The organism is Paenarthrobacter sp. TE3676, assembly GCF_056279165.1.
This window is the reverse complement of sequence record NZ_JBWBQU010000005.1, coordinates 287045-402387: the sequence shown is the minus strand read 5'-3', so window position 1 is coordinate 402387 and position 115343 is coordinate 287045. Positions and strand designations below refer to the sequence as shown.

The 115343-nt window shown below is 62.7% G+C and carries 103 protein-coding genes, 1 tRNA gene and 3 riboswitches (1 of these 107 cut by a window edge); of the genes, 61 read left to right on the top strand and 43 right to left on the bottom strand.

The window, feature by feature from the left end; all coding sequences use genetic code 11:
- The first annotated feature begins 66 nt into the window (after positions 1 to 66).
- Positions 67 to 1383 carry a peptidoglycan bridge formation glycyltransferase FemA/FemB family protein gene (locus ACZ881_RS14635; protein WP_420180294.1) on the top strand — a complete coding sequence of 439 codons (1317 nt, stop codon included), beginning with the start codon at positions 67 to 69 and terminating at the stop codon, positions 1381 to 1383.
- Between the two features lie 27 nt (positions 1384 to 1410).
- A complete protein-coding gene (locus ACZ881_RS14630) occupies positions 1411 to 2898 on the top strand; it encodes a threonine/serine exporter family protein (RefSeq protein ID WP_091465688.1) in 1488 nt (495 codons plus the stop codon).
- Between the two features lie 58 nt (positions 2899 to 2956).
- On the opposite strand, the gene ACZ881_RS14625 is transcribed toward ACZ881_RS14630, so the two are convergent.
- Entirely contained in the window at positions 2957 to 3796 is an 840-nt protein-coding gene (locus ACZ881_RS14625; RefSeq protein WP_476116472.1) for a siderophore-interacting protein, read from the bottom strand.
- Between the two features lie 74 nt (positions 3797 to 3870).
- A complete protein-coding gene (locus ACZ881_RS14620) occupies positions 3871 to 4641 on the bottom strand; it encodes a uracil-DNA glycosylase (RefSeq protein ID WP_476116502.1) in 771 nt (256 codons plus the stop codon).
- 106 nt (positions 4642 to 4747) lie between these two features.
- On the opposite strand from ACZ881_RS14620, the gene ACZ881_RS14615 reads away from it, so the two are divergent.
- The 5 genes from ACZ881_RS14615 to ACZ881_RS14595 all read left to right on the top strand — a co-directional run bounded on the left by ACZ881_RS14615 (position 4748) and on the right by ACZ881_RS14595 (position 9363).
- Positions 4748 to 5083, top strand: a complete 336-nt coding sequence (locus ACZ881_RS14615) for a DUF3263 domain-containing protein (protein ID WP_024819788.1) — start codon at positions 4748 to 4750, stop codon at positions 5081 to 5083.
- A 49-nt stretch (positions 5084 to 5132) separates the two neighbouring features.
- On the top strand, positions 5133 to 5753 hold the full coding sequence (locus tag ACZ881_RS14610) for a LytR C-terminal domain-containing protein (RefSeq protein WP_476116470.1): 621 nt from the start codon (positions 5133 to 5135) through the stop codon (positions 5751 to 5753).
- Between the two features lie 172 nt (positions 5754 to 5925).
- Positions 5926 to 6129, top strand: a complete 204-nt coding sequence (locus tag ACZ881_RS14605) for a cold-shock protein (protein WP_011773737.1) — start codon at positions 5926 to 5928, stop codon at positions 6127 to 6129.
- Positions 6130 to 6453: 324 nt separating this feature from the next.
- Positions 6454 to 8079 carry a chaperonin GroEL gene (groL, locus tag ACZ881_RS14600; protein ID WP_089593895.1) on the top strand — a complete coding sequence of 542 codons (1626 nt, stop codon included), beginning with the start codon at positions 6454 to 6456 and terminating at the stop codon, positions 8077 to 8079.
- Positions 8080 to 8316: 237 nt separating this feature from the next.
- The gene (locus ACZ881_RS14595) at positions 8317 to 9363 is read left to right on the top strand and encodes a ribonuclease HI family protein (protein ID WP_091465697.1); all 1047 of its coding nucleotides are present in this window, start codon (positions 8317 to 8319) and stop codon (positions 9361 to 9363) included.
- A 128-nt stretch (positions 9364 to 9491) separates the two neighbouring features.
- Here ACZ881_RS14595 and ACZ881_RS14590 read toward each other — a convergent pair whose 3' ends face one another.
- The 4 genes from ACZ881_RS14590 to ACZ881_RS14575 form a co-directional block, all read right to left on the bottom strand.
- Positions 9492 to 9782: a WXG100 family type VII secretion target gene (locus ACZ881_RS14590; protein WP_091465698.1), complete on the bottom strand. Its 291-nt coding sequence runs from the start codon at positions 9780 to 9782 to the stop codon at positions 9492 to 9494.
- Positions 9783 to 9921: 139 nt separating this feature from the next.
- Positions 9922 to 11418 carry a sensor histidine kinase gene (locus tag ACZ881_RS14585; RefSeq protein ID WP_178994255.1) on the bottom strand — a complete coding sequence of 499 codons (1497 nt, stop codon included), beginning with the start codon at positions 11416 to 11418 and terminating at the stop codon, positions 9922 to 9924.
- Between the two features lie 3 nt (positions 11419 to 11421).
- A complete protein-coding gene (locus tag ACZ881_RS14580) occupies positions 11422 to 12132 on the bottom strand; it encodes a response regulator transcription factor (RefSeq protein ID WP_024819794.1) in 711 nt (236 codons plus the stop codon).
- Positions 12133 to 12221: 89 nt separating this feature from the next.
- Positions 12222 to 12851 carry a LysE/ArgO family amino acid transporter gene (locus ACZ881_RS14575; RefSeq protein WP_476116466.1) on the bottom strand — a complete coding sequence of 210 codons (630 nt, stop codon included), beginning with the start codon at positions 12849 to 12851 and terminating at the stop codon, positions 12222 to 12224.
- A 68-nt stretch (positions 12852 to 12919) separates the two neighbouring features.
- Between ACZ881_RS14575 and ACZ881_RS14570 the strand changes: the two genes are divergently transcribed.
- Together ACZ881_RS14570 and ACZ881_RS14565 are read left to right on the top strand one after the other, a co-directional pair.
- Entirely contained in the window at positions 12920 to 13861 is a 942-nt protein-coding gene (locus tag ACZ881_RS14570) for a LysR family transcriptional regulator ArgP (protein WP_476116464.1), read from the top strand.
- 85 nt (positions 13862 to 13946) lie between these two features.
- The gene (locus ACZ881_RS14565) at positions 13947 to 14168 is read left to right on the top strand and encodes a hypothetical protein (RefSeq protein WP_476116462.1); all 222 of its coding nucleotides are present in this window, start codon (positions 13947 to 13949) and stop codon (positions 14166 to 14168) included.
- A gap of 57 nt (positions 14169 to 14225) precedes the next feature.
- Here the strand turns inward: ACZ881_RS14565 and ACZ881_RS14560 are convergent, their stop codons facing one another.
- The 5 genes from ACZ881_RS14560 to ACZ881_RS14540 form a co-directional block, all read right to left on the bottom strand.
- Positions 14226 to 16346, bottom strand: coding sequence for a multicopper oxidase family protein (locus tag ACZ881_RS14560; RefSeq protein ID WP_476116460.1), 2121 nt, complete (start codon positions 16344 to 16346; stop codon positions 14226 to 14228).
- A gap of 12 nt (positions 16347 to 16358) precedes the next feature.
- Complete coding sequence (locus tag ACZ881_RS14555; RefSeq protein WP_054809041.1) at positions 16359 to 16832, bottom strand: hypothetical protein; 474 nt, start codon at positions 16830 to 16832, stop codon at positions 16359 to 16361.
- A gap of 209 nt (positions 16833 to 17041) precedes the next feature.
- Positions 17042 to 18700 (bottom strand): DNA repair helicase XPB, encoded by a 1659-nt coding sequence (locus tag ACZ881_RS14550; RefSeq protein ID WP_091465708.1) that lies wholly within the window; start codon positions 18698 to 18700, stop codon positions 17042 to 17044.
- Positions 18701 to 18713: 13 nt separating this feature from the next.
- On the bottom strand, positions 18714 to 21179 hold the full coding sequence (locus ACZ881_RS14545; RefSeq protein WP_476116457.1) for a helicase-associated domain-containing protein: 2466 nt from the start codon (positions 21177 to 21179) through the stop codon (positions 18714 to 18716).
- Positions 21180 to 21232: 53 nt separating this feature from the next.
- On the bottom strand, positions 21233 to 21448 hold the full coding sequence (locus ACZ881_RS14540) for a hypothetical protein (protein WP_091467555.1): 216 nt from the start codon (positions 21446 to 21448) through the stop codon (positions 21233 to 21235).
- Positions 21449 to 21674: 226 nt separating this feature from the next.
- Between ACZ881_RS14540 and ACZ881_RS14535 the strand changes: the two genes are divergently transcribed.
- The 3 genes from ACZ881_RS14535 to ACZ881_RS14525 are packed head-to-tail and all read left to right on the top strand — an operon-like array spanning position 21675 to position 23996.
- On the top strand, positions 21675 to 22058 hold the full coding sequence (locus tag ACZ881_RS14535) for a cold-shock protein (RefSeq protein WP_011773749.1): 384 nt from the start codon (positions 21675 to 21677) through the stop codon (positions 22056 to 22058).
- An 8-nt stretch (positions 22059 to 22066) separates the two neighbouring features.
- A complete protein-coding gene (locus ACZ881_RS14530; protein ID WP_364308093.1) occupies positions 22067 to 22645 on the top strand; it encodes a DUF3027 domain-containing protein in 579 nt (192 codons plus the stop codon).
- A 43-nt stretch (positions 22646 to 22688) separates the two neighbouring features.
- Positions 22689 to 23996: an MFS transporter gene (locus tag ACZ881_RS14525; protein ID WP_476116454.1), complete on the top strand. Its 1308-nt coding sequence runs from the start codon at positions 22689 to 22691 to the stop codon at positions 23994 to 23996.
- A 66-nt stretch (positions 23997 to 24062) separates the two neighbouring features.
- Here the strand turns inward: ACZ881_RS14525 and serC are convergent, their stop codons facing one another.
- Entirely contained in the window at positions 24063 to 25193 is a 1131-nt protein-coding gene (gene serC, locus ACZ881_RS14520; RefSeq protein ID WP_476116452.1) for a phosphoserine transaminase, read from the bottom strand.
- A gap of 293 nt (positions 25194 to 25486) precedes the next feature.
- On the opposite strand from serC, the gene ACZ881_RS14515 reads away from it, so the two are divergent.
- The 10 genes from ACZ881_RS14515 (at position 25487) to ACZ881_RS14470 (ending at position 39021) form a co-directional block, all read left to right on the top strand.
- Positions 25487 to 26182 (top strand): iron-dependent transcriptional repressor DtxR, encoded by a 696-nt coding sequence (locus ACZ881_RS14515; RefSeq protein ID WP_091465717.1) that lies wholly within the window; start codon positions 25487 to 25489, stop codon positions 26180 to 26182.
- A gap of 210 nt (positions 26183 to 26392) precedes the next feature.
- Positions 26393 to 26607, top strand: a riboswitch (cyclic di-AMP (ydaO/yuaA leader).
- Between the two features lie 4 nt (positions 26608 to 26611).
- Positions 26612 to 27448 carry a M23 family metallopeptidase gene (locus ACZ881_RS14510; protein ID WP_091465718.1) on the top strand — a complete coding sequence of 279 codons (837 nt, stop codon included), beginning with the start codon at positions 26612 to 26614 and terminating at the stop codon, positions 27446 to 27448.
- Positions 27449 to 27593: 145 nt separating this feature from the next.
- Positions 27594 to 27756, top strand: a riboswitch (cyclic di-AMP (ydaO/yuaA leader).
- Positions 27757 to 27760: 4 nt separating this feature from the next.
- Positions 27761 to 28504, top strand: coding sequence for a C40 family peptidase (locus ACZ881_RS14505; RefSeq protein ID WP_243836700.1), 744 nt, complete (start codon positions 27761 to 27763; stop codon positions 28502 to 28504).
- A gap of 97 nt (positions 28505 to 28601) precedes the next feature.
- Positions 28602 to 29399, top strand: coding sequence for an NlpC/P60 family protein (locus ACZ881_RS14500; RefSeq protein ID WP_091465722.1), 798 nt, complete (start codon positions 28602 to 28604; stop codon positions 29397 to 29399).
- Between the two features lie 389 nt (positions 29400 to 29788).
- Positions 29789 to 30289: an HNH endonuclease gene (locus tag ACZ881_RS14495; protein ID WP_091465723.1), complete on the top strand. Its 501-nt coding sequence runs from the start codon at positions 29789 to 29791 to the stop codon at positions 30287 to 30289.
- A 43-nt stretch (positions 30290 to 30332) separates the two neighbouring features.
- Entirely contained in the window at positions 30333 to 31238 is a 906-nt protein-coding gene (locus ACZ881_RS14490) for an NTP transferase domain-containing protein (RefSeq protein WP_091465725.1), read from the top strand.
- Entirely contained in the window at positions 31235 to 32593 is a 1359-nt protein-coding gene (locus ACZ881_RS14485) for a molybdopterin molybdotransferase MoeA (RefSeq protein ID WP_476116448.1), read from the top strand. The genes ACZ881_RS14490 and ACZ881_RS14485 overlap by 4 nt, the downstream gene beginning before the upstream one ends.
- A 51-nt stretch (positions 32594 to 32644) precedes the next feature.
- Entirely contained in the window at positions 32645 to 34951 is a 2307-nt protein-coding gene (locus ACZ881_RS14480) for an FdhF/YdeP family oxidoreductase (RefSeq protein WP_476116446.1), read from the top strand.
- Position 34952: 1 nt separating this feature from the next.
- Entirely contained in the window at positions 34953 to 35864 is a 912-nt protein-coding gene (fdhD, locus tag ACZ881_RS14475) for a formate dehydrogenase accessory sulfurtransferase FdhD (protein WP_476116445.1), read from the top strand.
- A 127-nt stretch (positions 35865 to 35991) separates the two neighbouring features.
- Positions 35992 to 39021 (top strand): alpha-mannosidase, encoded by a 3030-nt coding sequence (locus ACZ881_RS14470; protein ID WP_476116443.1) that lies wholly within the window; start codon positions 35992 to 35994, stop codon positions 39019 to 39021.
- An 18-nt stretch (positions 39022 to 39039) separates the two neighbouring features.
- Here the strand turns inward: ACZ881_RS14470 and ACZ881_RS14465 are convergent, their stop codons facing one another.
- The 7 genes from ACZ881_RS14465 to ACZ881_RS14435 form a co-directional block, all read right to left on the bottom strand.
- The gene (locus tag ACZ881_RS14465) at positions 39040 to 40047 is read right to left on the bottom strand and encodes a hypothetical protein (RefSeq protein WP_476116442.1); all 1008 of its coding nucleotides are present in this window, start codon (positions 40045 to 40047) and stop codon (positions 39040 to 39042) included.
- Between the two features lie 2 nt (positions 40048 to 40049).
- Positions 40050 to 40946, bottom strand: coding sequence for a hypothetical protein (locus ACZ881_RS14460; protein ID WP_476116440.1), 897 nt, complete (start codon positions 40944 to 40946; stop codon positions 40050 to 40052).
- A 43-nt stretch (positions 40947 to 40989) separates the two neighbouring features.
- On the bottom strand, positions 40990 to 41796 hold the full coding sequence (locus tag ACZ881_RS14455) for an amino acid ABC transporter ATP-binding protein (RefSeq protein WP_476116438.1): 807 nt from the start codon (positions 41794 to 41796) through the stop codon (positions 40990 to 40992).
- Positions 41783 to 42442 (bottom strand): amino acid ABC transporter permease, encoded by a 660-nt coding sequence (locus tag ACZ881_RS14450; RefSeq protein WP_011773765.1) that lies wholly within the window; start codon positions 42440 to 42442, stop codon positions 41783 to 41785. The genes ACZ881_RS14455 and ACZ881_RS14450 overlap by 14 nt, the downstream gene beginning before the upstream one ends.
- Positions 42443 to 43258, bottom strand: coding sequence for an amino acid ABC transporter substrate-binding protein (locus ACZ881_RS14445; RefSeq protein ID WP_476116436.1), 816 nt, complete (start codon positions 43256 to 43258; stop codon positions 42443 to 42445). It abuts the gene before it with no gap.
- Positions 43259 to 43489: 231 nt separating this feature from the next.
- The gene (locus ACZ881_RS14440; protein WP_476116434.1) at positions 43490 to 44197 is read right to left on the bottom strand and encodes a hypothetical protein; all 708 of its coding nucleotides are present in this window, start codon (positions 44195 to 44197) and stop codon (positions 43490 to 43492) included.
- Positions 44194 to 44916, bottom strand: a complete 723-nt coding sequence (locus ACZ881_RS14435; RefSeq protein ID WP_091465742.1) for a hypothetical protein — start codon at positions 44914 to 44916, stop codon at positions 44194 to 44196. The genes ACZ881_RS14440 and ACZ881_RS14435 overlap by 4 nt, the downstream gene beginning before the upstream one ends.
- A 208-nt stretch (positions 44917 to 45124) precedes the next feature.
- Between ACZ881_RS14435 and ACZ881_RS14430 the strand changes: the two genes are divergently transcribed.
- Positions 45125 to 46786: an ABC-F family ATP-binding cassette domain-containing protein gene (locus tag ACZ881_RS14430; protein ID WP_476116432.1), complete on the top strand. Its 1662-nt coding sequence runs from the start codon at positions 45125 to 45127 to the stop codon at positions 46784 to 46786.
- Between the two features lie 3 nt (positions 46787 to 46789).
- Positions 46790 to 48703, top strand: a complete 1914-nt coding sequence (locus tag ACZ881_RS14425; protein ID WP_476116430.1) for an ABC transporter ATP-binding protein — start codon at positions 46790 to 46792, stop codon at positions 48701 to 48703.
- Positions 48704 to 48760: 57 nt separating this feature from the next.
- On the opposite strand, the gene ACZ881_RS14420 is transcribed toward ACZ881_RS14425, so the two are convergent.
- The 3 genes from ACZ881_RS14420 to ACZ881_RS14410 all read right to left on the bottom strand — a co-directional run bounded on the left by ACZ881_RS14420 (position 48761) and on the right by ACZ881_RS14410 (position 49703).
- On the bottom strand, positions 48761 to 49174 hold the full coding sequence (locus tag ACZ881_RS14420; RefSeq protein WP_091465747.1) for an NUDIX hydrolase: 414 nt from the start codon (positions 49172 to 49174) through the stop codon (positions 48761 to 48763).
- Positions 49171 to 49629: a DUF6314 family protein gene (locus ACZ881_RS14415; RefSeq protein WP_454809803.1), complete on the bottom strand. Its 459-nt coding sequence runs from the start codon at positions 49627 to 49629 to the stop codon at positions 49171 to 49173. Before ACZ881_RS14415 ends, ACZ881_RS14420 begins: the two co-directional genes overlap by 4 nt.
- Position 49630: 1 nt before the next feature.
- A tRNA-Arg gene (locus ACZ881_RS14410) sits at positions 49631 to 49703 on the bottom strand.
- Positions 49704 to 49811: 108 nt separating this feature from the next.
- Between ACZ881_RS14410 and ACZ881_RS14405 the strand changes: the two genes are divergently transcribed.
- Positions 49812 to 50597: a DUF998 domain-containing protein gene (locus tag ACZ881_RS14405; protein WP_476116428.1), complete on the top strand. Its 786-nt coding sequence runs from the start codon at positions 49812 to 49814 to the stop codon at positions 50595 to 50597.
- Here ACZ881_RS14405 and ACZ881_RS14400 read toward each other — a convergent pair.
- Positions 50584 to 50964, bottom strand: coding sequence for a hypothetical protein (locus ACZ881_RS14400; protein WP_476116426.1), 381 nt, complete (start codon positions 50962 to 50964; stop codon positions 50584 to 50586). The two genes, ACZ881_RS14405 and ACZ881_RS14400, sit on opposite strands and share 14 nt — an antisense overlap.
- Positions 50965 to 51005: 41 nt before the next feature.
- A complete protein-coding gene (locus ACZ881_RS14395) occupies positions 51006 to 51629 on the bottom strand; it encodes a hypothetical protein (RefSeq protein WP_476116424.1) in 624 nt (207 codons plus the stop codon).
- 33 nt (positions 51630 to 51662) lie between these two features.
- Between ACZ881_RS14395 and ACZ881_RS14390 the strand changes: the two genes are divergently transcribed.
- From ACZ881_RS14390 to sucD, 5 genes are all read left to right on the top strand, one after another.
- Positions 51663 to 52508 carry an inositol monophosphatase family protein gene (locus ACZ881_RS14390; RefSeq protein WP_429331417.1) on the top strand — a complete coding sequence of 282 codons (846 nt, stop codon included), beginning with the start codon at positions 51663 to 51665 and terminating at the stop codon, positions 52506 to 52508.
- A gap of 64 nt (positions 52509 to 52572) precedes the next feature.
- The gene (pcrA, locus tag ACZ881_RS14385) at positions 52573 to 55119 is read left to right on the top strand and encodes a DNA helicase PcrA (protein WP_429331418.1); all 2547 of its coding nucleotides are present in this window, start codon (positions 52573 to 52575) and stop codon (positions 55117 to 55119) included.
- A 14-nt stretch (positions 55120 to 55133) separates the two neighbouring features.
- Positions 55134 to 55832, top strand: coding sequence for a hypothetical protein (locus ACZ881_RS14380; RefSeq protein ID WP_476116500.1), 699 nt, complete (start codon positions 55134 to 55136; stop codon positions 55830 to 55832).
- 264 nt (positions 55833 to 56096) lie between these two features.
- Positions 56097 to 57266, top strand: a complete 1170-nt coding sequence (gene sucC / locus ACZ881_RS14375; protein WP_476116422.1) for an ADP-forming succinate--CoA ligase subunit beta — start codon at positions 56097 to 56099, stop codon at positions 57264 to 57266.
- Between the two features lie 12 nt (positions 57267 to 57278).
- Complete coding sequence (gene sucD / locus ACZ881_RS14370; RefSeq protein WP_091465756.1) at positions 57279 to 58181, top strand: succinate--CoA ligase subunit alpha; 903 nt, start codon at positions 57279 to 57281, stop codon at positions 58179 to 58181.
- 138 nt (positions 58182 to 58319) lie between these two features.
- On the opposite strand, the gene ACZ881_RS14365 is transcribed toward sucD, so the two are convergent.
- A complete protein-coding gene (locus ACZ881_RS14365) occupies positions 58320 to 61253 on the bottom strand; it encodes a DUF7402 domain-containing protein (RefSeq protein WP_476116420.1) in 2934 nt (977 codons plus the stop codon).
- A gap of 120 nt (positions 61254 to 61373) precedes the next feature.
- Positions 61374 to 62165, bottom strand: a complete 792-nt coding sequence (locus tag ACZ881_RS14360; RefSeq protein ID WP_476116418.1) for a gamma-glutamyl-gamma-aminobutyrate hydrolase family protein — start codon at positions 62163 to 62165, stop codon at positions 61374 to 61376.
- Positions 62166 to 62242: 77 nt separating this feature from the next.
- Between ACZ881_RS14360 and ACZ881_RS14355 the strand changes: the two genes are divergently transcribed.
- Complete coding sequence (locus ACZ881_RS14355; RefSeq protein ID WP_476116416.1) at positions 62243 to 63376, top strand: LOG family protein; 1134 nt, start codon at positions 62243 to 62245, stop codon at positions 63374 to 63376.
- A 4-nt stretch (positions 63377 to 63380) separates the two neighbouring features.
- On the opposite strand, the gene ACZ881_RS14350 is transcribed toward ACZ881_RS14355, so the two are convergent.
- From ACZ881_RS14350 to ACZ881_RS14340, 3 genes are all read right to left on the bottom strand, one after another.
- Positions 63381 to 64382, bottom strand: coding sequence for a matrixin family metalloprotease (locus ACZ881_RS14350; protein ID WP_091465761.1), 1002 nt, complete (start codon positions 64380 to 64382; stop codon positions 63381 to 63383).
- 52 nt (positions 64383 to 64434) lie between these two features.
- On the bottom strand, positions 64435 to 65271 hold the full coding sequence (locus ACZ881_RS14345; RefSeq protein ID WP_091467561.1) for a matrixin family metalloprotease: 837 nt from the start codon (positions 65269 to 65271) through the stop codon (positions 64435 to 64437).
- 142 nt (positions 65272 to 65413) lie between these two features.
- The gene (locus tag ACZ881_RS14340) at positions 65414 to 66580 is read right to left on the bottom strand and encodes a VIT1/CCC1 transporter family protein (protein ID WP_091465762.1); all 1167 of its coding nucleotides are present in this window, start codon (positions 66578 to 66580) and stop codon (positions 65414 to 65416) included.
- Positions 66581 to 66835: 255 nt separating this feature from the next.
- Here ACZ881_RS14340 and ACZ881_RS14335 point away from each other — a divergent pair, with 255 nt between their 5' ends.
- Complete coding sequence (locus ACZ881_RS14335) at positions 66836 to 67027, top strand: hypothetical protein (protein WP_420180330.1); 192 nt, start codon at positions 66836 to 66838, stop codon at positions 67025 to 67027.
- On the opposite strand, the gene ACZ881_RS14330 is transcribed toward ACZ881_RS14335, so the two are convergent.
- Both ACZ881_RS14330 and ACZ881_RS14325 read right to left on the bottom strand, forming a co-directional pair.
- Positions 67024 to 67335, bottom strand: a complete 312-nt coding sequence (locus ACZ881_RS14330) for a hypothetical protein (RefSeq protein WP_476116413.1) — start codon at positions 67333 to 67335, stop codon at positions 67024 to 67026. The two genes, ACZ881_RS14335 and ACZ881_RS14330, sit on opposite strands and share 4 nt — an antisense overlap.
- 16 nt (positions 67336 to 67351) lie before the next feature.
- A riboswitch (SAM riboswitch) is annotated at positions 67352 to 67471 on the bottom strand.
- Positions 67472 to 67775: 304 nt separating this feature from the next.
- Positions 67776 to 69293 (bottom strand): sodium:solute symporter family protein, encoded by a 1518-nt coding sequence (locus ACZ881_RS14325; protein WP_476116411.1) that lies wholly within the window; start codon positions 69291 to 69293, stop codon positions 67776 to 67778.
- Positions 69294 to 69560: 267 nt separating this feature from the next.
- Between ACZ881_RS14325 and ACZ881_RS14320 the strand changes: the two genes are divergently transcribed.
- Complete coding sequence (locus tag ACZ881_RS14320) at positions 69561 to 70136, top strand: helix-turn-helix domain-containing protein (protein WP_024819844.1); 576 nt, start codon at positions 69561 to 69563, stop codon at positions 70134 to 70136.
- Between the two features lie 86 nt (positions 70137 to 70222).
- On the opposite strand, the gene ACZ881_RS14315 is transcribed toward ACZ881_RS14320, so the two are convergent.
- Complete coding sequence (locus tag ACZ881_RS14315) at positions 70223 to 72196, bottom strand: APC family permease (RefSeq protein WP_476116408.1); 1974 nt, start codon at positions 72194 to 72196, stop codon at positions 70223 to 70225.
- A 217-nt stretch (positions 72197 to 72413) separates the two neighbouring features.
- Between ACZ881_RS14315 and speB the strand changes: the two genes are divergently transcribed.
- From speB to ACZ881_RS14245, 14 genes are all read left to right on the top strand, one after another.
- A complete protein-coding gene (gene speB, locus ACZ881_RS14310) occupies positions 72414 to 73484 on the top strand; it encodes an agmatinase (RefSeq protein WP_429331426.1) in 1071 nt (356 codons plus the stop codon).
- Entirely contained in the window at positions 73481 to 75184 is a 1704-nt protein-coding gene (locus ACZ881_RS14305) for a thiamine pyrophosphate-binding protein (RefSeq protein ID WP_476116406.1), read from the top strand. Before speB ends, ACZ881_RS14305 begins: the two co-directional genes overlap by 4 nt.
- 207 nt (positions 75185 to 75391) lie before the next feature.
- Positions 75392 to 75874, top strand: a complete 483-nt coding sequence (locus ACZ881_RS14300) for a MarR family winged helix-turn-helix transcriptional regulator (protein ID WP_476116403.1) — start codon at positions 75392 to 75394, stop codon at positions 75872 to 75874.
- A gap of 10 nt (positions 75875 to 75884) precedes the next feature.
- Complete coding sequence (locus ACZ881_RS14295; RefSeq protein ID WP_476116401.1) at positions 75885 to 77975, top strand: MFS transporter; 2091 nt, start codon at positions 75885 to 75887, stop codon at positions 77973 to 77975.
- 307 nt (positions 77976 to 78282) lie between these two features.
- Positions 78283 to 80016 carry an ABC transporter ATP-binding protein gene (locus ACZ881_RS14290; protein WP_179018153.1) on the top strand — a complete coding sequence of 578 codons (1734 nt, stop codon included), beginning with the start codon at positions 78283 to 78285 and terminating at the stop codon, positions 80014 to 80016.
- Positions 80013 to 82091: an ABC transporter ATP-binding protein gene (locus ACZ881_RS14285; protein ID WP_476116399.1), complete on the top strand. Its 2079-nt coding sequence runs from the start codon at positions 80013 to 80015 to the stop codon at positions 82089 to 82091. The genes ACZ881_RS14290 and ACZ881_RS14285 overlap by 4 nt, the downstream gene beginning before the upstream one ends.
- Positions 82092 to 82147: 56 nt before the next feature.
- Positions 82148 to 82564: an acyl-CoA thioesterase gene (locus tag ACZ881_RS14280; RefSeq protein ID WP_178994430.1), complete on the top strand. Its 417-nt coding sequence runs from the start codon at positions 82148 to 82150 to the stop codon at positions 82562 to 82564.
- Between the two features lie 25 nt (positions 82565 to 82589).
- Positions 82590 to 83354 carry a copper homeostasis protein CutC gene (locus ACZ881_RS14275; protein ID WP_476116397.1) on the top strand — a complete coding sequence of 255 codons (765 nt, stop codon included), beginning with the start codon at positions 82590 to 82592 and terminating at the stop codon, positions 83352 to 83354.
- Positions 83355 to 83498: 144 nt separating this feature from the next.
- Entirely contained in the window at positions 83499 to 86570 is a 3072-nt protein-coding gene (locus ACZ881_RS14270; RefSeq protein WP_476116395.1) for a glycoside hydrolase domain-containing protein, read from the top strand.
- A 1-nt stretch (position 86571) separates the two neighbouring features.
- A complete protein-coding gene (locus tag ACZ881_RS14265) occupies positions 86572 to 88509 on the top strand; it encodes a DUF5107 domain-containing protein (RefSeq protein ID WP_476116393.1) in 1938 nt (645 codons plus the stop codon).
- 102 nt (positions 88510 to 88611) lie between these two features.
- Positions 88612 to 89214 (top strand): DUF1349 domain-containing protein, encoded by a 603-nt coding sequence (locus ACZ881_RS14260; RefSeq protein ID WP_476116390.1) that lies wholly within the window; start codon positions 88612 to 88614, stop codon positions 89212 to 89214.
- Between the two features lie 85 nt (positions 89215 to 89299).
- On the top strand, positions 89300 to 91534 hold the full coding sequence (locus ACZ881_RS14255) for an McrB family protein (RefSeq protein ID WP_476116388.1): 2235 nt from the start codon (positions 89300 to 89302) through the stop codon (positions 91532 to 91534).
- Positions 91535 to 91628: 94 nt separating this feature from the next.
- Positions 91629 to 92837: a 5-methylcytosine restriction system specificity protein McrC gene (locus ACZ881_RS14250; protein ID WP_476116386.1), complete on the top strand. Its 1209-nt coding sequence runs from the start codon at positions 91629 to 91631 to the stop codon at positions 92835 to 92837.
- A gap of 33 nt (positions 92838 to 92870) precedes the next feature.
- Complete coding sequence (locus tag ACZ881_RS14245; protein WP_364308132.1) at positions 92871 to 93131, top strand: PLD nuclease N-terminal domain-containing protein; 261 nt, start codon at positions 92871 to 92873, stop codon at positions 93129 to 93131.
- Positions 93132 to 93134: 3 nt separating this feature from the next.
- Here the strand turns inward: ACZ881_RS14245 and ACZ881_RS14240 are convergent, their stop codons facing one another.
- The gene (locus ACZ881_RS14240; protein WP_476116384.1) at positions 93135 to 94805 is read right to left on the bottom strand and encodes a sensor histidine kinase; all 1671 of its coding nucleotides are present in this window, start codon (positions 94803 to 94805) and stop codon (positions 93135 to 93137) included.
- 99 nt (positions 94806 to 94904) lie between these two features.
- On the opposite strand from ACZ881_RS14240, the gene ACZ881_RS14235 reads away from it, so the two are divergent.
- Positions 94905 to 95645 (top strand): response regulator transcription factor, encoded by a 741-nt coding sequence (locus ACZ881_RS14235; RefSeq protein WP_476116382.1) that lies wholly within the window; start codon positions 94905 to 94907, stop codon positions 95643 to 95645.
- Positions 95646 to 95756: 111 nt separating this feature from the next.
- Here the strand turns inward: ACZ881_RS14235 and ACZ881_RS14230 are convergent, their stop codons facing one another.
- Positions 95757 to 96137, bottom strand: a complete 381-nt coding sequence (locus ACZ881_RS14230) for an Hpt domain-containing protein (protein ID WP_476116380.1) — start codon at positions 96135 to 96137, stop codon at positions 95757 to 95759.
- A gap of 190 nt (positions 96138 to 96327) precedes the next feature.
- Here ACZ881_RS14230 and ACZ881_RS14225 point away from each other — a divergent pair, with 190 nt between their 5' ends.
- Positions 96328 to 96516, top strand: coding sequence for a hypothetical protein (locus tag ACZ881_RS14225; RefSeq protein WP_476116378.1), 189 nt, complete (start codon positions 96328 to 96330; stop codon positions 96514 to 96516).
- On the opposite strand, the gene ACZ881_RS14220 is transcribed toward ACZ881_RS14225, so the two are convergent.
- The 7 genes from ACZ881_RS14220 to bioB form a co-directional block, all read right to left on the bottom strand.
- On the bottom strand, positions 96513 to 96953 hold the full coding sequence (locus ACZ881_RS14220; RefSeq protein ID WP_476116377.1) for a very short patch repair endonuclease: 441 nt from the start codon (positions 96951 to 96953) through the stop codon (positions 96513 to 96515). The genes ACZ881_RS14225 and ACZ881_RS14220 overlap by 4 nt on opposite strands.
- A 9-nt stretch (positions 96954 to 96962) precedes the next feature.
- Complete coding sequence (locus tag ACZ881_RS14215) at positions 96963 to 98159, bottom strand: cytochrome P450 family protein (RefSeq protein ID WP_476116375.1); 1197 nt, start codon at positions 98157 to 98159, stop codon at positions 96963 to 96965.
- A complete protein-coding gene (bioD, locus tag ACZ881_RS14210) occupies positions 98156 to 98839 on the bottom strand; it encodes a dethiobiotin synthase (RefSeq protein WP_476116373.1) in 684 nt (227 codons plus the stop codon). Before bioD ends, ACZ881_RS14215 begins: the two co-directional genes overlap by 4 nt.
- Entirely contained in the window at positions 98836 to 99993 is a 1158-nt protein-coding gene (locus ACZ881_RS14205) for an 8-amino-7-oxononanoate synthase (protein ID WP_476116497.1), read from the bottom strand. The genes bioD and ACZ881_RS14205 overlap by 4 nt, the downstream gene beginning before the upstream one ends.
- Before the next feature lie 8 nt (positions 99994 to 100001).
- Positions 100002 to 101327 carry an adenosylmethionine--8-amino-7-oxononanoate transaminase gene (gene bioA, locus ACZ881_RS14200; protein ID WP_476116371.1) on the bottom strand — a complete coding sequence of 442 codons (1326 nt, stop codon included), beginning with the start codon at positions 101325 to 101327 and terminating at the stop codon, positions 100002 to 100004.
- Entirely contained in the window at positions 101324 to 101431 is a 108-nt protein-coding gene (gene bsaP, locus ACZ881_RS14195) for a biotin synthase auxiliary protein BsaP (protein ID WP_476116495.1), read from the bottom strand. Before bsaP ends, bioA begins: the two co-directional genes overlap by 4 nt.
- A 125-nt stretch (positions 101432 to 101556) precedes the next feature.
- Positions 101557 to 102591, bottom strand: a complete 1035-nt coding sequence (gene bioB / locus ACZ881_RS14190; protein WP_476116369.1) for a biotin synthase BioB — start codon at positions 102589 to 102591, stop codon at positions 101557 to 101559.
- A 194-nt stretch (positions 102592 to 102785) separates the two neighbouring features.
- On the opposite strand from bioB, the gene ACZ881_RS14185 reads away from it, so the two are divergent.
- Positions 102786 to 104513, top strand: coding sequence for a purine-cytosine permease family protein (locus ACZ881_RS14185; RefSeq protein WP_476116367.1), 1728 nt, complete (start codon positions 102786 to 102788; stop codon positions 104511 to 104513).
- A gap of 160 nt (positions 104514 to 104673) precedes the next feature.
- Here ACZ881_RS14185 and ACZ881_RS14180 read toward each other — a convergent pair whose 3' ends face one another.
- Complete coding sequence (locus ACZ881_RS14180; RefSeq protein WP_026005342.1) at positions 104674 to 104859, bottom strand: CsbD family protein; 186 nt, start codon at positions 104857 to 104859, stop codon at positions 104674 to 104676.
- A gap of 107 nt (positions 104860 to 104966) precedes the next feature.
- Here ACZ881_RS14180 and ACZ881_RS14175 point away from each other — a divergent pair, with 107 nt between their 5' ends.
- Positions 104967 to 105947, top strand: coding sequence for an SDR family oxidoreductase (locus ACZ881_RS14175; RefSeq protein ID WP_476116365.1), 981 nt, complete (start codon positions 104967 to 104969; stop codon positions 105945 to 105947).
- Positions 105948 to 105973: 26 nt separating this feature from the next.
- Here the strand turns inward: ACZ881_RS14175 and ACZ881_RS14170 are convergent, their stop codons facing one another.
- Positions 105974 to 107149, bottom strand: a complete 1176-nt coding sequence (locus ACZ881_RS14170) for a zinc-dependent alcohol dehydrogenase (protein ID WP_476116363.1) — start codon at positions 107147 to 107149, stop codon at positions 105974 to 105976.
- 131 nt (positions 107150 to 107280) lie between these two features.
- Between ACZ881_RS14170 and ACZ881_RS14165 the strand changes: the two genes are divergently transcribed.
- From ACZ881_RS14165 to ACZ881_RS14120, 10 genes are all read left to right on the top strand, one after another.
- Positions 107281 to 107484 carry a hypothetical protein gene (locus ACZ881_RS14165; protein WP_364308145.1) on the top strand — a complete coding sequence of 68 codons (204 nt, stop codon included), beginning with the start codon at positions 107281 to 107283 and terminating at the stop codon, positions 107482 to 107484.
- Between the two features lie 90 nt (positions 107485 to 107574).
- Entirely contained in the window at positions 107575 to 107997 is a 423-nt protein-coding gene (locus ACZ881_RS14160) for a hypothetical protein (RefSeq protein WP_476116493.1), read from the top strand.
- A gap of 110 nt (positions 107998 to 108107) precedes the next feature.
- Positions 108108 to 108638, top strand: a complete 531-nt coding sequence (locus ACZ881_RS14155) for a hypothetical protein (RefSeq protein ID WP_476116360.1) — start codon at positions 108108 to 108110, stop codon at positions 108636 to 108638.
- Positions 108639 to 108673: 35 nt separating this feature from the next.
- The gene (locus ACZ881_RS14150; RefSeq protein WP_476116358.1) at positions 108674 to 109288 is read left to right on the top strand and encodes an SIS domain-containing protein; all 615 of its coding nucleotides are present in this window, start codon (positions 108674 to 108676) and stop codon (positions 109286 to 109288) included.
- A gap of 121 nt (positions 109289 to 109409) precedes the next feature.
- On the top strand, positions 109410 to 110480 hold the full coding sequence (locus ACZ881_RS14145) for an alkene reductase (protein ID WP_476116356.1): 1071 nt from the start codon (positions 109410 to 109412) through the stop codon (positions 110478 to 110480).
- A gap of 68 nt (positions 110481 to 110548) precedes the next feature.
- A complete protein-coding gene (locus ACZ881_RS14140) occupies positions 110549 to 111247 on the top strand; it encodes a GntR family transcriptional regulator (protein WP_364308147.1) in 699 nt (232 codons plus the stop codon).
- Positions 111248 to 111406: 159 nt separating this feature from the next.
- Positions 111407 to 112408: a sugar phosphate isomerase/epimerase family protein gene (locus ACZ881_RS14135; RefSeq protein WP_476116354.1), complete on the top strand. Its 1002-nt coding sequence runs from the start codon at positions 111407 to 111409 to the stop codon at positions 112406 to 112408.
- A gap of 3 nt (positions 112409 to 112411) precedes the next feature.
- On the top strand, positions 112412 to 114166 hold the full coding sequence (gene dhaL / locus ACZ881_RS14130) for a dihydroxyacetone kinase subunit DhaL (RefSeq protein ID WP_476116352.1): 1755 nt from the start codon (positions 112412 to 112414) through the stop codon (positions 114164 to 114166).
- Positions 114163 to 114645: a ribose-5-phosphate isomerase gene (locus ACZ881_RS14125; protein WP_091465852.1), complete on the top strand. Its 483-nt coding sequence runs from the start codon at positions 114163 to 114165 to the stop codon at positions 114643 to 114645. Before dhaL ends, ACZ881_RS14125 begins: the two co-directional genes overlap by 4 nt.
- A 2-nt stretch (positions 114646 to 114647) precedes the next feature.
- A protein-coding gene (locus ACZ881_RS14120) for a 3-hydroxyacyl-CoA dehydrogenase family protein (protein WP_091465854.1) crosses the window boundary here: on the top strand, positions 114648 to 115343 show its 5' portion. The gene runs 294 nt beyond the window's last position; only the first 696 of its 990 coding nucleotides appear in the window; its start codon is at positions 114648 to 114650; the stop codon falls past the right edge of the window.

Below are 115343 nucleotides of genomic sequence, written 5' to 3'. Positions count from 1 at the left end.
CCAACGGGTGCAATCTACTTTATAGGTGAGGTAATTTCTTTGACTCCGATCGAGGCTGGAACCGACATGGAATTCGTGATTCTCAGTGACGCTGATTTCGAGACATTCGCCAAGGGACATCCCCAGGGCAGCTTCATCCAGTCCATGGACCTCACGCGCTTCCAGCGTGCCCGTGGCCAGGAAGTTGAGCTTTTTGGCGTGACGCGCGGCGACAGCCTCATTGCTGCGGGGAAACTTGTCTACTCGTCCAACCGCCTGGGCTACAAAACCGCAGATTGCGCCAAGGGGCCCCTGATGGACTACAGCGACCCCGCCGTGGTGCGCTTCGTCGTCGAGCAGTTGAAAAAGCATGCGGCCTCGAAGAAAGCTGCAGAGCTGCGTATCTCTCCCAACATCCGGTACATTGCGCGTGATGAAGAGGGCGCCGAACACCCTGAAGTTGAGGACAACCGTCCACTACTGAAGGAGTTTGAAGGCCTGGGCTTCAAGCATCAGGGCTTCGACATGAACTTCGCCAACATCAACTGGATGTTCATCAAGCAACTCGACGGAATCGCTGATTCCGAAGAGCTCATCATGGGCATGAACTACCGCACCCGCAAGGCCATCCGTAAAGCCGAGAAGAACGGCGTCTACCTGGAACAGGCCACGCTGGAAACGCTGGATGAGTTCTACAACGCACTGAGCACAGCCGGCGACGAGAAGGGCTTCACCTACCGGGAACGCGAGTACTACGAGCAACTCCTCCGGAATACTTCGGACGAGTTCACCAAGCTCATGATGGCCAAGATCAACATTCCCGAATATCGGGCCTCCATCACGGAGCGTCTGGATGCCGAATCCAAGACCTTGGCAGACCTTAAACGTGAGGTCGAGGAGACCGGCAGCAAGAAGAAAGCCAACCGCATCAAAGTTGTCCAGGACCTCGTGGACAGCTACGAGCGCAGCCTCAAGGACATTGAACGTTTCCCCGATTCCGTCGGTGTCGCTACGGTTGCTGCCATCCATTTTGCGTGCTCCGGTGACGAGCTGGTGTGCGTCATTGGTGGCACGGTTCAGGACTACATCTATTTCAACGGCGCCACGTCCTTGTACTGGGGCATGATGTTGCACGCACTGAACAATGGTTATTCGCGCTACAACTTCTACGGCACGTTCGGCATCCAGGGCCAGGATGAGACCGGGCACGGCGGGTACGAATTCAAGAAGGGCTTCGGTGGCGAGGTGGTCCAGTTGGTGGGTGATTTCGTCGCGCCGGTGAACCCGCTCGTCTTCCACGGCTACCGTGCGGTCAGGAAGTTTGCAGGGGTCGCCCAGACAGTACTGGGACGATTGCCACTTGAGAAATTGCCGGTAGTAGGAAAATTTCGGAGGAACCGCTAATCACACAAGCCAAGGGAGGATCACCGCGTGACTGAACGCCCCGACGGGTCCGCCAACAGGCCCCATACCGACGGGTTGCCCAAGACCCAGCCGTTGCGGCCGTCCCAGGTCCGGCAGAACGTCAACGCCAAACGCATGCTGATGCGCTTGGTTCAAGGTGACAGCCCGCCGACGGCGCCCATGAACATCGTGGACCGGTTGGCCGGGAGTCCTTACGCCAACCCCACCATCCAAGTGGTGGGTGTGGACGCTTCGGCCCGCAAGACCATCGACTTCGCCCTTCATCTGGCCGAAGTGATGTTCCGTTACGGTGCGGGCGCCCTTGAGGTGGAGACCAGCATGATTGCGGTCACGGCTGCCCTTGGCCTGAAGAACGTGGAAGTGGACATCACCAACCAGTCGGTGGCCATCAACTACGCGCCTAAGGACCAGACGCCCATCACGCTGCTCCGTGTGGTGCGCTCGTGGACCAACAATTACGCCGGCCTTGCCCAGGTTCACCAGTTGGTCACGGACATCGTGGCCGGGGGAGTGGGCCGTGACGAAGCCGTGCGCAGGTTGAATGAAATCATCCGCAGTGCCAAACCCTTCCCACGGTGGATGGTCACCATGGCCTTCGGCATCTTCGCCGCCGTCTTCGTGGGTGTCCTGGGTGGTGGCATCGGTGCGTCCGCGGTGGCTTTTGGTTCCAACATCCTGATCAGCCTGCTCTCCCGGCAACTTGCCAGATGGCGGACGGCTGACTTCTTCAACACCATGGCGTGCGCGTTCCTGGTCACCTTCATCGCGCTGATGCTGCGTTGGGCAGGTGTGGAAATTGCGCCATCCATTGTGGTGGCGGGTGGAATCCTGCTGCTTCTCCCCACGGGCCGTCTTGTTTCATCGGTACAAGACGCCATCAACGGCTTCCCGGTAACGGCCGCGGGTCGCTTCCTCTCCACGTTGCTCACTTTCGGCGCAATCGTTGCGGGGATTGGCGTCGCAGTAGTGGTTGGAACGCTGATGGGCAGCGCAGTCCTGGACGTAACCCAGACATTCCCCGACGCGTATCCCTTGTGGATTCAAGCAGTCCTTATTGCTATTGCGGTGGTCGCCATCGGCGTCACCGAGCAGACGCAAATGCGGCTGTTACTCCCGACGGCGGCAGTGGGCATAGTGGGCTTCTTCGTCTTGTGGGGTGTTGGCGAAGCCGGCCTCGGCGACCGTTTGTCGCCAGCCGTCGCTGCGGTGGTTATCGGCTTGCTGGGCCGCGTCGTGGCGCTCAAGCTGGGTGCTCCGCAACTTGTAGTGGCCGTCCCGGCCGCGCTGATCCTGCTTCCCGGTCTGACGATCTTCCGTTCCATGTACGCCCTGACCGTTGAAGGCGGCAACATACTGCTGGGTGCGGGTGGCATGCTCAACGCCGGCGCCATTGTGCTGGGCGTTGCGGCCGGCATCGTGCTCGGTGACAACCTGGCCAGGCCCCTGACGAAGGGTCTGTCCAGCAACGAGCGGCGCAGGGTACGCAGGCGCTAGCGTCAAAAAACGAACGGCGCCGCCAGGAGGCGGCGCCGTTCGGCTTTAAGGACTGAGGCTAGATCTGTCCCACTGGGAGCTTCTTCTCTGCTTGGAAAACTTCCTCTACGCGACCCTGCGCCCAATAGCCGGACAGTGAGACCTGCGAACGCTCCAAGCCGCGCTGCACGAAGAAGATCTCGCGGAGTCCTTTCATATAGCCCCGCTCGCCGTGGGCGAAGACGTCCACGCGTCCAGGCAACCATTCGGTGGTGCGAAGGGCGTCAAGAAGCAGCTCGCTGGAACCCGCTTGGACGCCCTTGCGGAGGAGCCAGTGCAACTCCACTCCGGCAGGGGCGGAAATCGGAAGAATGTCGGCCTCGTTATCCACTTCAAGGAACACGGTTCCGCGGGCATCGGGAGCAAGGGCCTCCACGCAGGCCGCAATGGCTGGTATCGCGGCGTCGTCGCCGGCGAACAAGTACCAATCGGCCCCGGGGGCGGGGCTGTACCCACCGCCTGGACCTGTGAAGATGAGCGAATCGCCGGGCTTGGCGGCGACGGCCCAAGGACCGGCCAGTCCTTCATCACCGTGCACCACAAAGTCGATGGCCAGTTCCTGTGCTTCCAGGTCTACCCAGCGGATGGTGTACGTGCGAGTGTGAGGCCACTGCTCACGGGGCATGGTCTCGCGGATGGCCCACAAGTCCAGCGGGAGTTCGTACTCGACACCCGGCTGCGGAAACACGATTTTGATATAGCGGTCCACATATTCGTTGTTCGCGTAGTCAGTGAAACCAGGTCCGCCCGCCACAATCCGCACCATGTGCGGTGACAGGCGTTCATTTCGCAGGACGGTCAGGTTCACCTGCGGACGGGTTTTACGTGAGGCGGACGAAGTGACGGGGAGAGCGGTCATGAAGGTAAGCCTAAGCTAATTTCCTGCGCGTCGGCTGGGTATGAGTCGAAGGTTACAGACCTGGCCGAACAGGGTTACAGAACGGGTAATTCCCAATTGATGGGCTCAGCCCCCAAGCCAATGAGCAGCTCATTGGTCCGGCTGAAGGGCTTGGAGCCGAAGAATCCTCGTGATGCAGAGAGTGGACTTGGGTGGACCGAGGCGATGGACGGTGCCCCGCCCAGCAGGGGCACCACACCTTGGGCATCTTTGCCCCACAGGATCGCCACCAGCGGACTCTGCCGCCCGGCGCCGTCAGTGCGGTTGGCGACGGCGGTGACCGCCGCCGTCGTGACTGCTTCCCAACCTTTGCCGCGGTGGGAGCCGGCGTTTCCCGCTTCGACGCTGAGGACGCGGTTAAGGAGCAGGACGCCCTGCTCCGCCCAAGCGCTGAGGTCGCCGTGGACGCGGGGCGGGAGGCCGAGGTCATCGTGGAGTTCGCGGTAGATGTTGGCGAGGCTCCGAGGAATGGGTCGGGTAGGGCGGGAAACGGCGAACGACAACCCGATGGCGTGGCCCGGGGTTGGGTAAGGGTCCTGGCCGAGGATCAAGACTTTGACGTCGGCCAGCGGCTGTTTGAAGGCGCGCAGCAGGTTCTTTGCAGACGGCAGAACTTGGGCGCCGTTGGCCGATTGGCGTGCTACGTAGTCCAAGGCTTCACGGAGCTGGCCTTCAACCGGGCGCAATGCATCGGCCCAATCGGGAGCCACCAGCTCATCCAGCGGCTGTTTGAGCAGGGCGGCGAAACCCGGTTCAGTAGTATCAGCAGGTTCAAGATCAAAGAGTGCATCCTCGCCAGTCACCAGGCCATTGTCTCCCGCGCGCCGCACGACCTGCGAATGACACCGTTGTTATTCGCCCGTAACATGGGGGTAGGACATTTTCCCCCAACGAGCGTCGAAGGAGTGTGCCGTGGCAGAACCAGCACCGGAACCTATGGCGTCGCAGGCAACAGGCTTCGCCCTTGAGGACCTGGCGGCCGAGACCCGCAGTGACTCGCCGCTGAGTGAGCGTGACCAGCAGATGCTGGCGCTGGAGCGGCAATGGTGGAAGTACGCCGGAGCCAAGGAACAGGCTATCCGCGAGCTGTTTGATCTCTCTGCCACACACTACTACCAGATCCTGAACGCGCTCATAGACACCGAGGATGCGTTGGCCCACGATCCCATGCTCGTCAAGAGACTGCGTAGACTACGTACGTCCCGCCAGCGTGCGAGGACTGCACGTCGCTTGGGGTCCGACGCGTAAATCGCCAGGCTGATCTGTCAGCAGCAACCAGCAAGGACACCGCTTCACCATGACCAAATATGCCAAGGACGAATTCGACCAGGTTCCGCAGAACACGTCCCGCCAAGGCGTTCACCGCGACGCCCAAGAGACTGCACGCCCCACCCTGTGGCCGGTCCTGACCGTTGGGGCGGTGGCCCTGGTGCTCGGGCTGGTGGCCTTCCTGATCCTCCCCAACCTTGGGCTGGTAGCACCCAGCGCTTCGTCCAACACCACGACGCCGGCGCCGCTGCAGACCTCTGCGGCACCGTCCGCTGCGCCCACCGAATCCAGCAGTGCCCCGCCCGCTTCCAGCGAACCCAGCAGTGAACCGACGCCCTCGGAATCTCCTTCCGCCACTCCGTCTTCGTCTCCCGTGGACAAGGCCACTCCTGTGGCCGTCTACAACGGCGCCGGGACGGCAGGGTTGGCCGGACGGGTGGCAGGCCTCGTCCAGGGCGACGGTTGGGCGCTGAGCACTGTAGGAAACTGGGGCGGACTGCCGCAGCAGACGTCCGTGATCTTCTACAACGCTCCGGAGCAGAAGGCCAACGCGGAAGCGCTGGGTACCTTGCTGGGCATCCAGACGATCGTGGAAACGCCCGAGGTTCAACAGCCGCTGGTGGTTGTGGCCGGGCCCGGTTACCAGTAGGCATTGAGCCCGTTCCTGAGCTGAAATGCCGCAACTCGGTTAAGCCTCAATAACAAAAGTGGTGCCCTGCCCCTCCACGGCAGCGCGGCGCTAGTGACAGTGGTTACAGTGGACTAATTCCGGTACGGAGATCCCGGCTACCGGTCTTGGCTACTGCGAAAGTGTGGGCATCATGGCTTTGGGAACCGTCAAATGGTTCAACGCCGAAAAAGGCTACGGATTCATCACTGTGGATGAATCCGGCGACGACGTCTTTGTGCACTGGTCCGCCATCCAGATGGATGGCTTCCGCGCCCTCGAAGAAGGCCAGCGGGTTGAGTTCGAACTGGGGGAGGGCCAGAAGGGTCCGCAAGCCGAAGGCGTCCGCGTCGCGTAGTTCGATCGCGGCGTCTACGCCAATTCCTGTCAGCCCATGGCTGAAAGCCCTTTGTTTATAGAGCAAAGTGGCATCTCTGCTTGCACTCTCCCCGGTCGAGTGCTAATTATTGATTTAGCACTCCTATGGTTCGACTGCTAAGTCCGGCCCGGTTGACCCCGGCGGCGGACAGGCATCGGGCCGGCGGAGGATCAAGAAACACCTTGGTGGGGTGAGGTCCGGAGCGCGGGGCATACAGAGGCCCCAAGCGAAAGACCGTCCGTCGCGGGCACCCCATCTGATAGGTACCTTCTTAACGACTGTCCCGAAAGGACTACCGCCGTTATGGCCAAGATCATTGCATTTGATGAAGAGGCACGCCGCGGCCTCGAGCGGGGCCTGAACATCCTCGCAGACGCCGTCAAGGTCACCCTCGGCCCGCGTGGACGCAACGTCGTCCTCGAAAAGAAGTGGGGCGCCCCCACGATCACCAACGATGGTGTTTCCATCGCCAAGGAGATCGAGCTGGACGATCCTTACGAGAAGATCGGTGCAGAACTGGTCAAGGAAGTTGCCAAGAAGACGGATGACGTCGCTGGCGACGGTACCACCACTGCAACCGTTCTCGCCCAGGCACTGGTGAAGGAAGGCCTGCGCAACGTTGCCGCCGGCGCCGACCCGCTGTCCCTCAAGCGCGGTATCGAGAAGGCCGTTGAGGCAGTCATCAGCGAACTGCTGGCCTCCGCCAAGGAAATCGAAACCAAGGAAGAGATCGCAGCTACGGCTTCCATCTCCGCCGGCGACCCGGAAATCGGCAGCCTCATCGCCGAAGCCCTGGACAAGGTGGGCAAGGAAGGCGTCATCACGGTCGAGGAATCCAACACCTTCGGCCTGGAGCTCGAACTCACCGAAGGCATGCGCTTCGACAAGGGTTACATCTCCGCTTACTTCGTCACTGACGCAGAGCGCCAGGAAACGGTCCTCGAAGACCCGTACATCCTGATCGTCAACTCCAAGATCTCCAACGTGAAGGAACTCGTCACGGTTCTGGAGAAGGTCATGCAGTCCAACAAGCCGCTGCTGATCATCGCCGAAGACATCGAGGGCGAGGCTCTGGCCACCCTGATCGTCAACAAGATCCGTGGCACCTTCAAGTCCGTTGCCGTCAAGGCTCCGGGCTTCGGTGACCGTCGCAAGGCCCAGCTGGCCGACATCGCCATCCTCACCGGTGGCCAGGTCATCTCCGAAGAAGTTGGCCTCAAGCTCGAGAACGCTGGCTTGGAACTCCTCGGCACCGCCCGCAAGGTTGTTGTCACCAAGGACGAGACCACCATCGTTGAAGGTGCCGGCGACGCCGAGCAGATCGCAGGCCGCGTGGCCCAGATCCGCGCCGAGATCGAGAACTCCGACTCGGACTACGACCGTGAGAAGCTGCAGGAACGCCTGGCCAAGCTGGCCGGCGGCGTTGCAGTCATCAAGGCCGGTGCCGCAACCGAAGTTGAGCTCAAGGAACGCAAGCACCGCATTGAGGACGCAGTCCGCAACGCAAAGGCTGCCGTTGAAGAAGGCATCGTTGCCGGTGGTGGCGTTGCCCTCATCCAGGCAGGCGCCAAGGCATTCGCCAACCTCACCCTGCAGGGTGACGAGGCAACCGGTGCCAACATCGTCAAGGTTGCCATCGACGCACCGCTGAAGCAGATCGCTTTCAACGCTGGCCTCGAGCCGGGCGTTGTGGTGGACAAGGTTCGCGGCCTGCCTTCCGGCCACGGCCTGAACGCTGCCACGGGTGTCTACGAAGACCTTCTGGCTGCCGGCGTCAACGACCCCGTAAAGGTCACGCGCTCGGCTCTCCAGAACGCTGCTTCCATCGCTGGTCTCTTCCTGACCACCGAGGCCGTAGTTGCCGACAAGCCTGAGAAGAACGCTCCGGCTGCCGGTGGCGACGACATGGGCGGCATGGGCGGCTTCTAAGCCACCCGGCTGTAGCAATACAGCGCCCGGCATCACGCTGAACAGCATCACGACGGCGGCCCTCACCATTTTGGTGGGGGCCGCCGTTTTGTTCCCTCGTCAAAGCTGTACGTCAGGGCTGCAGACCCAAGTAGGTAGCAGATGATGCCCTTTTGAGCCCTCATAACGGCCTGTACTGCGACTCAGTTGGGTGCTATCACGGTTTTAGTGTCGGTGGGGTCTGGCAGGATTAACCCCATGACGATTATTGCTGCCGCCGATGGGTCCGCCCTCGGTAATCCTGGGCCGGCCGGTTGGGCCTGGTATGTTGACGACTCCTGTTGGCGAGCAGGAGGTTGGCCGCACGGTACCAACAACCAGGGCGAATTGATGGCCGTCCTCGACCTGTTTCGGTCGACGGCCCACGTGCCACAAGAAGAATTGCTGATCCTTTGCGACAGTCAGTACGTCATCAACTGCATCACCAAGTGGATGCCGGGCTGGAAGCGGAAGGGCTGGCGGAAGGCCGACGGCAAGCCCGTGCTGAACGTGGACCTTCTCAAGGACATCGACCAAGCGATCGTCGGCCGAAAATACACCTTCGAATGGGTTAAGGGCCACGCTGGTCACGACCTCAACGAAGCCGCCGATGAGCGCGCACGCGCCGTTGCCACGGCCTACCAGCAGGGCGTAGCGCACCGTGCTGGCCCCGGGTTCCCGGGTGCGCAGGAACAGCTTGGATCTCAGCCGCAAACGGAAGCCCGCGCAGCACAAACCCGTTCCTCCGAGCCGGTCCCTGCAAGCGCTGCCGCCGGCGTCTCGTCGGCAAGCGCTGGTTCCGCACCCGCCAAGGTTGACCGCAGCTCCCGTCCGCACTTTGAGCCCACGCTCTTTGGTGAGTCCGGCATCTTTGGCCAAGCCGATCTCTTCAGCGAATTGGAAGATGACGCGTCGGCGCAGCAACTGTCAGCTGAGGACACAGTTCTGGCGTTGGAACGGGAACTGCTGAGGCCGGACGTGAGGGCGGACATCGGCAGGATCGGTGTGCTGCTCCACCCTGACTTCGCGGAGATCGGTAGTTCGGGCAGGTTTTGGACACGGGACGCCATGATGATGGCGCTGGAAGAGGACCCCGGTGAACCGACGGAACTTGAACTGCTCAGCGCAGACAGGCTCAGCGACAACACCATCCTGCTGAACTACCGTAGTTTCGCGCACACGGGCTCGGCGCTCCGCAGTTCCGTCTGGATGCTCGACCGCGGTCAATGGCGGCTGCGGTTCCACCAAGGGACTGTCGAGAAATAGCCCCCGATAACTAACCCCGGAAACCTAACCCGGAGACAAATCCCTCATGACCTGCGAGGCGGCTGCACAGGGGGAAGGCAGCCAGCCCCGCAGGAGTTCATGGGTGAGGGAGGACCGGGGCGGGGCAGCTAGTACGTGAAGCGCTGGGTGTTTCCTTGTTCCACTTCCAAATAGCTCGTGGCAGCTGAGGACAAGGCAATGTTGATGGAAGCCAAGGAAGCCTCGACCTTGCTTTGCGTCAGCGACCACTCCAGGACAAGCGCCTGGAAATTCGTGGCAGCTGTTCCCCGCCAGGTCGCCTCAAGTTCCTCCAGGCCACGCCGCATGGTCTGCACATCGGAGCTGATGCGATCAACAGTTCCTTTGACGTTGGCTGATTTGAGCTGGAGCAATTCGGTATCGACGGAGATGACGCTCATGGGTGGTGCCTTTCGACGAAGAGGTTCCGCGGTTTGCGGCGGGGATGCGTGGCTACAACATCGAGCCTAGGCAGCCTCCCGCAGCCGCAAAATGGGTGTTCGTCGCTATGTGGATAAAGGCGCTATGTGGACAAAGGCGTTAGGTGGACAGGAGCTCGGCCGATTCCTCATGGAACGGAAGGCTGACCACCAACGTGGCACCGCCGCCGTCGGTGTCCGCCACTTGGACCGTACCGCCATGGGAACCGACGATCGCGGCAACAATCGCCAGACCGAGGCCGCTGCCGCCTGTCTCGCGGGTCCGCGAGGTGTCAGCACGGTAGAAGCGCTCGAAGATCTTGTTGGTTTCAGATTCCGGAATGCCCTGCCCGTGATCGCGGATTTCGATGACGGAAACTGAACCGCTGGGGGTGTCACGAACACCGACGGCCAGTTCTATGGGGCTTCCCTCTGGCGTGTACCGCAGCGCATTTCCCACGAGGTTCCCGATGACCTGCCGAAGTTTGGCTTCGTCACCTTGGACCGGCGCGGCAGTGGGGGCGGCGCCGTCGAGCCCTGTGAGCGTGATACTCCGGTCTCCGGATGAGGCCTTGGTGTCAACCACGGCATCGTGTGCAAGGAGCTGCAGGTCCACAGGCTTGAGCTGAAGCGGACGCTGTTCATCAAGGCGGGCCAGCATCAACAGGTCTTCCACCATGGAGCCCATGCGCTTGGCTTCGCTTTCGATCCGGCCCATCGCCATCGCCACATCCTCTTTGGTTGCCAAGGCCCCGTGACGGTATAGCTCAGAGAAGCCCCGGATGGTTACCAAGGGCGTTCGCAGCTCGTGGGAGGCGTCCGCTGCGAAGCGGCGCATGCGCCCTTCGGAAGCGGCGCGGGCAGCAAAGGAAGCCTCGATGTGGGCAAGCATGGCATTAAGGGAACCGCCCAGGCGGCCAACCTCGGTGTGGGGATTGTCCACTTCCACGCGGCGGGACAGGTCACCGGCCGCGATGGCCGCAGCTGTCTTTTCAACCTTGGCGAGTGGACGGAAGGAGCGGGCAACAGTCCAGGTGGCGATGAAGAACGCCAACACGAGCGTCAAGAGGCCGACGCCTACAACTACCAGGACAGCGTGCTCCATCACTTTGTCCACGGGAGTGAGCGGCAGCCCAATGATCATGACGCCGTTCTGGCCACCATCGGATCTGACGCCAATGGCCACCACCCGCCAGTTTGTACCGGCCGTGCCCTTGACTTGGAAGGGGGAGTTGCCGCGGAGCTTCGCTTCAGCGGGGGTGATGTTGGCGATTGCGGGACGATCACTTTGGCTGCCCGCGTAGGGATAAGGTGCGAAGCCTGGCACGTACAACGTCAGCGAGTAGTCTGTGGGCACGGCGGATTCGGTGGGAGCCTCCGGGTTCGGCTGGGCTGGCTCGTCAGTCGCCGGGTTGGGTGGGGCCAGCTTGTCGAAGGACTGCTGGTCCAGGGCCAAAGCAACGGCGGCCTTGAGTTTGTCATCCACCTGGCCCTGCAGGTAACTCTTGACGAGCGTCAGCGTTCCCGCGCCCGTGGCCGCCAGGGCAAGCAAGAGCAGGCCCATGATGATGGCGACGAGCTGCGACCTCAGGGACGCCGATTTCCAGCGAAGCAGCAAGGGTCAGCGCTTCTCTGCCGTTCGCAGCACGTAGCCTACGCCGCGCTTGGTCTGAATGAGGGCCGCGGCATCCGGATCGATGTCCACTTTGCGTCGCAGGTAGGAGATGTAGGACTCCACGATCGAGGCGTCGCCGTTGAAGTCGTACTCCCAGACGTGGTCCAGTATCTGGGCCTTGGAAAGTACACGGTTGGGGTTCAGCATGAGGTAGCGCAGGAGCTTGAACTCGGTGGGGGACAGCTCGATCACGGTGCCACCCCGGCGGACCTCATGGGCGTCGTCGTCGAGTTCAAGATCGTCAACCCGGATAACGGCGTCGTCGTCCTCCAACGGCTGCGTGCGGCGGAGGACTGCGCGGATGCGGGCCACCACTTCGTCCAGGCTGAAGGGCTTGGTGACGTAGTCGTCGCCGCCCACAGTGAGGCCCGTGACTTTATCCTCGGTGTCGTCCTTCGCTGTGAGGAACAGGACGGGGAAGTGCTTGCCGGCAGCGCGGAGGCGCCGGGTCACCGTGAAGCCATCCATGTCCGGCAACATGACGTCCAGGACTGCCAGATCCGGAGAGTGGAGATCGGCCGCGGCGAGGGCTTCGCGACCATTGGCGGCCGCGACGACCTCGAAGCCTGCAAAACGCAGCGACGTGGACAGCAGCTCGCGGATGTTGGGCTCGTCGTCGACAACGAGAAGCTTGGCTTCGGGACCGTTCTTTTTCATGACATCCATGATGCTCCCAGAATCTGGGAGTTCACTGGATGCTGCATGTGAGCGGACTGCGTGGCTGCGTCCAGTTAACTTGTCCGGGTTCAGGCCCCCAGTGCTAGCCCGGTTCCCAGCGCCACCATGGTCACTGCGATGCCGCCATCCAGGAATCGCCAAGACAGTGGCCGGGCGAAGAAGCCGCGGAGGTAGCGTGCGCCGAATCCAAGGGAGGCGAACCATACGATGCTGCCCAGCATGGCCCCGGCACCGAACCACCATTGCAGTTGAGCTCCTTGAGCGCTGGCTATCGAGCCCAGGAGGGCTATGTCCAGGTAGACGTGCGGGTTGAGCCATGTCAGTGCCAGCACGGTGGTAACGGCGGCAGCGAGACTGCGCTTTGCGCCGTCGTGGGCCGGCCCTGCACTTTTCAGTGATTGCGGGCGCAACGCCCGGCGGGCGGCCATGACGCCGTACGTCACCAGGAAGGCTGCCCCCACGTAGCGAAGAACGACGACGGCGTCCGGAGCTGCCGTAATGAGGGCGCCGGTGCCAAGGACTCCGGCAGCGATAAGGGCGGCGTCGCTTAACGCGCACACCGCCACGACAGGGACGATGTGCTCGCCGCGGATTCCCTGCCGGAGTACGAAAGCGTTCTGGGCTCCGATGGCGACGATGAGGGCGAGTCCGGTGGCCATGCCCAGGCCTGCGGAGTGGAAGAAATCAGTAAGGTTCACCCTTGGAAATTACGTTCATCCCCCTCTTTAGACCAGCTAAAGATTCTCACACAACATAAGATACTCTTATGCCTCACTTTCCCTCCGAGCAGCTGCTGACCTTCGCTACCGTCCTCTCCGAGGGCACGCTGGACGCTGCTGCGCGCTTGCTTCACATCACGCCGTCGGCCGTCTCCCAACGGCTGAAGGCGCTCGAGCAGTCGACTGGCAGCGTGCTGTTGCAACGCAGCAACCCTGCCAAAGCCACTGAAGCAGGCGAGGTTGTGCTGCGTCTTGCGCGGCAGGTGGCACAACTCGAAGCTGACGCCGGGCGGGAACTGGGCTTGGGCGCCGACGGGGCGCAGTTGGCCGTGCCGATCGTGGTCAACGCGGATTCGCTGGCGGTGTGGTTCCTCCAAGCGTTGGCCAAGGTTCCCGCAGACCTCAATGTCACCTTCGACCTTCACCGGGACGACGAACAACACTCCACTTCGTTGCTGCGCTCAGGAACGGTTATGGCTGCCGTCACCGCCACGCCAGAGCCTGTGCAGGGGTGCCGGGTGGAGAGCCTCGGGGTGATGCGGTACCGCGCGGTTGCGGCACCGCATTTTGTGGACCGTTGGTTCCCGGAATTGTGGGAGGGACTGGACTCGGGAAGCGGCTTGACCGGGGCCGCGCTCAATGCCGCCACCACCGTGGACTTCGACCGCAAGGACACGTACCAGTGGGCCTTTGTGCAGTCGGCATTCAAGGCTGAGGGTGAGCCGCTTCCGGAACGGAAAGGACCGCGTCATTACGTCCCGGCTTCCCAGGACTTCGGCGACGCGATCCGCTTGGGACTCGGCTGGGGGCTAATCCCGGAAGTTCAATGCGGACCGGAAATCGCCGACGGCAGGCTGATCGAGATCGCCCCCGACCATCCCATCGATGTGCCGCTCTACTGGCAACGCTGGCGAACGGCGTCCCGTGTGCTTGATGTGCTCAGCGAAATCGTCCGTGACGTTTCAGCGCTGTATCTACGGAAACCCTGAAGCGGTGGAGGTCTTGGGTGGTCGAAATCCGAACACGCCCACGGATGCTTCTAAAAATGTCAGTGCCCCGCTCCACACTTAAAACATGGCAAACACAGCAGCTCCCGCAGGCATCCACCAGCACCGTGACAGTGACGTCGAGTTCCACGTGACGTACCTGGACACCGATTCCGGCCGCATCCGGCGAGAGGATTTTGAGGATCTGGCCGCAGCCGAGCGGTTCGCCAGTGCCCAACTCCGCGATCAGGACGGGTGGGCCGTGGTGGACCACGTCAAGATTGAGGTCACCAGCCGGATGGTCGCCTGAGGCACAAGCCTCCCATCCAGCTCACTCGGCCCATCCAGCTCACTCAGCCCGACCAGCTCACTCCGGCCGGTTGTTGGAGTGTCCGCCGTGCACGAACGGCGATGACACACCTTGGTACTTCAGCAGCATCATCATCCCCTCGGCGGCGTGGTCCAAGTTGTGGCAGTGGTCCATCCAGATGCCTGGGTTATCGGCGTGAAGCAGCAACTCCCACACTTCGCCCGGCAACACATCCACGGTGTCCAGGATGAGTGGTGACCCACTTGGAGCTACGCCGTTCCTGCTTAGTACTTGCACGTGATGTCCGTGGGGATGCATGGGATGCGGCTCGGAGGTGCGGTTCACTACCGTCACCTTTACGGTGTCGCCCTCGGCAACCTCGATGGACGGAACCAGCGGATATGCCGCCCCGTTCACGGTGAACGCGTACCGGGGAATCCCGTCAACAAAACGGAACTGCCGGTCAAGCACCATCACCTCTTCGCGCGTGATCGGCCGGACGAGCTCTGCCGCCTTCCCAGCACCATGCAGTTCCCCAGCACCATCCAGTTCCCCGCCCACGGGTTTGCCATACTCCAAAAGGTCCAGCACGGGCATGGTGACGAAAACGCCTGCTGGCGCCTTTTCCGGAACCATCTCCTCGGGTTTGGCTGATTGATCCGCGACGGCGGAGCCAGACGGGGCGATGACGACTACGGCATTTGCCGCAGCGTCAGAACGAACGGTGACGGTGGAATCAGGCATGGTGAAGGCGATGTCCACCCGGCCGCCGGCGCCAAGTCGGACCAGTTTGTTGGTCACTTCCTGCGGCTGGTTCACCTCGGTTCCATCAACCGCAACGGCTTTGAAGGTCGTGCCTTGGATGAGGTATCGCTGCTGCACGGAATCGGTGTTGATGAGCCGGACCCGCACGCTTGAGTCAGGGGTGGCAGTATGCGCGGTGGCACGGTCTGAGGAGCCCAGCAACCCCAGACCGCTGAGGTCGTGCCCGGCCACCACAACGTCCGTGTCGGCACGGGGCGAAGTAGGGTGGTGCACAACGAACGTGCCGTAGAGGCCCTTGCGGACCCCCTCGGCTGAATCTTGATGCGTGTGGTACCAGTAGGTGCCTGCCTGGGCGGCAAGGAAGCGATAGGTCATGGATTCCCCGGGCATGACGGCGTCCTGTGTTGCCCCGGCCACCCCATCCATGGCGTTGGGAACGTCGTAACCGTGCCAATGAAGGGTTACGCCGGCAGTCACATCACGGTTGGTCAGCAGCACCTCCATCACTTCGCCGAGTTGGGCCTCCAGGGCTGGACCCGGAAGGCTGCCGTAAGTCCACGCCTCTGTGGTTTGCCCGGATGGCAGCACTACTTGTTCCACACGGGCAGTCAGTTCGTAGTGCCGGACCACAGCGTTGGCGGGGGTTTCGCCGACCAGGCTGTTGACCGACGTCGGATCCGTCACCACAACGTCGGCACCGCCATGATGCGCGACGGCGGCAGCGATGGTTGCGCCGTCGGCGGACCGGCTCCCAAGCCAGGCAAAGACTCCGGAGCCCAAAGCCGTACAGATCATGAGTCCTGCAACCGCGGTAGCCGCCGTCGGACGCATGCCGGCGGGAGAAGCGCCGCCTCGACGTTCTGCCCGAACGGCCGTGTTTGACTGCGTACGTCTCGACGAAGGTCGTGGCGAAAACAGTGCGAGCCTGGCGATCAGCACGGACGCCGCCACCATGAACAGCAAGACCACAAGGCTCCAAGGAGCCGGGAATGGCCCCAGGAGCAATGTCAGGGCGAGTGATGCCACAGCTGACACGGCAGCTGCGATCATGGCCAGCACCGCCCACTCGCGGGATCGTCGCGGATCTTGTGCAGCAGGTTTGGGGCCGGTGTTCCGCCTCCTCAGCAAGAACGGAACACCGGCCGCCGCGGCCCAAGCCGCGGGGATGGCGGTCAGAGGCACATTGATGGTTATGCGTTCGCTGGCAAACCACCAACTGCCCGCCACCAAAGCGGGAAGCAATGCGTACCGTCCCACTGTCACTGCGACGGCTATACCCACTAACAACAGCCCAAGGTCACTCCGGCGCGGCTTGTCGCTCAACGACGCGGTCATCCAAGCAGCGGCAATCCACGCGCTGGCCGCAAGCACGGACAGTAGCAGGTCCACCGCCAGCAGCTGCGAGGTGTTCACAGCTGCAAGTGCTCACGCTGTGCTGGAGGATGTGGAAGCATCCGAGGAGGCAGCCTTGGGAGGCAGCGGTTGAGGGTTGAGGGCTGCCGCGCGGGCACGCTTGAACAACCAATAGGACATGAAGATCATCATCACGCCAACTATCGGGTGGATGGAGACTACCCACGAGCCTGCCGGGGTGATGAATTCCGGTGAGGAACCGGTCAGCATGCCGCCGATGATGAAGATGAACAGTTGAAGCCAGGTCAGCAGGAAGATGCCCGCGGCCAACCAGATGGTGCGGGACCCCACCTTGGCGATCGCTGCTACGATCGCTGCCAGCAATGCTGAGTATCGCAGCACATATTGGCCATTGACGGCATGGTAGACGCCAGCTTCACGCTGGGCTTCGATGGTGTTTTGGAAGTGGAAGTATCCGGCGAAGAACAGCTGTGCGAGTGCTGACAGCAGGACGATCGCGGAGAGGACCAGGAGGGCTTTGCGCATGGGGAATCCTCTGGTAATCAATTCACAGATTCTTCTAGGCCTTCAAACCGTCGGCTCCCTGGCTGCGGGCTTCCCCCACTGCCGACGGCTGGCCGCCTGGTTGCCTGGACCAGGGGCAACCATAAAAGGGCGGAGAGCTTCACTTGGAATCGTAAAGTTGCTGGAGATGAATAGCAAGAGCCTGCGGATATTATCCCGGCAGGGGCTGCCTACTGCTCCTGTCCAACATCCTTGCCCACGTCCTTGGCGTCCATGATCCTGTACGCGTAGCCCTGCTCGGCCAGGAACCTTTGGCGTTTTGCGGCGAAATCCTGGTCCAGCGTGTCCCGCGCTACCAAGGAGTAGAACCTGGCCGCACGGCCGTCCTGCTTGGGGCGAAGGAGGCGTCCCAACCGCTGGGCCTCTTCCTGCCGCGAGCCGAAGGAACCTGAGACCTGGATGGCGACCGACGCCTCGGGGAGGTCGATGGAGAAGTTGGCCACCTTGGACACCACCAACGTGTGGATCTCGCCCTTGCGGAACGCGTCGAAGAGCTTCTGCCGTGCCTTGACGCTGGTTTCGCCCTTGATCAGGGGAGCGTCAAGCCGTTCGGCGATCTCATCGAGTTGGTCGATGTACTGGCCTATCACCAGCAACTGCTCGCCCTTATGGACTGCCACAAGTTCTTCCACCAGTTTTGTCTTGGTCTCCGAAGTAGCGCAGAGCCGGTATTTATCGGCGTCATCTGCCATGGCGTAGGCCACCCGTTCGTCGCGGGGGAGGTCCACACGGACTTCAACACAGTCGGCGGGCGCGATGTAACCCTGAGCCTCGATATCCTTCCAGGGTGCGTCGTAGCGCTTGGGCCCGATGAGGCTGAACACCTCACCTTCCCGGCCGTCTTCCCGAACCAACGTCGCCGTGAGGCCGAGCCGACGGCGGGCTTGGAGGTCCGCGGTCATCCGGAAGATCGGGGCAGGGAGCAGGTGCACCTCGTCATAGATGATGAGGCCCCAGTCGTGCCCATCAACGAGTTCCAGGTGCGGGTACAGGCCACCGCGCTTTGTGGTCAGGACTTGATAGGTGGCGATGGTGACCGGCCGGACTTCCTTGACCGCGCCGGAGTATTCGCCGATCTCGTCTTCGGTCAAGGACGTCCGCTTGAGCAGTTCATCCTTCCACTGCCGGGCAGAGACGGTGTTGGTGACCAGGATCAGCGTGGTGGTGGAGGACGTGGCCATCGCTGCCGCACCCACCAGTGTTTTTCCCGCACCGCAGGGAAGCACGACGACGCCGCTGCCGCCGGCCCAGAAGTTTTCCGTGGCCAGCTTTTGGTACGGGCGCAGCTGCCAGTTGCTTTCGTCCAGCATGATGAGGTGCGGTTGACCGTCAACGTAGCCGGCAAGATCCTCTGCGGGCCAGCCCAACTTGAGGAGCAGCTGCTTCAACTGTCCACGCTGGGACGAATGCACCACCACGGTTTCGCCATCAATCCGAGGCCCCAGCAGTGGAGCGATTTTCTTGGCACGGATGACTTCCTCCAAGACGGGGTAATCGTCCGTCCGCATCACCAGTCCGTGCTGTGCATCCTTTTCAAGCCGGAGCCGGCCGTAGCGGGACATGGTCTCTTCGATATCGATCAGCAGCGCATGCGGCACGGGAAAACGGGAGTACTTCAGCAGCGTATCCAGCACCTGCTCCGCATCCAGCCCTGCCGCCCGGGCGTTCCAGAGACCCAGCGGCGTCAGCCTGTAGCTGTGCATGTGTTCCGGAGCGCGCTCCAACTCGGCGAAGGCGGCGATTGCGTGCCGGGCCTCCGTAGCCAGCTCATGGTCGACCTCCAGCAGGATGGTCTTGTCACTTTGTACGATCAGCGGACCGTCGGTCACTGTTTAATCCTCTTCATGAACGCAGTTCTCCTGCGGGTTCCACATCGATGATCCGGTGGATGGACAACACCCGTTCGGTGTCCTTGGCGGGATCGAAAACCCTGACACGCCCGCCGGAGACGGATACAGGAACAACGGTTTCGGTGTTGGCATTCCCCAAACTGTCCACCACGTTCATGGTGACGGCCTGTTTAAGCCGGATTGCCGTTTGTAGCGTCTCCAAGCCGAGCTGGGTGGCCGTCTCGCCCGTCGCTTCGGCCGGGACCGCGCGGTGTTGCCGCAGGACCGAAAGCTGTGCCTCGACGTCGTCGTCCGGCGGTGCTGTTCTGGGCGCCGTATAAACCGGGCGGGCGCTGCCTGGCACTGCCGTGGTCCGTTTGAAGCGTACGACGGCGGGTTCAGCCTCCTGCACGGCAGGCGAGAGGCCCAATTCGCGCAGGACACGCGCTGTTTCACGTGGACTGGCAGAGGAAGTGAGGACAGTGGGGGCGATGCGCACCAGGCTCAAGGCTGACGTCCGGGCCTCGCGGAGGAGATCGGTGATGGCTGTTTCGTCGTCGCTCTGGATAAAGCTGGCACTCGTGCCGACACGAAGGCGGCCATGCCGGGAGGCCGTGTCCTGGACAAGGTACTCCAATGGTTGGGGTACGTCCGTGGCGGAATGCTCACGGAGGAACGCCAGCAGCGATTCCGCATCCTGTCCGGCGTCGAGGGCCCTGCGAATGGTGCTGGCAGAGAATCGGTAGATCGATGCTGGGCCCTGGCCCTCTGCGTCGGCCATCAACAGCAGTGTTTCACTGAGTTCCGGCGCGAGGTAGCCGGGCGCTACAGCCGTGAGATCGGCCTGGAGGAGGATGTGGTTCACGGCGGCGGGCAAATGCTCGCCGAGGATGGTCATGGCCTTGTCCGGTTGGCCGTCAGCGATGGCCGAACCCAGCTGGGTCAACGCACCCGATCCCATCAGCCCCAGGAGCGTGGCTTCCTCCAGGATGCCGCGGACCAGGGAACTGAACCGTCGGGACATCCGCGGCTGCGCCCATTCTGCACGCTGCAGGACGGCTCGGGCATCCAAAACGGGTGCCTTTCCATCCGGTGCTGCTGCCTCCACGGTGAGCTCGTTGAGGATTTCCAGGACCCGGCGGCGTACCACCGGGGCGTCGGGCCGCTGCGCTTCCGCGGACAAGGCGTTGATGGTGGTACCGGCTGCGCCTTGGTGGGCGGCCGAGGCCGACGGACCAGTGAGCGGCTGTCCCACCAGGGAGGGTGCCCGCTCACTCGCCAGCCAGGCGTTGACCAGCCACAGCCACTGTTCTTGCCTCGGCAGGTTTAGCCATTCAAGCGTCGGCGGCTGAATCCACGTGGAGCTGTCCACCTCCAAGCGGAGCAGCCCGGCCATGGCGCACAATTCCAAGAGGACGGCCGTCTCATGGACGCCCAACCGGATCGACTCCGCCAAACGACGCAGCTCGCGCACACCAACACCGCCGCTACGGAGGGTAGCCAAGGGTTGCTCCCGGACGGCGAACAACAGCTCGGCAGTCAGCCGCAGAATTTCGGCAATGGCCCCCATGGCCGCGTTGCGTCTCAGGGCGGCACTCGTATGGCCGAGCTCCGGAACAGGTGGCGCCAGCGTGAAATCATCCACGATCGCCCCTCCGCGCAAGGCAAGACCCACACTGTGGGGCAGCTCTACGTGGGCGGCGTCCAGAGGGACCAGCAAGCCGCGCGCCAACAGCCAATCGATAGGCCCGACGTCGTGGCTTTCATGGGTGACCGACGCCCGGCGCTGTGCCTGGGGTACCGCGCCCATGGCCCAACTGCCGAACTTGTCCAACAAGCCCACCGTCCGCTCCGGCGCCGTGGCGAGGATGGCACGAAGGTTCTCAGGAGAGGAAGTCCAACGCTGCAATGCCAAGGCTGCGTCCATCGGAGTGCTGGCGGGGTGGATGCCCGCGCCGCTTTGATGTAGCTCGGCCACCAACTGCACTACCCGCTGGGCAAAGGCTGGTTGGAGCCGTACAAGTTCGGTGTAGCTGCGTCCGAGTCCTGCCGGGTAGATGCCGATGACGTCCTTGAGGCTGCCCACGGGAAGGTAGAAGCGCTGACGGGACGACGTTGCCGGCGAGCCAGCGGGTGGGTCTGCCCTGTGTACCAGCGCCAATTCCTGCAATTTGGCGAGGATGGGGTCCAGCGCCGAAAGGGTGGAACCGGCAATGACCTTCTTCAACCCGGCCGCGGAAATACTGTGACCGGTATCGGCATTGGTGCACAGGTGAAGTGTTTCCAGGACCTGCATTTCAGGCTTGTTCAACCGCTCCAAAGCCCTCTGGACACTGACCCGGGCGCTAGCCCTGGCAGCCAAAGCCGGGAAGTCGGGAGCCATGGGGGAGATCAGGTCCGGTCGCGCGGCAAACAAGGCCCGCAGCGAATTGTCGCTGCGCGCTTCGAGTTCCTTGCTGAGCGCGCGTATAAGGGACATCAATCCAACGTTACCGCCCCCGGGCCGCTCGTGCCCGTCACCGGGTCAGGAGGTTACTGTCGGCGGCGTTGGCGTACGGAGTCAACAACCAGGACTACCGCGAGCATGAAGGCCACGGGCAGTCCGTAAAGGGCCGTCCACGTCACCCATACCGGCGGCACGCCACCGTTGAACGCCACAGCCATGACCGTGCCGACGGCAGCCAAAGAGATGACGGCAATGACGGCAGCGATGATCATGATGGGGCGGCGGTAACCCGGGGAAGTCATGCCCACAACGCTAGCAGCAGCACGCGAAGGCGGTTCATTGCTGCGGCTCTTGTCCTGTTCGTGTACGGCGTGGTCGCGGCAAAGCGGGAATAGGGGGTCAGGCAGGATAACCTTGAAGGAACAGACCAACACGGACCGGGCTGTCACCCTCGATCCCGCAGATCCCTGTGGATGCGGTGAGTGCCCGACGTGTCTCCCAAAAGCAAGAACGAAGAAGGTTGATTACGTGCCTACCGGCAAGGTCAAGTGGTATGACAAGGAAAAAGGGTTCGGATTCCTCGCGGCTGAAGACGGCCAGGAAGTATTCCTGCCCAAGACGTCCCTGCCCGCGGGCGTAACGGAGCTCAAAGCCGGAACCCGCGTGGAGTTCGGTGTGGCTGACGGGCGCCGCGGAGCACAAGCCCTGGGACTCCGTGTCCTGGAGAAGACACCGTCCATTGCCAAGGCCAAGCGCATGAACGCCAGGGACCTTGCACCTATGGTGCAGGACCTGGTCACCGTACTGGACAACCTCTCCGGCTCCTTGTCTTCAGGCAAGTACCCCGACGGCAACAAGGCCAAGGCAATCAGCATGGCGCTGCGCAAGGTTGCCGACGAGCTGGAAGCCTAGGACCGGCCATGACATCGGAATCCGCACAGGACACCAAGGTAGGCCCCGGCGCTGCCCAGGCTCCTGGAAACGGGGACGCCCCCGCGCGGAAGCCCGTCGCGGCCAAGTCCCGCGCCGGTTTGCCCGTGTGGCGCACCGGTAAGCCGGACGCGTTCCTGGCTGCCGCCGTCGATACTGCACGTGAGGCAGTTGAAGGCATAGCCAACCCGGGCGAAGTCGGGGCGCACCTTGGGGCGAAGTCGGAGGGCGACCGCGTGGTGACCCACCTGTTCGAATCCCGGCTCGCCGGTTACGGCGGCTGGCAGTGGTATGCCGTGGTGACCCGTAACTCGCGCTCCAAGATCGTGACCGTGAGCGAGCTCGGTTTGCTGCCCTCCGAGGACTCCATCCTGGCTCCCGAATGGGTGCCGTGGGCCAAGCGCGTCCGCCCCGAGGATGAGACGCCGCTGGTCGAAGAGACAGTTGAGGAAGTTTCGGAAGAGTCCGTGCAGGCGGCCGAAGATGAAGCCACCGAACCGGCTGACGCCGACTCCGATGACGCTGACTCCGATGAGGATGATGACGACGACGAAGCCGGGGCTGAATAGGCGTTGCGGAAACCCGGGGTGACCACAGTGAAGGCGGACGCTGATGTCCACCTTTAGGTCACTCGGAATCCTCAACTACCGCATCTGGTTCTTCGGTGCGCTGATCTCCAACATCGGCACGTGGATGCAGCGCACGGCGCAGGACTGGTTGGTCTTTGACCACCTGACAGCGCATGACGCCGGTGCCATGGGCATTACTTTGGCCCTCCAACTCGGGCCCCAGCTTTTCCTTGCTCCGTGGGCGGGACTGTTGGCCGACCGCTATAGCCGACGGAAACTGCTTCTCCTCACCCTGGTGGCCATGGCCCTCCTCAGCACGGGGTTGGGCGTGCTGGTACTGCTGGGCATCGCCGAACTTTGGCATGTCTACCTCTTTGCCTTGCTCCTGGGAATCGTGACCGCACTGGACGCTCCCGTCCGACAAACTTTCGTCTCCGAGCTCGTCACCGACGATTACCTTCCCAACGCAGTGGCCCTCAACAGTGCCTCCTTCAATGTGGCCCGGATGATCGGGCCCGCGGTCTCCGGTGTGCTGACGGTGGTGGTGGGCCCCGGCTGGGTGTTCCTCATCAATACCGTGTCCTTCGTGGCCATGCTCTGGGCGCTCAGACTCATTCCCGCATCGTCGCTCCGCATCCAGCCTAGGGCGGCGGCGGGTAAAGGGCGCATCCGGGAGGGGTTGCGCTACGTCAGGAACAGGCCGGATATTCAGGTGGTCCTGGTGGCGATCTTTATTGTGGGCACTTTCGGACTCAACTTCCCCCTGTTCATCGCCGCGATGGTGGGGACCCAGTTCGGCATGGACGCGGGCGCGTTCGGAGCGTTGAACTCGGTCATGGCCATCGGGTCGGTGACCGGTGCACTGTTGGCTGCCCGACGCGGAAGGCCGCGTCTCAGGTTGATCTTCGGGGCGGCCGGCGGCTTCGGCGTGGCCAGCGCCTTGGCCGCCCTGGCACCCAACGCTGTGCTCTTCGGGCTCGCTTTGGTTCCCTGTGGCCTGTTCGCCCTGACCTTGATCACCAGCGCCAACGGCTACGTGCAATCCACCACCGAGGCTGTCATGCGAGGGCGGGTCATGTCCCTCTACATGGCCATTTTCATGGGCGGCACTCCCATCGGTGCACCGTTGGTGGGTTTGGTGGCCAACGTCGGTGGCCCTCGATGGGCGGTCGGCGTTGCAGCGGTTGCCGGCGTCAGCACCGCCGTCGTGGGTTTGCTGTGGATTATCCGCGCGAAACAGCTGCGGCTCCGCTTCGACCGCCGGGCCCGCGGACTGAAGCACTTTCGGGTGGAGTCGCTGCTTTCCCGTCCGGAGGCGGACGACGACGGCGCAGGCCGGCAGGGCGCGTAACGCGCCTTAAACGGCGGCGGCGCCGTCCGGGAGCTACCCGCACGACGCCGACCGAGGCCCGTGGTGCTACTTCTTCAGCTCGCCCACGACGTAATCGATGCTCGCGAGCAGCGCGGAAATGTCGTCCGGCTCAATGGCCACAAACGTGGCAATGCGCAGCTGGTTGCGGCCGAGCTTACGGTACGGCTCGGTGTCCACGACGCCGTTTGCGCGCAGGACCTTGGCAATGGCTGCGGCGTCAATGGAGTCATCGAAGTCAATGGTGGCGATGACATTGGAGCGGTCTTCGGCGTTGGTGACGAAGGGCGTTGCGTACTCCGAGGCCTCCGCCCAGGAATAAATACGGTTGGCGGAGTCTGCCGTGCGCTTGCTGGCAAAGTCCAAGCCACCGTTGCTGTTGAGCCACTGCACCTGCGCGTCCAAGGTCACCAAGGTGGAGAGCGAAGGCGTGTTGTAGGTCTGGTTCAGCTTGGAGTTGTCAATGGCGGTCTGCAGGTCCAGGAAGTCCGGGATCCAGCGGCCGCTCGCCTTGACCCGTGCCGCACGTTCCAGGGCGGCGGGGGAGAACAGGCCCAGCCAGAGGCCACCGTCGGAGGCGAAGTTCTTTTGCGGGGCGAAGTAGTAGACGTCCGACTCGGCGACGTCAACGTCCAGTCCGCCGGCCGCTGAGGTGGCGTCCACGAGGACCAGCGAGCCTTCGTCGGCACCCTGCACGCGCTTTACGGGAGCGGCCACGCCGGTTGACGTTTCATTCTGGGGCCAAGCGTAGACGTCCACGCCGGCTTCGGCCGCTGCCACGGGGCGGGTGCCGGGTTCAGCCTTGATGATGGACGACGCATCAAGGAACGGTGCCTTGTTGGTAGCTGCAGCGAACTTTGAGCCGAACTCGCCGAATGAGAGGTGCTGGGCCTTCTTCTCAACCAGGCCAAACGCAGCCACGTCCCAGAACGCCGTGGAGCCGCCAACGCCGAGGACAACCTCGTAGCCAACAGGCGCGCGGAAGAACTGGCTGAGTCCTTCGCGGACCGAGCCCACAAGGTTCTTGACCGGAGCCTGACGGTGGGAGGTGCCGAGGATGGTGGTCGACGCGGCAGACAACGCTTCGATCTGTTCCGGGCGAACCTTGGACGGTCCAGCGCCGAAGCGTCCATCCTTGGGCAGCAGATCGGCGGGAATGGTGATGCTGTTGTCGCTCACGTAGGGCTCCAATGGGTGTCGGCTAGAGATGGGAGGTGGCATGGGGCATCAACTGCCCCTTCGACACCCTAATTCTGCCTGACACGGCCCGGGCGCAGGAACCTGCAGCCGTCATAGTCCGCCACGTGGAATGCAAACGAACAGGATGCGACCGGAATTATCCAGAGTAATTCCAAATAAGCTAGGCTGGTGGTTGGCGTTCATGGGGCGGCGGTGCACACCGTCCGCCCTTGCTGGGGACGCGGTACGGTGGAGATTACGCAAGGAACTGCGTTCGAGGAGAGCTGAGCTGGATGACGGATCTGATCGATACCACTGAGATGTATCTTCGGACCATTTTGGAGCTTGAAGAAGAAAACATAGTGGCTCTCCGGGCCCGCATTGCCGAGCGATTGCGCCACTCCGGACCCACTGTTTCCCAGACCATCGGACGCATGGAGCGCGACGGCCTGGTGATTGTGTCCAACGACCGCCACCTGGAGCTCACTGAAGTGGGCCGGAAACGCGCCACAGAGGTCATGCGCAAGCACCGCCTTGCGGAGCGCCTGTTGGCCGACGTTATTGGCTTGGACTGGGCCTACGTACATGATGAAGCGTGTCGCTGGGAGCATGTCATGAGTGAGCGCGTGGAGCGCCGGCTTTACGAGCTCCTGGAGCATCCCACAGAGTCTCCCTATGGCAACCCCATCCCGGGGCTTGAGGCGCTTGGTGGCCTCGCCAGCCAGCCCTTCCCCCGGCTGGATGTCAATCTGCTGCAGGCCATGGACGGCTACGCCACTGATTCCCGCGTTGTGGTCAGCCGCCTTGCGGAGCCCATCCAAGTCGAGCCGGAACTTCTCACCCAGTTGGATGAGGGCGGAATCCGTCCAGGCGCAACAGTGTCGCTGGAGCGCGTCGGTGAGTACATCTCTGTCCGCGTCCCGGGTATCGAGGGCGCCTTGGAGCTACCTCCTGAAGTTGCTGCGCACGTCTTCGTCTCCCTCAGCTGACCGGCACCGGGCCAGCACAGTGTCAAACCTCACTTTTGCGCCTTCGGCGCGCGTGTGACCTGCGGTTTTTCGGAATTGATGATAAGGGCCTCCTTCGCTTGCCCCGCTCCTGTTGATAACGAATTTATTACCAAGAGCCTTAATCCCCTATAGTTATCTACTAGCGCTGATACCAAAGCGTTACCTGATCCGGAGCCGAGCTCTGCCAGCGGATCAGGTGTGCCACCCACCACTGGCAGAGGCGGGGGAACCACAAGCGGCTGTCTAAAGAAGCAGCCTTGGGGTGAAGTCCGCAGCAGAAGTGCCCACGTATGCAAGTCCCTCTTGGGATACCTGTGTGCCGTGAGCGCCTCGTGCGGACCGGGTCTTTGTACTCTCTGACCCGAATCCGACAGCTAACTTCGCAGGCTTTTGAGAGAGGAACAGAGTTTGACATCGCAGAACGTCAGGGGTCGCCGCCGCGCGTCCGGCCCCGCTGCTGAGCTGCGGCCAGCCACCGTCGTAACGGAGATCCGGCCTCGCGACACCGAGCGTCAGGTGCGCCGCCGTAAGAGCCCGCTGCGCCAGGTTGCCGACTTCGCCGCTGCCAGCGGCGTCGGGCAGAAGGCCGGTGTTGCGCTTGCCGCCACCGGACTTGCCCTGACTGTCGGTCTGCCGGCCACGAGTCCCGTCATGGCCACTTCGGAATCAGGCCAGACTGAGTCTGCCCTCGCCGTCGCCGCCCCCGCTGGCAGCCAGCCCGAGGTTTCCGCCGCCGCGTCAGCCAAGATCGACTTCAGCCGCGCCGCCGTCGCCACTTCTGCCGACCCCGATGGGAAGCTGAAGCAGCTGCTCAGCGCGCAGTCGACTGAGAGCATCCAGCGGGCCTCGTCCGTTGGCAGCATGGCCAGCCCCCTGGACACGCTCACCACGGCATCCCCTTTTGGTTACCGCATCAGCCCCCTCACGGGTGGCGCAGGTGACTTCCACCGTGGCCAGGACTTCGTTGCCCAGTGCGGCACGGCTGTGCATGCAGCGGCCACCGGCAAGGTTACGTTCGCCGGATGGCACGAGTACGGCGGAGGCAACCGCGTTGTCGTTGACCACGGCAATGGCCTCGAGACCACGTACAACCACCTGTCGTCCTTCACCGTCCAGGTAGGCCAGACCGTAAACCGCGGCGACACCGTCGCCCTGAGCGGCACCACGGGCGCTTCCACCGGCTGCCACCTCCACTTCGAGGTCCAGGTCAACGGTGAAGTTGTAGACCCCATGGGCTGGCTCTAAGCCAGTTGATGGTTGCCTCTCGCATTCGCGGGACGCCCCGTGACCTGAATGTGACATTCGCTTTCAAGTGTTGTAGCGTACAGAGCGCATCGGCTTTTTAGGGGGCCGGTGCACTTGAGTGGATTGCCTAGCTCTGCCACCGCTCAAGGTCCGTTCGCATAAATCGTCTGGCAGGGGCGGGGGAACCACTTCTGGCCTTCGAAAGAAGGCCTTGGGGTTAAGTCGCAAAAGCTTCCTTGGAAGCAGCGCGGCCGGATGACTCCCATCCGAATCCGACAGCTCACCTCGCAGGCATTGGGAGAGGCTACCTACGTGTCATCACGCACTACCCCTGCGCGCCATCGCGCCCAAACGGTTCGCACGAACCCGTTGAACACTCTTTCCAAGGCTGTTTCCTCCAACGCAGGTACCGTGGGCCGTCAGGCCGCCGTCCTGGCAGCAGCCTCAGGCCTCGTCCTCACCGTCGGCTTGCCGGCACAAGCAACAGACACCGACGTTTCCAAGTCGGAGGCCTCCAGCACCCAACAGCTGGTTGCTACCGCGGTGATTACCGCAGAACCGACAGCCACCGTTTCCTTCGAGAGCCCCACCGTGGCCACCCTGGAAGCCCCCAAGGTAGTACAGCGCGCAGCGCAGGTTACCGAGCGCGCAGCGGCCACCAGCGAAGAAACAGCGGAAGCAGTTACAGCAAAGTCTTCCGAGGCCAAGGATTCGGCCTCCAGTGCAGCTGCCTCCGGTCTCGCCGCCATTGCCTACACCGGCATCGGCTCTCCTTACGTTTGGGGCGGAACCACACCCAACGGTTGGGATTGCTCCGGCTTCACCCAGTGGGTCTACGCACAGGCCGGAATCAGCATCCCCCGCGTCAACGCCTGGACGGCCATGACGCCCACCAGCACTCCTGCTCCCGGCGACCTCGTCATGCAGAACGGCGGAGCCCACGTAGGCATCTACGTCGGCAACGGCATGATGATCAGCGCTTTGAACCCCGGCCAGGGAACGCTGCTGCACTCTGTAGCGTCCACCGGCACCTCCTCGTTCTACACCCTCCGCTAGAAAAATCCGGTTCGGGGTCGGCCGGCGTTCCCCACATGCTGGCCAACCCACTACCCGCGTGCACCCCAACTGCATGCGGATACGAAAAGAGAAAATCATGACCAGTGCAAACAAGGTTGCACGGCACCGCGCTGAGGCCCCCAAGACCAGCTCGCTTGCCGTCATCGCCAAGGCCGTCAGCAACAACGCCGGTGGCGTTGGCCGCCAGGCAGCAGTTATTGCCGCAGCTTCAGGCCTGGTCCTGACCAGTGGCATCGCAGCCAACGCTGCCGATACCAACGTGGATCGCGAATCGACGTCCACGTCCACTCTTGACGTGCAGTCGGTAGTCCAGGCCACCATCGCCGCGGACTCCACTGTGGCCATCTCCTACGAGCGCCCCGTGGTCACAACGGTGGAAGCCCCGGCTCCCGTGGTGGTCGAGGAAGCTCCGGCCAAGGTTGAAGCCAAGGTCGAAAACAACGAGGCAACCGCGGTTACCGCCAACGCAGCTCCGGCAGCCAATGCAACCGTTGCTGTCAGCAACGCGACCCCCGCTCCCGCAGCTCCCGCCGCATCCAGCGGCCTCGGTGCCGCTATCGCTGCTGCAGCTTACGCCCAGCTCGGTGTCACCCAGGACTGCACCATGCTTGTGACCAACTCCCTGGCCGCCGTGGGTATCAACTTCCACGACTGGCCCGCTGGCTACCTCTCCCTGGGCCGCACCGTGAGTGCAGCTGAAGCCCAGCCCGGCGACCTCGCCTACTACGCCAACGGCGGTTTGGCCGGACAGGCCCACATCGCTGTATACGTCGGCAACGGCCAAGCAGTTCACGGTGGATGGAACGGATCCACCACGGCACTGTTCAGCGCCAACGTGGGCTCCGGCCCGGTCTTCATCCGCGTCAACGGCTGATCCACATCGCGTAAGAGCACCCCGCTGGCTTTGGCCGGGCGGGGTGTTCTGCTTTAACCCTTGCCGGCTCGTGGGATGCCCGTAGTAGTGGGCGTGCGGCCACCACCCACTTTGGTTCTGAAAGCCACCCGACCCGCCGCAAATCACGTGTGTCGGGGCGGTTCTGCCCCTCAAAGTAGGTGGTGGCGGCTCACAAAGGGGCCCTTTGATTTCCGCCACATCCCTTAACCGCGCATGAACTCTTACCGACACTGCACGCGAAACGACGGAAAAATTCGTTGATACGGCATATAAGTGCTTACCCTTATGTTGTCGATCCACAGCCCGTACATGCAGAGGGCAGCCGGCCCTCGTGCCCCTGACGGGTGCGGCCGTGAAGAGGTACGTGCATGCGCACACTCGTTCTGAATGCTGGATATGAACCGCTGGCGGTAATAACATTCCGCCGGGCGCTGGTCCTTGTGCTGACTGGGAAAGCTAGCGTGGTGGCCGAAGGCGACGAGCCTGTCGTCGGGCCACAGGAGATACTCGGAAGACCTTCCGTGATCCTCCTCAACCGCTACATCCGTCCCCGGTACAACAGGATTACCGCCGTGAGTCGCCGCGGGGTACTTCGCCGCGACGGCCATCGCTGCGCCTACTGCGGGAAAACAGCCCACACCATAGACCACGTCCACCCCAAATCCAGGGGCGGCGCGGATTCCTGGGAAAACCTGGTTGCGGCGTGCTTGAAATGCAACAACGCCAAGAGCGACCACACGCTGGCAGAGATGGGTTGGAATCTCCGTTTCAAGCCCGGCGTGCCCCAGGGAACCATGTGGCAGATCAAAGAACTCGAGAAACCTGCGCCGGACTGGGACCCGTTCCTGTTGCCGGAATCCGCTGCCTGATCGATTTCTGCTGGTCTCCAGCCGTCCCGGGTAATCTGGGCGGATGGAGTTCAATGCCGTGATTTTGGCGGGTGGCCGGGCCACCCGTCTCGGGGGCGTGCCCAAGCCATCGTTGAAGTACGACGGCGGCACCCTCCTTACCCATGCCCTGCAGGCGGCCCGGGGTGCTTCGGCTGTGGTGGTGGTGGGACCGGACGTTCCGGGCGGGTCGGAAAGCACGCAACTACCGGTCGGCGTTCTGCGGGCACGGGAAGAACCGGTGTTCGCCGGTCCCGCTGCGGCAATCGCGGCCGGACTGGCTGCGTTGAAGAACAGTCCGAGCACCCCGTGGACCCTGGTGCTGGCATGCGATATGCCGCACGCTTCCCGTGGTGTAGGCCTTCTTTGGGCTGCACTCGCATCCAGTCCAAACGTGGAAGGAGCCATGGCTGTCTCTCCTGATGGACGGAAGCAGCCGCTTCTGGGCGCCTACAGTACAGCTGCGTTGGAAAGGGAAGTGGCCGTAGCTTCGGAAGGCTCGGGGTTAACGAACTCTTCAGTGTTCCGCCTGCTTGCTAGGCTGAACGTGCTGGACGTTGACGTCCCCGCGGGGTCCACGGATGACGTGGATACGTGGGAGGACGCCGCGGCTTTGGGCATTAACTACGAGTTGGAGGCGGACGTGAAGAGCCAGGAAGAGACGCTCGAGGAATGGTGCCGCACACTGCTGCAGGCTTTCGAGCTTGAGGGCGTGGAAGTGGACGTTAACGAGGTGCTCGCGGTCGCTGGGGTGGCAGCACATTCAGTGGTGCGCCCCGCCGCGCCCCTTACTACGTTCATTGCCGGATACGCGGCAGGCATGGCCCGCGGGATCGGTCAGGCCAGCGATGATGCGTCCATGAACGCTGCCCTGGAACTGGCCCGCAAAGTAGCCAAGGAGTACTCGGAGTCCGGGACTGACCCGGAATGACGGCGGCCCCCAACGAGGGCCATCACGCGGCACACACGTGGCAGGAGGCCCGGCAGAGCGCGTTCGATGTTGCTGCCCCTATCCCGCCGGGGCCGGTGCCGCTGAGCTCCGCACTCGGCCGCACCCTGGCGTCCGATGCCCTGGCCCTGCAGGACATGCCCCACTATGCTTCGTCGGCCATGGACGGGTGGGCCGTCAACGGCAGCGGTCCATGGATCCTGACCGAGCCCGGGCAGCGGCTGGCACCGCACCAAGCGAGTCCCATTGTCACCGGCGGTCTGATACCGCCCGGTGCCAAGGCTGTTCTGCGCAGTGAGAGCGGCGTTATTACCACGGACGACGACGGCCTGCCGGTTCTTGCGCTGGGCGGCACCGCCAAACCGGGCGAGCCCCGCAACGGCCAACACATCCGTAAAGCTGCAGAAGAGGCCGCTGAGGGTGACGTCCTGTTGAAAGCCGGCACAGTATTGAATCCGGCGCATATTGCCTTGGCAGCGCTGGCGGGTTTGGACCACTTGGAAGTCCTCGGAAAACCGTTGGTCCGGTTTCTCCTGACGGGTTCGGAAGTCGTGGCCCGGGGTGTTCCGATGCCCGGGCAGGTCAGGGACACCTTCGGCCCGCAGCTGGGTGCCGTCGTCGGGCTCTTGGGCGGTATAGCAGGGGAGCAGCTCAAGGTGGGCGACAGCTACGAGGAGTGGATTGCCGCACTTCGGGACACAGAGCCCTCAGCAGATGAACTGACACCGGACGAACCGTACGTTGAAGCGGAGGCCCCTGCCGACGTCGTTGTTACTACGGGCGGAACGGGACGCTCGGGAACGGACCACCTCCGCAAAGCCGTGGCTGAGCTGGGTGGCAGTTTGCTGATCGATGGCATCGCGATGCGGCCGGGCCATCCTGCCGTGTTGGCGGAGCTGCCCGATGGCCGGTTCGTGTTGGGGCTGCCGGGGAATCCGCTCGCCGCGATGATGGCCTTGTTTACCGTGGGCGGCCCGCTTCTGGCTGCTTTGGGCCACGGTCGCTTGGAAGAAGTGGGTGAGGTTCCCTGTGGCACGACTATCGACGCCGACCCCGGCCGGACCCGCTTGATGCCGTTCAAGCTCGTGTACGGGCTGGCGTCGCCGGCGCAGCATGCAGGTCCTGGAATGATGCGTGGCTTGGCGGGCGCACACGGTGTGATGGTGGTGCCGCCCCACGGTGTCCAGTTGGGCGAGATGGTGCCAGCGTTCGCATTGCCTTGGGGGAAACCGCTGCCCGTGCCGAAGGCGCCGGAGGACAAGGCCCGAAAAGCCGCGCCCCGGCAACAGAGGAAGGCTCCTTCCGGACCGGTTGACTGGAGCGCGTTGGACGCTTGAGGGGCGCCTTGAGCGGATTCTGGACTGAGGACAAAGTGCAATGATGGACTCATGAACAGGCATGCTCCAGAACAGGACATCAACGAAGATGACCTGCAAATCCACCCGCCCAAACAAGCCGCGGCAGGCCTTAAAGCTGTCACGGTTGCCCTCGAACGAGGTTATGCCCAAGCCGGAGTGACCCGCACGGTCCGTTCCATGCTCAGGGTCAACCAGCATGATGGCTTTGACTGCCCTGGGTGTGCATGGCCGGAATCGATCACCGGCAGGCGCAGCCCCGCAGAGTTTTGCGAGAACGGCGCCAAGGCCATCGCCGAGGAGAGCACCACCCGGACAGTCGGTGCCGAATTCTGGGCGAAGCATTCCCTTGCGGACCTCGAGGACAAGACGGAGTACTGGCTGGGAAGCCAAGGAAGACTTTCCGAGCCGGTTGTCATCAAACCAGGCGACACCCACTATTCTCCGATCAGTTGGACTGACGCCTTCGCTTTGATCGGCGAACACATCAATGCCACCACACCTGATAAGTGTGTGTTCTACACCTCCGGCCGGACGGCCAACGAGACGGCCTTCATGTACCAGTTGTTTGCGCGGAGCCTCGGCACCAACAACCTTCCAGATTGCTCCAACATGTGCCACGAGTCCTCCGGCAGCGCCCTCAACCCGACCATCGGAATCGGCAAAGGCACTGTTTCCTTGGAGGACATCCACCATGCGGAGCTGGTCCTGGTTGTGGGCCAAAACCCTGGAACCAATCACCCCCGCATGCTGTCCGCCCTCCGCGACTGCAAGAACAATGGCGGAAAAATCATCGCCGTCAACCCGCTTCCCGAAGCCGGTCTCCTGAACTTCAAGGACCCCCAGTCCCTCAACGGTGTTATCGGCGGAGGCACCACCATCGCTGATGAGTTCCTGCAGATCAAAGTGGGCGGCGATCTCGCGTTGTTCCAGGCGCTGGGCCACCTGCTCCTGGAGGAAGAGAAACGCAAACCAGGGACCGTCATCGATCATTCCTTCATCGGGAAGCAGACCGAAGGCTTCGAAGCCTACAAGGAAGCCCGTTCGGTGCTGGACTGGGCTGAGACGGAACGCGCAACAGGGCTGAGCCGGGAAGAGATCACCAACGCTGCCGGGATGATGGCGGAGTCGAAGGGAACCATCATCTGCTGGGCGCTCGGATTGACCCAGCAACCGCACTCTGTGGATACGCTCCGCGAGATCATCAACCTCCTCCTGCTCCAGGGCAACTTCGGCAAGCGGGGAGCCGGCGCCTGTCCTGTCCGGGGCCACTCGAACGTGCAGGGCGACCGGACCATGGGCATCTGGGAGAAACCCAAGGAATCCTTCCTGGCCGCGCTGGACAAGGAGTTCGGCTTCCACATGCCCCGGGATCACGGCTATGACTCAGTGGAAACCCAGCACGCCCTGGAGAAGGGTGAAGTGGATGTCTTCGTCTCGATGGGTGGAAACTTCGCGGCGGCGGGATCGGACACCGCAGCATTGGAAGATGGCCTGAAGAAGGCGGGACTCACCGTCCACATCTCCACCAAGCCCAACCGGGCACACATCGTCCACGGCAAGACGTCCCTGATTCTGCCCACGCTTGGCCGGACGGACACTGATGACAAGCACCCCAAAGGCAAGCAATTCCTCTCGGTGGAGGACTCCATGTCCGTCATCCACAAAACGCAGGGACGGCTGGAGCCTGTTTCAGAACACCTCCTGAGCGAATCGGTGATTGTGGCACGAATGGCCCAAGCGACGCTGGGGGACAGCCACAGTGTGGACTGGCGTGCCATGGCCGAGGACTACGACGTGATACGCGACCATATCTCCCGCGTCATTCCGGGCTTTGAGGATTTCAACGCCCGGGTCCGCACCAAGAACGGCTTCGTCCTCCCCAACCCTCCCAGGGATACCCGTACCTTTGCCACGGACATCGGCAAGGGGCGTTTCTCCGTTCGGCCGCTTGAGTACCTTGAGGCACCGGCAGGCCATCTGATCCTCCAGACTGTCCGCAGCCACGACCAATACAACACCACGTTCTACGGCCTGGATGACCGGTACCGCGGTGTCTCGGACGGCCGCCGGGTGATCCTGGTCCATCCTGGTGACCTGCAGGAATTGGGCTTCGAGGACCGCGACCTGGTGGATGTCATCTCTACTTTCGCGGGGACGGAGCGCCGTGCCAACAAGTTCCGCCTCATCGGGTACCCCACGGCCAAAGGATGCGCCGCAGCGTACTTCCCGGAGGCCAACGCCCTGGTGCACCGGGAACTGGTGGCCCGGGAATCGAACACCCCCGGCTACAAAGCAATGACCGTGCGCTTCGTGACGCATGAGGAGAACGGATCCTGATATGGGACGAGTAACCCAGCGCCGCAAGGTTCACAAGTTTGTCCTGGATGGCTCACCGCAGGCTTTGGAGCATCCCATCCGCTTCAAGGAAGACGTCCTGGCCGTGGAGGAACCGCTGGAGATCCGCTTGGGTGACATGTCTTTCTCCGTGACCATGCGGACCCCCGGAGACGACTTCGACCTCGTTGCGGGATTCCTGGTCTCGGAAGGGATCGTGTGGGAGCCGGGTCAGCTGGTCTCGGAGCGTTTCTGCGCTGGTGAGGACGAGAACGGGGTGCAGACCTTTAACGTGGTGGATGCACAGCTTCGGCCTGACGTTGAACGACCCGACACCGGCCGCAACGTCTACACCTCCAGCTCGTGCGGAATTTGCGGCACGGACTCCATCGATGCCGTTCGCAAGTCCTCGCACCACAGCCCCAAGGAAGACCGCATCACTGTTCCGGTACGGGCGCTCGCTGCATTGCCGGACCGCCTCCGTGAGGCGCAGGCGGTCTTTGACAAGACCGGTGGCGTGCACGCTGCCGGCCTTTTCAGGATCCACGACGACGGCACTACGGAGCTGCTCTGCCTCCGGGAGGACGTGGGCAGGCACAACGCCGTGGATAAAGTGGTGGGCTGGGCCTTGCGGGCGGGCATGTTGCCCCTTAGGGGGACTGTCCTTCAGGTTTCGGGCCGGGCTTCGTTTGAGCTTGTCCAGAAGGCTGCCATGGCAGGAATACCCGTATTGGCGGCTGTGAGCGCACCCTCCAGCCTTGCGGCGGAACTGGCGGAGGAAACGGGGATTACCTTGGCCGGTTTCAGCCGCGGGCTCAGCCTCAATGTTTATGCCGGGCGGGACAGAATCGTTGCAGAAGCTGCTCAAACGGACCCGCAGGCCGTGGGGGAGAGCCGGCAATCACTTGGCTATTGAGCGGGAACAACGTAGATTTTATCCATCGATTGGAAGCGCGGCGACCCAAGTTTCGCCGTCCGTTCCCTGCAGTTTTGGGGCGCGGTAACAATCCCTGTCACCCAGCGAACGCCCAAAGGGGAATTAATTGCACGACGACCGCCGGATCACTGAACAGCGTCTCGATCGATTTGTTCGGGAACGCATTCTTCCGGCCATTTACGGCAGGGCGATTCCGCTTCAGCTCAGCAGCTGGGACGCGCCAGGCGAACCCGTGCCTGCCGCGGAAGCGCTGCGCCAGGTCTTCACTCCGCAGGAGCCCGGCGCCGCGTGGGGCAAGGCCTGGAGCACCAAGTGGCTGCGCCTCCAGGGAGAGGTGCCGCAGGACTGGGGAATGACGGATTCCACCACTGTGGAGATCATCGTCGATCTTGGCTTCAACAGCGATGTCCCGGGGTTTCAGTGTGAAGGTACCGCATGGCGCTCCGATGGAAGCATCATCAAGGCGATCTCGCCCAGGAACTTCCACGTTCCGCTCAAGCTTCTGGGCGGAGGGCACTCCGTTGACTTCTATGTGGAGGCTGCCGCCAACCCGGATGTAGCGCAAGGATGGTCCTTCGCCCCCACACTGTTGGGGGATAAGGCCACCTCCGGCGAAGAGCCCCGGTACCGCCTGGGCCGCATAGCAATCGCTGAACTGAACGAAACCGTGTGGGAACTCAACCAGGACATCTGGACCCTCAGCGGCTTGATGCACGAACTTCCCATGGACATGCCCCGGCGCCATGAGATCCTGCGCGCGCTTGAACGCATGCTGGACATTATGGATCCGGACGACATTGCCGGAACCGCTGCCGCAGGCCGTGCAGAGCTGATGCAGGTCCTCAGCCGTCCCGCCTACGCGTCCGCCCATGAACTCCTGGCTACCGGCCACGCACACATCGACTCCGCCTGGCTGTGGCCCGTCCGAGAAACCATCCGCAAATGTGCCCGTACTTTCTCCAACGTGGTGGCCTTGATGGATGAAGACCCGGACTTCGTGTTTTCTTGCTCATCGGCCCAGCAGATGGCGTGGATGAAGGAGTTCTTCCCTGAGCTCTTTGTGCGCATCAGGGAAAAAGTGAAGGCAGGCCAGTTCGTTCCGGTGGGTGGCATGTGGGTGGAATCAGACACCAATATGCCAGGCGGCGAGGCCATGGCCCGCCAGTTCGTGGAAGGCAAGAGTTTCTTCCTGAACGAGTTCGATATCGAGTGCCAGGAAGCTTGGCTGCCGGATTCCTTCGGCTATTCCGGAGCCATCCCCCAGATCGTCAAGGAAGCCGGTTCGCGTTGGTTCCTCACGCAGAAAATCTCCTGGAACAAGGTCAACCGGATGCCTCACCACACCTTTGCGTGGGAGGGCATCGACGGCACGCGGCTGTTTACGCACTTCCCGCCCGTGGACACTTACAACGCTGAACTGCACGGACGTGAATTGGCCCATGCACAGCGTAATTACCGCGATCACGGCCGCGGGACCATGTCCTTGGTGCCGTTCGGCTACGGCGACGGCGGTGGCGGACCGACGCGCGAAATGGTTGCCGCTGCCCATCGTACGGCGGACTTGGAAGGCTCCCCGAAGGTCCGCATGGGCACTGCCAGGGATTTCTTCACGAAAGCCGAGGCCGAGTATAGCAATCTGCCGGTCTGGGTGGGCGAGATGTACCTGGAAATGCACCGTGGAACGTACACGAGCCAGGCCAAGACCAAGCGTGGCAACCGTCGGAGCGAACACCTCCTGCGTGAGGCCGAGCTGTGGTGTGCCACTGCCGCTGTCCGGCTCGGTCCGGCATATTCCTACCCCGCGGACGAACTCAAACGACTCTGGCGGCTGGTCCTGCTCCAGCAGTTCCACGACATCCTTCCGGGCAGCTCCATCGCATGGGTCCACGAGGACGCAGAGCGCAACTACGAGGCCATAGCCAGGAATCTCGAGGACATCATCAACCAGGCCGCTCAGGCCTTGGTAGGCGAGGGGGATCAGCAGTTCCTCTTGAACGCCGCGCCGCATCAGCGCAATGGCGTGCCCGCATTGGGTGCGGCCCAGGCGACGACGCCGGATTCCAGTGTTCAGTTGGACGAGCTGGAGGACGGCTACGTCTTGGACAACGGCATCATCCGCGCGGTCTTGAACCAGGATGGCCTGCTGACGTCCCTGATTGACCACGCCAGCGGCCGCGACGCCATCGCTCCAGGACAGGCCGGGAACCTGCTCGAGCTTTTCAGGGACACTCCGAACGAGTGGGACGCCTGGGACATCGAAGAGTTCTATCGCCGAAACGTTACGCCACTGACCCAAGCGGATGGCGTCGATGTTGAGCGTTCGCCGGCCGGCGTCGTCGTCGTGGTCAAACGCAAGGTGGGTGCCTCGACCATCACCCAACGCCTGACTCTCGACGCCGGTGCGGCGTCGTTGGGGATCGCCACCTCGGTGGACTGGCAGGAACGCGAAAAGATGCTCAAGATCGCCTTCCCGCTGGATGTCAGGGCGGATCGTTCAGCGGCGGAAACCCAGTTCGGTCACGTATTCCGGCCGACGCACACCAACACATCCTGGGAAGCGGCCAAGTTTGAGATCTGCGCCCACCGCTGGATCCACGTCGCCGAGCCCGGCTACGGCGTTGCAGTAAGCAACTCCTCAAGCTACGGGCACGACGTCACCAGGGCCGTCCGTGCCGATGGCGGAACCACGACGACGGTCCGCACCTCGCTGCTTCGCTCCGCCCGGTTCCCGGACCCGGAAGCAGACCGCGGAAGCCACACACTTGAGGTGTCCATCAGGCCGGGCGCTGCGATCGCCGATGCCGTGGAAGAGGGCTACCGCACCAACCTGAAGCCGAGGTTCATCTCCGGCGAAAGGCCCGTGGAACCGCTGCTTTCCGTATCCAATCCGGCAATCGTGGTGGAGGCTGTCAAGCTGGCCGAAGACGGTTCGGGCGATGTTATTGTCCGGCTTTACGAATCGTTGGGGGAGCGCTCAACGGGCTTCCTAACGGCCAACTTTGAGTGCTCCGATGCATCTGCCACGGACTTGCTGGAGCGCCCCTCGGAAGCCCCCGGAGTGGCTGTGGAGGAGGGGCCCGTGGTCAAGCTGGTGCTCCGGCCTTTCCAGCTGGTAACGCTGCGGCTGATTCGCTGATTCGCTGGGCCGCCTGCGTTACTCCGCCAGTTCCGCGTCGATAGCGTCTTTCAACACTTGAACCCGAACGGGAATCACAGTGTCATGGTGTTTGATTTGGGCTGAGACGTTCTTCGAGAAGACATCCTCAACCAAGGTGGGCATGTCCTTCACGCCGTTAAGGTAGCGCTTGGCGGCAAAGTCGAATTCTGACCTGTTGTTCTTTATCCGGGTGTTGAGAGCTTTGAGTTCGTCGGCGATCTTGAGGTATTCCGCTTCCGGGGCGTTCCGGGCGGTGGCGTCATCGACCTTCTTGACGTATTCATCCTTAAGCCGAACAAACTCGTTGTAGTTCTCCTCGGACTTCGCGGTTGTTTCTGCGTGCGATTCGAGCTGTGCAATCTCGTTGTCCAAGGTGCGGGCAAACTCAACGTAGGAGACGTTCTTGGACTGCTTGAGCTGGTTGACGGCTTCCCGGCAAGGAACAGCTGCTTGAGTCAAGAGCGTTTGGCGTTCCCGGAGGTTGGCTGCTTTGGAGCCCACAAAGAGTCCGCTGCACCCGGCATCTTCCCTGAACAGGCCTTCGAACAGGGGGTATGACTCCACCAGGCCCTCCATGGAGTCGAGGTAGGCCTGGTAGGAATCACCCAGCTGGGCTACAGCCACACCGATCCCATCCGCTTCTTCACCAGCGCCGTAGCCAGTCTGCACATCGTTTAAGGCAGTCCGAGCGGAATTGACGGCCTGTTGGAACTCATCCCGCTCTTTGACGGAGTTCTTCTCCGCCTCTTCACGGGAAGCGGGGGCATTGCGCGCCTTTTTATACGCGGCCAGGTAGGCGTTGACCGCGGGCTGGATCTTGCCCCTTGCCTCAACGAGTGCCGTCAGGCGCTCGTCCTTGATGAGGGCCAGGCTTTCCCTGCGCTGCTGACCGGCGAAGTTGGTCAAGGCGATCACCACTACCGAGGCAACCACCGCCACCACAACGGCAATACTAATAGCGATAAGGACCGGACGGCGCTTACTGCGAACGGGCTCAATGGTCATCACTATTTCCCTTCACCGGATGCTGCATCAAACTGTTCCAGGCTCTTCTTGAGAACGCCCTCGAATTCGGAGTTTGAGCTGTTGGCGCTTTCGATGATCTTTGAGTATTTGTCCTTGGTGGCAGTTTCATATGTTGTTTGTGCCTTGGCGAACGCATCATTAATATCCAACAGTGCCAGGCCGGCAATGGTGCTCTTGCTGAGGCGCTCAAAGGTGTCCTTGCTGTCAAGCACTTCCTGTTGCTTGTCCCGCTGCCCGCGGATGACGGCCTCTACCTCCGTGAGCAGGGTGGTGGTCTCTGCATCGGCACCGTCCTTGGCGGTGCCCAGCGCGGCCAGACACTCGTCAGCGCTCTTGACGTAGTCCTGGGCGTAGGACTCACTTGCAACGTTCAGCGATGAATGCAGGGCCGCACACGGCCCGCCCACGGAGCGGTAGATGTTGGTGGTGTTGATTACCAGTTGGTCGTTGTAGGCGATCACCGCACCGTACTGATCCTTGAAGCGGTTGAAGGATTCGGCGACTCCCTGACCCTGCAGTGCAGGCGATTCCGCCATGTGTTCCAAGCGGTCACGATTTGCCTGTGACTCACGCACGATGCGCTCACGGTCCTGGCTGAGGACTTTGTCCACCTCCGCCTGTCGCGCTTTTTCGGAAATGGCATTCGAGTACCGGCCCGAAAACTGTTGGACCAAAGGATCGTAGAGGTTCATCGAGTTGTCCACAATGACGCGTTGCTTGTCCAAACGGGCAACGTCGGCACGTCCTGGCTCTGTTGGCCGGGAGACCGCAAACCAGATGCCAAGCCCCGCGGCCACCAACGCCACCACTACGGCAACCACTATGAGTGCCGCTCGTTTGGAACCACCGCGTCCGGGTTCGATGATTGTTTCTTCCAACTTCTTATCCCCCATATTTGTGAACCACTTACTTGTGAGCCACTTAGACGTCGTGTTGGAGCCGCTTCACGAACAGCTTCGTCCGTTCCTGGCGCGGTGCCCGCAAAACCTCGGCTGCCGGCCCGCGTTCCACTACAACCCCGCCGTCCATGAAGATAACCTCGTCCGCCACATGCTGGGCAAAGGCGAGCTCATGGGTCACGATCACCATGGTCCAGCCCTCTTCGGCGAGTTCTTTGATGACGCCGAGGACTTCCCCCACAAGTTCGGGGTCCAGGGCGGACGTGGGCTCGTCAAACAGTAGCAGTTGAGGCTTGAGTGCCAACGCCCGGACGATTCCCACGCGCTGCTGCTGACCGCCTGAGAGCTCAAAAGGGTAGGCATCGCGCTTGTCTGCAAGACCAACACGTTCCAGCAGGCGTTCGGCTTCGGCAATTGCCTCGGAGCGAGGCCGTTTTTGGACCTGGACGGGGCCTTCGATGATGTTCTTCAGCACGGTCATGTGGGGGAAAAGGTTGTAGTGCTGGAAGACCATTGCGCTGCGGTCGCGGAGCGCAGCCACTTCTTTCTTCCCTACTTTGGCGCCGAAGTCGATGGCGAGCTCAGCTGAGGAGTCGCCGCTTCCAAAGGTGACCGTGCCAGCGTCGGGAATTTCCAGCCCGTTGAGCGAACGCAGGACCGTAGTCTTGCCGGAGCCCGAAGGCCCGATCAGGGCCACCACTTGGCCGCGGCGGATATCGATGTCGATATCGCGCAGGACCACGTTGCTTCCGAAGGCTTTGGCAAGGCTCCGTGCCTTCAGGACCGACGTGACGCGCGGCTGCCGGGCGGGTTCGTTAGTGAGCGACATAGCGGTCCAATCTCTTTTCCACGGCGGATTGCGCAGTGGAAAGGACCAGGCAAATCACCCAATAAACCAGGGCTGCCTGCAGGTAAAGGGCCATGAACTCCTGGCTGAACGCGGCGATCTGCTGTGCGTTGCGGAACAGTTCAGTAACCAGGATGAGCGAGGCGAGGGACGTGTCTTTCACCAGGGAAATGAAGGTGTTGGACAAAGGAGGAACGGACACCCGTGCTGCCTGCGGAAGGATGATCCGCACCAGGGCCTGCGGACGGGACATTCCGATAGTGTGGCCGGCTTCCCATTGGCCCTTCGGCACGGAGAGGATGGCAGCACGGATGATCTCGGCTGCGTACCCGCCCACGTTCAGGGAGAAGGCGATGATGGCGCTTGGCCAGGGATCAAGCCGGATGCCGATGCTGGGCAAGCCGAAGAAGATGACAAAGAGCTGCACCAGCAGCGGAGTACCGCGGATCACCGAGACGTAGAAGCGGCCGATGCCCGAGAGCAGCCAGTTTGGGCTCAGGCGCATCAGGGCAACCACCAGCGCGAGCACCAAGCCGAAGGCGAAGGACGCGAGGGTCAGCGGAATGGTCCCCGTGACGGCGCCGGTGATGAGTGGACCGAAGGAACTCCAGATGAGGTCCCAGTTCATCTATTTGGTGACGTCCGCGCCGAAGTACTTTTCCGAAATCTTGGCCAAGGTGCCATCGGCTTGGAGATCAGCGAGGGCCTTGTCCACTGCGGCCGTGAGTTCCGTAGACCCCTTGCGGAAGACCATGGCGCTCTCCGTCTTCTCCGGTGCTTCGGCGGCGACCTTCAGACCGGAGTCGGGAGTGTTCTTGGCGTAGTCCAAGTACGTGAGTTTGTCGTTAACCGTGGCATCCACGCGTCCTTGTTGCACCAGCGTGGCGGACTGCGCCCAGCCTTCTACTGCCTGGACGTTGGCGCCGGCTTCAACTGCCATCTTGTAGAAGTTGCTGGTCAGTGACTGGGCGGTGGTTTTGCCCTTGAGGTCTGCGAAGCTGTTGATGCTGCCGTTGTCCGCTTTGGTGACCACTACGCCGGTGGAGATGGTGTACGGCGTGGAGAACTCGTATTTGGCCTTGCGCTCGTCATTGATGGAGATCTGGTTGGCGATGGTGTCGAACCGCTTGGATTCGAGCCCGGCAAAGATGCCATCGAACTGCGTTTCCTGGAAGGTAGCCTTCACGCCAATTTTCCCTGCCACGGCCTGGGCGATTTCGACGTCGAACCCAGTGAGCTCCCCGGCTCCGTCAGCATGGAAGCTGAAGGGACGGTAGGTACCTTCGGTGGCGATGACGAGCTCGCCCTTGGATTTCACATCTGAAAGTGACGTGTCGCCACCGGATTGGGCGGGTGCCGATCCTCCACCGCATGCAGAAAGTGCAAGGGCGGCCGAGGCCAGGGTGGCTGCGAGGACAGAGCGGCGGGAGCGAAGGCTGTTCATGGAGCCATCTTAGTCACCGCTCGGGCAAGGCTTGGCGGGCGGCTTGCGAAAGGGCCGTTAAAAAGGCTGAGTGGGGGCGGTCCCCAACAGCCCGCCACCACTCATCCCCCCAATTGTGATCACGTGGGCGCCACATCCACCGGAAACCCGTTCATCTGATTCCGGTGTCAGGCTGCAAGCCGCGTTCACACATTCATGATTGTGCCACGATCTAATGGTTTTGTGAAAGTCTTACGTCGAGAGACGTTGCTTTCGCCGCGCAAAAGACTTGGAGAACCAAATTCCAGCGAGTCCGAGGCATGTGAACAGGGCAGCCGAATAGTTGATGAGTACCCGCAACCAGGCCTCCGAAAATGGAATGAGGGGAAAGAGTTGGGACGACAGGAGCAAGGAAAGTCCCAACAGCAGGAACCCCGAGGCCACCCGCAACAGTATGGGGGCCGTGCTGACCACGGTGCGCCAGATGGCAGGTACCAGGCAGGCCGCCACGAACCCCGGATACAAGCGGCCCATCGCCGCGTATCCATCCAGGGAGGGCCCCCATTTCAGTCCGCTCATCCCCGCCGAGGATCCTTGCGTGTCCGTGATGACGAAGAAGTAGATAGTCAGTGCACCAACGATTGCCGCGGCGGTGATCCCGACAGGTCCTCGGATGGCGCGCACGGCTGAGGCTGAGCCGAAAGCGGTGGCGATCTTGATGCCCATGAAGAAGAACGTGCCGTACAGCAGGAACCGCAGGATCAGGTTGCCGATGTTCATCCCGCCGAGCCAGCCGTCAATGACCAGATAGGGTGCCTCGATGCTGATGAGGATGCTCAACGAGATCAGCGAGAAAATGTAGAAAACCTCACGGTTCTCTCCCCGCAAGGCGCTCGGAACCCGGGCGAGGGTAATCGCCAGGCACACTGCCAGCGTGACCCAAGGTAGGACAGCCGTCATCCGAGGTTCTCCCAAATTCGTTCAGTTCGTTCGTGGTCTTGTTCCTGCCGGCGCAGTGTCTTGCCGAGCGCCAAAAGCCGTTCGCCGGCCAATGTCACCAGTCTGCCCTGCGACAACTTGTCCAGCGCTTCCTGGCGGGCATTGGCCGGCCACCCTGCTTCAGCCTCAGTGATCAGCCCACCGGCGACCAAACCTCCCGCAGGCCCAACCCCGGCTGCTCGCGATGTTGCGATGGCCAACTCCGGCGGAAGCCTGTTGGCGGTCAGATGGGCGGAGAAGTTCTGTGGCGCAATCCCGGTGGCGTCGCTGACCCGGTGCCGCAACTCGCCGTCGTCGATCGCGTCCACCCAGTTACGCACTGAGGTGGGGTGCGGTGGTTCAGAAAGACGCGGAGCGGGGGCTGTACCGGGCTCGTTCCGGTCCACCACTGCACGCAGCAGATCGATGGTAGCCACCTGGCTGACGAGTTCGCAGGGCGTGGGCGGGACGGGGTCACCCCGCAGTTCGGCGTAAAGATCGAAAGTGGACAGGGCTTGCACAGGATTGATGTGGAAGCCGCGGCTGATGCTCACCAAAGTGGACTCGGCAACCTTGCCGCGTACCAGCTGCTGGGCCAGTGTTGTTCGCTTGATGCCGGCGATCCTGCAGACGTCAGCAGTGCTGGCATCGGGCGCAATGCCATGAAGCCAGCGCTGGAACGCCTTGGACGGTAAGGGCATGTGGGACTTTCCTGGACGGGCCGCGAGGGCAAGGCTGCGTAAGCCGTAAGTGGGAGTACGAAACGATTTTACGCCGAAGCCACATTGAATTATGCTTGATGATTGAACCCGCTGGTCCGTACACCCCCCAAGTCCGGACCAGCGGGTTTTTCCATGCCCGCGGGAATCGCGGCCTGAATTTCTGCGTTCCCTTGCTGGAGGATAGACAATGACTGCAACTTTGGTGGCCAAGGATCTTGCCGGTGGTCATGGCCATCGCACACTTTTTTCGGACCTGTCCCTAACCGTCGCGCCAGGCGATGTAGTGGGTGTGGTGGGCGCGAACGGTGCCGGTAAGTCCACGCTGCTGCGCATTCTCGCCGGCGTTGACCAGCCCCAGGCAGGGAGCGTCAACCTGGCGCCTTCGGACGCTTTCGTAGGCTGGTTGCCGCAGGAACACGAGCGTACCGCTGACGAAACGATCGCGGCATATATTGCGCGACGTACTGGCTGTGCCCAGGCAACAAGCGACATGGAATCCACCGCCGAAGCTCTCGGCTCGGGGGCTCCCGGCGCAGATGACGCCTACTCTTTGGCCTTTGACCGGTGGATGGCCTCCGGCGCCGCGGACCTGGAGGACAGGGTTCCCGCTGTCCTCGCCGACCTCGGCTTGGAGCTCGGCGCCGACGCCCTCATGACGGGCCTTTCCGGTGGTCAGGCTGCGCGCGTGGCTTTGGCCGCCTTGCTGCTCAGCCGCTTTGACGTGGTCCTCCTGGACGAACCCACCAACGACCTCGACCTTGACGGACTCGCCCGGCTTGAGGCCTTCGTCCAGGGCCTCCGGGGTGGTGTGGTCCTGGTGTCGCACGACCGCGAATTCCTGGCCCGCTGCGTCACTACCGTGGTGGAACTGGACCTCGCCCAGAACTCCGTGGCTGTATACGACGGTGGCTACGAAGCGTTCCTCGAAGAGCGCGCCGTGGCCAAACGCCATGCCCGGGAACGTTACGAAGAGTTTGCGAACACCAAGGCCGACCTCGTCTCCCGTGCACGCACCCAGCGTGAGTGGAGCTCCCAAGGCGTCCGGAACGCCATGAAGAAAAACCCGGATAATGACAAGATCCGTCGCGCCGCGAGCAGCGAATCGTCGGAGAAGCAGGCCCAGAAAGTCCGCCAAATGGAGTCCCGTATCGCGAGGCTCACCGAGGTGGAGGAACCGCGCAAGGAATGGCAACTGCAGTTCAGCATCGGCCACGCGCCCCGCTCAAGTGCCGTCGTCGCCACCTTGCGCAACGTCGTCGCCCGCCAAGGTGACTTCACGCTGGGTCCAGTGAACCTCCAGCTCAACGGCGGCGAGCGCATAGGCATCACCGGACCGAACGGGGCCGGGAAGTCAACGCTTTTGCGCCTGTTGTTGGGGACGCAGGAACCGGGCGACGGCGACGCCTCCATGGGTGCGTCCGTGGCCATTGGCGAAATTGACCAGGCGCGCGGACTGCTCGACGGCGGGCGGCAGCTTGGCGACGCTGTTGAAGCTGTGCTGCTGGACTGGAACAGTGCGGATGTGCGTACTCTCTTGGCAAAGTTCGGGCTCAAGGCGGATCACACCTCCCGGACAGTGGATTCGTTGTCTCCGGGGGAGCGGACCCGCGCTGCGCTTGCGTTGCTGCAGGCCCGTGGCGTGAACCTGCTGGTGCTGGACGAGCCCACCAACCATTTGGATCTGCCGGCCATCGAGCAGCTGGAGGAGGCACTGGAAAGTTATGAAGGCGCGCTCCTGCTGGTCACGCACGATCGCCGGCTGCTGGAGAACGTCAGGCTCGATTCGCGCTGGCATCTGGAAAACGGACAAGTGCAAGAACTCCACCACACCCCAAGCCAGGAGAAGTAACCCATGAGCATGGACCGCGTGGCCTGGAGCTCGCTGTACAACATCACTACCGCCAAGAGCGGCTCGAAGCCGTTCTCCAAGGAAACCCTGAAGCGGGTCATGGCTTTTGCCGCGCCGCATAAGGGCAAGCTGGTTGCCTTTGTGATCGCCTCCATCGCGGGTGCTTTCCTGGCCGTCGCTACTCCGGTGTTGGCCGGTCAGGTGGTGGATGCCATCATCGCCAACGCCGGTGTGGGCACAGTGATCTGGTTGGCTGTCCTGATCGCCATAGTCGCCGTTGGCGAGGCGGGCGTGGGCTTGGTGACCCGCTGGCTGTCTTCCATCATTGGCGAGGGTGTCATTGTGGACCTCCGCACGCGTGTGTTCGATCATGTGCAGCGCATGCCCATTGCGTTCTTCACCCGAACCCGAACCGGTGCCCTTGTCAGCCGACTGAACAACGATGTCATCGGAGCTCAGTCCGCCTTCGCCGGCACGCTGTCCGGCGTGGTCAGCAATGTGGTGGCTCTGGTCCTGACACTTGTGGTCATGCTCAATACTTCTTGGCTGGTGACCGTGCTGGCCATGGTGTTGCTGCCGATCTTCCTGATTCCGGCCCGGCGGATGGGCTCGAAACTGGCGGACCTCCGCCGCGAAGCTGCCGCGCACAATGCTGCCATGGGCACGCAGATGACGGAGAGGTTCTCCGCGCCGGGCGCCACGCTGGTGAAGTTGTTCGGCCGCCCGGACGAGGAATCCCGTGAGTTCGCTGAGCGGGCCGGCCGGGTCCGGGATATTGGGATCCGGACTGCCATGCTGCAGTTCACGTTTGTCACGGCCTTGACCTTGGTGTCGGCACTGGCTTTGGCCTTGGTTTATGGCCTGGGCGGTTGGCTGGCAATTGGCGGGCAACTGGCACCCGGCGACGTGGTGGTTCTCGCCCTCCTCCTCACCCGGCTCTACGCCCCGCTGACGGCGCTGTCCAATGCCCGCGTGGAAATCATGAGTGCTTTGGTCAGCTTTGAGCGGGTCTTCGAAATTCTGGACCTTAAGCCGCTGATCACCGAGAAGCCGGACGCCGTCACTGTTCCGGCGGGACCTGTGGCTGTGGAATTCGACGACGTACGCTTCTCCTACCCTTCCGCCGAGAAGGTGTCACTGGCTTCCCTTGAGGACGTCGCCACCCTGGATACCCGTGGAGGCGAGGAAGTTCTGCACGGAGTCAGCTTCCGGGTGGAACCAGGGCAGACCGTTGCCCTGGTGGGTTCCTCCGGTGCCGGCAAGTCCACGGTGGCCCAGCTGCTCTCGCGCTTGTACGACGTCGACTCCGGCACAGTGCGCCTTGGCGGCCAAAAGCCCGGAACAGGCGTGGACGTCCGCGATCTCAGCTTCGATTCGTTGCGGGACACCATGGGCATGGTGACCCAGGACGGTCATCTCTTCCACGAAACCATCGCGTCCAACCTGCGCCTCGCCCGGCCGGACGCCACTGAGGATGACATGTGGGATGTGCTCCGGCGCGCACGTTTGGAGCCGATGATCCGGTCCTTGCCTGATGGCCTGGAAACCGTGGTGGGGGAGCGCGGCTACCGGCTCTCCGGTGGTGAACGCCAACGGCTCACCATCGCCCGCCTGCTGATCAAGCAGCCTCGCGTCGTGATCCTCGACGAAGCCACTGCTGCGTTGGACTCCACCAACGAAGCCGCCGTCCAGGCGGCCTTGGGCGAGGCACTCGAGGGGCGCACCGCCGTCGTGATTGCCCACCGGCTGTCCACCATCCGTGCTGCTGACGCCATTCTGGTGGTTGAGGACGGCAGGATCGTGGAGCGTGGCACGCACACCGAGCTGCTGGCGGCGGATGGACGATACGCCGAGCTGTATCAAACCCAGTTCGCCGAAGCCACGGCGGTGGCCCAGGAAGCGGTCCCGGAGCTGTAACCCATGTAGGTCGCAGTTGAAGCCGTTCTGAGCTGTCCAAACGGCCTCAACTGCGACCTACTTGGGCGGGGTGAGCGCTGGAAGTACGTGGTCGGTGAGCAGCGGGGCCAAGTCCGTGGGAAGAGGCGCGTCGAGGTCCAGCCAGCGGATCTCGGCGATCTCCGCCGAGGGGTGCGCCTCCCACGTTCCGGGCGCAGTAAAAACGGTGGCTTCGATGTTCGTTGCTGCTTCGTTGGCCGCCACGGCCAGCCACACGCCGAGCGGCTCGAGGCGGTTCGGTGCCACGTCGATGCCGACTTCTTCCAGGAGTTCACGGGAAGCGGCCTCCGCGGCGGTTTCACCGGACTCGGGTTTGCCACCGGGGTGCATGAACTTCTCAGTGCCACGCTTGCGAACGGTCAGGAGCTGGCCTTCGTCGTTGTAGACGCAGACGGCGCTTACGACGATCAGGTCCGTGCCGGATGTACTCATGATTGCCTCCCGGCGTCGATCCGGACCAAGTGCGATTCAAGCAGCAGGTTCTTGGCGGGCCCCTGGACATCCCACGTGAAGCTGAACGAGTCAGGACCCTCCCAGAGGTAGCTGACCCGGTAGTCGTCGGGGTCGCACCAGTGCTTATCCTGGTTGCCCTGTTCGGAGAAACTCATCACATGGAAGGGCCTGCCGTCGGGGAAAAACACGTCCATCGACTCCGGCCCGGAACCCGGTTTCAGGAGGTACTCGCGGAATGCCGGACCCGAATGGGTAGGCCAGTGCATGGTTCCGTCTTCACGGTAGTCCAGGCCGCCGTCGGAGTTCCGGTTGTAGCGCACGACGCCGGTAAAGGTTCCGTTGGTGCCGGACGTCCGGTCCAGGAGAGTGCGCTCCACAACCCAGCTGCCGGCCAAGTAGGCCTGCAAGTCCTGGGTGGGCTGCTGGTGGTTCAAGTGCCCTCGATTGGAATCGAACCAACGACACCGGCTTTAGGAGAGCCGTGCTCTATCCACTGAGCTACGAGGGCCTGTGTGTCCATGGCTCTTAATCCCACTGCTGGAGCTCGAGGGCCCGGACACGACTACAAGCATACAAGCTGCGGGGACGCTGCCCGAACACCGCTAGGCTGGCGTTCATGAAAGGGCACGCGACTGCACCGGCGCCAGCTGGATCGTTCCTTCCGGATACCCGTGGCATCAGGGCGAACATAGGAGGGTGGGCGCAGCTGAGCGTGGTCCAATACTTCGTAGCCGAGGCCGCCGTGATCGAGGCCTGGGCAGGTCCCGGGCCCTACAGCAGGGCCACCGGATTCATCAGTGACCTCGGAGCAATTTCCTGCGGGATCTACGAGGACAGAGCCGTCTGCTCGCCTTTGCACTGGCTGATGAATGCCTCGTTCGTGGTTCAAGGCCTGGCGCTGGTCCTCGGTGCGTTGTTTCTGACGGCAGGGTTGCTGAGTGTGGCCGCGCGGCCCGGAATAACGGCACGACGGTTTCGAGTTGTTGCGGACGACTCGCCTCAGACGCGGGTCCTGACCGTGCCCTGGATCCTGGCTGTCGCCATCCGGATCCTCACCGGTGTCGCCGGAGTGGGAACGGTCCTGGTGGGATTGGTTCCCGAAGACCTCGGATCGCCCTGGCACTTTGCAGGCGCCCTGATGTTCTTCATTGGGGGAGGTTTTGCACTGCTCCTGTTGGGCATCCTGTGGTTCCGTCAAACCCCGATCAGTTGGTTCCTCGCTGCCTGCGGGCTCGTCTGTAGTGGCGCCTTGGTCATCGGCGCCATCACCGGGATGGAGGTGCCCCATCCGGGTTTGCTGGAGCGGTTCATGGGCTACCCGGTGACCATCGGACTGGCAGCGGCCGGCTTGGTGATCGCCCAGCGTGTCCACACGGAACGAAAAGTACTCAGGGCCCGCTGAGGAAGTATTCGCGGAAGCTGTTAAGGGAGGAGCCGCCCGAGTAGCCCAGATCTCCCGCGCTGGCGGACACGGCATCATCCGGTGAGAAGATACTGATCCCGAACGTACCTGACTGAAGCTCTTCAGTTTCTTCGAGCATGGGCGGAAGCGCGTTCCCGAGCACGTCAGCGAGGACGTCCGCGTCGTGGCTGCTTCCGACCAACTTGACGGTGATGAAATTTCCGGACGTGTTCATGTTGACGTTGAGCTTGGCGGATTCAACTCCGGGTACCGACAATGCGGCTGCCTCCAGGTCTTTGCCCAGGCGCTCCGCTTTGGACGGGCCTCCGAGTCCGCAGGCGGAGGCGCCCAAGATGAGCAGGCCCATGGTTGAAGCTGAAACGGCGGGTTTGAAGAACCTTCGGAAGCTCACTGCTTGGGGCTCTTCCTGCCCAGGAACACTGCCAGCACGCCGCACAGGAGACTGATCAGGAACAGCACCCACGACGCGACGGTGACAGCTGAGGCCAAGGCCACCGAACCGGCGTCGGGCCTTTCCGCGGCCAGCACGGAATCGATGGCGACATTGGACCACAGGTGGGCCACGGCGAACAGCAGGGGAGCGGCCCACATGGCCCAACGCCACGACTTTCGCGCCACATTGGTGCCGATCAGCAGGAGCCAACTGAAGCCGAAGATCAGCGGAAACAGGGTGCCGGCAGTCTTGTGGACGTAGTTGAGCTGGCCGCGCGCCGAGTCATCCATGGCCTCTCTAAGTTGGACGATGTAATCCTGTGAGAAGCCGCCAATCAGGGAATCCGGCATCGCCAGGCCACCCGAGAGCTGCGTCATCTGGTTCAGGGTGAGCAAGTGCAGGTACCAGAACAGGAACAGGCTGGCCACGACACCCGCGATCACAATGAGTTTGGAGTTGCTCTGCGCCTTTTGTGGGGTGCGCTGCGTGGTGGTGTTGATCACAGACGGTAGCGAGTGGTCGGGAACCACTGCCTTTGCTCCGTGCTTCTTGACGCGCTGGGCTGGTGTCTTGGCCATGTCATCCATTATTCCGCCACATAAGCTGGATCCATGACCACCGGCAGGCACACAGCAACTGAACTCGATCCTTCACTGGATGACTACCAACTGGCCAGCGCCCTGGTCCGCGAGGCGGGCCAGCTGGCGCTGCTCATGCGGATGGGGGGACTGCAGGGCGAACGCAAGACGTCAGTGTCCGACGTCGTCACTGCAGCCGATCACGCAGCTGAGGCTTATGTTCTTGAACAGTTGCGGCGCTGCCGTCCGGAAGACGGCATCCTCGGCGAGGAGGGTGCCTCGGTGGCGGGGACGAGCGGCCGGACCTGGGTGATCGACCCCGTTGACGGCACCTATAACTTCCTCCACGGGTCCACATACTGGTGCTCGGCCATCGCCCTCAAGCGTGACGATTCGGACCGTGGCGGCAACCCGGTTGCCGATCCCGAGGTGTTGCTGGGGGCCATCTACCAGCCCGAACTGGATAAGCTCTGGCTGGGAGGGGCGGAACGTCCGGCCACCCTGAACGGCGAGGCGATCACCGGTTCGGGCGACCTCCCCGTTGGCCAAATCTCCGCAGCCACGTACATTCACCCCACCTGGCTCGCAGACCCCCGCGCGGCCATGCCATGGCACGCAGCCGCGGTCTCCGCGGCGTCGCTGCGCATGTTCGGTTCCGGCTCCTGCGACCTCGGCCGGGTGGCTGACGGGGAGCTCGGCTGCTGGTTCCAACACAGCTGCCCGGAATGGGACTGGCTCCCCGGCAAGGCGATCGTCCGCGCTGCCGGCGGGGACACCGCCGTCGTGCAGGTCAACGGATTGAATTGGTTCGTGGCGGGAGGCCCGACGGCGGTGCGCGAGTTGAGCGCTGCCCTCACTTCTGTTCCCCAATTTGCCTAGCATCAGCCGCTGCTGACCGCGTCGCCTTATAGTGTCAGGGGCACCGCCTAGACTGGTAGGCACCATGGATATGTTGTTTGACCCCTACGCAGACGGACCCTTCAAAGCTGGCACCAAAGCCGCAGTCAAGGCTGCCCCGGAACTTTCCCATTCCGGCGGTGGCGCCTCCGGGCCGCGCCTCCAGGAAGGAACGGGCGGGTCAGGGAACGCTCCCCAAGCACCTGCCCAAGGGGGATGGGGCAACCAGGGCGCCCACGGGTTGCCGACCGCTGAGGCGCTCCTCCAGGGACTGAATCCGCAGCAGGAAGAGGCCGTGAAGCACGCCGGAAGCCCCTTGCTGATCGTCGCGGGTGCAGGCTCGGGGAAGACGCGCGTACTGAGTAACCGGATCGCCTACCTCATAGCCACTAAGCGGGCGCATCATGGCGAAATCCTGGCCATCACCTTCACCAACAAGGCAGCAGCCGAAATGCGGGAACGCATCGAAGCCCTGGTTGGCGCCCGGGCAAAGGGCATGTGGATTTCCACGTTCCACTCGTCCTGCGTGCGAATCCTGCGCCGGGAAGCTGCGAACGTCGGGCTGAATTCGAACTTCTCCATCTACGACTCCGCTGATTCCCTGCGTCTGATCACACTCGTGGCAAAGAACCTGGACCTGGATCCGAAGAAGTTCGCGCCGAAGGCCATCCAGCACAAGATTTCGGCGCTCAAGAACGAGCTCATTGACGCCGACTCCTACGTCTCTTCGGCAAACCACAACGACCCCTTCGAACAGGCTGTAGCCGAGGTTTTCAAGGGCTACACGCAGCGTCTCCGGCAAGCCAATGCGATGGACTTCGATGACCTCATCGCCGAAACCGTGTACATGTTCCGGGCCTTCCCTGCGCTCGCGGAATCCTACCGGCGCCGCTTCCGGCACGTGTTGGTGGACGAGTACCAGGACACCAACCACGCGCAGTACGCGCTGGTCAGGGAAATCGTCGGCTTGGGAACAGACACGGACGTGGCACCGAGCGAACTTACTGTGGTGGGCGATTCCGATCAGTCCATTTATGCTTTCCGTGGCGCGGACATCCGCAACATTGTGGAGTTCGAGCACGACTACCCCAACGCCCGCACCATCAAACTGGAGCAAAACTACCGCTCCACGCAGAACATCCTCAGCGCTGCCAATTCGGTCATCTCCCGCAATCCCAACCGCCAGGAAAAGCGTTTGTGGACCGCAGAAGGTGACGGCGAGAAAATCATCGGCTACGTGGGTGAGAACGAACACGACGAAGCCCAGTTCATCGCCAAGGAAATCGACCGGCTGCAGGACGAGGAAGACTTGCGTCCGGGCGACGTCGCCATTTTCTACCGCACCAACGCACAGTCCCGCTCCATTGAAGACGTCCTGGTCCGGGTGGGACTGCCGTACAAGGTTGTTGGTGGAACGCGCTTCTACGAGCGCAAGGAAATCAAGGATGCCCTGGCCTACCTTCGCGTCCTGGTGAACCCGGACGACGACGTCAACCTTCGCCGGGTACTGAACGAACCCAAACGCGGGATCGGTGATCGTGCTGAGGGCGCCGTGGCTGCCTTGGCCGAACGTGAACGCACCTCGTTCATGGCCGCTGCGCGCCGTGCTGACCAAGCGCCGGGCATGGCCACCCGCTCCGTTAATGCCGTCCTGGGCTTCGTGAAGCTGCTCGATGACCTTGCCGAGGTAGCCTCCGGCTCTGGTGCTGCAGCTGCCTTGGAAGCCGTCCTCGAACAGACCGGCTACTTGGCGGGGCTGCGCGCCAGCAACGATCCCCAAGATGAATCCCGCGTGGAGAACCTCGCCGAACTGGTGGCTGTGGTCCGGGAATACGAGCGCGACAACCCTGACGGTTCACTCGGCGAATTCCTGGAGCAGGTCTCACTGGTGGCCGATGCCGACCAGATCCCGGATGCGCCGGGGGCGGACATCGATGCCGCCGTCGCAGAGGCCAAGCGAATGGGCGTTGTCACGCTCATGACGCTGCACACCGCCAAGGGCCTGGAGTTCCCTGTGGTGTTCCTCACCGGTATGGAGCACGGCATCTTCCCGCACCAGCGCTCCGCCACGGACCCCAAGGAACTCGCGGAAGAACGGCGACTGGCCTATGTGGGCCTCACCAGGGCACGCAAGCGTCTCTACGTCACTCGCTCCGAGGTCCGCAGCATGTGGGGCCAGAGCCAGTACAACCCCGCCAGCCAGTTCCTGGAAGAGATCCCTTCCGAGCTGGTGGAGTGGAAGCGCGAGGGAATGAGCCGTCAGGCCGCAGGCGGCTGGGGGAGCGCCCCCATCGGGTCCAACCGCTACGGTGGTTCATTCTGGGGTGCGGGCACGTCCCGCGGTGCTGCCGCAAGCCCAACCGCAGGGTTCGACGCCGACGTCCCTGCCGCCGTCGTACGCAACAGGGTCCAGCCGCAAAAGGAAGTCATTTCCGTGGTGGTGGGGGACAAAGTCAACCACACGAGCTTCGGCAACGGCGTGGTGCTGGGCATCGAAGGCGCGGGGGACAAGACGGTTGCGAAGGTGAAGTTCGACGTCGGCGAGAAGCGGCTGCTGTTGCGCTACGCACCCCTGACCAAACTCGATGCATGACACGGCACGGCATAATGAGGGGCATGCGACGGACTGTTTGGGGGATCCTGGCCGCCTTGATCATGGTGCTGGCCACCGGGTGCTCTTTCGCCACCGAAGATCCCAACTATGTGCCGCCGGCTCCGTTGCCGCCGCTGGAACAGCTCCAGCAGGTTCCCGTCACTGAGCAGACCACCCTGTCCGCGGGCGAGGATGTCACAGCGTTCATCACTGCTGACAAGAACATTGTGTGCGCCCTGACATCTTCCCGGGGCGGGCACCTCAACCTTCCGTATGAGGCCAACTCCTACTCCGACGCGGCCAACAACAAGTTCGCAGTTGTTCCTGTGGCGCATTGCGAGCTGGCCAAATATGCCAAACCGGACCTGGATGACATCGTGGAGGACTGCGCGGGAACAGGCCTTGGCTACCTCGGAGGGACGGCGCTGTTGACTCCGGAGAAGGCCGTCTACGGCTCATGTCGTTCCGGCGTAACACAAATGGAGTCCGAGTTCGGGCCAAAGGGCAGTGGCGGGGGTCCCATTTCCAAACTCCGGGAGCTTCCGGACGGGCAGAACATCGAGCGCAACGGTCTCCGGTGTTCGGCCTATAACGGCGGCGTTGCCTGCGGAAACGTCTCAGGTGGCGTGGCATTCTTCGTAAACCGCGAGGGATACCAGTTGATTTCCGACGGCGGCAAAACGGTCCGCGGGAACCTGAACGAAGCGTCCTGAACCGCCCCCGAACGCCCTTCGACAGCCCAAAAACCGCGTCATTATGCGGTTTTTCTACATCCGATAGAAGTGTAAGGTTACTCACTTAACAGGTAGTGTGTAGCTGGCGGGACTCCTCAAAGGGCTAAAGTTCCGAGAGGACCTTACGCAATGTGACCGGCTTCAATCCCGGTTGTTACCGCGTACTTTCCGCAGCTGGCTATCGCGGTCATCGCGGTTCCCGGCTGAACAGAAAACTACTTCGACGTAGAAGGACACTAAACCGTGGACCTGTTTGAATATCAGGCGCGCGATATGTTCGAGGCGCACGGTGTACCCGTGCTCGCCGGCATCGTGGCGCACACTCCTGAAGAAGCGAAGGCAGCTGCCGAGAAGATCGGCGGCGTAACTGTCGTCAAGGCACAGGTTAAGGTTGGTGGCCGCGGCAAGGCTGGCGGCGTCAAGGTTGCCAAGACCGCCGAAGAGGCGCTTGAGCACTCCACCAACATCCTGGGCATGGACATCAAGGGCCACACCGTCAACAAGGTGATGATTGCCCAGGGTGCTGACATCGCCGAGGAATTCTACTTCTCGGTCCTCCTGGACCGCGCCAACCGCAACTACCTGGCCATGTGCTCGGTAGAAGGCGGCATGGAAATCGAGCAGCTTGCAGTCGAGCGTCCCGAGGCCCTGGCCAAGATCGCCATCGACCCCGCTGTGGGCATCGACCAGGCCAAGGCTGACGAGATCGTCGCAGCTGCAGGTTTCGCGGAGGAACTGCGCGGCAAGGTAGCCGACGTCATTCTGAAGCTCTGGGACGTTTTCAAGAAGGAAGACGCAACCCTGGTTGAGGTCAACCCGCTGGTCCGTACCGGCGCAGGCGAAATCGTTGCCCTCGATGGCAAGGTCACCCTGGACGAGAACGCTGACTTCCGCCACGTGCACCACGCACACCTGGAAGACAAGGACGCGGCTGACCCGCTCGAGGCCAAGGCCAAGGCGCAGGACCTCAACTACGTCAAGCTGGACGGCGAAGTAGGCATCATCGGCAACGGCGCCGGTCTTGTGATGTCCACCCTCGACGTCGTTGCTTACGCCGGCGAGAACCACGGCAACGTCAAGCCCGCCAACTTCCTGGACATCGGCGGTGGAGCATCCGCCGAGGTCATGGCCAACGGTCTGGACGTTATCCTTGGCGACTCCCAGGTCAAGAGCGTGTTCGTGAACGTCTTCGGTGGCATCACTGCTTGTGACGCCGTGGCCAAGGGCATCGTCGGTGCACTGGCTGAGCTCGGTTCCTCCGCGAACAAGCCGCTGGTCGTTCGCCTCGACGGTAACAACGTTGAGGAAGGCCGCCGCATCCTGACCGAGGCCAACCACCCGCTGGTTACCCTGGCCGCCACCATGGACGAGGGCGCCGACAAGGCCGCCGAGCTCGCCAACGCAGCTAAGTAAAGGGACGCGACAATGTCTATCTACCTCAACAAGGACTCCAAGGTCATCGTTCAGGGCATCACCGGCGGCGAGGGCACCAAGCACACCGCCCTGATGCTCAAGGCCGGCACCAACATTGTTGGTGGCGTCAACGCCCGCAAGGCCGGCACCACGGTCCTGCACGGCGACAAGGAAATCAACGTCTTCGGCACCGTCAAGGAAGCCATCGCTGAAACCGGCGCTGACGTCTCCATCGTCTTCGTTCCCCCGGCATTCACCAAGGACGCCGTGGTTGAAGCCATCGAAGCCGGCATCGGCCTCGTCGTTGTCATCACCGAAGGTGTGCCGGTTCAGGACTCCGCCGAATTCTGGGCACTCGCCCAGTCCAAGGTGGACGCTGACGGCAAGCAGATCACCCGCATCATCGGACCGAACTGCCCCGGCATCATCACCCCCGGCGAGGCCTTGGTCGGCATCACCCCGGCGAACATCACGGGCAAGGGCCCCATCGGCCTCGTGTCCAAGTCCGGTACCTTGACCTACCAGATGATGTACGAACTCCGCGACCTCGGTTTCTCCACCGCGATCGGTATCGGTGGCGACCCCGTCATCGGCACCACGCACATCGACGCCCTGGCAGCTTTCGAAGCTGACCCGGAAACCAAGGCAATCGTCATGATCGGTGAGATCGGTGGCGACGCTGAAGAGCGCGCAGCCGACTTCATCAAGGCCAACGTCACCAAGCCGGTTGTTGGCTACGTAGCCGGCTTCACCGCTCCCGAGGGTAAGACCATGGGTCACGCTGGCGCCATCGTGTCCGGTTCCGCCGGTACGGCCCAGGCAAAGAAGGAAGCTCTCGAAGCCGCTGGTGTAAAGGTCGGCAAGACGCCGTCCGAGACCGCCAAGCTGCTGCGCGAAGTTTACGCAACGCTCTAGCCTTTACAGCTAGCTCACGACGACGGCCCGCCGCCTTCCGCACGGAAGGTGACGGGCCGTCGTCGTTCTTTAAGTCAGCTGACGCGGGCCGAAGAGTCTGGGGGAAAACTCCGACCCGCGCCAGGTCCATGGGGCTGGCTAGGCGATGATCTTCATGGCCTGCCAGCCGGTGCCGAGGCTGATGGGCGGAACGGTGCTGAAAGTTCCACTGCCTGTGCCTGGATAGAGCCACAGGGTGTCTGCGATGCGGCCTATGACGTCGTTGCTGCCATCGCCGTCCAGGTCCCGGGGCCCGGCCATCGATGTTCGGTTGTCCCAACCCGTGGAGATTTGCTTCCATTGCAGCCATCCGCGGGTTCCGTTTCCGGGGTACAGCCAGAGGGCGCCAGTGTCCGAGCGCCGCGCCAGCACGTCTCCCTTCCCATCTCCATTAAAGTCCCCTGTGCTGAAGATTGCATTCATAACATTCCAGCCGGATCCAATGGTGGTGGGTGTCCGCTGACCACCGGTGCCGTTGCCTTCGTAGAGCCGCAACTCCCCTGAGCTGAGCCGGCCAATGAAGTCCGGAATGCCGTCGCCGCTGAAGTCTCCAGGGGAGAACAGTTGGCTCATGGTGCTCCAGCCGGTACTGACCTGTACCCGGGCCCCGAAACTGCCTGCACCGTTACCGGGGTAGAACCACAGGACGTCACCGGCACGGGCAAGCAAGTCAGGTTTGCCATCCTTGTTAAAGTCGCCCGGGGTGATGGTGTCAGTCACGGTGGACCAGGCAGGTGCCGGGAGGGCTACTTGCCGGGGCAAAAGGCCGCCCGCGCCGTCCCCTGGGTAAAGATACAAATTGCCGGCGGTGTCGGAGGCCAGGACATCGGCTTTACCGTCACCGTTGTAGTCATGGGCCGACGGCGGCCCGGCTGCGGGCACGGTGTACGTCTGGGTGCCCACGGACGAGGTGTTGCCGGCCGTGTCCACCCCTATGTACTTGAGGACGAGGTTGGAACTTCCCATGACAATCGGAGCCGCGTACTTGATGTTCGTGGCTGATTCCGTTGCCGTGGGCGTGCTGCCATCGGTGGTGTAGTAAATGGCAGCTCCGGGTTCATTCGCCGAGAGGGTGATGGTGGCCCCGCTGGCCAAGGCGCGGCCGGTGGGGTTGGCTGTGACCACAGGAGCTGTGGTGTCCGGCGGAACCGTGTACGTCTGGGTGACCACGGCGGAGACGTTCCCTGCAGGATCCGTGGCGAAGTACTTCAGCGTCATGGGTGCCGTGCCGGGGAACGCTATCGGTGTGGAGTACACCTGCCCGGCAGTCAACGGGTCGGTACCATCGGTGGTGTATTTGATCACCGAGTTCGCTTCATTGACCGTGAGGGTGATGGTGGTGCCGGGAGCGTAGGCGCCGCCCACGGGGCTGGCTGTTACCACCGGTTTCGTCACATCCGGGCCCGTGGAGTAAGTCTGGGTGACCACGGCGGAGGGATTGTTCGCGGTGTCTACGGCGAAGTACTTCAGGGTCCTGGGCCCGTCGAGAGTGATTGTTGCCGTGTTTGGATAGCTGACCTTAGTCGGGGTCGCCGTAGTAGGCGTGGACCCGTCGATTGTGTAGTAGATGGTGGCAGGTTCATTCACGGCCAGTGTGACCTTTTGCCCGATGTCGTAGGTGCCGCCCGCGGGTGTGGCTGTCACCACGGGAGCAACAACGTCTGCGGTGATGTGCGCCTCGAACTCTGCCAGGCCAACGTTGGTGGTGGACCCGCTGACTGAGCTGATGTTGAAGCGCACGGAGCTGACGGTCCTGGCAGGAAAATTCACTGTCAGCCCGGATCCGTTATTCGGGAGGGCAGAAACCGGGACGGTGCTGCCATCCGAGAAGGTGAGATTGCCACCGGTTACCTGGTCGCTTGTTAGCGGACGATCAAAAAGCGTCACCGCGTTGATGGTCCGTGCAGGGGTGAAGTTGTACTGGATCCAACTGCCTGACCTGCCGCCATTGGTGACCCACTCCCGGTTGGCGTCCATGGGGGTTCCCCAGGCATATCCGTCCCGTGCTTTCTCCGGACTTTGTCCCGAGGCTCTCTGAGAGGACGCTGAGACGGTTGTTCCCGCCGATTTCGCCGCGTTGCCGGTCCACTCGATGGCTGTAATGTACTGCCGTTTGAGCCAGTCGCTGTACGGCACGTCGGGGCAGATGTTCCCGCACAGGAACTCGTCGAATTCGGCAAAGTGCCTGAAGGTGTTGACCTTGCTGGTGAGTTCGGCGCCAGTGACGTTTTGTGCGTACTCGTCGATGACATAGGCATCGTAGGCGGACGAGGTATGCGGTCCGGTGTAGGCGCGAGTGGCCAACTGACCGAATTTTGCCGCAGCCCAGTGGTCGCTGTGGTCATAGGGGGTGGTGAAATTGCCTGTCCAGTCCTGGGTGCGGAACGTGGTGGGTTTGTAGTTGGCCACCAGCCGGTTCAACACAGTCTGCAGCAGCGATTTCGAATACGTGGCCGATCCGTCCACAGGCCGAATTGAAGAAATGCGTCCGTCCCACAACTTCAGGATGCTCTGGCCATTGAAACGGCTGCTGCCATTGCCGTTGGGGAATCCGTCCGGAAGCCTCAGGAAAACCACCGAGATATTGGGCGCCGCGTTGAGCGTGTGGACAGTCACCGGACGCTCGGGTACACCGGCGTCCGAAGCCGTCCATGCATTGGCGACCCCCGCCATCAAGGCGTAGCTTGACCGGATCCCGTCCTCAAGACCGGCCCAATACGATTGGCCTTCTCCGGCGTCGCCCGCTGTGAGGTAAATCGTCTGGACGCAACGCTTTGCTTGGACATCCCGCATGAAATCGGGGCTGATAAAGATCAGGTCATCGTCAGTATGGGCAACGATCTGTTGGGCACCGCCGGTCCCGGGACAAGGCGGGACGGCTGCCGCGGCGGGCTTGGCAAAGCCGAAGACAATTGAAGAAAGGGCAACAGAAAGGCCCAGCATAAATCCAAGGATTCGCCGGACGAAGGAACGGGTGCCGATGAGTGATAAGCGGGTATGACGACGAGCGTATTTTGGACGGTCCACAACCATGCTCCTTGAGCAGATGTTGGGCCCCCCAGCCGGCAAACTTACGACGCCCCCAGGACGTCATTTCGAATGGAGTTATACACTGCTCCGCCTATCACTGGTACGAAAGCGATGCAGTGAGCGCTACTGTACTCCGGCAGATGGGCCATGGGTAGGGTTCCGGCAAACATCCACAAAATTCCTGAAGGGCAACAACCGCTCAGCGTCGGGCAGCTGGGACGCCTCTGGATGCCATTGGACCGAAACGACCCACCGCGAAGGGTCTTCCAAGGCTTCCACTGTTCCATCGTCCGCAACGGCTGTGACCTGCAGACCTTCGCCTACCCGGGACACGGCCTGATGGTGTCCGGAGGCGATCTTGATGGTACTTCCGTCAGGAGATCCATACAGGCCCGCAGTCTTGGAACCGGCTGTCAGGAGCACGTCGTGCCAGGCCCATTCGCTGGCCTCGGGATCATGAGGATCCAGGCCGTTGTGGTTGACCGCCGACGGTGCCATGTCCTGGATCAGTGTTCCACCGTAGAGGACGTTCAGCAGTTGGTGTCCACGGCAGACGCCTAACAGCGGCAGCCCGGCGTCGATGGTTGCTCTGGCAACGTCCATGTCCAGGTGGTCCTGCTCAGGGTTCACATCGTAAAGGGAATCGTCAGGATCCTGCCCATAGAGGCGTGGGCTGATGTCGCCGCCTCCCGGCAGCAACACGCCGTCGAGCGTTTGCATCTCGGTGGCCAGCCGCCCGGCACTGTCAGCGGAAACGGGGGTCAACAGCACCGGAACTGCGCCTGCCTCGCGCAGCAGGTCCACGATGTACGTAAAGAGCTGGTTGGCTTCACCCACGCGGGCGTCGGGGGTGTCCGAACTACTGAGACGGACCGGAACGCCGATGCGCGGACGCACAACTCTTGAACTCTTCATGCTTCATGATGCACCGGACTGCTGCCGCACACCCAAACACCCGGCCGTGGTGCCCGGCGGACCACTACGCTGAAACCATGAATCGCTCCGGAGCCTTGAACCCGAGTCCGCGAACGCTCGACATTGAAAGCGTGGTCCACTTCCACCAACTGGTAAGCGCCGGGGCCGGGTCCATGAACGGCTGGCATGCACAGTCTTTGGACCTTCGGGGCTATTCACAGGACCTCAAGGCGCTGAATCCCCAAGGGGCCATCTTCCTGGGATGCACTTTCGACGACGGCGTGGAAGAAAGCCTCCGCCGGCGGGGAGCCCTGATCTTCCCCCAGCTTCACAAGGTGCCCTTCAACCCGTACCGAAGCAGCGTCTACTCGGCCAGTGAACTGTACGAGGACATCACCGCCACGGAGTACGAATCCACCCTCGATGCCCGCGTCTACGAATGGAGTATCCTGCCCGGGCAGCGGGGCAGCCTGGACGCCACCCTCGCCGCAGCCCTGCACGATCACGCCATTGGCGACGCCTTGGACGAGCTGCTGGACCATGGCGCGCTCTCCGGGAGAAAGATGGTTGGCGTCATGGGCGGACACGCCGCGCAACGGGGCACCAATGCATTCGCCGACGCCGCGCAGTTGGGACGGCTGCTGGCCCAAGCGGGCTTTACGGTAGCCACAGGCGGGGGCCCCGGCGCCATGGAAGCAGCCAACCTTGGTGCCTACTTGAGCGGACTGCCCGACGCCGACTCCACGGCTGCGCTTGAGTCGCTCGCCGCTGTGCCGGGGTTCAGGCCCTCCGTGACGGCTTGGGCGCGGCAAGCAGCCGCCGTCGTCGAACGTTATCCCGGCGGCACCCCGACGCTCGGAATTCCAACATGGTTCTACGGTCATGAGCCGCCGAATTTGTTCGCCACCCACATCGCCAAATACTTCGCCAACGCCGTCCGGGAAGCGATCTTGCTGGAGCTCTGCAATGGAGGGATCGTGTTCCTCCCGGGCGCGGCAGGGACGGTGCAGGAGATCTTCCAGGACGCGTGCGAGAACTACTACGGAGCCCCGGAGACCATTACTCCCATGGTGTTGGTGGGCCGCGAACACTGGGAACGGACCTTTCCTGCCTGGCCCATGTTGCGCAGCCTCGCGGCCGGGAAGCCCATGGAGGACAGGATCTTCCTGGTGGATACGGTGGAGGACGCGCTCGCAGTGGTCGTCGGGTAGGTCCTCAGAAGTCTTTGCTGCAGGGGCCCGTGCCCAGCTGGGCCAAACCAGTCCGGTCGCCCGCAGCGTACCCGCGTACCCAGGAGGCTTGGTCGAACATGAGCTGCCGGGGATCGTCCACGTGGTCCAAGCCGAGGAGGTGCCCCAGCTCATGCATGATGACTGCTACGCCGATCTCTTCTCCGCTGGGAGCGTCCACGATGTCCGCGAATTGTGGGGCATCCAGGGACACCGTGCCCGTGACGTAGGCCTTATAGCCGTTGCTGAGGCCAATGGAAGAGCTTCCGCCAAGGCCCACGGTCTGCCCGCTCAGGCGTGGCACCTGCTCCGGCGTGCTCCACGCAATGAGTACGGGAGCCCAGCGGTCTCCGTACCTTTCGGGCTGGTACCCGGATCTGTTGGGGGAAGGAACTTCGGAACTGGGGCCGTCGTAGATGAACTTCAATCCTGTGGCTTCGCCGGCCTGTCGCACGGCTTCTTCCACCAGCGGCTGCCAGGAGGGCGGTGCGAGGTCCGAGTTGATCACATAGTGGATGGGCCGGCACGGCGAGTACGCCAGCGGAGTTCCGTCTTCCTTGACGGCCAGGAACTTGTACGACGAACTGGGGCGGTTCAGAGGTGCCGGCGTTCCAAGCGGTGCGTCGGCTTCCTCTAGTCCCGGAACCGGCTCCTGGCGCTGGCCGAAAGGTGCCAGCCCGGGGCGGGGCGCCTGGCTCTGTGTGGCGGATGATCCGTACAAGAGCTGGTGGAGTTCGCCGCTGAAGTAGGCTCCCGCGCACACCAAGCCGAGCACGCTGAAAAGGAACAGGATGGCCGCGATGCTGCTGTGCTTGATCGGCGGCCTGACCGGTGGAGGCTCCGGCGGGCGCGGGGCATGCGGAAGGTAATTCGGACGAGGGGGATCGGGGTCCGGCCACTTGGGCGACCCATAAGGTTCCATGGAACCCCCTGACGTGGCGGCTGCGACGGGAAGTGGGGCGCCGCCGTCGGCCGTATTCGTCAGCATAAGTCCCACTCCACCGGGAGTCCATGCCGGGAATGCTTGAAGCGTGAACGAGTCAGATGTCCTTGCGGCAGGGTGCCGAGGCGAGAAGATGAAGGCCGTTCAGGTCGCCCGCCGCAAGGCCGTCGGGGGCGCCGATTTCCGGGTACATGAGTTGGATCGGGTCATCCACATGGTCAAGGCCCATGACATGGCCCAGTTCGTGTTGCATGACTGCCAGGACGTAGTCGGCCCCGCCGGGACTCGCGAGCAGTTCCGTTACCTGTGGGGTGTCCAGCTCCAGGCTCCCGGTGATGTAGCTTTTGGGTCCCTTGTTGAGGGAGTACATGGTGCTGCCTCCCGTGCCGATGACGTTGTCTGCCAGCGCAGGGGCTTCCACCGGTGTGGTCCACGAAATCAGCAGGGGAGCCCACCGGTCGCCGTATTTGGACGGCTGGTAGGGCTCACGCCGGTCCACTGGCAACTCGTCAGTGGTGCCGTCGTCGATGAACTGGATGCCGGACGCCGCAGAAATATTCGCCAAGGCGGCGGTCAGGAGGGCGTCTGAGCCAATGGGTGCGGACGCATCGTTGACAACGTAATGGAGCGGACGGCAAGGCGAGTAACCTACCGGGGTGCCGTCGTCGTTCGTGGCCAGGAACTTGTACGAATCGTTGGTGGTGCCGGGCGCTGAAGGCGAGGCCAGTGGGGCGTCCGCCTCCTCAAGTCCGGGCGGCGGCGCGTCGAGGGGGCGCGCCGGTTCGGCTCCACCCGGCTGGTCCTCTGTGGTTCCCGGCACGCTCACGCCCGGGAACAGCGCGGTGATGCGAGGGTCGCCCTGCAGGAATCCACTGACCAGAACGGCGACGACGGCGGCAATGACGGCCATGAGGACGCCGCGGAGAACACGCAAGGCTGTTCCAGTGCGGCGGTGCTTCGGCACGCGCATTGCTTCCCGCTCCGGGTCCACGGTTCTCCATTCCTGATGCCCTGGTCACGCGGGGCAGCGCGGAGGACGAACCAACATTACGGTCTCCGGACCGAGCCGTCCAAACTTAGACGATCGCTGCTCCGAACGCCAAGCCCAGACCATACGTGGCCGCCGCCGCACCCAGGCCGATGGCAAGCTGGCGGAGCCCGCGGCTCAGCGGCGAGGTTCCGGACAACAAGCCGACGACGGCGCCGGTAGCCAGGAGCGCGATACCCACCAGAACGCCGGCCACCAGCAAGGCGGCGATGCCCGTCATGCCGAAAATGAACGGCAGGATGGGCACAATGGCGCCCGAAGCGAAGAAGCAGAAGCTGGACATCGCTGCACCCCACGCCGAACCGACGGATTCATGATCGTCAGTGGGTGGCTTCTCCGGCTGCAAGGAAAGGCTGGGATCGCAGTCGCAGCTGAACAATCCCATGCGCTCGGCAGCACGATGCTCCGCGGCTTCACGCGTCATGCCACGGGCCAAGTACACCAGGACCAGCTCGTTGTGCTCGATGTCCAATGACGGTGCCGCGGTCAGAGTGGCCTGCGTGGGAAGGGTCGCGTTAAGGAGCTCCCGCTGCGAGCGGACCGAGACGTATTCGCCCGCACCCATGGAGAGGGCCCCGGCAAGGAGACCCGCGACGCCACTCATGAGCACCACGGGGCTGGGCACGCCGGTTGCGGCCATGCCCATGACCAGGGAAAGGTTGCTGACCAAACCGTCGTTGGCGCCGAAAACGGCCGCGCGGAAGGTTCCGGAGAGCCGGTTGCGTCCGCGTGTGGCCAAGCCGCGGACTACTTCTTCGTGGATTTGTTCATCGGCCACCATGGCAGGCGTCGCGGCAGGTTCGGTGCCGTACGGGGAACGGCCTTCGGCGCGCTGTGCCAGAGCGAGGACGAACACTGAACCGAAGTTGCGGGCCAGGAAGCCCAGGAACTGGCTGCGGGTGGAAGCTGCCTTGGGCATACCGGCATGCTCGCCAAGGAGCTTGAGCCAGTGGGCTTCGTGCCTGCCTTCGGCTTCGGCCAGGGCGAGCAGGATTTGGCGTTCTTCGCCGTCACGTCGCTGGGCCAGTTCGCGGTAGACGGCGGCCTCGGCACGCTCATCGGCCAGGTACTGCCGCCACCGGCGGATGTCAGCGTGCGAGGGCGGCGCGGGTTGCGTGCCGGCGTTTTCGGCGGTTGCCGGTTCGGGGGTGGGGTCCGGAGCGGAGCTCGACGAACTGTGGGATTCCTGGTGCATCTGCACTTTGTCTCCTGTGCTTGGTGGGGTAGTTGCGGCCCCATTGCACGCCCCACACTACCGCTTATCCGCGCGGATTTTTGGCTGGTATTCCTTAACTGGAATGTTCGGTGCACCGTAATTTCCTTGACCCTCGACTGTGCCGGTGCTCAGATGGAAGGACAGGGGCGGGGCCCTTCCGCCACTGGATTCCTGCATTCGGGTCAACGGGCTGAACCGCCCACCAGAACAGGCCCACGAGACGGAGGTTGCACCATGAACACCACCGAATCACACGCCAACTACCCGGAACGGACAACCATTGAGTCCGACCCGGCCTACGACTACGCCGAAGACCAGGAAGTGGACGAACCCTGGGTAGAGGAAGTGGACGCCCCCGAGGACGACGAACGCGTTGTCCCCATAGACGAAACCGAAGAGTTCCGCGAGGAAGACGAGGAAGCTTAGGTCTGTTTCCCGTGCCCTAGTGTGAAGTGACGTTTGACGCCCGCCCGTTTTCCGACGGCCGCAACAGTCACCGTTAGTGTCTTGGACGACTCACACCAGTGCGTTGGCCGGACGGCTTGGGCCAACGCCTGCGCGATGAGTTGCGGTTGGTCATGTCTGAACTGCTCGGTTCCAGCATTGGCAGTGATGGTCACCGTGCCCAGGAAGAGGTCGACGGCGGGGATCACCGCGACCGTGGGGGTGGCCGTTCCGGCCGGGGTACTGGGTGCTGTGGTGTTTACCGGGGTGGTATCGCCTTGGTACGGCAAGGGACTGCTCCTTGGGGGAGTGCTCTTGCCCGCTCGGTTGTCTCTGGTCCGGGACGGGCCGCTTCCTCATCCGAACCACCCGTGAACATGGGGTTGGTGTGTGGCCAGTCGGAGCTTGGCACCACATCTCTTGAAGCTGGGACCACCCTACCGCATTGGTGTTCGGCCACCCGCTGTGGGGTGTGTTGATGGGCCTGCTCTGCTCACTATGGGTGGGTTTGGCGTGCAGAGCGGGCCTTCCAAGGGGTGGGCGCGTGTTGTGGGCCTTGGTGTGTTGTGGGGCCTGCTTTGCGCTCTTTGGGGTGGTTTTGGCGTGTAGAGCGGGCCTTCCAGCGGGTGGTTCCCGGACATAGCGCAACGGCGGCGCCGCCCCAAAAAGGGGAGGCGCCGCCGTCGAACTTTACTTGTTTCCTGAACCTTGCCTAGTTCTTTGTGCCCGCCTAGGAAGCGGGGGTGGTGAGCTCTTCTTCGGCCACGCGGGTACCGGCAACGCGATCCGTCCAGGCCTTCATGACTGCCGGATCCGTGGGCTTGCTGGCAAGCGAGATCACTACGTACACCAAAGCCGAGGCGATCAAACCGAAGTAGATGGGCTCGTTGGCGTAGATGCCATCGAGGGGAACTTCGGCGTTGATCTCAAGGATGATCATGGTTCCGAGGGTTACCACTGAACCGGCCGCCATGGACCATGCTGCGGCGATGCCCGTTCCACGCTTCCACACCAAGCCGCCAATGATGGCCACGAGGAGGCCGCCAACCAGGATGTCGTAGGCAATGGTCAGTGCGGCCACCACATCCTTGGTGGAGATGGCGATGATGATTGCGACGATCCCCAGGCCGAGTACCCAGTAACGGTTGGCCTTGACGTCGTGCTCAGGGTTATCGGAGTCGGAGGTGTCCACCTTCTTGCCAAACCAGCTGGCAACGAAAGGCATTACGTCGGCGCGGGCAACGGTTGCAGCAGCAATCAGTGCGCCTGACGCCGTGGACATCATGGCGGCCACAGCTGCGGCAAGCACCAAGCCGCCGATGCCGATGGGCAGGAGCCGGGTAGCGACCTCTGCGTAGACGTCGTCCTTGGCAGCGATTTCGATGCCGGAGAGGGCAACGCTGGCGGCCATGCCGATCAGGGCACCTGCGAAGCCGTAGAGGATGCAGTAGACGCCGGCGGTAGCGCCGCCCCAGCGGGCAACTGTGGGGTTCTTGGCGGTGAACACGCGCTGCCAGATGTCCTGGCCGATCAGGAGGCCCAGTGTGTACACGACGAAGTAGGTGATGATCGTCTGGAGGCCGATGCCGCCGATGTCGAAGAAGCTCTCATCGACGCGGGCTCGGATGCCATCGAGGCCACCTGCGGCGTTCAGGGCGAAGGGGAGCATGAGGAAGAAGATTCCCACGGTCTTGATGACGAACTGGACCTGGTCGGCCAAGGTGATGGACCACATGCCGCCAATGGTGGAGTAGACCAGCACGATTGCGCCGCCGATGGCGATGGCGAGCCAACGCTCCCAGCCGAAGAGGACCACGAAGATGGTGGCGTAGGCGCCGGTGGACGTGGCACACAGCATCAGCGTATAGGCCAACATGACTATGCCCGAGGTCTGGGTGGCCGTGCTGCCATAGCGGAGGGTCAGCATCTGCGAGACCGTGTAGATCTTGAGCTTTTGGATGGTTCCGGCGAAGAGCAGGCTGAGCAGTAGCACGCCTGAACCGATGGCCACAACCAGCCACATGCCGGAGATACCGAACTTGTAACCGAGGCCGACGCCGCCCACGGTGGATGCGCCACCGAGGACCACTGCGGCCATGGTGCCGGTGTAAAGGAAGGGTCCCAGGCGGCGGCCGGCCACCAGGAAGTCGCTGTTGTTCTTGGTGCGGGACTTGCCCCACCAGCCGAATGCCAGCATGGCGAGCAGGTACACCACCACGATTGCGATGTTTATAGCCGAAGATTCCATGAACGGTCCTTGGAGCTGATGCACGGAGGTTGGGGTTTTCGACGATACTCCTGCGAAGCGTCGAAGTCTCTGTGCTGACGATTGGAGATTGGGGGATGTGTTGTGTGCCTCACAGACAACACTTGTTGCCTATGAGGATATGTTGTGATGGGAGTAACAGTCAAGATCCTTTGGTCATGCTTTCGCGTATTCTGGCGCTCTTGTCCTGTCTCCCGGCTACTATTGCTCCAATGACAGGGCCACATGACAGGCCTGAAAGGTTCGTGAATGAAGGCTCTACCCGTTGAACCGAGCAATGTTCCCGTTGCCATCGGTTCCAGAATCCGCGCAGCCCGGCAAGCGCAGCGGCTCACCATCGAGCAAGTGGCGGATGCTACCGGCCTGACCAAAGGCTTCCTCAGCCGTGTGGAGCGGGACCTGACATCGCCGTCGGTCGCCTCGCTGGTCACTCTTTGCCAAGTGCTGTCCGTATCCGTGGGGGACCTGTTCGCAGCTCCGGAGACACACCTGACCAAGCGCGACGACGGCCCCCGCATCTCCTTGGGTGGCCAGGGCATCGTGGAGCGTTTGTTGACCGCCCGCTCCGAACGTCGGCTCCAGATCCTGCAGGCAACCATCGAGCCGCGTGGCCGCGGTGAAAACGAGCTTTATGCCGTGGACTGCGACGTGGACGTCCTGCATGTGGTCAAGGGCCGGATCAAGCTCATCCTGACCAATGAGGAGTACGACCTCGAAGAGGGGGACACGCTCTCCTTCCCGGGCCGCGAACCCCACACCTGGATCAACCCCACGGACGAGACCGTGGAGGTGTTGTGGGTGCTGGTGCCGGCAGCGAGCCGCTAGGCCACCCCTCGCGAGGTGACAGATAATGCCCATGTTTGCAGCAAACATGGGCATTATCTGTAGTATCGGCGCGCGGATCCGGGCGGTTAGCCCACGTGCACCCACGGCCGGCGGGTGATGTCCGGCTCGGCTTCCCTCAGCACTTCGCGTGTTACCGGCGCAATCTCTCCTTCGCCAAAGAACAGGAACTTGCTGAGGTTGGAAATCGGGTTGCCCTCGGTCCAGCGGAAGTAGATGTGCGGCATGAATCCGGTGACGTCCCGGATGTGGAGGAGTACTGCGGCCACGGTGTTAGGCACGTTGTTGCTGTGCACTTCCAGGATTTTGAACCCGTGCCGGAGCTTGCCCACAACTTGGAGTTCCTGCTCGAAGTCCGAGCTGTCGTCCACGATGACTTCGATGAAGACGGCGTCGCAGTCAACGGGCAGGTGGCTTGCCTGCTGGGCGTGCTGAAGCTTCTCCCTATAACGGCTTGCACTGAGGTGCTTGGGCTCGTGGGCAATGATGCGAACGGGGCCTTCGGAAGCGTTGGCCGTGAATTCGAGGGCTTTCTCGTCCATCTTGATGTGCGTGGCCCGGAGCTCGAAGGCGCGCCGCATACGGGAGGTAAAACTGACAACCATGATGCCCAGGATGAAGAGGGCTGCAATCTTCAGGCCGTCGGGGCGCTCGATCGAGTTGACCACGGTGGTGTAGACGAAAACGAGCGAGATCAGTCCAAATCCAATGACCTGCGCCCGCTGCTTCTTTCGCCGCGCGGACAGGGTCACGGCTATTGAAGCCGAGGTAATCAGGACCAGCACGCCCGTGGCGTACGCGCCACCCTGGGCGTTGACGTCCGCCTGGAAAATGATGGTGACGATGAAGGCGATGACCGTGAACACCAGAACCAGTGGACGGAGAGCCCGGGCCCACGCAGGTGCCATGCCGTAGCGGGGCAGGTAGCGGGGGACAAGGTTCAAGAGCCCGGCCATGGCTGACGCGCCGGCGAACCACAGGATGGCAATGGTGCTGACGTCATAGACAGTTCCGAAGCCGTCCCCAAGGAACTTGTGAGCGAGGTAGGCCAGCGCGCGGCCCTCGGCCTTGCCGCCGTCTTGGAATTCTGCGGCGGGGATCAGCATGACGGTGGTGAAGCTGGAGGTGATGAGGAACGAGCTCATGATGATGGCGGCGGTGGTGAGGAGCTTGTGGGCGCCCTTGATCCGGCCTGCCGGGTTGGCTTCGGTGTCTGTGGCGTGGCCCTTGATCTGGGGCATGACGGCAACACCGGTTTCGAATCCGGAGAGTCCCAGTGCCAGGCGCGGGAACACCAGCAGTGCCAGGGCAATCATCATGATGGGGTCGCCGTGGGAGGTGGTGAGTGCGGTCCACCAGTCGGTTATGACGCCTGATTCCGTGAAGAGGTGGGTCATGGATACGGCGATCACCACGAGGTTGAGTGCAAGGAACGCCGCCACCAGCACTACTGCCACATTGATGGCTTCCTTGAATCCGCGCAGGAAAACGACGCCCAGGCCGGCGATCAAAGCCAGCGTGATGACCACTTGTTGGCCTTCGAGGAAGTTCGGCGCGAAGGGGTTCTCGATGAGGTGGGCTGTGGCGTCGGCGGCGGAGAGCGTGATGGTGATCATGAAGTCGGTTGCGGCGAAGCCAAGGAGGGCAAGGACGAAGAGCTTGCCTCCCCATCGTGGAAGCAGGCGTTCAAGCATGGCGATGGACCCTTCGCCGCGCGGGCTTTCCTTGGCCACGCGCCGGTAGACGGGTAGCGCGCCGGCCAGGGTTGCCAGGACCAGAAGTAGCGTGGCCAGCGGGGAGAGCAACCCGGCGGCAAGGGCGGCGATGGCCGGCTGGTAGCCGAGGGTGGAGAAGTAGTCGAGTCCGGTGAGGCACATGACCTTCCACCAGGCTTGCGGCTTATGCGAGTCCGCAGGCCGGCCGTGAGGTCCCTGCCGTTTCCCTGAGGTGTCCGGCATTCCTTCCAGCAGCCAGGATTTGAGCTTGAAGGAATTTTTGGGCTTATCGGCCGGGTCGGCCGGGGGCCTCGTCAGGGTGGTCACGGTGTCCTTTCGTGCAGCCGGATGCTGCGTCCGCTAGGAGCGTATGGCCGTATTCGACGCCGGGACCCCGGTTTTTATGGAATCTTAACGCCCGCTGTGACCGGCATCTCATGCTGAACGCAGCCGAATCTCTTGTAAACATGTGATGCATATAAGGCAACTTCGAGTGTATGATGGGAGTCACAGCAACTGATCCAACTCGAAGGAGAGGCATATTTTGGAAGAGCTTCGCATTACGGCCAACGGGAACCTTGGACCCATCGATTCATCCCGCATTCCGCGTTACGCCGGTGCCGCCACCTATGCCCGCCTGCCCCGACTGGACCAGGTCTCCAAGGCTGACGTCACAGTAGTGGGCGTTCCCTTCGACTCCGGTGTCTCCTACCGCCCCGGGGCGCGCTTCGGCGCCAACCATGTACGCGAAGCCAGCCGACTGCTGCGCCCGTACAACCCTGCCTGGGACGTCAGCCCCTTCGAGAACATCCAGGTTGCCGATGCCGGCGACATGGCCGTGAACCCGTTCAACATCAACGAGGCAATCGAGGCTGTCCAACAGAACGCCCTGGACCTCACGGCCAACGGCAGCAAGCTGGTAACCCTCGGTGGCGACCACACCATTGCACTCCCGCTCTTGAGGGCAGCAGCGGAGCGGGCAGGCGAGCCCATTGCGATGCTCCACTTCGACGCCCACCTGGACACCTGGGACACGTACTTCGGTGCCGAGTACACTCACGGCACCCCGTTCCGCCGCGCGGTGGAAGAGGGCATCCTGGACACCGAAGCCATCAGCCACGTGGGTACCCGCGGCCCCCTGTATGGCAAGAAAGACCTCGACGACGACCACCGCTTCGGCTTCGGAATCGTCACCTCCGCTGACGTCTACTACCAGGGCGTTCTGGAAACCGTAGCCAAGATCCGTGACCGCATCGGCAACCGCCCGCTGTACATCTCCGTGGACATCGACGTTTTGGACCCGGCCCACGCGCCCGGCACCGGCACCCCCGAAGCCGGCGGCATCACCAGCCGCGAACTCCTCGAAATCATCCGTGGCTTCCGCGGCATGAACCTCGTTGGAGCGGACATCGTTGAAGTTGCTCCTGCCTACGACCACGCCGAGATCACCGGTGTTGCAGGCAGCCACGTAGCGTACGAGCTCGTGACCCTCATGGCGGACAACGCCGTGGAAGGCGACCGCCAAGGTGCCCCGAACGGTTACGCGCAGCAGGCGCTCGGCGCTCGCATGGCCGAACTCGCACAGGCAACCGCAACGGCCGGGGACCAGCGATGATTGATTTCGATCCCGGCACAGCAGCCCCCACCAAGGGCACCAACCAGCGCAACGGTGGGGACCTCGTCGTCGAGACCCTTGAAGCGCTGGGCGCGAAGACCGTTTTCGGTATCCCTGGCCAGCACGCGTTGGGTTTGTTTGACGCCATGGGCCGCGGCAACCTGCACTTCGTGTCTTCCCGCGTGGAGAACAACTCGGCGTTCGCAGCTGATGGCTACTCGCGTGCCACCGGCGAGGTGGGTGTGCTGTTCCTGTCCACCGGTCCCGGTGCGCTGACTTCCTTGGCAGGTTTGCAGGAGGCGTACGCCACGGGTGTTCCCATGGTGGTTGTCGCCAGCCAGATCCCGCTCGATGGCCTGGGTGCACGCCGCAAGGGCATGTTGCACCAGCTTGATGACCAGAAGGCATCGGCCGCGAACGTCACCAAGAGCCAGCGCCTGATCCAGCACGCCTCCGGTATCCCGTCGGCGATCCAGGACGCCTGGACCGAGGCGATTTCCTCGCCGCAGGGACCGGTTTGGATCGAAATCCCGCAGAACGTCCTGCTGGATCCGATCATGGTGCCCCCTGTGGAGGACGCGCTCGCCGAGGCATTCGATAACCCGCCGCGTGTCGAGTTGGTCCGCGAGGCCGTGAAGTGGCTTTCGACGGCGGAACGTCCGGCGATCATCGCCGGCGGCGGTACACGTCGTGGCCGGGCCGAGAAGTCGCTGCTCTCGATTGCCGAGCAGCTGCGCGCGCCGGTGATCTGTACTCCCGGCGGCAATGGTGCGTTCCCGTGGACCCACGAGTTGTCGTTGCAGTCGTGGATCGAGGACCGGTACATGACCGATGTCCTGGAAGACGCCGACGTGTTGATCGTTATTGGCTCGTCCTTGGGTGAAGTGACTTCCAATTACTTCACGTTCGAGCCCCGCGGCCGCATCATCCAGATCGACGCCGAACCCCGGGTCCTCGAATCCAACCGGCCGGGCTTGGGCATCCGCGCCGACGCCGGCCAGGCCCTCGCGGCCTTGGACGAGGCTCTGTCAGCAGCCGGCGCTGCGGACGCAGTAACCCGGTCCTGGCACGGCACCAGCCCCGAAGACGTCGTCAAGGAATCCCTGGCCAAGGTCAAAGCGCGCCTGGAATCACAGGATCTGGCCAAGGAACTGAAGTTCATGGCCGATATTCGCGAGGCCGTCCCGGCTGACATGCAGACGTTCTGGGACATGACCATCTCCGCGTACTGGGGCTGGAGCTGCTGGGACGCCCGGCAGGGTCAGTTCCACTCCGCCCAAGGGGCCGGCGGCCTCGGCTACGGCTTCCCGGCGGCAATCGGCGGTGCCGTGGGTCTTGAGACCACGGGCAAGCCGAGTCGCGTGCTGGCCGTATCCGGTGACGGATCTTCCATGTACTCCATCTCCGAGCTCGCGACCGCCAAGCAGCACAACGTCCCGGTCACCTGGCTGATCGTGGACGACGGCGGCTACGGCATTCTGCGCGAATACATGGTGGGCGCCTTCGGCCAAGCCACCGCCACCGAACTCGCCCGCCCGGACTTCGTGAAGCTCGCCGAGTCCTTCGGAGTCCCGGCCCGTCGGGTTGCCCCTGAGGAAGTGGGGGACGCGCTTAAAGCGTCCTTCGAAGCGGACGGACCCAACGTCGTCGTGGTTGAAACATTGCTGAAGATGTTCGGCCCTACGCACCTGGACGACTAAACCGACTAACGCCACCAAAACAGCTAGCCCCCGCACGGAACACGTGTGGGGGCTGGCTGCGTTGTGAGGCCTGCTTTGCGCCCAATTTCCCAAAAATAGGGTGCAGAGCGGGCCCCACAACTTAGACACTCCTCGCATCTTTAGTTTCCCAAAGCAATCAATCTGCGTTATAGTTGCTTTAGGCAAACAAAAAGAGGGGTGTTTCGCATGTCCGTCGGTTCTGCCACAGCAACCGATCTTGTGCATCAGATTTTCGATCTCCAGCGCACGCTGCGCTGTGTGGTGACTGCCCACATGGCCCGCGTGCCCGACGTCGGAATGGCTGTGCAGGGGGTGATGCGCTTCATCGGCGAGGGGGAGACCCGCGCAACGCAACTGGCCACTCGACTCGGAGTCAGCGCCCCGGTCCTCAGCCGGCACATCACCGAACTCGAGGAGCTGGGCTTTGTAGTCAGGCGGCCTGATCCCGCTGACGGCAGGGCCCAGCTTCTCGCCCTGACGGAAAGCGGCGCGGCGAAACTGCGCGAATTCGAAGAACAACGCAGCGTGAGACTGCGCGATTACCTGGCGGATTGGAGCGAGGCGGACGCCCTCGAGGCCTCCCAGGTCATCAACAAACTCACTGTGTCCCTCAAGGACTCAATCCGGGCAACGGCGGCCGGCTCCATCACACCAAACCAGACAGCTTAGGAGCCCACGCATGGCTACACCAGCAGTACACAACTCCCAGGCGGTGGACGCCTCAGTTAACAGGGCCTCCGCGCCCATGACCCATCGGCAGATCATGGAAGCCCTCACGGGGCTCCTCGCGGCCTTCTTTACGGCGATCCTCAGCAGCACGATCGTCGCCAACGCGTTGCCCACCATCATGTCCGAGCTCAAGGGCACGCAAACCGACTTCGCCTGGGTCATCACGGCCGCGCTGTTGGCAAACGCTGCCACCACGCCCATCTGGGGCAAGCTCGCGGACCTCTTCGACAAGAAGCTCCTGGTCCAGCTGAGCATCATCATCTTCGTCGCAGGCTCGGTCATGGCAGGCCTTTCTGAAACCATTCCGCTGCTGCTGACCGCCCGTGTCATCCAGGGCGTGGCCATGGGCGGCCTCACCGCCTTGGCACAGGCGATCATCGGCTCCATGATTCCGCCGCGCGACCGCGGCAAGTACTCCGGTTACATGGGCGCTGTCATGGCGGTGGGTACTGCCGGCGGCCCGCTGCTGGGCGGCTTTATCGTTGACAGCCCGCTCGGCTGGCGCTGGACGTTCTTCGTCTGCGTGCCGCTGGCCGTCGTCGCACTCATCCTGCTCCAGGTGACGTTGAAGATCCAGCACATCAAGCGCCCGGCGAAGATCGACTGGCTCGGTTCCGTCCTGCTGACGTCCGGCGTGAGCCTGCTCCTCATCTGGGTTTCCTTCGCCGGCAACCCTGACTACTACGACTGGTTCTCCTGGCAGTCCGCACTCATGGTGGGCGGCGGCGTAGCCCTGCTGGCACTTCTGGTGTTGGTGGAAACCAAAGTCCCTGAGCCCATCATTCCGCTCAAGATCATCTCCGAGCGCACCACGGCCTTGGCCATCGTTGCTTCCGTTGCGGTCGGTATCGCCATGTTCGGTTCGTCCACCTTCCTGGGGCAGTACTTCCAGGTTGCCCGCGGCGCCACACCCACCGAGGCTGGCCTGCTAACGCTGCCGATGATCGCCGGCAACCTGATCGGTTCCGTCGCATCCGGCATTCTGATCAGCCGCTTCGGCAAGTGGAAGAGGTTCCTGGTTGCAGGGTCCGTCCTCCTCATCGGCGGCCTCGCGTTCGCCGGAACCATGGACCACACCACTGAACTGTGGATTGTGGCGATCTATACCGGCGTGTTCGGCCTCGGCCTTGGCATGCTGATGCAAAACCTGGTGCTTGCTGTTCAGAACACGGTCCAGGCCAAGGACATTGGAACCGCCAGTGCTTCGGTGGCGTTCTTCCGCTCAGTGGGTGGTGCGATCGGCGTATCCGTCCTGGGCGCCATCATGTCCAACCATGTGAAGGAACTTGCCGTTGAAGGCATGACTGCCGCGGGCATTCCGGCCCAGGGTGGTGCCTCCGGAGCCAGCATGGACCTGGCCGATATGCCCGCTCCCATCGCCGAGATCATGCGGGCAGCCTACGGTGACGCCACCGCGCAGATCTTCCTGATCTCGGCGATCATCAGCGTTGTGGCCCTCCTGGCTGTGCTGTTCATCAAGGAACGCCCACTGCGCCGCACGGTTGATGCTGCTCCGGAAAAGGAACTCATTGCCACGGCTTCAGGAGACGCTGGAATGTCGCTGGACACCGCGTCCATGGACGCAGTGAAAGCGTCCGACGACGGCGCGCGCGGTTTTGGTGCCGACGCTGCGGTTCCAAGGGGTTCCCGCCAGGTTTCAGGGGGCGCCCGTCAGGTTCCAGTGGGGGAGCGACCGGCTTCGAACGTGGAGTCCGGATCCGACCTTGACCTCGAGTTCGCCCGGATCCTCACGCAGGAACGACCCCACGGCACGGCTGATGTGAAGGAAGTTCAGGAACAACTGTCCCGTACCCAGTACGTCCTCGCCGAACAGCAGCTGCAGCTCAGCCGAGCCAACGTGGAACTCCAGGCCCGGTTGCGGGAGCAGCAAACCATCGCGGAGCAGCAGGCTCATACCGCGGAGGAGCTCGCCGCGATTCGTAAGGAGCTCAAGCGCGAACGCAGGCAGCAGGAACGGATGGCGTTGTTGCTCCTCCAAGGCGTAGAAGCGCGCGCGGACCACGGCAAGCACGCGGGCTGACTCCTCTACGGATCCCGCCCTTGTTTGACACTCCTCGCGTACTACGTGGAGCTTGGCCAACGAGGGCGGGACTGAAAACGCCGGCTGGGAAACCAGCCGGCGTTTTTGTTGCGGCACGGTGTCTACCCAAGGGGCCTACCCCAGAGCGGGCACGACCGACACGGGAAATACTCCGCTGGGATGATCTTTTCCGTAAGTTGTTTCGCCCGGGCAACGGATTTCGTAGAGTGGGGAGGCTAATACTGTCAGCCCCTGCTGCCAAACTTCTCTTATCTCATTCACGCACTCTTTCTAAGGACCCGTGGGCATGCTTGTCACCCTTATACGGCGCTACTCCAAGCCGTATTTGCCGCAGATTGTGGCTGTGCTGATTTTTCAGTTGGCGTCCACCATCGCCACGCTCTACCTCCCCAGCCTCAACGCCAAAATCATTGATGAGGGAGTTTCCCGCGGAGACACCGACTTCATCTGGCAGACCGGTGTGCTCATGCTCGGTGTCGCCCTTGGACAGGTGCTTACCGCTATCATCGCCGTTTACTTCGGCGCCCGCGTTGCCATGGCAATCGGCCGCGACCTGCGCCGAAGCGTCTACCGGCAGGTCAGCAGCTTCTCCGCCCAGGACGTCAATCGATTCGGTGCTCCCACGCTGATCACCCGCGGCACCAACGATGTCCAGCAGGTACAGATGCTGGTGCTCATGGGCCTGAACTTCATGGTTTCCACGCCCATCATGTGTGTTGGCGGCATCATCATGGCCCTCCGTGAGGACCTCAACCTCTCGTGGCTCGTATGGGTTTCCGTTCCGGTCCTGGTGGCCGTAGTGGGCTACCTCGTAGTCCGGTTGATGCCGCTGTTCCGTTCCATGCAGACCAAGATCGACGCGATCAACGGTGTGCTGCGCGAGCAAATCATCGGCATCCGCGTGGTCCGTGCCTTTGTGCGTGAACCCCACGAGGCAAAGCGCTTCGGCGATGCCAATGATGACCTCACCGCAGTGTCCGTGAAGATCGGCAACCTGTTTGTCCTCATGTTCCCGGCCATCGGCATGATCCTGCACCTGTCTACGGCTGCCGTGCTGTGGTTCGGTGGCCAGCGCGTGGACTCTGGTGACATGCAGGTGGGCGCGCTCACGGCCTTCCTCCAGTACCTGTTGCAGATCCTGATGGCCGTCATGATGGGCACGTTCATGGCCATGATGATTCCCCGCGCTTCCGTCTGTGCAGATCGCATCGGCGAGGTGCTCGACGTCGAACCTTCCATTCACAACCCCACCTCACCGGTGGTGCCGGCTGAGAAGAAGGGTCGCGTGGAATTCCGCGACGTCACGTTCAAGTACCCGGGTGCGGAGGCGCCGGTGCTGAGCAACATCTCCTTCACCGCCGAGCCGGGTAAGACCCTGGCCATCATCGGATCCACGGGCGCAGGCAAGACCACCCTGGTTTCGCTCCTGCCGCGGCTTTACGATGTCGCCTCGGGCGACGTACTGCTCGACGGCGTGCCCGTCACCAAGATGGACGCATCTGAAATAACCAGCCGGGTATCCGCGGTTCCGCAGAAGCCATACCTGTTCTCCGGGACTATCGAGCACAACCTGCGCTTCGGCAAGCCCGATGCCACCGACGAAGAACTGTGGGAGGCGTTGGAGACTGCGCAGGCCAAGGGCTTCGTCGAGGAAAAGTCATCCGGTTTGAACAGGCGCATTGCCCAAGGTGGTACCAATGTTTCCGGTGGCCAGCGCCAGAGGCTGTCCATTGCCAGGGCGTTGGTTACCAAACCGAATGTGTACCTGTTTGATGATTCGTTCTCCGCTTTGGATGTCGCTACCGATGCCAGGCTGCGGAAGGCCTTGAAAGCCAAGACCAGGGACGCCACGGTCATCATCGTGGCCCAGCGTGTGTCAACCATTGCTGACGCGGACGAGATCCTGGTGCTGGATAACGGCCGGATCGTCGACCGTGGAACGCACGACGAACTGCTGGAGACGTCACCCACGTACCAGGAAATCGTTGAATCCCAGCTGAGCGTGGAGGAAGTGGCATGAGCGAGCAGAACCAGCAGAAGAAGCGTGGCTGGGCTGCCAAGGCAGAGGCCGCCAAAGATGCCAAGGCAACGGCCGAGGCTGAGGTAGCAACCGAGCTGCTTGATGACGAGGACTTCGTCGAAGAGGAGTACGTCCCTTCCGAAGCCGATGGCGGCATGTTCGGCGACGTTCCGGCAAAGAAGGCAAAGGAGTTCTGGCCGTCCGCCAAGCGGCTGATGGGCCTGCTGAAGCCCGAGAGCGTTGGTGTGTACATCGTGATCGGCCTCGTCATCGTCTCGGTGGTGCTCAACGTGATCGCGCCCAAGGTCCTGGGTACTGCCATGGACGTCATTTTCGGCGGCGTCATTGGCAGGCAGGTCCCCGAGGGAGTCTCCCAAGAGCAGTTCGTGGAGCTCATGCGTCAGCAGGGGCAAGGCAACTTTGCGGACATGGTTTCAAAGATGGAGCTCACCAACGGGATCGACTTCCCCAAGCTGACGTTCCTGATTTCCATCGTGCTGCTCATGTACTTTGTGGCAAACATCTTCCTGTGGGCCCAAGGTTGGTTGCTCAACAGGATCGTCATGCGGGTCATCAAGAAGCTACGCAACGACGTCCAGGCCAAGCTCAACAGGCTCCCCTTGAACTACTTCGACACCCGCCAGCGTGGCGACATCTTGTCCCGCGTAACCAACGACGTCGACAACGTCCAGCAGGGTCTTCAGCAGGCGTTCTCCCAACTGGTCAGCTCCGTCCTCACGGTCCTGGGTATCACGGTCATGATGTTCATCGTGTCCTGGGAGCTGGCGCTGATTGCCTTGATCGCCCTGCCGTTGTCCGGCATTGTTGCCGGCGTCATTGGTGCCCGCAGCCAGAAGCTCTTTGCTGCGCAGTGGAAGAACACCGGCGCACTCAATGGCCAGATCGAGGAATCGTTCTCCGGCCACGACCTCGTGAAGGTGTTCGGCCGAGATGCCGACATGCTGGAGCGTTTCGACGAGAAGAACGAGGAACTCTACAAAGCATCCTTCGGTGCGCAGTTCGTGTCCGGCGTGATCTTCCCGGCCATGAACTTCGTGTCCTACCTGTCCTACGTCGGCATCGCCGTGGTGGGCGGCCTCCGCGTTGCCTCAGGCTCCATGAGCCTCGGCGACGCCACGGCGTTCATCCAGTACTCCCGTGAATTCACCCAGCCGCTGGGCCAGATTGCAGGCATGGCCAACATGCTGCAGTCCGGCGTTGCGTCCGCAGAGCGCGTCTTCGAGTTCCTGGACGCCGATGAAGAAGTTGAAGAGAACGCCACTCGCCACCTGCCCTCCAAGACCGACGGCCACGTGGAGTTCGAACACGTGTCCTTCAGCTACGTGGAGGAAAAGCCGCTGATCGAGGACCTGTCCTTCGCTGCGGAACCTGGTCACACGGTGGCTATTGTGGGGCCCACCGGTGCAGGCAAGACCACGCTGGTGAACCTCGTGATGCGTTTCTACGAGCTCAATGCCGGCCGGATCACCCTGGACGGCGTTGACATCAAGGACCTCAGCCGTGCTGAGCTGCGGTCCAAGGTTGGCATGGTGTTGCAGGATGCCTGGCTCTTTGGCGGGACCATCTACGACAACATCAAGTACGGAAACCTGGACGCCACCGAAGAGCAGATCATGGAGGCGGCCAAGGCCACCTACGTGGACCGCTTCGTGCGGGCCCTCCCTGACGGTTACCAGACGATCATCGACGAAGAAGGCAACAACGTCAGCGCAGGTGAAAAGCAGCTCATCACCATCGCCCGTGCCTTCGTCTCCGATCCTTCGTTGTTGATCCTGGATGAAGCCACGAGCTCCGTGGACACCCGTACCGAGCTGCTGCTGCAGAAGGCCATGGCAGCGCTCCGAACGGACCGTACGAGTTTCGTGATCGCCCACCGACTCTCTACGATTCGGGACGCCGACACCATCCTGGTGATGGAAAACGGCAAGATCGTGGAGCAGGGAAACCACACCCAACTGCTCGCTCTCCAAGGCGCGTACTACCGCTTGTACATGTCCCAGTTCGCGGGTGAGGAAGAGACTGCCATAGACGACTCGACGGCGGTGCACAGCTGAGCACGGAAACACTGAAGGAGCCCATGGCACCCCGGCGCATTGAGGTCCTTGTACCCATGCGCTGGGGTGACATGGACGCCTACGGACACATCAACAACGTCCAGATAGTGCGCATGCTCGAGGAAGCCCGCATCGCAGCCTTCGGGCCGCCCCGCGGCGCTGGCCTCCCCGGCGTCGAACCTCCCGCTGCCCTCTTCAACGATGTTGAGGAGGGCATCATGACCCTGGTGGTGGAGCACAAGGTCCGCTACGTCCGGACGTTGGACTACCGCAACATCCCGGCTGTCGTTGAGATCTGGGTCGGTGCGGTCAAGGGCGCGAGCTTCGATCTCCACTACGTCATTAAGGACCCCGTCACGCGGGAAGACTGCGTCAAAGCCACCACTCACCTGGCTTTCGTGGCGGAGGCCACCGGACGGGTCCTCAGGCTCACTCCGGAGCAAAAGGAAAAGCTCGAACGCTACCGCGCGTAGGCCCTGCTGCCCGTAGAGTTTCAGCATGAAACTTGAAATAGCCGTGGTGAGCGCGGCGGGTGCAGGTACGGCTGCCGCCGAAGGGGCCAACCGCGTTGAGCTGTGCAGCGGCCTGGAACTTGGTGGAATCACTCCAAGCCAAGGACTCATGGAATCGAGCATGGAACACGTCGATGGCCGTCTGGAAATTCATCCGCTGATTCGCTCCAGGCCCGGCGATTTCCGGTACTCGGCGTCCGACCTGGACACCATGGTCCACGAGATCCGCCACCTGCTCGCCCAGGGTGCCCACGGGGTGGTGATGGGGGCGCTCACTCCCTCAGGCGAAGTGGACGTGCAAGCAGTACAGCGTCTGGTGGGCTCGGCCAGGGATGCCAATCCTGAAGCGCAACTGACCTTCCACCGGGCCATCGACCATTCAAGAGACCCTTTGGCCGCCCTTGAGCAACTCATGGAACTGGGCTTCACCCGGGTCCTGACGTCAGGGCATGAAGCTACCGCCGGAGCAGGCCTACAGACCCTGACCTCCATGGTGGAGCGGGCAGGGAGCGCACTGGAAATCATGGCCGGGGGCGGCCTTTCGCTGGAGGATATCCCGGCAATGCACGCGGCTGGCCTGTCCGCCGTTCACCTGTCCGCGAAGAAGACCGTCTCCACCCTTGGGGAAGGTGCCATCTCCCTGGGCGGCCAGGACGGCAGCGATCCCACTGCCTACACCGTCACCGACCGCGAGGTTGTCAGGGGAGCCAGGGCGAAAGTCAACGCGCTGAACCTTGCCATGCCCAAGTAGCCCCTGCTGTCCAGCTTACGGACGGGAAAATTGCAGTGATCGCGCATCGTAATGACTCTTTACGCCGCCGTGGAACATCGGGATGATGTAAGGATTCACCACCTCGGTGAAAAGCCCCGGAAGCTACCTTCAGGAGTCCCAGCGATGCCGCTGCCCGCGCCGGTTTCACCGGCCCCCGTTTCCCCTCCCAAAATAAGCAGAAACAGTGCGCTGACCGAAGCCCACCCGGAGGTGGAATGTGGCATTGGGGCGTGGGACAAATTGCTCTACGGAAATCACCGGTTCGTGGTGGAAGTGGTCCAAGTAGGGGAAGAGGCGCAGGAGACCCACGTACCAGCCAGTGCTCACAGGGTGGTCATCCCCTGGCGACGGCAGGACCACCACCCGGCGTCGGTTGACGTCATCATCGTCTCGGAAAAGAGTGGCACCAGGGTCCGGAACGTGCTCGTGGAAGAGGCCAGCCGGGAGTCCGGAAGCATTATTTTCGAGGCGATCGATGGCTTGGGGATCTACTTCGTCTATTACCTGCCCTACGCCATGCTGGGCAAACCCCACTATCCCCAGGCGCAGTACCTCCCGCATCGTCCGGCCGCAGACCCTGCCTGGGCTGCCGCCGTCGGGCGTTCAGCGTGGGTTCCGGCGAAGCGTGAGCTGCCAAAGGCCACAGTCCTGCGATACGAGGCGGCCAGCGAGCGGGACACCTTCGCGCCGATGAACTTCACTGCACGCATGGACGAACTGGAGAAGTTCCACCGGGCTTACGGGGGCCAGGCCTTCCTGGTGTTTCCCGAGGACCGCCTGCACCCCATCTCCATGCAGGGCGACCTTCCAGCACACTGGGTGATCAACGGGCCGGGGACGACCTTCACAGCCAATGCCCGGCCCGGGGAGGACTACGTGGTCCAGCTTGGGTTGTACGCTCAGCAGGACCTCGCAGCCGTGACGGTCGAAGTCACTGCGCCGTCCGGGGGACACTGCATCAACACTGATGGCGTGGACCGTCTGGGCAGGCCTTGGCAGAGGACGCTTGCCTTGAGAGCCGGGCAGGTGCAGGCGCTGTACGTGATCCTGCCAGTCCCGCGCAATGCTGCCGGAACCACCGTGGAGGCGTTGGTGAGGATTACCGCCACCGGTATAAGCGCCCCTGGCCAAGCGGCGCAGGACGTCGAGGTCACGCTTGATGTGGCTGCAGACGCGGACACAGAACCCGACGGCGGCTTCGGAGATCCGCGGTTGCTGCGGCGCCTGGCTTGGCTGGATTCGCGGGTGGCCCAGGACGCTGAGCTCGTTAGGCCCTTCACGCCCATCACGTTGGACGAATCGAGCAGGACGTTGGGGATTCTGGGCAGGTCCCTGCGGTTGACGGAGTCGGGACTGCCGGCGCAGGTGACGTCCACCTTCACCGCCGCCGTCACCGCAACTGATGGTCCCGCCGTCGAACTTCTTAGCACCCCCGTGCGACTGGACGTCGAGGGAATCGATTGGACGCATGGGCAGCTCATCTTCACTGAGGAGGGCCCGGGGCGGACGTCGTGGCGGTGCAGCTGGAAGGGCCGAAAAGAGGGCAAGTCAGCGCTGACGCTGGAGCTGAACGGCGTTCTCGACGCCGATGGAGCAGTTTCGTACTCACTGCGCCTCAGTTCCGCGGAAACTGTGGACGTGAACGACGTTGGGCTGCAGCTTGCGTTTTGGGAGCCGGCGGTTCCGCTGGCCATGGGTTTGGGTGTCCCGGGTGGGCGGCGACCGGAATCTCTTGACTGGGCGTGGGACGTATCGGCGAAGAACCAGGACGCGCTGTGGCTGGGAAGTGTGAACGCCGGAATCCAGCTTGCCCTTCGCGATGGCAGCTATGAACGGCCGCTCAACACCAACTTCTACCGGGAGAAGCCGTTGGTGGAGCCGGCGTCGTGGGCCAATCGACAGCAAAGCAGCGGGGACGCCATAGTCCGAGGCGGGGTCAAGCTGCATACGGCAGGCGGCATGGTCACGCTGAACGCCTTCAGTGGCGCGCGGACACTGACTGCCGGGGAGGCCTTGGACTTTGATTTCCGCCTGTTACTGACACCGTTCAAGCCGATCGAACCAACTAGGCACCTTGGGAAACGCTACTTTCACGCTCCTGAAAATCCGGCCGACATCAAGGCCGCGGGAGCCACCGTGGTCAATGTCCACCACGCAACGGCACCGGCTCCGTTCATCAATGATCCCCTGCTGACCCGGGACTCGCTTCGGAACTACGTTGCCGAGTGTCATGGGCAGGGTCTGAAGGCCAAGGTGTACAACACGGTCCGCGAGCTCACATTCCACAGTCCGGAGCTGTTGCCGTTGCTGCACCTGGACCACGAGATCTTCAGTGATGGACCGGGCGAGGGACATATCTGGCTGCAGGAACATGTGGGAAGCGGCTACGTCTCAGCGTGGTTCGCGCCCAATGTGGATGACATTGCCGTGGTGACCACGGGTGAGTCGCGGTGGGAGAACTTCTACGTTCGCAGCCTCCATGAACTGGCCAGGGGCGAGGACGGGATCGACGGCATCTACCTTGATGACATTGCTTATGACCGGCATGCCATGCTGCGGGTCCGCAAGGTCCTTGAGAGGGCCTGCCAATCCAGAGGTGTGGACGGACCGGAAATTGACCTACATTCCGCCAACCAGTTCACAGCCCATGACGGATACGCGTCCTCAGCCAATCTGTACATGGAGCACCTGCCCTATGTGGACCGGCTCTGGCTGGGGGAGTACTTCGACTACCACACCACTGATCCCGACTATTGGCTGGTGGAGCTGTCCGGGATTCCCTTCGGACTCATGGGCGAGATGTTGGAAGGCGGTGGCAACCCTTGGCGTGGCATGGTGTTCGGCATGACAGGCCGGGCACCCGCCGTCGACAACCGCCCGCTCTGGGAGTTCTGGGCCGCAGCCGGGCTGGAAAGCGGGCAGATGCGGGGCTTCTGGGACCCTCAGGCACCCGTACGGACCAGCCACCCGGACGTGCTGGCCACCACGTGGGTGACAGAGCACGGAATGGTAGTAGCGCTGGCGTCATGGGCCGGTGAAACTGAGGATGTGACGTTGATTTTCGACGACGACGCTGCCGCCCAGGGGGTCGTAGCCCCGGGCATTCCCGGGTTCCAATCCGCCGCAAGCTACGCGCCCGGCCAAGCCATCACCCTTGAGCCGCAGCGCGGCCTCCTTCTCACGATCGGATACTGACGTGGCCATCACCGCAAGCTCCAACCTCACCGTCACCACTATTTCCCTGACAATGGCTGAGCTCGGCCCATTGAACCCCCTGCCGGTGGTGGCAGCCGAACTGGACCAGCCCTACACCGTGGGCGAGGGCGTGCCGGAGGAACTCCAAGCCTCGGCCCGCTACGGAGTGGTGCCCAACGTTTACCCGTACCTCATGCAGGACGGCTACAGCCGCGAAGCGGCACCCAAGGAACTGCCCGCCGTCGTGCTTGAAAACAGCAAACTCAAGGTGACCGTCGTCCCTTCATTGGGTGGCCGCATCTGGGAGTTGTTCGACAAAGCCACAGGCAAGCAGCTCCTGCACACCCACGATGCCCCGCAACTGGCAAACATTGCGCTGCGCAAGGCGTGGTTTGCGGGTGGGCTGGAATGGAATATCGGTACCCGCGGTCATTCGCCCACCAGTTGCGATCCGCTGCACACCGCGATTGTCCACACTCCGGACGGCAAACACATCCTGCGCATGTGGGAGTACGAGCGGCTGCGGGAAGTGGTGTTCCAAGTGGACATCTGGTTGCCTGCGGACTCGGACGTCCTCTTCGCCGCGGTCAGGCTGCGGAACCCGAACGATCACGATGTCCCCATGTATTGGTGGAGCAACGCAGCCATCCCGGAAACGGACGGCACTCGGGTCATCGCTCCGGCGGACGAGGCTTTCGGCAGTGACTACGCCACCGACATCACCCGGGTCCGGCCCACTGACCATGAAGGGTATGACGGCACGTGGCTGGTCAACAGCCCGCACGCGGCGGACTTTTTCTTCGACATCGATCCTTCCGAGCGGCGCTGGGTTGTGGCAGCGGACGACGACGGCGACGGGCTGGCGATGCTGTCCACCGGCCTCCTCCGCGGAAAGAAGCTTTTCGTCTGGGGCCAAGGACAGGGAGGAAAGCGTTGGCAGGAGTGGCTGAGCCCCGGAGCCGGACCGTACGCCGAGATCCAGGCCGGCCTCGCGCAGACGCAGTTCGAACACCTGGTGATGCCGGCCGGCGCCGAGTGGGCATGGGTTGAAGCGTACGGGAACGGGCACCTTGAGCCGCAGACCTCGCACGGTGCCGATTGGGATGCTGCGGTGGCCCACGCCAGCGAACGGTTGGAACAACTCCTGCCCCCTGAGGAACTTGAGGCAATGCTTCCCGCGGCCATCAGCAATGCCGACATCCCGCCGTCGAAAATGCTGCGGCACGGAAGCGGTTGGGGCGTTGTGGAGCGTGCCCGGCGCGCCAGGTCAGGCATGGCCTGGATTGATGAAAGTGGTACACCTTTCGTGGACGAGAGCGCCACGGCGGAGCAGGAACCGTGGCTTGGGTTGCTGCAGGGAAAAGCGTTCGACGGCGCCCCCAGTTTCGTTGCGGGGGCGGACTGGGAAGACTTGCTGGCCGGGCAAGACAGTGCGGAGGCAAAGCTTCATTTGGCCACCATGAAGCATGCGCGGCAGGACCTGGGCGGGGCGAAGGCGCTGTATCGCGAGGTATTGGCGGCCCGCGATGTGACGCTCGGTACCAAGGCGCTCGCGCACCGTGGTTTGGGCTTGGCACTGCTTGCTGAGGGACAGGAAATGCAGGGTCTGGCTGAGCTTCGGAACGGCGTGAAGATTGACCCTTCAAACGTAGCTTTGCTCACCGAAGCCGTAACGCTCAGCAACCGACACGGTGACCCGGCCATGGCACTGGAACTTGCGGAGATGGCACCCAAGGAGGCCGCCGCCGTCGGACGTTTGAGATTCCTGAGGGCGCTGGCGCTCGCGCGCACGGGAAACCCCGGTGGGGCGGCTGCCATCCTTCGCGCGGGCGTTGAGATTCCGGACCTCCGTGAAGGGGAAGATGCGATAGCCGCATTGTGGGAAGAGGTATGTCCGGGCGAGCCTGTCCCTGCGGCCTATCAATTCGGGATGCACTAAAGGTCTTTTCTGGTGGCGCCCGGGTGTGGCCTCCCGCACATCTCCGGCAATCTCTGAAAGCGTGTTCTTGACCATTTTTTTCAGGATACAGAGGAGCACCGATTGATCCCCGAAGTAGCAGGACTCCCGCCCTTGGAGTGGACGTCGTCCGCTGGTCACGCCAGCTATGACGAGACCGAGGGGACGCTGACTCTCACAGCCGCGCCCGGGGTTGACTGGACCAACGACTCCCTCGGGGGAGAACCGCAGCACGGCGCCACTGCGCTGGGGTTCAGGGCTCCGGCGGCGTTCTCGTTGTCGGCCAGGGTTATGGTGGCCTCACCACGGACAACCTTCGACGCCGGTGTGTTGACCCTGTGGGCGGACAGCGAGCACTGGGCCAAGCTCTGCTTCGAGTATTCTCCGCAAGGGGAAGCCATGGTGGTCAGCGTGGTGACCAACAGCTATTCCGACGATTCCAACGGGCCTGTGGTGACCGCTCCGTGGGTTTACCTGCGGGTCAGCCGGGTGGGTCCTGCGTGGGCTTTCCACTCGTCACCGGATGGCCGGGAGTGGTCCTTTGTCCGGCTGTTCAGGTTGGATACGGAGAAACCTGTGCACGTCGGGTTCATGTCGCAAGCCCCAATGGGGGAGAGCTGCGAGGCGCGTTTTGACACCATCGAATTGACGGAAGAACCTCCGGCGGACCTCCGCGACGGAAGCTAGCGGCGCGCCAACGCAGGCCACGCTGGTGGAACGGCAAGCCTGTGGATATCCAGATGCTTGGATAAGCCAAACAAGGTAAGTTGGCATGGTGATTCCCTCCGTAAAAACTGCCATTGACCGTGCCCCCGGAGTCTCCAAGGAGATCGAGGACGCAGCCTGGTATGTGCTCGGTCCGGCGCTTCACGGGAGACCTTCCGCACTGGACGGCAGGACGTTGACGTGGACCGCGGATGGTGCGGGCGCGCTTCTCGAAAGGCTCGAACGCGGGGTCGGGGACTCAAAAGCTCCCATGATGACCAACCTGCGGCAGAACCTGGAAGGCGCGTCCCGGGAGGCCAAACTGCTTGCCGTGGAACTGCTGTTCCTGCAATCCCTGCCGCTCGCGCACGAGGTCAAGTCTCTCAGGGTGAAGAGGGCACGCGTCGCCGAAGCGGCGTCATGGGTTGAGCCGCCCATCGAGCTGCCGGAAGAACTCTATGAGGGGATGACGGACCACGGTGTTATCCGCGACCGTACTGCCGAGTTCAACTGGACCATTTGGGATCACTTGAAGTGGCTGTGCCGTTTCGTGGCCCACGTGGACAGCCAAAGTACGGCCACCATCAACCAAGCGCTTGCGGACCCGTTGAAGTTCCACGAACTAGCCGCAGCGACGCCCGAAGATCAGCCCGCCCTTCGCCGCAGCATCGAGTACCTGGTGTGGCCGAGCTACTTTGAGCCCGTGGTGGCCGATGTTGAACGCCGGGAGATCCGGGACGCCTTCGCTTCACTCGTCGGCGGTGCCAAAGGTGACACGGACGAGGACATCACCGCGGACATTCACCGCATACGCCTCCACTTGGACGAGCAAGCCGGGCAGCGCATCGACTGGTATTCCCGCCAACTGGTGAGTCAGTGGCGCAAGGTGGGGGATCCGGGCCGTCGTTCCTGGCTCCTGCGCACCCATCACGACAACGGTGACCTCTTGGCCAGCTGGGTTGCCGAGGAAAAGGCCACTCTGGACGTGGAGCACCTGCGTACCCTCACGGCGGGCGTTACGGCTGGCGTGGTCCAGCATGCCGTGGACGAGGATTACAAGCACCTGGGCTACGTGGAACGCGAAGACACCAAGACGGCTGTTTTCGCCTTCCTGACGGTCATGAAGCCGGGCGACCTCACGCTGTACCAGCATGCCGGCCGAGTGCGCGTTGGTGTGGTTCTTGGTGAACCTGAACACCACGAGGACAATCGCCGCATCCGCCGCAAGGTCCGCTGGTTCGAGGACAGTTACGCCATCCCCGAGCTGCCTCGCCATGCCCAGCGGCAACTGTCCACGCCGGGCATCATTGTGGACGTCACCAGGGTCATCCAAGCCCTGCAGGAACTACTCCCTGTGGAGGCCGAAACCGATGGTGAGGACGAAGCTCCGCCCACCACCGTCGTCGAGGTTGTCCAGCAAGGTTTCCGGCCCCTGACGGAAGAGTTCGCGGCGTCCCTGCACATGGACCTCGAGCCGCTCAAGGAGATCGCGGAACTGCTCGAAGAGAACCGCCAACTGGTCCTCTACGGTCCTCCGGGAACCGGTAAGACCTACTTGGCCAAGCACCTCGCCGCCGAGCTGGCCGGTGACCACACCGACGAACGCGTGAAGCTGGTGCAGTTCCACCCCTCGTATGCCTACGAGGACTTCTTCGAGGGCTACCGGCCGGACAAAACCGACGATGGCCAGGTGTCCTTCAAACTGGTCGCCGGGCCGTTGAGGCGACTGGCGGAGGAAGCTGCCAAGGCCGAGAATGCGCACAAACCGTACTTCCTGATCATCGATGAAATGAACCGCGCCAACCTGGCCAAAGTCTTCGGTGAGCTCTACTTCCTCCTGGAGTATCGGGACGATCGCATTTACCTGCAGTACAGCCCCAACGAGCCCTTCAGCCTGCCGGACAACCTCTACATCATCGGCACCATGAACACTGCGGACCGCTCCATCGCCATGATGGATGCCGCCATCCGCCGTCGTTTCGCGTTCATCGAGCTGCATCCCAATGAGGAGCCGATCCGCGGCACCCTGCGTCGCTTCCTCGACGCCCGCGGGCTGGACACCCTCAACGCGGACCTGCTGGACGCGCTCAATGACGCGATCGACGATTGGGACCGGGACCTGATGATCGGGCCGTCGTACTTCATGAAGAATGCGGCGCAGAACCCCACGGGACTCCGTCGTATCTGGAAGTACGAGCTCATGCCGTTGCTGGAGGAGCATTACCACGGGCAGCTGAACCGCGCGCAGCTGGAGGAACGCTTCGGCCTGGACCAGTTGCTGGGACGTCTTGCAGCCCGCTAAAGCCATCCCGCCCAGGCCGGGCCGGGCGCCCGCTTCTGCCGGCAGGGCGCCTGCCTCTGCCGGGCGGGTCATCTCCGGGCCGCGGCATATCGTCATGGACGAGCTCTCCCGTGGGGTGGTGGACAAACTCGATCCCGATTCGGCTGCGTTCATCAACACCAGCGGCCTGGCCAAAGCGTCGCCCATGGGCATGGGACTTTACAGGATTGAGCCCGTTGGCAAGGTGGGTTCAGTCCGGACCGCCTCAGTGCAGCTGGAGGTCCGTCCCAAGGACCGGCTTGGCCTCAGCCGGCTTCTTTTCCTGCTCAGTTACGCCGGGGACCAAGGCTTCCGCGACCATTCCGTGGAGGCCGTGGAGCACCCGGATTTGTGGAGCGCGCTGGCCGAATCGCTCGCCCAGCTGGCAGATAGAGCCCTGAGCCGTGGCGTCCTGCAGGGCTATCTGACCGTGGAAGAGTCCCTGCGCACCGTTAAGGGCCGCATCCGTATCTCGGACCAGATCTCCCGACGCCCGGGGATGACGGTTCCTCTGGAGGTCTCCTACGACGAATTCACGGAGGACATCGCGGAGAACCGCATCCTCCGTGCTGCCTTGGAACGCATGGGAAAGGTTCCAGGGGTGCGGCCGGATGTCTTGAGCCGCTTGCGGCAACTCAAGGGAAAGCTCGACGCAGTTACCCGGCTTCAGTCCGGAGCGCCGCTCCCGCCGTGGCGCGCCAGCAGGATGAACCTCAGGTATCACGCCGTTCTGCGTCTGTCCGAGGTAATTCTTCGGAACGCTTCCGCCGAGGCGGGCGAGGGCAAGCAACAAACCGCGTCCTTCGTGGTGGACATGGGCCAGGTGTTCGAAGAATTCGTGGGTACTGCCCTGAGGTCCGCCATGAGCGCCCACCCGGGGGAGATGCGCCTCCAGTACGGTGCCCTGCTCAATGAAGCCGTCAGGGACACCGATCGCCTGACGGTACGTCCCGACGCCGTCCACTTCCTGGGTGGCCGCCCCGTGGTGGTCTATGACTCCAAATACCAAGCAGCCTCCGACGCCGGTGCCTCCCTGAGCGCAGACCACTACCAGTTGCTGGCGTACTGCACTGCCCTCAGGGTCCCCACCGCTTGGCTCGTCTACGCGGGGGCGGGGGAAATGAAACTCCGCCGTATCCTCAACACGGACATCGACATCGTGGAGTACCCACTCGACCTGTCCCTGCCGCCGTCGGAAATCCTGGCCGCCGTAGCCGACCTGGCCGAACAATCATGGGGCGAAGTAGTACGCCAAGCTGTGGCGGGCCGGTCGGCGTCGGACTAGCCTGATGACTAACTCTTCAGGGATGGAGGCATCATGGCCCGCAAGAAATCGTGGCGCGATATGACCAAAGGCCAACGGATCATGTTGTTGGTTAGCGGAGCGGTGAATATGGCCCTTTTGGGTGCTGCGCAGCGAAGCATCGGCAAGACCCCGGACGATCAGATCCGCGGCAAGAAGGCCATCTGGCGGGCGGTCTCCTTCATCAACTTCTTCGGGCCTGTCAGCTACTTCCTCTTCGGCCGCCGTCGGGATGCAGAGCATGCAGGGAAGGGCGCAGCGGCAGTAAAGCACTGACGGTCAGGAGGGCATCTTCACCGTAAAAGTGGTGCCCTGGCCGGGGACACTCTCCAGTGTGATGGTCCCGCCGTGGGCTTCAACGATGGCTTTGCTGATGGGCAACCCCAGTCCGACACCGGGGATGGCACTCTTGCGTACCGTGCCGGCGCGGAAGAACTTGGTGAAAGCCTCAGCCTGCTCCTGTTCGTTCATGCCCATCCCGGTGTCAGTGACCCGGCAGAAAACAAAGTCCTGCTCCTCCCAGGCAGCTACTTCCACATCCCCGCCGTCGGGGGAGTACTTGATTGCGTTGGACACCAGATTGTCAAGCACCTGCGCAATCCGTGATGAGTCAACGTGGGCTTCCAGCGCATCCGGGAGGTCCATCGACAGTCGGATTCCGGCCTTGGCCGCGCGCGGTTCTGCTGAGGTGACGCTGCCACGCACCAACTCCACCACGTCCACTGAGTGCGGCTGTATGACGATCTGGCCCGAGCGCACGGCCAGCAGGTCCGAGACGAGCGTCAGTAGCCGCTCTGCATTGCGCCTGACAATGTCGAGTTGTTTGCGGGCTCGGGCATCGAGGGCGTCCGGCTCGTCCAGGATGAGCTCGACGTAGCCAAGGATGGACGTCAACGGGGTACGGAATTCGTGGGAGACATTAGCAACGAAGTCGTCCTTGGCGGCCAACGCGTTCACCAGGTCCGTGACGTCGCTGAACACCACCACGGAACCGGCGAATTTCCCGGCGTCGTCCACCATGGGGCGTGCACTCGCGGTGAAGGCCCGTTGTTCCTTTCCGGAGCCCAACCACACCAACTGGTCCGTGAACCTTTCACCCAAGACAGCACGACGCACCGGTCGCCGGTCCGCAGCCAGCGGCGTTGTCCTGTCCGTGTCGAAGATCAGCAACTGGGATTCGTTGGGGTCGTCGTTGTTTGGGGGAGTTGCCAGGGCATGTGTTTGGCGTTGGCGGCGGTTCATGAGGATGTCGTGCCCATCGCCATCCACAGCTACTACGCCAAGAGGCAGCGCTTCCATGACGGTGTTGAGGAGCCGTTCCTGTTTGGTACTGACGCTCAGCGCTTCCTTGAGTGCCTCGTCCTTCTCTTCCAAAGCGCGCTGCTGGCGGACCATGCTCAGCGTCAGGACGCTGACGGAAACTCCGATGCCCAGCATGAGGATAGGGAACAGGAGCGGCTTGGTGAAGTCCTGTTCGCTGAGGGTTCCGCGCACGAACAGGGGAACCCAGACAATCCCCAACGGTCCCAGGAAGGACATGACAATGGCGAGCTTCGGGTACAACCCTGAAGCGCACAGCCAGATGACCGGGAGTACCACCAGGACACTGAGGCCGGTGATGGATTCCACCGCGCCTTCCCGGGCGAAACCGATGGAAACCATGTCCAGGATGGGGATGGTGAGGAAGCTGGCGAAAGGGAGCCGGTGCCACGGCACAATGATGCACAGCGCCAGCAGGAGTGCCTGGCTCAGCAGGAAAATGAGGAACAGCGGATTCTCAAGTGTGGCGGGGAAATACAGCCAAACCAGGATGGCTGAAATACAGACACACACAGACAATGGCAGTTGGCTGAGGACAACGCGCATACGCAGGGTATGTTCGTGGAAAGAGCGCCTGAAAACCAACAATTTCTTCTTGTCACCAATATCCCAAGTTGAAGGGTGGGTCATGGCACATCCACCAGAGATGCGGAAGAAAGTCGGTTCATGAGATCAGCCTAACCATAATGGATATACTTCTGAGGTTATCGAAGGGGCTGAGGGGCAGCGATGAGTGAAGCACGTGTGGGGCTGGTCATTGAAGATGACCAGGATATCCGCGAGTTGGTACGCGTAGTTCTATCCCAGGCGGGATTTGATGTACATGTCGCGTCCACGGGATCCGCAGGTGTGACATCGGCCCGCGAGCTGAATCCGGACGTTATTACGTTGGATCTCGGCCTGCCCGATATTGATGGTTTTGAGGTAGCTCGCCAGATCCGGAAATCCTCGGACGCCTACATCATTATGTTGACGGCACGCGCCGAAGAGCTGGACACCCTCATGGGTTTGGAAGCTGGCGGCGACGACTACCTCACCAAGCCTTTCCGTCCCCGGGAATTGCGCGCCCGTGTTGAAGCGATGATGCGACGCCCCCGCGCGTCGTCGGAATCCAAGAGCATGCCGGAAGAAACGGATCCCGAAGTGAGCCACAACGGGCTGGCAGTTTCTGCCGGTTCCCGCACCGCAGTCCTGAACGGCAAAGAGCTCAAGCTGACCCGCACGGAGTTCGACCTCCTGCTCGCATTGCTGGAGACCGGACGGATAGTGCGGACCAAGGCAGACCTCGCGCGTCGCCTACGCAATGAGCCATACGACGTCGGCAGTTACGTCAGTGACGCAGACGAGCGCGCCGTTGAGGTACATATGGGAAACCTGCGCAAGAAACTTGGAGACAGCATCCAGGCACCACGTTGGCTTGAGACCGTCCGCGGGGTTGGCTACCGGCTGGCTCCCTCAAGCAACAACTAAACCAGCCCAACTGGGTCGCAGTTAAGCGCGTTATGAGCGCTCATAACGCGCACTACTGCGACCTACTTGGGTTAGCCGACGCGCAGAGGCTCACCAGATAACGTGAAGATCTTACGAGAGTGGGGTTTCCAGCTCCCGGATCGTTGCTGAGACGAAGTGCTCGATTTCGTTGACCAGCGCGCGGAGCTCGTCCAGGTGGGCTGGGCCGGGCAGGAGCCTGATGCTGATTTCCAGCTCCGTGGCCAACCGACTCATGCAGATTGCCCCCACCATGTGGCTGGATGTCTTCAGGCTAAGGACGGCATCCATGGCGTCTTCGATGTCGAGCTTTTCCAAGGCATGATGAAGCCGCTCGACACGCCACGGCAGCAGCTCTGCGTAGTTACGGATGAAGGTGCTGATGATGGCTTGGTCGCCGCCAAGCTCAGCTTGGAGTTCGGTGAGGACGATGGGATCCACCAGGGCGTCGGTGCATTCTTCATACTCAGACACCAAACCCCTCCCGCCTCCAAACAATAGATTCACGATTCAACAGTAGGACGCGTGGAACTTGCGAAGCGCCAATTAGCCAAAGATTGATCCAATCTTGAGCGGACTCAGAGCCACTCTTGATCCCGGCCCCACAAAGTAGTGAAAAGCAGATCTGGGTGTTTCCAGGCTGTATCAGGGGAACGGGAACAACATGGAAAGTGGTGCTCGCACGTCACCGGGCCTCATGCTCATCATCGTGGTCTGCATGACTGTCCTGCTGGGCATTGGTGGATCGGCTGCCTTCGCACTGTGGCAGCAGAACTCCCAAACGGCTGTCACAGATCGATCCTCGGAGTCCGCTCCGACCACCACCACCGCGCCCACCACAACTGCGCGTTAGTCCGCCGCTGATTCCAGAAATTCCGTGAGCCGCTCCTCGAGCATGGATCTGTCCCTCAGCTGGCACTCCCAGACCGTGAGCACCCTCCAGCCGGCAGCTTCCAGCTGTTCCCGCTGCAGCGCGTCCCTTTCGCGGGTTCGTGTTCTCTTGGCTTCCCAGAACTCCGCGTTTGCTGCGGGGGCGTGCTGCCCTGCCTTGCAATCATGGAAATGCCAGAAACAGCCATTGACGAAAATGACCTTGCGCCGGCCCGCGAACACAAGGTCTGGGTGGCCCGGTAGTTTCGCCGTTCCGGCCTTTCCGTGGAGGCGGTACCGGTAGCCTTTCGCGTGCAGGAGCCGCCGGACCAGCAACTCAGGTTTCGTGTTCTTCCCACGGATTTTGGACATGTTGCGGCTGCGCTGCTCCCGCGTTAAAAGGTCCCGGCTCTCGCCCATGCATCAAGCCTACCCAGGCTCCACCACCACTGTTCGAGGGGCTTGGAAAGACAGCAACCGGATCCAGTCCGGGTTTGAATCCTGCAGCCGGACCCCCTTGATGGCCGCTGCTGTTTCATGAACGACGACGGCGGCCTCCAGCTCTGCGAGTTTGGCGCCGAGGCAGCGGTGGATCCCGGAGCCAAACGCCAAGCCGTAGGGTGTCGGTCCCGGGCGGTCGGTCCCGGAATGGTCAGCGTCTGCCGCCTCGGCGGCCGCCGTTTCGCCCCAGGGGAACCCGTGGTTGCCGGTCAATTCCAGCAGCAGCTCCTCACCGGCCGCGATGGCTCGTCCGTCCAAATAGGTATCCTGGATTGCCACACGCCGCCATGTGGGAACGGATGACTCGGTTGCGAGGACGTGCCGGACCAGGTCGCGTGCCTTCAAGGCCGTTGCTGCCTCACTCCACGAGATGCCCCGGGAGCCCTCGGCCAGCCGGAACAGCGTGGTGCTGATGAGTTGGGTAGTGGTCTCTTGCCCCGCGATCAGGAGGAAGTAGCCCAGGGAGCAGATCTCCGGTGTGCTCAGACCGTGGCCGGCCAGCGCGTTGAAGAGGTTGGGTTGCGGTAACGCGCCTGATTCCGCCGACGCCACGAACTCCACAACCAGTTCCCTCAACCAGCGGTAGAAATCTGCGGCGCTGTGTGCCAATTCGAGTTGCCGGTCAGCATCCGGCCAACCCCAGAACAGCTCCAGGGAGTCCAGGCTCCAGGCCTTCAACGCCGGGAGGTCACGCACGGGCAGCCCCAACATCTCCAGCATGATGACAGCCGGGGGATTTGCGGCGACGGCCTGCACCAGGTCCACACTTCCCCCAGAGGCCAGACGCTGCGCGGCCCGGGCTGCCGATTCCCGGGCCAAGCCCCGAATACGTGGCTCCATTGCCGCCACTCTTGCCGGGGTGAAGAATCCCGCCACCACTTTTCGAATCCCGGCATGGGTCTGGGTATCGTTGCTCGCAAGGATCGGCGGCAGCGCAAACCGGGCCTTCTGCAATATGCGCAGCGCCTGTCCGCTCAAGGGAGTTACCGCCAGCAGGGCATTGGCCGGGCTGAAGTCCTGGGGTCTGTGCAGCACTTCCCTCACAGTGTCGGGGTTCCGCAATACCCGGTAAGGACAGCGGCCGGTTTCGGGAAGGCCCGCTTCGGCAGGCATCGCCGCGCTCATACCGGCAACCCTTCAAGCCATTCGCCTGCATGAGAGCGGAAATCGGTCGGATCCAGTCCGGAGGCACCGGCAGGAACCGCACCCAGGAACGGAACGGGCCAACTCCGCAGAGTCGCCCGGTTGCTGAGCTCCACCGCACCCGGCCTTGCCGGCCAGCTCCCGAGGACCACCCCCACCACCGGCAGGGTCCGGGAATCCAACGCCTCCAGGGTCAGCGCCGTATGGTTCAACGTGCCCAACGCCGGCCTGGCCACCACGGCAAATCCAGCCATGCCTCCAAGGTGCGTGCCGAGATCAGCCAGCGTGCCGCCGTCGTGGTCCAACTCCACCAGCAACCCGCCGGCGCCTTCCACCAGCACGTGGTCGTGGCGGGCGGTCAGCTCACGAATCCGATTGGCATGGGCGGCGAGCGACGGCAATGTGACCTCGTCCAGTGCCGCGGCAGGGACGGGTGCCATAGGTTCTTCGAGAACGACGCCGGCTTCCGACGTCACAGGATCGGCCAACCGTGCTACCTCGGCACAGTCTGAATCACCCAGCGCATTTCCGCTCTGGCACGGCTTGTAAACGGCAACCGTCCGGCCGCGGGCATGAAGTGCGGCGGTGATGGCAGCCGACGTGATGGTCTTGCCGACGCCGGTATCGGTACCGGTGACCAGGATGACAGGAGGCAGTCTCATGATGTTCTCTCCAGGATGCTGCGCAACGTTGCGCAGGCTTGCTCGATGTCCGCCGATGTGAGGGTGGCGCGCGCCGTCAGGCGAAGGCGGGACACCCCATCCGGGACGGACGGTGGACGGAAGCAACCCACACGGACACCGGCCTCATGTGCGGCTCGGGCTGCTGCAAGGGCGGCCTCGGCGGACGCCATGGTAATGGACTGGACTGCTCCGAGGGAATGGTCGACGGCGGTACCGGGCGTTCCCTGCGCAGCTTGCAGTCCGGTAGCCAGTGCGGCTGCATTGCGATGGACAGCCGTGGCACGCCACGGCTCGGCCTTGATGACGCCAACGGCCGCGAGCGCGGCAGCCGCCGCAGGGGGAGCCAATGCGGTGTCGAAGACGAAGCTCCTGGCCCGGTTGACCAGGTGCTCCCTGAGCAACAGTGAGCCAAGGACAGCCCCGCCTTGGCTGCCGAGTGCCTTGGAAAGAGTGGCGGTGACGATGACGTTGGGATGGCCGGCCAACCTGGTTCCTGCGATGGCCCCCCACCCTGTGTTGGATCCCGAGCCCGAGACACCCAGGCTATGGGCTTCGTCAACCAGCAGCATGGCGTCATGTCCTTCCGCCAACGCCAGGAGTTCCGACAGCGGTGCCGCATCTCCGCCCACGCTATAGATGGACTCCACGGCGATGAGCGCACGTGGCTGCGTGCGGTTGGCCAGCTTGTCCGCCGCATCCTGCACACTGTTGTGCTTGAAATTCCGCACCTCGGAGCGGCTCAACCTGAAGCCGTCGATCAGCGAGGCGTGGCATTGCTCGTCGGCCACGATCAACGTTCGCGGACCGCCGAGGGCCGTGGTGACTCCAAGGTTCGCCAGGTAGCCGGAGGAAAAGACCAACGCTGCGTCCATTCCCGTCAGTTGCGCGAGGGCGTGCTCCAACTCCACGTGCAGCTCGGTTGTACCCGCCACCAACCGGGATGATGTGGCGCCCGTGCCCCACTTCGCGATGGCTTCCCGTGCAGCCTCGGCGAGCCTGGCATCCGTGGCCAAGCCGAGATAGTCGTTGCTGGCAAGATCAACCATCCGGTCGTTCGCCACGCGCACCAACGGACTCCTCACCAGGCCCCGGCGCTCGCGGACCCGGGCCTGCTCCTCCAGCCACTGGGTCATGGTGATACTCACGCAGTCACCCTTTGCTTGGAGGTTTCTTCCACTGCAGCCACCATCGCAGAGGCCATCACGCCCACGTCGGTGTCGGAACTGATGTACGGCGGCATTGCGTAGACGAGGTTTCTGAAGGGGCGGACCCATACGCCGTGGTCGACGGCGGTACGTGTCACCGCGGCGACGTCCACGGCGTCCGTTAACTCAATGACTCCCACTGCACCGAAGGTGCGGACGTCAGCAACGGCGTCGAGCTTCAACGCAGGAGCCAGCCCCGTTGTGAGACCGGCACCAACGCGTGCTACGTCCGCACGCCAAGCCCCCGTTGCAAGGATGCCGAGGCTTGCGTTGGCCGCGGCGCACGCCAAAGGGTTGGCCATGAAGGTGGGCCCGTGCAGGAGTGCCCCGGCCTCGCCGGAGGAAACCGTGCGGGCTACCTCGCCCGTACATAGCGTCGCAGCGAGGGTGAGGTAGCCGCCGGTGAGCGCCTTACCAACACACAGAATGTCGGGGACAACGCCGGAGTGCTGCGCGGCAAAGAGTTCACCGGTTCGCCGGAAGCCCGTGGCGATCTCGTCCAGGATCAGCAACAATCCGTGGTGGTCCGCGATATCGCGCAGGATCCGCACGCACTCGGCCGGGTAGATGAACATGCCGCCGGCGCCTTGCAACATTGGCTCCACGATGATTGCCGCGAGCTCGTTGGAATGCTGCCTGGCCAGCTCTTCCACTTCTGCCCGCCATTCTGCGATGGCTGCTGTGGTGACTGTTGCAGCGGCAGGCGGGCGCGGTGCAAACACGTTGCGCGCCAGCAGCCCGGGGAAGGACGAATGCATGCCGTCCACAGGATCGCAGACGCCCATGGCCGCGAACGTGTCCCCGTGGTAACCGCCCCGAATGGTCAGGAAACGCTGCCGTTTGGGCCGGCCGCCCGCCGTTTGGAATTGCACAGCCATCTTGAGGGCGACCTCCACGGAGATGGAACCGGAATCAGCCAGGAACACGCGCTCCAAACGGCGGCACGGCTCAGCCGGTGCCATGGCCAGCAGGCTTTCCGCGAGCTCAACAGCAGGTTGATGCGTCAGCCCGCCGAACATCACGTGGCTGAAGCTGCTGAGTTGACGTCGGATGGCGGCGTCCATGACAGGGTTCCGGTAGCCGTGGATCACCGACCACCACGACGACATCGCATCCAGCACCTCATGCGTCCGCCCCTGCTCGTCGCGCAGCCGCAGCGCCACGCCGTCGGCCGCTTCCACTTCCCACAGCGGCAACGTGGCCGAGGCCGGCGCGTACGGGTGCCACAACGTAGCCCGGTCCCGCCCGATCAGCGAGCTCATGACGCCAACCTTCCGTGCCGGGAACAGTCAGCGGTCCACCCCAAAGGCGTGACCTGCACTTTCATGCGGCGGCGGCACTGCGGGCAAAAGCGCGGCGGCTCCATCGCCAGGCGCTGCCGGCAGCTGCGGTGGGCGTCCGACGTCGGGCCGTCACCGCCGCCGTTGCCGTCACCGCCGCCGTTGCCGTCACCGCCGCAGTGCCCGCAAAACTGCTGTGAGACTGCGGTGGTCACAGCGACTTCTGGAATTCCTTGATGGGCATGTTGAGCTCCACCAGGAGGTTGAGGTCGGCGTTTGCCGGCCGGCCCAGAGTAGTGAGGTAGTTGCCCACAATGACGGCGTTTATGCCACCGAGCAGGCCCTCGCGGGTGCCGAGGTCGCCGAGGGTGAGTTCACGCCCGCCGGCATAACGCAGTACCGTGCGCGGCAAGGCGAGCCGGAATGCGGCGATGGCACGGAGGGCGTCTTTGCCGTCCATGATGCCTTGGTTCTCCAGCGGTGTGCCGGGGCGGGGGTTGAGGAAGTTAAGGGGGACTTCGTGGGGTTCGAGGGCAGCGAGTTGGGCTGCAAGTTCAGCCCGCTGCGCCACAGATTCGCCCATTCCGATCAGCGCACCGCAGCACAGTTCCATCCCGGCAGCCTTCACCATGGCGCAGGTTTCCAGGCGTTCCTCGTAGCTGTGAGTGGTCACGACTTCAGGGAAGAAGCTGCGGGCCGTTTCAAGGTTGTGGTTGTAGCGGTGGACACCCCACTCGGCCAACTGGTCCACTTGGCGTTGCGTGAGCATGCCCAGGGAGCAGGCGATGTTGATGTCCACTTCCTCCCTGATGCGGTCGATCGCGAACTTGATCTGGTTCATGAGCTTGATGTCGGGGCCGCGGACTGCGGCGACGATGCAGAACTCGGTGGCACCCGTTGCCGCGGTTTCCTTCGCGGCCTTGACCAACTCCGGGATATCCAGCCACACACCGCGGACGGGGGAGTCGAACAAGCCGGATTGGCTACAGAAATGGCAGTCCTCGGGGCAGCCGCCGGTTTTGATGGAGATGATCCCTTCCACTTCCACGTCCTCGCCGCAGTGCTTGAGGCGAACCTCATGGGCGAGTTGCAGGGCCGCGGGGATGGCCTCGTCCGGCAGCTCGAGGATTTCTTTGAGTTGAGACTCGTTCAGGCCTTCGCCGCGTTCGAGGACCTGCTCGCGGGCGGTGTCCAGGATGGCGTAGGTGCCGGCTTCATGGGCTTCTTCTGTTGCTTGGGTGGTCATGTCCTTGACGGTATCCGCGCTGGTTGATGGCGATTTTGTGGAGTGCGTACAAACCCTGGTGCTTGATTTTGGTGGTGGGTGCGCGGGGCGGCTGATGCAGAAGTTACAGCTGTGAAACATGGACGTGACTGAATTGACGCGCTGCGTGACTAGCGTCGGGGGCGAGGCAAAGTCCCCGACGAAAGCGACCACGCATGAGCGACGATAAGACGAGTACCGCAACACTGGAGCCGACGACGGCGGCCGGAACCGCCGTCGGAACCGGTACTTCAGGTGTCCCGACGGCAGGCAACGCCGACGCGATGAGTGCCGCGAAGGAGAGCCTGGAGGACTATACGCTCCGGTTCGCCCCGCGTTCCTACCGGAAATGGAGTGCCGGGGTTGTGGCAACGAGTGCGCTGGGTGGCATTGCGTACTTGGCCGACTTCTCGATCGGCGCGAATATCGGCATTGCCTACGGAACCGTGAACGCGATCTTCGGCATCATCGTGGCCGCGGTCATCATCTTCGCTACGGGTTTCCCACTGGCCTACTATGCCGCGCGGTACAACATCGATCTGGACCTGATCACCCGCGGCTCAGGATTTGGCTATTACGGCTCGGTGGTCACCAACATCATCTTCGCCACCTTCACGTTCATCTTCTTCGCCCTTGAAGGCTCCATCATGGCCCAAGGCCTGCAGCTGGGTCTGGGCATCCCGCAGTGGATCGGTTATGCGGTGTCCACCATCATCATCATTCCGCTCGTGATTTACGGCATGAAGACCTTGGCTACCTTGCAAGTGTGGACTACGCCCCTGTGGCTGCTGCTCATGGTGGTTCCGGTGGGCTACCTGCTCCTGTCCCACCCCGAAAGCATTGATGCCTTCTTCGCGTTCACCGGTGCTTCCGGCGAGAGCGGCCCCAACCTGGCTTCGGTGATGCTGGCCGCTGGTGTCTGCCTGTCCCTGATGGCGCAAATCGCTGAGCAAATCGACTACCTTCGCTTCATGCCGCCCAAGACGGCCGCAAACAAGGGCGCTTGGTGGCGCGCGGTGATCCTTGCCGGACCGGGTTGGGTCATCTTCGGCGCCATCAAGCAGATCATTGGATTGTTCATCGCGATCTACCTCATCGCCAAGCTTGACCCCGCGGCAGCCGCTTCCGCGAATGAGCCTGTCCACCAGTTCCTTGGTGTTTACGAAGAAATGATGCCGGCGTGGCTCGCCATGACCCTGGCCGTGGTGCTGGTGGTCATTTCGCAGATCAAGATCAACGTCACCAACGCCTACTCGGGCTCACTGGCGTGGACTAACTCCTTCACGCGCATCACCAAGACCTACCCGGGCCGCATGGTGTTCGTAGTGGTCAACCTGGTCATCGCACTGATCCTGATGGAGTCGAATATGTTCGAGTTCCTCAACACGATCCTGGGTTTCTACGCCAACTGCGCCATGGCATGGGTTGTCACGGTGGCCTCCGATATCGCCATCAACAAGTACCTGCTGAAGATCTCGCCCAAGGTTCCGGAGTTCCGCCGCGGGATGCTCTACGCTGTGAATCCCGTGGGTTTTGTGTCCATGCTTGTCTCCGCGGCGGTGTCCATCGCAGTGTTCTTTGGGGCGTTCGGTGCAGCTGTCCAGCCGTTCTCGCCCATCTTCGCTGTTGGCCTGGCCTTGGTGCTGCCGCCGGTGCTGGCTTTGCTGACCAAGGGCCGTTACTACCTTCGCAGGACCGACGACGGAATCGACCTCCCGATGTTCGATGCCGACGGAAACCCCAGCGACGCCAAGCTGCTTTGCCACGTCACCGGCCTTGAGTTCGAACGCCCGGACATGCTCCGCTCAGCCCAGGACGGGCCCGACGGCGAACCCCAGTACATCTCGTCCCTCGCCTTGTCCACGGATAAGTCGGGCGAGCTGGTGCTGCCGGCGCAAAAGTAGCCCCGCCTGACCCAACTAAGTAACAGCAAACGTCCCATTGAGCGCTCAAACCGACATGTGCTGTTACCTAGTTGGGTGCACGCAGAACGCCCCGGCTTCCTTTGGGTGGCCGGGGCGTTCTGCTGCGTGTTTCGTTCTATGTGTGTTTCTTGCTGAGGGCTTACTTGTCGAAAGCGTCCTTCGCGGTGTCCTTCACGTTCTCGCCCGCCTGCTTGGTCTTGGCAGCCGCCTGGTCAGCGACACCTTCGGCCTGCAGTTTCTCGTTATTGGTGGCGTCACCCAAGGCTTCCTTCGCCTTGCCGGTGACTTCCTGTGCCTTGTTGCTGATCTTGTCTCCGAGTCCCATGGGCCCTCCTTCGATGTAATCCAACACTGACGATTGCTACGCTAACGAGCGATTCTGGGTACTTCCTGAACGCGTCCCCAGGATGATAAGCATGCTTACACTGGAGCATGGCTGAGGAGACCCGCGACGAAAACACGGAGCAGACCGACCTTGACGAGGACATCGCCATGGCATTGGTGAACCACGTCATCAGCACCCCGGACGACTCCGGGGAAACGGATCCAAGGACGAAGTATCCGTCGGAAGAATTCGAGCCGCAGACCCAGGACTATCCGGGGTGGACCGAAGCCATGGACCCGCGGCCGGATCACGGCGAGCAAAGCTACGTAGGGCATCACCGCATGATGGGCATGCGGACGTTGATCACCGGTGGTGACAGCGGAATCGGCAGGGCGGTGGCCATTGCCTACGCCCGCGAAGGTGCGGATGTCGCCTTCACGTACCTGCCTGAAGAAGAACGGGACGCAGAGCAAACCGTCCAGCTCATAGAGGATGCGGGCAGCAGGGCCTTGGCCTTGCCCGGCGACCTGCAAGACGAAGAATTTTGCCAGGAAGTCATTGCCCAGACCGTGGCTGAGTTCGATGGGCTCAACGTCTTGGTGAACAACGCTGGCTTCCAGATGACCACGAGTGAGGGCATCGAGGACCTCAACAGCGAACAGTTTGATCGGACCTTCAAGACCAACGTCTATGCACTTTTTTGGCTCACCAAAGCCGCCTTGCCGCACATGAAGCCTGGCGCCGCAATCATCAACACTTCCTCGATTCAGGGCTACCACCCAAGTCCGTCGCTGATTGACTACGCTGCCACCAAGGCAGCGATCAACAGCATGACCTTCTCTCTGGCAGAGTCGCTCGGACCCAAGGGGATCCGGGTCAACGCTGTGGCTCCGGGTCCCGTGTGGACACCCTTGCAGCCACCCACCCAGCCGGCGGAAACGATCCAAAGGTTCGGCCAGGACACCCCGCTGGGTAGGGCGGGGCAGCCTGCCGAACTGGCCGCCACCTACGTTCTTTTGGCAACGGAAGAATCCAGCTACATTTCCGGATCAGTCATCGGTGTGACCGGCGGAAAGCACCTGGCCTAGGCTGCGGGTTGAGAGGCAGGCCATGATCAGGGCTTGAGCACTACTTTGATGCAGCCGTCCTGCTTCTTCTGGAACTTCTCGTACAGGGCGGGGGCGTCATCCAGTCCTCCCGTGTGGGTGACCAGATGCATGACCCCCAGCGGATCGGCGTCGTCCTCTACCAAGGGGAGCAGATCGTCGGTCCAGCTGCGCACATTGCATTGGCCCATGCGGAGCTGGATTTGCTTGTCGAACATGGTCATGAGCGGCATGGGATCGGCTTGGCCGCCGTAGACGCCGCTTAAGGAAACCGTCCCACCGCGTCGCACCAGGTCCACGGCTGTGTGGAGCGCCGCAAGCCGGTCAACGCTCATGGTTTCCATGGCCACCTGTGCAGGTTTGTCCGGCAACAACGAGACGGCCCGGTGAAGGAAGGATGCCACGGGGGATCCGTGAGCTTCCATGCCCACAGCGTCCACCACGGAGTCGGGGCCGCGGCCGAGTGTCTGCTCGCGGATCTCGTCGGCCACGTGGGAGCTGTAGTCCATGGTCTCTATGCCATGAGTCTCCGCCATTGCTCGACGTTCGGGAACGGGATCCACGCCGATCACCCGGAAGCCCTTGTGGGCCCCGATCCTTGCGACGAACTGGCCCACCGGGCCCAGCCCGAGCACGGCAAGCGTGCCACCGGCCGGCACATTCGCGTACTCCACTGCCTGCCATGCTGTGGGCAGGATGTCTGAGAGAAACAAGTAGCGCTCGTCCGGTGCGTCCGAGTCGACTTTGACGGGTCCGTAATCAGCGAAGGGAACGCGCAGGTATTGTGCTTGCCCACCGGGGACGGAGCCATACAGTTCCGAATAGCCGAAAAGTGCCGCCCCTGATCCCTTTGCTGTCACTTGTGTGGTTTCGCATTGCGATTGAAGGCCTTGGTTGCACATGTAGCAATGACCGCAGGAGATGTTGAACGGCACCACCACGCGGTCGCCCTTTTTGAGCCGGTGGACTCCGGAGCCTACTTCTTCCACGATTCCCATGGGCTCGTGCCCGATGACATCGCCCTTGTGCATGTACGGGCCCAGCACTTCGTAAAGGTGAAGGTCCGAGCCGCAAATGGCCGTGGACGTGATCCGGACGATCGCGTCCGTGGGTTCCTGGATGGCGGGATCGGGTACGTCTTCGACCCTGACGGAGCGCCGGCCTTGCCATGTCACTGCTTTCACGATTGATTCTCCCTGCGTTTCGGCTGGGTGGGTCCCTCGCTGCTGGAGACCCTCCCAGCGAAGCAGAGATGGTAGAGGTGCACAAGGCTGCCAGCCTCGACACCGCCAAGGGGCAGGCTTAGATTGAGGCTATGAGCGAAGAACCGAGCGAAGCTGAACAGACGCCCTCCAGAGCCTCGGAACCCGAGGTGCCTGCCGCCGTCGAGAATGACAACGATGCCGCGGGCACGGGTGACTTCACCACCGGGCTGGACCCAACCTTCATCCCGGACGAAAGTGCTGAGACGCCGGAAGAGAAGCGCGCCAGGGAGCATCCGGAAGCCACCGGAAGCTGAAACTAGTAAGTAGCCTGACTATGAGTGTTAAGATTGTTGGAGGGAGAGTTTTCGGGCAGAGCTGACCGAGGAGTGATCGCATTGTCCATCATGAAGAATCCGCTGGTTCCCGGAGACGCGTCGCCTCCCCAGGCGGAAGCGCTCAGTTGCACCAAGTGCCGGTCCAGCGATCGCCTGAACCTGGAAACCATCGAATCAATCGAGCCGCACGCGGGTGAATTGATGGTCTGGGTTTCGTACACTTGCCTGGCCTGCGAGGCTTCACATGCCCACAGGGCGGCGTTCCGTGACGTTGCCACGGTTCTCAATCGCAACGGAAGCGTGTCCGGGTTGCTCCAATTCGGCGGGATGTACTTTCACTGCGGCGAGCCCATGGCCTTCGCCCAATCGTCGGCGCGGAGCGTATACGCCCCCATGACAACCGAGGACGTGGATGATGGCCTGCTGGATGTCTACCTGAAGACCCGCGTTATTCAATGCCGGTGTGGCTTCAGGATGGAGCTGCCGGCCTGAGAGTCCGGAATCGTTTCGAGGTGGCCCTATTGGGGTACACCTGAGGTACCAACCACAGCGTGGGCCACGAGCGGCGCCCACAGAAGCCGCTCACCAGGGAGGTAATCCACATGGATACAGGACAACTGGTACTTATTATCGTGCTGGCCGTCATCGTCATAGCCGCTGTGATTGTGGCTGTTGTTGTTGGGCGCCGCAAAAAGGCCGAGGTCAACCGCCACCGTGCCGAGGAGCTGCGTGAGAAGGCGGCTGAAGAAGCCATCGGTGCACACCAGGCGAAAGCCGAGTCAGCACAGGCCGAGGCCGCCGCGCTGCAGGCCGAAGTGGAGGCGAATCGACTCCGTAAGGACGCGGAACGCCACGCCGAGAAAGCCAACGAAGCCCACGGGCGCGTCGAGGAACACCTTCGCCATGCCGACAAACTTGACCCGAATGCGAATCCGGACCGGTCAAATGCTGCCGACAGGAGCAGAGATGGGGACATGGACCGCGATCGTCCGGCGGACGCAGATCGCTCACGCGAAGTAGACCGCTCGCAGGACGCGGACCGCGATCGCTCCCATGTCGCCGAAGGAGAGCGTCTCACCCGGGACCGCAGCGGGCGCGAGGGCTCAACACGCGATGGTGACAGGAACCTATAGTTTCAACGGAGAAGCGGAGGCAGGAAGTGAGTATCGTGGTGAGGCGAACAGGTCAGGCGATGCGGGCCACTGAGACGAATGCCCACAGGCATGCAGTTGACGTGGTATTGGGGCACTTGGGCGAAATCGGGCCGGCTGTGGCAGCCCTGCGCCGCGAATCCTCGAGGCTTGCAGAGTGGGGCGAAGAACTGGCCCGTGTCAGGTTGCGTGGTGGGAGTGTTTTCGCGGCAGGAAGCGACGGATCCTCACACGAAGCGCAGAGGTTCACGTCAGAATTGAACGCCCACGATCCTGTGAGCGGGTCTGGGTTCAAAGCCATCTCCATCACCAAGGGCGCGGCCGGTTCCAACGGCTCTTCCGGAAGCATGGGCGACCAGGTTTCCAAACAGGTTCGCCGGGGTGACATCGTGGTCTTGCTCGCCGCGAAAGGTATCACCGACGAACTCCGGGAAGCTGCCGCCGCCGCTAAGTCGCGGGGTGCGCGTGTGTGGGCGCTGACTGGCAAGGAGTCCAAGGACCTGGCCCAGTCGGTGAATGAAGCCATTTGCATCGACACCGATCCGCCACATGCCGAGGAAGCACACCTCGTGGCGGTGCTGGCGCTTTGCGAGTGCTTCGAGGACGCCCTCAAGCACATCAAGCCGGAGTGATACGGGACGCTGGAGGAGGCCCGCGAGTAGCATCCAGTGTGATGTCCGGCTCATCAGGAATAGTTGCAGACGCCATGCAGTTGCGCAGGATGAACCTGTTTCATTCTGAAAGGAACCGCGCATGCTGTTTTCCCCACTGGCCCTCGGCGAACTTGAACTTTCCAACCGACTGGTGATGGCCCCTTTGACCCGGCTCCGCGCGGGTCAGAACGGCGTGCCAGGTTCATTGATCGCCGAACATTACCGCCAGCGGGCCTCCCTCGGCCTGATCGTCAGCGAAGGAACGTACCCGACGCCTGCAGGCCAGTCGTACCCGGGACAGCCGGGCCTCGTAACAGAGGAGCAAATCGCTGGCTGGAAGAAGGCCACCGACGCTGTTCACGCTGAGGGCGGCCGCATCTTCGCGCAGATCATGCACGGTGGCCGGGTCTCGCACGCAGACATCACCGGCGGACACGAGATCGTTGGCCCCAGCGCTGTCGCGATTGACGGCGAGGTCCGCACCCCCAACGGTAAGCAGCCCTACCCGGTACCGCGTGAACTCCGCACCGACGAACTCCCGGGAGTCATCCAGGAGATCGTCACCGCCTCCAAGAACGCGATTGAGGCAGGTTTCGACGGCGTAGAGCTCCACTCCGCCAACGGTTACCTCCTGCACGAATTCCTGGCCCCGAATTCCAACGTCCGTACTGACAGCTACGGCGGCTCGCCGGAAAACCGTGCGCGCTTCGTCATCGAGACCGTCAACGCAGTGGTGGAGGCGCTCGGCGCCAACCGCGTAGGGATCCGCATCTCCCCGGAGCACAACGTCCAGGGCATTGCCGAAATTGATCCCGCCGACGTCCGCGCAACCTACGAGGTTTTGGTGGAAACCATCGCTCCACTGAACCTGGCCTACCTGAGCATCCTCCACCACGATCCCAAGAGCGACCTGGTGCAGGACCTCCGCGAGCGTTTCAACGGCACGTTCCTGGTGAACACCGGCTTCAGCGAAATCACTACCCGCGATGAAGCATTCGCGATCATCGAAGACGGCCTCGCCGACGCCGTGGTGGTTGGTCGCCCTGCCATCGCCAACCCGGATCTCGCCCGCCGCTGGCGTGAAAGCCTGCCGCTCAACGAGCCGGATGCTTCCACCTTCTACGCCGACGGCGCCGAGGGCTACACCGACTACCCGTTCTACGCGAACTAAAGCTGTACAAACTCCGACGTCGGCACTCGCCTGAGTGCCGACGTCGTGCGTTCCTATAGGATTTGTGCATGGCTGATCCTTCCTCGACCGTTGCCCGCGCCGGCTTTCCTGTCAGCCGGCAAGTGCTGGCCGACCATGTTTACGAGGCCCTCCTGGAGTGGCTCATGGATGGTCGGCTGGAGCCAGGAGCAGCAGTCAGCATTGACGGAATGGCGAGGGAACTCGACGTTTCGCCGACTCCTGTACGGGAGGCGTTGGCCCGTTTGGAGCACACAGGCATGGTGCGGCGTGTTGCCCTGAAGGGCTATCGGGTGGCTCCGGTCTTCACGCGAGAGGACTTCGCTGAGCTCATGGAAGCGCGTTTGTCCATTGAGCCGGTGAACGCGCGGTTGGCCTGTTCGCGTATGACGCCCGATGGCCTCGACGCATTGAAGCAAGCCGTGGAGGACCTCAAGACTGCTCCGCGGGGCGGTACCTTCGCTGAGTATCGCAGTTACCTCGAGGCAGATGAACGCTTCCATCAGCTCATCGCCGCGCAGGCCAACAATCAATTCCTGCTCGCGGCCTACAACACCTTGGGCGGCCAGATTCAGCGCTTCCGATTGTTTGGGGGAGTGGGTATCACCGACGCCGAACAAGCAATTGCCGAGCACCAGGCAGTGCTCGATGCCATGACCAGCGGTGATCCGGAGAAGGCCGCAGCCATGATGGTTGATCACGTCGAAAAAGTACGCGGCCGGGCGATGGCGGACGCTCCGGAGGACTAATTCCGGCGCCCTCGGTTGCAACCACAAAGCGCAATTCGTGACCCCCTTCACACTCATATGTATGACATATAGGATCTAGGAAGTTTCGCAAAAGGGTTGACAGCTTCACTCGGTTCGTAAATCCTATAGGAAACAGGATTCCACGAAGGAGTGATCATCATGGCGTACACCGCCGAGAATTGGCCCATCACCGCGGCCCTCCTGCAGTTCCCCGGCACCGATGCCGCAGGACAGCACGTCAACGACGCCGACGCTTCGGTCTGGGCGTCCGTCCTCCAGGAAGTGAAAGAGGCTGGGTTCGCGAACGCAGACCTCACGGACAGCTGGGTCCGCCCGGGCGACCTCAGCAAGGGACGCCTCGTCGAGTTCAAGCAGACGGCCGACAACGTGGGAATCGGCATCCCCGTCATCTCCGCCATACGCCGCAGCGTCATCCACGCCACGGATTGGGCCGCCAACCTCGCCTACAGCCACCGCACCATCGACGCCGCTGCAGAGCTTGGCTGCGAAGTAGTCTCCTTCGGACTCCACCAGGCCATCACCCCCGAACAGCAGAAGCAGTTGTGGTTCTGGACCGTCGAGGGTTACAAGGATCCCGTGGGCGACAAGGAAGCGTGGGGCAACGCAGTTTCCCGGATCCGTGAGCTCGGAAAGCACGCAGCAGAAGCCGGCATCCTCATCTCCTTGGAAATGTACGAGGACACCTACCTCGGCACCGCTGATTCCTCCGTGCAGCTGGTCCAGGACATCGGCTTGGACAACGTTGGCCTGAACCCGGACCTCGGCAACCTGATCCGCCTGCACCGGCCTATCGAGGACTGGCGCGAAATGGTGGCGAAGACCCTGCCGTACTCCAACTACTGGCACATGAAGAACTACATCCGCGACGAAGATGTGGCCCGCGACAGCTACGTCACCATGCCGGCCCCCATGGAAAGCGGGCTCATCAACTACCGCGAGGCCTTCAAGTTTGCGCTTTCCGTCGGCTTCCAAGGCATCCTCTGCACAGAGCACTACGGCGGCGATGGCTTGAGCGTCACGGCCAGCAACCAGGACTACCTCCGCCGCCACGTCCTGCCGAAGGCCGAAGGCTACGAACTCGGCACCAGCCAGGTAGCCCAAGGACGCCAGGTACCGGCAACCCAGCTCGCGGGAGTCTAGGAAATGACACAGATTTTCGACAACCCGGCAGACTTTGCCGATGAAGCGCTGGACGGCTTTGTAGCCGCCAACCGCGGCTATGTTTCCCGAGTGGACGGCGGTGTAGTCCGCTCCACGGAGGTTCCCTCCGGCCAGGTGGCTTTGGTAGTCGGCGGCGGTTCGGGACACTACCCGGCTTTCGCTGGACTGGTAGGCCCCGGACTGGCGACGGGATCAGCCTGCGGCAACATGTTCGCCTCACCGGCAGCCGGCCAGGTGTACCGGGTAGCCAAGGCGGCCAACGCCGGTGGCGGCGTCCTGCTCAGCTACGGCAACTACGCCGGCGACGTCCTGCACTTCGGCCAGGCACAGCTCCGGCTCAACGCCGAGGGCATCGAAACCCGAACCGTCACCGTTACCGATGACATTGCCAGCGCGCCGATCGAACAACTGGAGAAGCGCCGCGGAATCGCCGGCGACCTGACAGTTTTCAAGATTGCCGGCGCCGCCGCAGAAGCGGGACTGAACCTTGACGACGTCGAGCGGTTGGCCATCAAGACCAACCACCGGACGCGGTCGCTGGGCGTGGCCTTTGACGGTTGCACGCTCCCCGGCGCCAAGGATCCGCTGTTCCACGTTCCTGCCGGGCAGATGTCGCTGGGCCTCGGAATTCATGGCGAGCCCGGAATCTCGGAACACCCGATGCCCACTGCCTCCGAGCTGGCGGAGCTGCTGGTGACCAAGCTGCTCGCGGACAAACCTGAGGACGCCGGGGACCGGGTTGTGGCTATCGTCAACGGCCTTGGCACGGTGAAGTATGACGAACTCTTCCTCCTGTTCGGCAAGGTCGAGAAGCTTCTCAGCGCTGCGGGCCTCACCGTGGTGGAGCCCGAGTGCGGTGAGCTGGTGACCAGCCTGGACATGTCCGGGCTCTCCCTGACATTGCTGTGGTTGGACGATGAACTTGAGGAGTACTGGGCCGCGCCAGCCGACACTCCGGCGTTCCGCAAGGGCAGTATGTCGCCTCGCGCCCCTCGCACTGAGGCAGCAGTCGACGACGCCGAAACCGCCGACGTCGAGCAGCCCACCCCGGCAGCCGCTGAACTCGGGCGGCAGGCAGTGGCCATCCTCGCCCAGGTGCGTGACGTCGTCGTCGAGCATGAAGAGGACCTCGGCAAGCTGGACGCGATCGCCGGCGACGGTGACCACGGTATCGGCATGCGGCGCGGCGTCGATGCTGCAGCCGCCGCAAGCGAAGGCGCCGAAGGGGCTTCGGTTGCTCGCGTTCTGACCGCAGCCGGGGAAGCCTGGAGCGAACGGGCCGGCGGGACGTCCGGGGCGCTCTGGGGTTCCGCAGTGATCGCTGCCGGGCTGTCGCTGGGCAACCGTGACACGTATACCTCGGAGGACGCGGCGGCCGCTGTGAGGGACTTCGTCCGCGCCATTACCGAACTCGGCAAAGCCGATCCCGGGGACAAAACCATGGTGGACGCCCTCCTGCCCTTCCGGGACACCTTCCTCACGGAGCTCGACGGCGGGACTCCGGTTGACCGGGCCTTGGCAGTTGCCGCTGCGGCAGCTGAGTCCGCTGCCGCGAAGACAGCTGAACTCCGGCCGCTCAAGGGCCGGGCGCGACCCCTCGCGGAAAAGAGCATCGGCCACCCTGATCCAGGCGCAGTGTCCTTTGGCTTGATTGCCGCCAGGATTTCCCACTTCATCGACTCACAACTGGCCACCGCGTCTTCAGCGGCAGCAGCAGGAAACGGAGCCCAAGCATGAGCAACACCCAAGGCTGGCGCATCATCGTCGGCAACGATGAGGCCGGTGTTGAGTACAAGCAGGCACTCGTTGCCTTGCTGGAAGCAGACCCGCGCGTGGCCTCGGTGACGGATGTCGGCGTCGGCTTCAATGACTCCACCGCCTACCCGCACGTCGCCGTCGATGCCGCCCGCAAGGTGGCCGACGGGGAAGCTGACCGCGCACTCTTGATCTGCGGCACTGGACTTGGAGTGGCCATTGCGGCGAACAAGGTCCCCGGCATCCGCGCCGTCACAGCCCACGACAGCTACTCCGTTGAACGGTCAGTGCTGAGCAACAACGCCCAGGTCCTGACGCTCGGACAGCGGGTGATTGGCTTGGAGCTGGCCAAAAAGCTCGTAGGGGAGTGGCTCGACCACCGCTTCGACCAAACCTCGTCCTCCGCCGCCAAGGTGGACGCCATCTGCTCGTACGAGCCCGATTACACGAAGGCAGTCTGAACATGACCACTCCTGAAGCAACCGAACCCACCGCCAACAACGCAGCCCGGAAGATCGCCGTCGTCGGCTCCGGCTACATGGGCGGCGGCATCGCCCAAGTGCTGGCGCTCGGTGGCGCCCGCGTTGCGCTTGCCGATGTGTCTGCCGAGATCGCGCAGAAGAACTACGACCGCCTGCTGGTGGAGTCGGACCAGTTCATCGCCGACGGACTCTTCCCGGCGGGATCCACAGAGATCCTCAAGCAGAACCTGTGGGCAGCCAAGGACATCGAGGAAGCTGTTGCCGACGCTGACTTCATCGAGGAGTGCGTTCCCGAGGTACTGGAAATCAAGCACCAGTCCTTGGCCCGGATCAGCGCCGCGGCCCGCCCGGATGCCGTGATCGGTTCCAATACGTCCACGATTTCCATCGCTGCCCTCGCTGAAGCCGTGACCCATCCCGAGCGCTTCCTGGGTGTGCACTTCTCCAACCCGTCGCCGTTCATTCCCGGTGTCGAGATCATCCCCCACGCTGAAACTTCTGCCGCAACGGTGGCCGCATCGCGCGAGCTGGTCCATGCGGCCGGTAAGCAGACCGCCGTCGTCAAGGACGTCACGGGCTTCGTGCTGAACCGCCTGCAGTACGCGCTGTTCCACGAGGCAGCCCAGCTGGTGGAGCAGGGAATCGCAACGGCGGACGACGTCGACACCCTGGTGCGT

Coding starts and splice junctions, on each gene's coding strand:
- ACZ881_RS14635 (WP_420180294.1), top strand. CDS start 67: ATGGAATTCGTGATTCTCAGTGACGCTGATTTCGAGACATTCGCCAAG.
- ACZ881_RS14625 (WP_476116472.1), bottom strand. CDS start 3,796: ATGACCGCTCTCCCCGTCACTTCGTCCGCCTCACGTAAAACCCGTCCG.
- ACZ881_RS14610 (WP_476116470.1), top strand. CDS start 5,133: ATGACCAAATATGCCAAGGACGAATTCGACCAGGTTCCGCAGAACACG.
- ACZ881_RS14605 (WP_011773737.1), top strand. CDS start 5,926: ATGGCTTTGGGAACCGTCAAATGGTTCAACGCCGAAAAAGGCTACGGA.
- groL (WP_089593895.1), top strand. CDS start 6,454: ATGGCCAAGATCATTGCATTTGATGAAGAGGCACGCCGCGGCCTCGAG.
- ACZ881_RS14595 (WP_091465697.1), top strand. CDS start 8,317: ATGACGATTATTGCTGCCGCCGATGGGTCCGCCCTCGGTAATCCTGGG.
- ACZ881_RS14590 (WP_091465698.1), bottom strand. CDS start 9,782: ATGAGCGTCATCTCCGTCGATACCGAATTGCTCCAGCTCAAATCAGCC.
- ACZ881_RS14580 (WP_024819794.1), bottom strand. CDS start 12,132: ATGAAAAAGAACGGTCCCGAAGCCAAGCTTCTCGTTGTCGACGACGAG.
- ACZ881_RS14570 (WP_476116464.1), top strand. CDS start 12,920: ATGCCTCACTTTCCCTCCGAGCAGCTGCTGACCTTCGCTACCGTCCTC.
- ACZ881_RS14565 (WP_476116462.1), top strand. CDS start 13,947: ATGGCAAACACAGCAGCTCCCGCAGGCATCCACCAGCACCGTGACAGT.
- ACZ881_RS14555 (WP_054809041.1), bottom strand. CDS start 16,832: ATGCGCAAAGCCCTCCTGGTCCTCTCCGCGATCGTCCTGCTGTCAGCA.
- ACZ881_RS14545 (WP_476116457.1), bottom strand. CDS start 21,179: ATGTCCCTTATACGCGCGCTCAGCAAGGAACTCGAAGCGCGCAGCGAC.
- ACZ881_RS14540 (WP_091467555.1), bottom strand. CDS start 21,448: ATGACTTCCCCGGGTTACCGCCGCCCCATCATGATCATCGCTGCCGTC.
- ACZ881_RS14530 (WP_364308093.1), top strand. CDS start 22,067: ATGACATCGGAATCCGCACAGGACACCAAGGTAGGCCCCGGCGCTGCC.
- ACZ881_RS14525 (WP_476116454.1), top strand. CDS start 22,689: ATGTCCACCTTTAGGTCACTCGGAATCCTCAACTACCGCATCTGGTTC.
- ACZ881_RS14515 (WP_091465717.1), top strand. CDS start 25,487: ATGACGGATCTGATCGATACCACTGAGATGTATCTTCGGACCATTTTG.
- ACZ881_RS14500 (WP_091465722.1), top strand. CDS start 28,602: ATGACCAGTGCAAACAAGGTTGCACGGCACCGCGCTGAGGCCCCCAAG.
- ACZ881_RS14495 (WP_091465723.1), top strand. CDS start 29,789: ATGCGCACACTCGTTCTGAATGCTGGATATGAACCGCTGGCGGTAATA.
- ACZ881_RS14490 (WP_091465725.1), top strand. CDS start 30,333: ATGGAGTTCAATGCCGTGATTTTGGCGGGTGGCCGGGCCACCCGTCTC.
- ACZ881_RS14485 (WP_476116448.1), top strand. CDS start 31,235: ATGACGGCGGCCCCCAACGAGGGCCATCACGCGGCACACACGTGGCAG.
- ACZ881_RS14480 (WP_476116446.1), top strand. CDS start 32,645: ATGAACAGGCATGCTCCAGAACAGGACATCAACGAAGATGACCTGCAA.
- fdhD (WP_476116445.1), top strand. CDS start 34,953: ATGGGACGAGTAACCCAGCGCCGCAAGGTTCACAAGTTTGTCCTGGAT.
- ACZ881_RS14465 (WP_476116442.1), bottom strand. CDS start 40,047: ATGACCATTGAGCCCGTTCGCAGTAAGCGCCGTCCGGTCCTTATCGCT.
- ACZ881_RS14455 (WP_476116438.1), bottom strand. CDS start 41,796: ATGTCGCTCACTAACGAACCCGCCCGGCAGCCGCGCGTCACGTCGGTC.
- ACZ881_RS14450 (WP_011773765.1), bottom strand. CDS start 42,442: ATGAACTGGGACCTCATCTGGAGTTCCTTCGGTCCACTCATCACCGGC.
- ACZ881_RS14445 (WP_476116436.1), bottom strand. CDS start 43,258: ATGAACAGCCTTCGCTCCCGCCGCTCTGTCCTCGCAGCCACCCTGGCC.
- ACZ881_RS14440 (WP_476116434.1), bottom strand. CDS start 44,197: ATGACGGCTGTCCTACCTTGGGTCACGCTGGCAGTGTGCCTGGCGATT.
- ACZ881_RS14435 (WP_091465742.1), bottom strand. CDS start 44,916: ATGCCCTTACCGTCCAAGGCGTTCCAGCGCTGGCTTCATGGCATTGCG.
- ACZ881_RS14430 (WP_476116432.1), top strand. CDS start 45,125: ATGACTGCAACTTTGGTGGCCAAGGATCTTGCCGGTGGTCATGGCCAT.
- ACZ881_RS14425 (WP_476116430.1), top strand. CDS start 46,790: ATGAGCATGGACCGCGTGGCCTGGAGCTCGCTGTACAACATCACTACC.
- ACZ881_RS14420 (WP_091465747.1), bottom strand. CDS start 49,174: ATGAGTACATCCGGCACGGACCTGATCGTCGTAAGCGCCGTCTGCGTC.
- ACZ881_RS14405 (WP_476116428.1), top strand. CDS start 49,812: ATGAAAGGGCACGCGACTGCACCGGCGCCAGCTGGATCGTTCCTTCCG.
- ACZ881_RS14400 (WP_476116426.1), bottom strand. CDS start 50,964: ATGGGCCTGCTCATCTTGGGCGCCTCCGCCTGCGGACTCGGAGGCCCG.
- ACZ881_RS14395 (WP_476116424.1), bottom strand. CDS start 51,629: ATGGCCAAGACACCAGCCCAGCGCGTCAAGAAGCACGGAGCAAAGGCA.
- ACZ881_RS14390 (WP_429331417.1), top strand. CDS start 51,663: ATGACCACCGGCAGGCACACAGCAACTGAACTCGATCCTTCACTGGAT.
- pcrA (WP_429331418.1), top strand. CDS start 52,573: ATGGATATGTTGTTTGACCCCTACGCAGACGGACCCTTCAAAGCTGGC.
- ACZ881_RS14380 (WP_476116500.1), top strand. CDS start 55,134: ATGAGGGGCATGCGACGGACTGTTTGGGGGATCCTGGCCGCCTTGATC.
- sucD (WP_091465756.1), top strand. CDS start 57,279: ATGTCTATCTACCTCAACAAGGACTCCAAGGTCATCGTTCAGGGCATC.
- ACZ881_RS14365 (WP_476116420.1), bottom strand. CDS start 61,253: ATGGTTGTGGACCGTCCAAAATACGCTCGTCGTCATACCCGCTTATCA.
- ACZ881_RS14360 (WP_476116418.1), bottom strand. CDS start 62,165: ATGAAGAGTTCAAGAGTTGTGCGTCCGCGCATCGGCGTTCCGGTCCGT.
- ACZ881_RS14355 (WP_476116416.1), top strand. CDS start 62,243: ATGAATCGCTCCGGAGCCTTGAACCCGAGTCCGCGAACGCTCGACATT.
- ACZ881_RS14350 (WP_091465761.1), bottom strand. CDS start 64,382: ATGCTGACGAATACGGCCGACGGCGGCGCCCCACTTCCCGTCGCAGCC.
- ACZ881_RS14340 (WP_091465762.1), bottom strand. CDS start 66,580: ATGCACCAGGAATCCCACAGTTCGTCGAGCTCCGCTCCGGACCCCACC.
- ACZ881_RS14335 (WP_420180330.1), top strand. CDS start 66,836: ATGAACACCACCGAATCACACGCCAACTACCCGGAACGGACAACCATT.
- ACZ881_RS14325 (WP_476116411.1), bottom strand. CDS start 69,293: ATGGAATCTTCGGCTATAAACATCGCAATCGTGGTGGTGTACCTGCTC.
- ACZ881_RS14320 (WP_024819844.1), top strand. CDS start 69,561: ATGAAGGCTCTACCCGTTGAACCGAGCAATGTTCCCGTTGCCATCGGT.
- ACZ881_RS14305 (WP_476116406.1), top strand. CDS start 73,481: ATGATTGATTTCGATCCCGGCACAGCAGCCCCCACCAAGGGCACCAAC.
- ACZ881_RS14300 (WP_476116403.1), top strand. CDS start 75,392: ATGTCCGTCGGTTCTGCCACAGCAACCGATCTTGTGCATCAGATTTTC.
- ACZ881_RS14295 (WP_476116401.1), top strand. CDS start 75,885: ATGGCTACACCAGCAGTACACAACTCCCAGGCGGTGGACGCCTCAGTT.
- ACZ881_RS14290 (WP_179018153.1), top strand. CDS start 78,283: ATGCTTGTCACCCTTATACGGCGCTACTCCAAGCCGTATTTGCCGCAG.
- ACZ881_RS14285 (WP_476116399.1), top strand. CDS start 80,013: ATGAGCGAGCAGAACCAGCAGAAGAAGCGTGGCTGGGCTGCCAAGGCA.
- ACZ881_RS14280 (WP_178994430.1), top strand. CDS start 82,148: ATGCGCTGGGGTGACATGGACGCCTACGGACACATCAACAACGTCCAG.
- ACZ881_RS14275 (WP_476116397.1), top strand. CDS start 82,590: ATGAAACTTGAAATAGCCGTGGTGAGCGCGGCGGGTGCAGGTACGGCT.
- ACZ881_RS14270 (WP_476116395.1), top strand. CDS start 83,499: ATGCCGCTGCCCGCGCCGGTTTCACCGGCCCCCGTTTCCCCTCCCAAA.
- ACZ881_RS14255 (WP_476116388.1), top strand. CDS start 89,300: ATGGTGATTCCCTCCGTAAAAACTGCCATTGACCGTGCCCCCGGAGTC.
- ACZ881_RS14250 (WP_476116386.1), top strand. CDS start 91,629: ATGGACGAGCTCTCCCGTGGGGTGGTGGACAAACTCGATCCCGATTCG.
- ACZ881_RS14245 (WP_364308132.1), top strand. CDS start 92,871: ATGGCCCGCAAGAAATCGTGGCGCGATATGACCAAAGGCCAACGGATC.
- ACZ881_RS14240 (WP_476116384.1), bottom strand. CDS start 94,805: ATGACCCACCCTTCAACTTGGGATATTGGTGACAAGAAGAAATTGTTG.
- ACZ881_RS14235 (WP_476116382.1), top strand. CDS start 94,905: ATGAGTGAAGCACGTGTGGGGCTGGTCATTGAAGATGACCAGGATATC.
- ACZ881_RS14225 (WP_476116378.1), top strand. CDS start 96,328: ATGGAAAGTGGTGCTCGCACGTCACCGGGCCTCATGCTCATCATCGTG.
- ACZ881_RS14220 (WP_476116377.1), bottom strand. CDS start 96,953: ATGGGCGAGAGCCGGGACCTTTTAACGCGGGAGCAGCGCAGCCGCAAC.
- ACZ881_RS14215 (WP_476116375.1), bottom strand. CDS start 98,159: ATGAGCGCGGCGATGCCTGCCGAAGCGGGCCTTCCCGAAACCGGCCGC.
- bioD (WP_476116373.1), bottom strand. CDS start 98,839: ATGAGACTGCCTCCTGTCATCCTGGTCACCGGTACCGATACCGGCGTC.
- ACZ881_RS14205 (WP_476116497.1), bottom strand. CDS start 99,993: ATGACCCAGTGGCTGGAGGAGCAGGCCCGGGTCCGCGAGCGCCGGGGC.
- bioA (WP_476116371.1), bottom strand. CDS start 101,327: ATGAGCTCGCTGATCGGGCGGGACCGGGCTACGTTGTGGCACCCGTAC.
- bsaP (WP_476116495.1), bottom strand. CDS start 101,431: ATGGAGCCGCCGCGCTTTTGCCCGCAGTGCCGCCGCCGCATGAAAGTG.
- bioB (WP_476116369.1), bottom strand. CDS start 102,591: ATGACCACCCAAGCAACAGAAGAAGCCCATGAAGCCGGCACCTACGCC.
- ACZ881_RS14185 (WP_476116367.1), top strand. CDS start 102,786: ATGAGCGACGATAAGACGAGTACCGCAACACTGGAGCCGACGACGGCG.
- ACZ881_RS14180 (WP_026005342.1), bottom strand. CDS start 104,859: ATGGGACTCGGAGACAAGATCAGCAACAAGGCACAGGAAGTCACCGGC.
- ACZ881_RS14175 (WP_476116365.1), top strand. CDS start 104,967: ATGGCTGAGGAGACCCGCGACGAAAACACGGAGCAGACCGACCTTGAC.
- ACZ881_RS14165 (WP_364308145.1), top strand. CDS start 107,281: ATGAGCGAAGAACCGAGCGAAGCTGAACAGACGCCCTCCAGAGCCTCG.
- ACZ881_RS14160 (WP_476116493.1), top strand. CDS start 107,575: ATGAAGAATCCGCTGGTTCCCGGAGACGCGTCGCCTCCCCAGGCGGAA.
- ACZ881_RS14155 (WP_476116360.1), top strand. CDS start 108,108: ATGGATACAGGACAACTGGTACTTATTATCGTGCTGGCCGTCATCGTC.
- ACZ881_RS14145 (WP_476116356.1), top strand. CDS start 109,410: ATGCTGTTTTCCCCACTGGCCCTCGGCGAACTTGAACTTTCCAACCGA.
- ACZ881_RS14140 (WP_364308147.1), top strand. CDS start 110,549: ATGGCTGATCCTTCCTCGACCGTTGCCCGCGCCGGCTTTCCTGTCAGC.
- ACZ881_RS14135 (WP_476116354.1), top strand. CDS start 111,407: ATGGCGTACACCGCCGAGAATTGGCCCATCACCGCGGCCCTCCTGCAG.
- dhaL (WP_476116352.1), top strand. CDS start 112,412: ATGACACAGATTTTCGACAACCCGGCAGACTTTGCCGATGAAGCGCTG.
- ACZ881_RS14125 (WP_091465852.1), top strand. CDS start 114,163: ATGAGCAACACCCAAGGCTGGCGCATCATCGTCGGCAACGATGAGGCC.